We start from the raw sequence: 85,217 nt of genomic DNA, 5'->3' as shown, positions 1-85,217 counted from the left end.
CGAAGACGACCTCCGGCGGCGATAACCCATACGACATTCATGACGCAAAGTTGAGCAGTTCAGCGACAGCTCATGAGAGCAGCTCCGTGACAGCTCATGAAATCAGCAACAATCAATGGTTTTCCAATAAGATCTTCTTTTCCTTTCAGTTCCTCAAGTGTTTTTTCCTCAAGATTAAGGATCTCCAGGGCACGCCTTTTTAATAAAATCCCCTCTTCAGTAAGCGAAATTTTCTTCCCGCTTCGAATAAATAATATTACTCCAAGCTCCTCTTCAAATGCCGCCATTTGTCTGGATAGCGTTGGCTGGGTAATATGCAATTGTTCTGCTACTTTTGTAAAGCTCTGTTCTTTTGCCACCGTCAGAAAATAGCGCAATAGTCTTAATTCCATATTTTTTATTCCCACAACTTCCAATTTGTACGTATTTCTCTTAAACAGCTCAGAATGTGAACCAAGGCGATAAAGCATCAAAACAAGACTTTCCCTCTCACAAGCTGTGCTTTCTCCGATCTTTTCCTGTCACGATGTAGTATTGCTTCTTGTTTTCATACATTTCCGCATCTGCGGCTTTCAGAAGCGACTCAAAATCCGTGTCCTTTGTACCGCTTATCGTCGTACCGAGGGACGCGGTAGCACCCAGTTGGCTTTTTGCCGTTTCCAGTAGTTTCTGAAACGCCGGATATGTGATGTTTGGCAGAACCGCAATGAACTCATCTCCGCCAAACCGATACACATGACGCTTTCCGAACACAGATTTCAGCGTCTGTGCGGTCTGCACAATGAATTTATCACCGGCGTCATGTCCCTTTTGGTCATTTATTTCCTTTAGGCCATTTATGTCGCACATGACAATCGCCAGGGGAAAGTACTTCTCCAGCTTTTCTGTGTACGCCCAATCCAGAGCTTTTCTGTTTTTACAATCTGTGAGCTGGTCATATAATGCACTGTGCTCCAGTGCATCTGCATTATCGCGCAGTCTTATCATAAAAGAGATCATAAACTCGATCATATCTATCAGATTCGAGATCTCATGCAGTTTCTCTTCGGGAGAATTGTCCACACCGTAGAATCCGACCATCTTGCCGTTGATTTTGATTGGCCCTGTCACAAGGGTATTGACACCCTGAGGTTTCAGCCGTTCATAGATGGCTTCGCTTGTTTTTTTGCATTCTTCAATGTCATGGATGATGACATTGCTGGATTCTTGATATTGTGCAAACCACGCTTCAATGATGCCTTCATACGGCACATCCTGCAAGTTATCTTTTTCTTTGGATACGCCCGCTTTGCACCACTCGTAGGTGTTGTCAAACGTTCCGCGGTCATTCTGTTCAAAGATGTACGCTCGATCGGCGGTCATACGCTGTCCGATATACTCTACCAGTTGATTCAGTACTTTGTCCGGATTTTCTTCTGAAGCGGCATACCGAACCATGTCCGTGAGGAATCTCTCGTAATTCAGGATTCGTTCCTGCGATTCGCGCTTGCTGACTTCCAACATTTCCTTTTCCTTATGGTACAGGATTTTCTGGAGCTTGCTTCGCATCATTGTGGCAGTCAGAAGCATACTCAGCACCCCGTACAGAATAACATTCACTAGGTTTTTGGATAGAATTGGGGTGTGCTGCGCACAGAAAGCAAGTCCGATATAGAGCAGCATACTGCTCAGAATCAGCCCGTTCATGACCGCCGTTCTGGCGGTAAACAGCAGCGGCGCTGCCAGTATGAACACAATGTAGTTAACAGTGAGCTCCTCCGGTGCAATCAGCGTTCCCGTAATAATGCCGAACAGCAGCAGCACGGCAAAAAAGCTGTATACAACCAGTTTTTTCCCCAAGAAGCTTCTAATTTGACAACGAGAAATGCAAAAATAGACCAAAGAAAGGAACGTATAGACCAGATACACCCATTCATATTTTCCGATACTCAGAGAAAACACACTCACCAGCGTTATGACTCCAAAGGCAACAAGCGCCACAACAGAATACAGCCGCATGGCTTTCCAGTTTTCTTCCCATACATCCTGTTTTACTTTCTCATAATCACAACGACTAAACATAAACAACGAAACAATTTGATTCATACGTTTTTTCTCTTCAAACTCTGTTCAATTACCGCTTTACCATTTAAGGATTGGTCTATGTCCTTTTCTGGAAGAATCGTTTCTTCACATGTACCAAACACATCTTCAAATCCTTTTTGAAATGCACACTGTACATTTTTCTTAAATTCAGCAATGTCATTTTCGGACATTAGAATAAGTTCTAAGTTTATTTCTGTCAACTCCGTAAACTGTCATAAGTATCAAGCCTGCTGGAGTGATTCTGGCAGGCTTCTGTTGTTCGTCGTTTTTTCGTTATCGGCAACTCGTGCAAAAATTGCACAAATTACTTTCTAGGACAAAATGCCACAACCAGTTCTTCTGTCTTACACATCATCTAGCATCAGGCCAATGTCTTCGCCAGCAGTCCGTCACACCCCTCTGCTATCTGCGCTGCGCACGCATCGAACTTCCGCGTGTACCACGGATCGTCGATGATCTCGTCCGGATGCCCGGAGTACTCCATGAGATAATGAATCTTCTCCTCCGTATCCTCACCGAGGATACGCTTCATATAGAACATATTCTCCTCATCCATCCCGATCAGAAGATTATACGCCTCGTAATCCGAGCGCTTCAGCTGCCGCGCCCGATGCGTGCCGACCGGCACACCCCTCCGCTCCAGCGCCGCCTTCATCGGCGGATAAATCGCATTCCCGATCTCCTCCGTCGACGTCGCCGCTGAATCGATCACAAACTCCGATGCCATCCCCCGCCGGTTCACCAGATCCTGAAAAATGTACTGCGCAGAAACACTGCGACAGATGTTGCCGTGGCAAACGAATAATACTTTCATCATATTTTTAATCATCCTTAATTATTTCTCAGGGACGTTGTACTTTAAGCTTCGTGATAACTACGTTCTACATATTCCGGCAATTCTTCTCTGGAATTAGCAGTCAAATCGCCGATAACAGCATAGAGCCAAAGCTCTATGCTGTGTGATCAAATGTATCAGATTTTAGAACAACTCCTGTTCAAGTTACACGGCGGGAACGACCAGGTGTCAGATCTCCCGGCCCATCTGGTACGCCTGCTCCAATGCTGGGCGACCGGTGATATCGCCGACTTCGTTTACGCCGCCAGCGAACACCGTGCCGGCCAGTTTGCAGCGTGGGAAGCAGTCGACCCAGCCCTGGACAGCCTTCTCGGTGCCCTCGAAGGTCTCCGCTGCGTCCTCTGCTGCAGTTGCGAGCAGGTAGGCTTTTCTGAATGTATAATCGGTATCATACAGCGGATTGGCGCGGTCCAGTATGGTCTTCAGCTGACCGCTCACGCAGTAATAGTAGACAGGTGTTGCGAACACCAGCACATCGGCATCGTGCATTCTGGCGACGATGTCCACGGCATCATCATTGATTACGCAGCGACCGAGCTTGAGGCAGGCAAAGCAGCCCTTGCAGAAACCAATCTGCTTTTCCCGCAGATACACTGTCTCTACCAGGTGCCCGGCCTCCTGCGCGCCTCTCGCAAAGGACGCCGCAAGCGTTTCAGAGTTGCCGCCCTTACGCGGACTCGAGGAAATGATCAATACTTTTTTCTTCATTGTACTAGACTCCTTACATTCTATTTTTTCGTTATGCTCATGATAGCACCTGACGCTGGTTTATAGGGTATGACCCTATTAAGATTATTTTATGCATTTTTTATATGGTTGTTTTATATCCCACAACTTGAACATGTGTTTGTTTTATGGTAGTATAATAGAAGGTGCTATCATATACGGTAGGCGGTTAGTCCTTCGACAGAGGGACTGTGACCCTCTGATTACATAGACAAAATCTTTTGTAAAGGAGGGGTGCCAATGTTAACCATTGAAAGTCTCATTGCTGTATTAAGCTTCGGCTTAACCTGCTTTGAGCTTGGCTATACACTAGGTCATAAATCACACAAAAAATAATCGCCCCCTAGTCTGCTAAACTGAGGCGATTATTTTATCAAATTAGTATGCGGACTAACCGTCTATCGGTAGCACCTTTTGTAGTTTCATCTTAACACGCTTTTTCTCTTGTGTCAAAACGAAAAAGACACAGGACAGCATAGAGCCGAAGCCCTATGCTGTTGGATTACACATTCACCAGATTTCAGAACCACTCCTGTACATGCTACACGGAACGAAATTCTCATATTATAAAGAAAAAATTATCTCTGACCTGATGCCGCTTCGCAAAAAATGTTTTAAAACGAGGGTTCAAGCAGTAAACTTCCTTTAGGATATGGTATACTTTTTATGGAACTGTGAGCGCATCTATCTACAGCGATTGGATGTGAACGCCCTGCCGGAGACGGCGGAAAGGAAAGAATATGATGAAAAAGCCGCTTAAAATCACATTGATCTCATTGGGTGCGGTTCTTGCCGTTTTACTCGCTGGCGTGCTTGTGTTTACGGGCGTGTATTTTACCCGTTTTCAAACAGCTGGCAGCATAGAGAAGCTGACCAGTTATGACGATGGGTACAACCTTTACCGAATGGATGTAAAATACAATTACAGCCTTGACGACGTCATTAATTACGGCATTACCGATAATCAGACGATGATCGATGCCATTCTGAACGAGGCGCTTCCGATGCTCCCCGTGAGTATCAAGGTTCCCGACTTCGGCTGCACGGCGTTTACGCTGACTGACACCGACGGCGATGTCCATATGGGGCGCAACTACGATTTCAAGAATGACAGCTCGGGCATGCTTGTTTATTGCACTCCAAAGGGCGGGTATAAATCGGTCGCCTGCGCGGCACTCGATAATATATCGGCAAATGCCCCTGACGAAAGCATGCAAAAAAGGCTCGCAACCCTGACTGCTCCGTTCATCTGCCTCGACGGAATAAATGAAAAGGGCGTATCCATCGCTGTCCTGACGCTTGACAGTGAGCCTGTACATCAGGATACGGGGAAGCCCGTCATCGCGACCACGCTTGCAATCCGCCTGGTGCTGGATCGGGCGGCAAGCACGGAGGAGGCGGTTGAGCTTCTCAGGCAATACGATATGTTTGCTTCGAGCGGCAGGGATTATCATTTCTATATCACCGATGCCACAGGCGACGGCAGAGTGATCGAATACGACTGCGAGAGCAAAGCGCGTGAGTTTGTCGCAACGCCGATAAACGCCATAACAAACTTTTACGGCTTATACAAAGAAAAGGTGCTGCCGAATCAGAAAAACGGTATTTACGGTCACGGCAGAGAACGTTATGATGCCGTATTAGATGTATTTGAACAGCAAAGCGGAAATTATACGGACGATACCGTATGGGCGGCTCTGATTGCAGCCTCGCAGGAGCCAGATCCCGAAGATATCACGAGCAACACGCAATGGTCTATCGCCTACAACAACACCGACCTTACCGCCGACATTGTCCTGCGAAGACACTGGAACGATATCACGCACTACGGACTGACGACGAACGAAACTTAGTCCGCATACTGATTTGATAAAATAATCGCCTCAGTTTGCCAGACTAGAGGCGATTTTTCGTTCGAAAACATAGTCGGTATCGCTTGATAAGTCAGCTCTGAATATATAGCCAAGTCGGTCAAACTTTTTGATGTCTTCCGGATTCTCGATGCCATTTTCCGCCATGAAGCGGACCATTTCACCGCGTGCCATCTTGGCATAGGTGCCTTTCGTGACCATTTTATCGCCGGAACGCTCGCAGAAGGTAATCGTGATGTACCGATCTTGTTGTGTCAGATATTTTTCGATGGATTTCGAGTATTCTTTTGATGCCAGATTTATGATGGTTCTGCTGTCATCGATCACGGAGAGATACAGCGTATCTCCCCAGTAATCATACAGGTTTTTCGTACCGCCGATTCCGACCCTGGCCTGCATTTCAAGGCGGTATGGTGTCACGCCATCCATCGGCTTTAAAACACCATAAAAGGCGGACAGTATTCTTAGATGATGCTGTATATACTCCAGCTGATGGTCTTCAAAAACCGATGGTGCCATATACTGGTATGCGATGCCATCATAGGCGATGACCGCCGGCGTCAACCTGTGATGAAGATCCATACACTCCAGTCGGTGAAAGTTTTCGTCTGCGATTTGGTCGTTACATTTCCAGATGTCTTTCAGTTCCTCTTTGGATGTATGCTTCATCCAGTTGAGTATCTCAGCTGTATGGTCGAGAAATTCTGGTAATCCTTCCGCTTCTATGCAGTCATCATTTGAAATCATCTTTTTTGCAGGAGACAGTATAATTATCATCAGCTTAATTCCTGAAGCATTTTTTCTGGGTCATCAGCAGCCTTGACTTTATCGTTGGCTTTTATGATGACGCCATTTTCATCAATCAAATATGTGGTTCGTACGACGCCCATAGAGACCTTGCCATAGTTTTTCTTTTCCTTCCAAACATCGTATGCCTCGATTACCTTGCGCTCCGGATCCGCTAATAGTGTAAACGCTAAGCCATATTTTTCTTCGAATTTCTTGTGCGAAGCTACAGAATCCTTACTGACGCCCAGGATAACAGCGCCTTTCTCCGTAAACTGAGGATATCTCTCAGAAAAACCACATGCCTGCTTCGTGCAACCAGGGGTATTATCCTTCGGATAAAAATATAAAATTACTTTTTTACCAGCATAATCTGATAATCTGTGCATCGTTCCATTCTGATCAGGTAACTCGAAATCCGGTGCGTTCATTCCTACGTCCAGCATTATGTATTCCTCCGTCTTTGTGACATTCTTTTTATAGTGTATTACTTTGCGTTTCTCGCGATATACTCTTCCGCCATGTGTACGGCGACGGCACCGTCGGCCACCGCGGTGACGATCTGGCGAAGGGCTTTCGTCCGGACGTCGCCGACGGCATACACGCCTGGGATGCTGGTTTCCGTGCTTTCACCGGCTGCGATATAGCCGTGATCGTCGAGCGTGAGCTGTCCGTCGACGAGTTCGGTGGCGGGCTTTCTACCGACGCTGACAAACAGGCCGTCGCAGGCGAGTGTTGACTCTTCGCCCGTGACGGTATCCTTCAGGCGGACGCCGGTCAAGTGCTCGTCATGAAGCAGTTCCGTGACGGTGCTGTTCCACCGGAACTCAACATTGGCCGTATGCATGAGCTGGTCATGATAGATTTTCTCTGCACGTAAGCTGTCTCTGCGATGAACGAGGATGACCTTCTGCACGATACGGCTGAGAAGGAGTGCGTCGGCGACGGCGGAGTTTCCACCGCCTACGACGACCACGGTTTTTCCTCGGTAGAACATCCCATCACAGGCCGCACAGTAAGCGACGCCACGGCCGACCAGGGCCTGCTCCTCGGGGATTCCGAGCACCCGGGGTGTCGCGCCGGTCGCAATCACGACCGTCTTTCCGAGATAGGTGCCGGAGCTGGTTACCACTCGCTTCGGCGTTTCGCTTAACTCCAGCTTCGAGACTTCCGCGTACTCTGTAACGGCACCGAATTTCTCCGCCTGCTGCTGCATTTTCTCGCCCAGCGTGAAGCCGTCGATGCCATCCTCGAAACCAGGATAATTATCGATCTGCTGAGACAGGGCCATCTGTCCACCTGCGGACAGCTTTTCCAGCACCACCGTGTCGAGACCGGCTCTGGCGGCATAGAGTGCGGATGTATAGCCACCCGGACCGCCGCCCACGATGATCATATCGTATACATGATTCGGCTTCATAGAACTTCCCTCCTGCTCACTTTCGTTCACGTTACCTGCGCTTCTATCTTTCTATGGCGTCCTGGATGAAGTAGCCACCTAAGGTGACATCACTGACGCGATCACGCTCTTTCCATAGCGTCCTGGATGAAGTGGCCACCTGTGGCGACATCACTGATGCGATCACGCTCTTTCCATAGCGGTCTGGATGAAGCGCTCGATCGCAGCCTTCGAATCCGGCGCAACGATCGAATCGACCGCCTTTCCGCCGCGATATAAAACCAGCGTCGGAATCACTTCGATCTTCTCCGCTTCTGCAAGCTGCGACTCCTCATCGATATTTACCTTTCCGATGACAAGCTGATCACCGTACTCTTCCGCGATTTTCTCATAGGCCGGCGCGATCCTGCGGCAGTAGACACACCACGGTGCCCAGTAGTCAACTAAGACCGGCTTCTCTTCATGCATGGACTGTTCAAACTGAGCTTTATTCATATTGATGGCTGACATAGACATTACCTCCATTTTCTGTTTAACCCTGTATGGGTATCTAACTATGCTTTGTTAGTATTTTTTATTAAGAACTATTCCTATTAATGTTATACTGCATAAGCCTGATTTGGTCAATAGAAAGTGATAATAATTATTGATTTCAAATGTCCAGGAAGGCTAAAACGCAGATTTTGCGAAATCTAAAAAGAGGTCAGACCCCATTACGAAATTCTTAAGATGCGTTGCTCGCCTTATAAAATGATGAATTGAAAAACGGCACCACGACAGGTTTATCCCTGCTGCGGTGCCGTTTTTTAGTTAATGGGGTCTGACCCTATTAAATTTTTCTAAACAGAATCTAAACTGAAGTTTATGGGGTCTGACCCTATTAAATTTTTCTAAACAGAATCTAAACTGAAGTTTATGGGGTCAGACCCCATTCGCACTGCCTCACGCCTTTTCGATCGGCATCCAGATGCCGGAGGCATGCTCACCGCCTCTGTAGATCGTGATGTGTGCCTTCTGGCGGGTTTTACTGTTGAAGCCGTCCTTCGTGTTGCTGTTCGGGAAGATGAAGTTCTTTGCACTGGATGTGATCGTGACACGCATCCGGTGCCCCGGGAGGAAGGTGTTCGACAGCTTGGTGGTGCGGATCGTGATCTTATAGATCTCGCCCGGCTCCATATACTCCGGATGCTCGAAACCGTTCCGGTACTTCGCGCCGATCACACCATCCGCGAGCTTCACGGAGTGTCCGTTTTCATCGACATCGGTCACGCGGACGACGAAATCCGTATCCGGGCAGTCGCAGGACACGTAAAGCTCCGCCTGCATATCGCCGGTGACGGTCAGCGGCTCGGTGAGCACCGGCGTGGAGAAGCTCAGCATATCAGCCCGCTTCTCTTCGTCGGTATAGTCCTCCGGCACCTCAAGCTCATTCTCCGACATATCGATGATATGCACGGACGGATGATCCGGGTCATAGACATAGTCCTCCGCTCCGCTCGTCTTCGGAAGCGTATCGCTCAGCACACCGTGACCGCACGATTCCCCGGTACCGCGTGCACTGCTCTCCTGTCCGAGGCTCATGTCTCCGCCGTCCAGATAGAACATTTTCCGTTCGCTCGTTTCCACCGGCCAGCTCTCCGCGGTCTTCCACTGGTTTTCACCGATTGTGTAGTACTCGACGGCAGCTGTCTTTTCAATGCCGTTCTCGACGCCCTTCAGGAAATGCTCCAGCCACTTCATGCAGAGGATATCCATATCGTAGCGGAGTGCGTTATCGCCCAGGCGGAGTGCATGCAGATCGTACTGTGCATTGCCGCTGTGCTTCCACGGACCGAGCACGGCCTTCCATGTACCCTTTTCCCAGGACTTTACGAGGTCGAGCGCTTCGGTCGTGCCCATGCCGTTATCGTCGAACCAGCCGGACATGATGAGTGCCGGCACCTGGCCGCCCTTGTAACGCTTCGACCAGTTGCCCCTTTCCCAGAAGTCATCCATATCCGTATGCTCGAGCCACTTTTCGAGGAACGGTACTTCGTGTCCCAGTACCTGCTTCGGAATCTGGTTCAACGGACGGATATCGAGGATCTCGTCCCAGTTATCCTGCGCCACCAGATCCGCGCGCAAACGTTTTTCCGTCATCATGAATGCCCAGGCCAGCATACCGGAGTTGAAGCAGCCGCCGCGACGCGGGATATCGATGAAGGCACTGCCGGCGCAGACATTGCTCAACATCGCCTTGAGATGCGGGTTGCCACTGGCCGCTGCGGCCCACTGAACATAGCCGAGATAGGATCCGCCTGTCATGCTCACCTGTCCGTCACTGAACGGCTGTGCGGCGATCCAGTTCAGGGTATCGTCACCATCTTCGATTTCGTAGTACTCCGGCCTCCATTCACCGGTACTGTCCTCCCGGCCTCGGGTATCCTGCACGACGACCGCATAGCCTCTCTGCAGGAAACGGTAATACTGCTCCTTGTCTTTTCCTTTTCCATACGGTGTACGAACCAGGACGGTCGGGAAGCGGGTCTCCTTCGTACCGGTTGGCAGATAGACATCCGTCGCCAGCTGCTCGCCATCTCTGGTCGGAACCATGAAGGTGCCGGCTGCTTTTACGCCATAGACCGGACCCGGCTGATACTCGCCGTCCTCCTCGGTCATCCCAGGATAGACTTCTTTCCAGTCTCTCAGCACCGTCCGGCGCTCCATCCCCTTTTTTACGAGCACAGAGGTCACATCGCGGGCACACATGACGACACTGTAGATGCCGTCTTCGTCATAGAAGAAATCCTTCGGGAACTTGATCCCGCGCTCTATATAGGAATCTTCTCCACGACGTGCGAAGCGTTCACCCTCCGTCGTGGTAAATGTCTCCGGACTGTCCGCGATCTGCTGCTCGTATTCTTTTTTTCTGCCGAAAAACGTGAGCAGACTGCGATTGCACAGCAGCGCAAACGCCTGATCATCTTCCTCGGAAAATGGACGCCACGGCGCCCACTTTCCTGTTTCGATGCTTCGCTTCTGCAGTGTCAGCGACTGCTCATCTTCTCTGATCTTCCCATATAAAATACCGGAAAAGTAGAAATTCCACTGTGTCATGTTTAAGCTCCTATGATCATCTTAACGATATATGCTACGGCGATACCGCAGTAGTTACCACATACCGCACCGATGATACCCATCAGAAGACCGACATTGACGAGGCTCTTCCAGCGTGCGCCGGAAGCCACCAGCGCGGAGGTTGTTCCATCTGCGATCGCACCGACGAGGCCGAGCAGTACATACTCGGACTTGATCTTCAGCATTCTGGTGATCGTGAGATGCAGCACGGTACTGAAGAAAATGATGCACAGGCAGAGCACGGTGATGTAAAACGCAGATCCGAGGAAGCCCTTGATATCCACAGAGAAGCCGACGACCGCGAGGAACATCATACCGAAGAACAGGCCGAGATTCATGGAGCCTCTCAGCTTCTTCACAGCCGGTACCTGTGCGACGATGATCGAAAGCGTTGAAATCAGCAGGATTCTTCCGGCACTCTGGAAATCAGCTGGGAACAATGTTGCCAGCTTCGTGCAGATGGCGACGATAGAGGTCGAAACCGCGAGGAGGATTGCGATTTCCTTGATGCTCCACTCTTCGGATTCCATCAGCTCCTTCGTATCGCCACTTCCTTCCAGCTCCTTCTCGGTGAAGGAATATGGCCAGCATTTCTGGAACCACTTCGAGGTCTTCATATAGGTCGGTGCCAGGAACATCAGAATCAGCGATGGCATACCGATGACATAGTCGGCGGCATTGGCTGCGGCGATCGTATCGCCAGAAGCATTGAGCCCGGTTGCAATCGCGGTCAGGTTCGAACTTCCACCGGTATAGGTTCCGACGAACATACCGGCCACCTTCCAGCCCTCGGCTACCTTATCACCGAAGATGCTGCCGAACACGATCGACACGATGCTGACGCAGAATACCGCGGATGCGATGGCGAGCAGTGGCTGCTTCGACATCTTGACGATCTGCTGGAGATCCACATCCAGCAGGTACAGTGAGATGGAAATAGGGATGCAGTAGGTACTGATGGTACCATAGATTTCACAGCTGCCCGGAACGATTTTCAGATTTACGAGGATGATACCGGTGATGATGACGATCAGTGCCGGGCCCAGTGTCTTGAAGCCCCTGAACTTCTGAACCCAGAAGGCAAAGGCGACCATCACCAGGATCACCGCCAGCATACTTGGTGTGCTTTGAAAAATCGGAAACATAGTTTTTCTCCTTGATGCGATTTAGAATGAAATGTCGAGGCCGAGACCTGGCTTGTCGGACAGGTGGAACATATCGCCCTCTTTTGTGAAGCCACCCGGCATACCGGTGTCTGCATCCTTGTAATACATGAAGCTGTCACAGTCTGCTTCTGTGATGTTCTTACGAGCAGCTACCAGGCTGAGTCCTGCGGTGATGGCGATCTTCGTCTCCAGCATGCAGCCGACCATACAGGTCTTTCCGAAGTTCTCTGCCAGTGTGCTGATCTGTAAGCCTCTGTACAGGCCGCCGCACTTCATCAGCTTGATGTTAAAGATATCCGCTGCGTTCAGACGGCATGCTCTTGCGGCATCCTTCGGTGTATGGATCGATTCATCCAGCATCAGCTGAATACCGGACACCATGCTGTGAAGATAGGCGGTTCCTTCCAGATCCCAGTCCGGGAGGCACTGCTCGACCGCTTCGATGCCGTACTTCTTCATCCCTTCCAGTGCGAACTCTGCCTTCGCGATATCGTAGCCCTGGTTCGCATCGACACGAAGACGTACATCTGGTCCAACCTCCTGACGAATCAGCGCCAGTGTGCGGAGATCCTCCTCCGGATCGATACCGGCCTTGATCTTCAGGATGCGGTAGCCCATATCCTTTACGTAGTGTGCAGCACTTGCGGCCATCTTCTCCGGTGTGCTGATACCGATCGTGATGTCGTTCTGCACGGTATCCTGATATCCGCCGAGTACGCGGTACAGCGGCTCGCCCATCACCTTACCCTTGATATCGTGAAGCGCGATATCGACAGCACACTTCGCGGAACCGTTTCCATGCACGAGACCATCCATCATCACGTGTACCTTTTCGATGTCCATCGGATTCATACCGATCAGTCCCTGACGGAACATCTGAAGCACAGAGAGACAGCCTTCGGTGGTTTCACCGGTGACCGGTGCAAATGGTGCCGCTTCACCATAGCCTTCGATCCCTTCATCGGTTGTGATCTTGATGAGCAGGCTTTCTGTATGATGAATCTCTGCAAACGCGATCTTAAACGGCTCGGTCAGCTCGACATGGAATTTCTCAATTTTCAGATCTGTGATTTTCATTTTAACCCCTTCCAAATTTCACTATGAGTGATATTTTCCGATGAAATTTAATTGAAGTTTTACTATTGCGGAAATATATTGTCAAATAACCATATGTTATTTTTGATATTATGCCGGCTTCTTTAGACATGACGCAGGCCTGGTTCAGGCTGTTTTGGAAGCCTGCTTTTGATTGAATCAGGCTGTTTTTAATTTAATTAGTCTTTTGATTTCGATAGAATTCCTATATACTATACTGTATACAATGTTTTAGAACTGAGGTTTGCTATGTTAAAGATACGTGAATTCAGAAAGAGTCAGAAAATGACCATCAAGGAACTGGCGGAGCTGTCCGGCATGTCCATCAGCTACATTTCCCAGATCGAACGTGGTGAGATCGATCCGTCTCTTTCTTCTCTTCGGAAAATCGCCGCGGGGCTCCAGGTACCGATGCATATGCTGCTGGACGATGTCGTCGTCATGGGCAATCTGACGATCCGCAAGGAACAGCAGGTGATCACCTACTCTGAAGATCATAAGGTCTCCTATCGCTTCCTGACCCCATTCTCGTCACCGGCCTATTCACCGGAGGCGATGCTGATCCAGTTTGAGATCGCTGCGCACGCGCAGGACACGCAGCTGCCGATCCGCCATCATTCCGAAGAGATGGTCTATGTCACGGAAGGACAGCTCACGGTGCAGATCGGCGACACCGATGTGATCCTGAATCCCGGCGATACGACCGTCATCCAGAAGGACCTCCCGCACATCTATAAAAATAACGGAGATGCCACAGCGAAAGGCATCTCCTCCATGTCGCCGCCTGTGTGGGGGCGGATGGATCTCACGAAAAATTAATGGGGTCTGACCCCATTAATTTTTTATAAACAGATTATTAACTGAAGTTTATGGGGTCTGACCCTCTGCACATCTGTAATAATATATGCTTGATAAACTTATCGAATACCTTTCATTTGGTTGACTTTAGCACTTTTTAGTGCTAAAGTCTCGTGTGTTTGGAATAATCACATCTTATGTTATCATGTGATATATGATCACTATCAAAGGGAGTGTAACGATATGACAACAGTAGCATTTATCGGTTTTGGTCTCATCGGTGGTTCCATCGCGAAGGGTCTCAAGAAGGCGGACCCGACGACCAGAATCTTCGCCTATGCGCGTAATAAATCCAGTGTCGAGGTGGCGCAGGAGGACGGGATCGTAAACGTCGTGCTCGATTCGCCGTACAGCGAGCGTCTGAAGGAAGCAGACATGATCTTCCTCTGCGCTCCGGTCGAGGTCAATGTCTCCTACATGGAGGGTGTGGCGAAGCTCATGAAGGACGGCGCGGTTCTTACGGATGTGGGGTCCACGAAGACTGCTATCTGTGAGAAGGCCATCGAGCTTGGTCTCGGGGACAAGTTCATCGGCGGTCATCCGATGGCCGGCTCCGAGCAGACCGGCTACGCTGCGGCGACCGACTACCTCTTCTCAAACGCCTACTACATCATCACGCCGATCTCGGAGAATCCGGCCCTCGTGGACGCACTCCGCAACGTCGCGACGACCCTCGGTGCGATTCCGATCGTGGTCAATGCGGAGAAGCACGATGCAGCCACCGCAGCGGTTTCTCACCTACCGCATATCATCGCAAGCTCTCTCGTAAACATCGTGAAGGATTCCGATGATGAGACCCAGCTCATGAAGACCCTCGCTGCCGGCGGCTTCCGTGATATCACACGAATCGCCAGCTCCAGCCCGGAGATGTGGGAGCAGATCTGCGACACAAACAGTAAGCCGCTCGTCGAACTCCTCGACCGCTACATCACGGAGCTGCAGGACATCTCGGCCTCCCTCAAGAAGGATGCGTCTGACCAGAAGATCCTCCATATGTTCGAGTCCTCCCGTGCGTACCGGAACTCGATCAGTGCGAAGAACAAGGGTGTCCTTTCAGCCGATTACAGCTTCTCCGTCGACATCGAAGACGAAGTCGGTGCGATCTCGACCATCTCCGTCATCCTCGCATCGAAGGGCGTCTCCATCAAGAACATGGGCATCAACAACAGCCGCGACCACGGCGAAGGCGCGCTCCGCATCTCCTTCTACGACGAAGAATCCGAAGAGAAGGCCCGCAAGGTTCTCGAGCGCTACCGCTACGACATCCGCGCTTAATAAAAATTTAATGGGGTCTGACCCCATTAAATTTTTCTAAACAGAATCTAAACTGAAGTTTATGGGGTCAGACCCCATTACGAAATTCTTAAGAAACAGGAACCCCGGAGGACAGTCTGTCCTCCGGGGTCTTTTATTACGGGCATCATCCCAGCATATCAAAAATACTCATCTGGTTCGACGACGGGATGTCGCCGAGCAGTCCAAGCTCCGAGAATTTATCGACGAAGCCCTTCGGGCAGTGCGTCCGGTTCATGAAGTCGTCCTTACTGAGGTAGCGCGCACCACTCTTCGCACCGTCCTCGATGCCCTGTGCTACGGCCTCGCCGAGCCCGGCCATGGAGGTAAAGCTCGGCATGATCTTCCGGTCCGGTGTGATCGTGAAGTCCTTCGCCTTCGCCTTATAGATGTCGAGCGGCGCGAACTCGATGCCGCGCGCATACATTTCCTCGCAGATCTTCATATCGCGGAGACACACCGCTTCCGTATTCGTCGGATGCGGGATCTTCATATACTCATCGATGTAGTAGCGGAGCTTGTCGATACCGCCGCACATCTTATCGTAGTCGAAGCCGTCCGCACGGATACTGTAGTACGCAGTGTAGTACTCGACCGGATAGAATACCTTACAGTAGGCGACACGCCACGCCATCATGACATAGGCGGCGGCATGGGCCTTCGGGAACATGTACTTGATCTTCTTGCAGGCATCGATGTACCACTGCGGGACACCGTGATCGAGCATGTCCTGACACCACTCGTCCTTCAGGCCCTTATGCTTTCGAGTGAACTCCATGATGGTGAAGGACTCACCCGGGTCCATACCCTTATGCATGAGGTAGACCATGATATCATCTCGACAGCAGATCGCCTCCTGCAGGGTGGTCGTGCCGTTCTTGATGAGGTCCTGTGCATTATTCAGGTAGACATCGGTACCGTGGCTAAGGCCCGAGATACGCACGAGGTCCGAGAGGTACTTCGGCTTCGTATCCTCGACCATCTGCATCGCGAAGGAGGTACCGAACTCCGGGATCCCGAGGCAGCCGAGCTTGACGCCGTGGATGTCTTCAGGTCGGATGTGCAATGCTTCCGTCGAAGCAAAGAGGCTCATCACCTCCTTGTTATCAAGCGGGATGTCGTTAACCGGATCGATCCCCGTCAGATCCTGCAGACGCCGGATCATGGTCGGATCATCGTGACCGAGGATGTCGAGCTTCAGCAGGTTATGGTCGATCTTATGGTAATCGAAGTGGGTGGTGATGATCGGGCTTTGCATATCATTGGCCGGATGCTGTACCGGGGTGAAGGTGTTGATCTCCTCGCCATGAGGCAGTACGACGATACCGCCCGGGTGCTGGCCCGTGGTCCGGCGCACGCCGACACAGCCCTGTACGAGACGGTCGATCTCCGCACTTCGCTTATCGATGCCCTTCTCCTCATAATACTTCTTCACCATACCGAAGGCCGTCTTGTCGGCGAGGGTACCGATGGTGCCTGCCTTGAAGGTGTGGCCGTCGCCGAAGATGACACCGGTGTAGGCATGGGCCTTCGCCTGGTATTCACCGGAGAAGTTCAGATCGATATCCGGCTCCTTGTCACCGTTGAAGCCGAGGAAGGTCTCGAACGGGATATCGAAGCCCATACGGTTGAGCTCCGTACCGCACTTCGGGCACTTCTTCGGCGGCATGTCGCAGCCCGCCATACCGGAATACTTCTTGACCTCCGGTGAATCGAAGTCGTACCAGTAGCACTTCGGACAGACATAGTGCGGACTCAGCGGATTAACCTCCGTGATGTGCGCCATGGTCGCCGCAAAGGACGAGCCGACGGATCCTCGCGAGCCGACGAGGTAGCCGTCCTCTTTCGACTTATCTACGAGCTTCTGCGCGATGATATACATGACGGAGTAGCCGTTACTGATGATCGAGTTCAGCTCCGTCTCGAGACGGTCGGATACGATCTTCGGGAGCTCCGGTCCATAGATGCGGTGCGCGGTCTCGTGGCAGATCTGGCGCAGCGTCTCGTCGGAGTGCTCGATGACCGGCGGACACTTATCCGGACGGACCGGTCGGATCTTATCGCACATGTCGGCGATCATGTTCGGGTTGTCGATGACGATTTCCTTCGCCTTTTCCGGCTCGAGGTAACTGAACTCGTCGAGCATCTCCTGCGTCGTACGGAAGTAGAGCTTCGCATCACTCTCCTCCTCGTCGAAGCCACGGCCGGCCTGGATGATCTTCCGGTAGATGTCATCCTCCTCATCGACATAGTGGCAGTCGCAGGTCGCGCAGACCGGCTTCCCGAGCTGAGATGCGATGTCAATGATCTTCAGATTATAATCGATCAGGTCCTGCGTACTGTTCGCTGTGTACTTGTCACTCGCGATCATGAAGCTGTTGTTTCCGAGCGGCTGCACCTCCAGATAATCGTAGAAGGAGGCGATGTTCATGAGCTGCTGCTCATCCGCACCACGGGTCATCGCCTGGAACACTTCACCGGCGACGCAGGCACTGCCGATGATGAGACCCTCCCGCAGTTCCCGGAGCAGGGACTTTGGGATACGCGGACGGGATTTAAAGTACTTTAAGTGGCTCTCGGAGATGAGTCGGTAGAGATTGATCCGGCCGACGTCGTTCTTCGCGAGCAGGACGATATGGTAGGAAGGAAGCTTCATGACGTTCGCGGCATGATCGAACTCGAGATGATCGATGTCGGACAGCAGCTTCGCCCCCCGTGCCCGCACCATCTCGATCTCCTTTATGTAGATCTCCGCTGTGCATGCCGCGTCGTCCACGGCACGGTGATGATGCTCGAGCGAGACCCCGAGCTCCTTCGCGACGGTGTCGAGCTTATAGCGGTTCAGCTGCGGCAGCAGCAGACGGCTGAGACTCACAGTGTCGAGGATCGTCGGGGCATACGGAAGTCCGAGCCGCTTCGCGTTCTTCGCAACGAAGCCGGTATCGAAGCCCGCGTTGTGCGCGACGATCACAGCATCCCCACACCAGTCAAGAAAGTCCGGGAGAACCTTCTCGATCGGATCTGCGTCCATGACCATGCTGTCGTCGATGCTCGTGAGCTGGGTGATGCGGAACGGAATCGGCACGCCCGGGTTCACGAAGACATCCATGCGGTCGACGATCTCGTTATTCCGAAGCTTCACCGCACCGATCTCGATGATGTGGTCGGTCTCGGCACTGAAGCCGGTGGTCTCGATATCGAAGACGACCGTGTCGTGGTCAAGCCCCTGCCCCTTTTCGTTCTGCACGATGGTCTCGAGGTCATCGACGAGATAGCCCTCACAGCCGTAGATCAGCTTGAAATCCTTATCGTGCTTGATTTTCTTCAGGTAAATGTTGGCATCCGGGAAGGCCTGCACGACGCCGTGGTCGGTGATCGCCATCGCCTTCATACCGAAGGAAATTGCGGTGTCGATGTAGTCATTGACATCCGTAACACCGTCCATATCCGACATCTTCGTATGCAGATGCAGCTCCACACGCTTCTCCGGTGAGCGGTCCTCCCGCTTCGCGCGGTTCAGCTGATAGCGCACGATGCCGTCGATGAAGCTCATCTCGACCTGCTTATCGAAGGAGTCGTAGGACACGGTGCCCTTGATCTTCAGCGCGGTGCCCGGCTTTACGAAGCTCTGCGCGAGCTCCATATCCTCGTCCTCGACGAAGATCTTCACGGAGATCGAGTCGGTGAAATCCGTGACGTCAAACTTGAGGATGTTCTTACCGGTACGGGTATGCACCGGATCGTGCACGAGGAAGATCTGACCGGCGACGATGACGTTACCAGAGCTCGCATCGACGTCCTCGAGCTTCACAGCATCGCCCTCGAAGTAACGACCGTAGAGCACCTCCTCGTTCTCGGACATCTTAAACGCACGCTTCCGCCGCTGGAAGGAGCCGTTACCGCCCCCGATGCCGCCGAAACGGCTTCCGGAGCCGCTCTCCCGCTGCGGAGCGCCTGTGTTCCGGGCGTTTGCATTGGCCGCCGGAGCTTCCGAAGCCGGATTCGCACGACGTTGCGCCGACGCAGCATTCCCCTGGGTCAATCCAGAGGAACCGCCACCGTCGATGGCGTCGCCGGCAGCACGGGCCATGCCGCTCAGATTGAACGGGTCGTGGGTATCCATGAAGTCTTCGCTCTGCTGCAGCGCCTGACGACGGCGCTGAGCCGCCTCCTCGTCCACCTCTGCGCCCGGCACATAATCGCGCGCGAGCTGCTCCGGGGCCACCATCTTCCGCGCCTCGTAGTGCATGTCAAGAAGAAACTCCAGATGACAGCGCTTCTCGAAAATACTGTGAAGCGCCGCCTCGAGCTTCTTTGCGGCGGTCTTATAGAGATTTGACTCCGGCACGGTCAGCGACATCGTGTCATCCGCAGTCCAGGAAAGCTTCCCACGGGTGAGCATGTTGTAGAGCACGATGTCGTAGTTCTTCATCTCGAGAAGGATCGAATCACGGTACAGATCGTAGAGCGTACGCGGATTATACTGCGCACTCAGGTGGAACTCCTCGGCGATGCGGACCGTGATCTCCTTCCGGACGAACAGCTGCTCCTTGATCGCCTTCTCGAGCGCGTAGACGCTCCGCTTATCGATGAGATGCGCGCTCAGGATATGGATACGGATCAGCTTCCGGTCACGCGTGATCGTCACCCGCGTCACATACGTATCCGTCACCAGCGCCTCGATCTCCTTCGGCAGATTCAAGCTGTCGAAAACTTCAAAAAATTTCTTCATAACGTTCCTTTAAGTGCTGATGGACAGGCGGTGGTGCGGAGAACTGCTTTACGGTTCTCCGCCCTCACTGCCTGCCATCACACCCTCACAATCTATCGTTGTGTAAAGCAATTCAAGGGGTCTGACCCCACAAAGGGGGTCAGACCCCTGTCTGTCAACCACTTCAAAATCAGAATTTTGCGATTTCCTCCCGGAGCACTTCGAGCAGCTGATCCTCCGGTACCTTGCGGATGATCTCGCCCTTCTTGATGAGGAGGCCCTCGCCCTTACCGCCGGCGATGCCGAGGTCGGCTTCCTTCGCTTCACCCGGGCCGTTCACGACGCAGCCCATGACCGCAACCTTCAGTGACTTATCATCGAACTCCTCCACCATGGTCTGAACCTGATTGGCGAGCCCGATCAGATCGATGTTCGTACGGCCGCAGGTCGGACAGGACACGACCTCGATGCCGCCCTTCCGGAGCCCGAGGGTACGGAGGATGAGCTTCGCGGACTTGACCTCCTCGACCGGATCCGCGCTCAGCGATACACGGATGGTATTGCCGATCCCCTGGGAAAGGATCATCCCGAGGCCGAGGGCGGACTTGATATTGCCGGACCACATAGTGCCGGCTTCGGTGATGCCGACGTGGAGCGGGTAGTCCGTCTGCTGGCAGATGAGCTCGTGCGCGCGGGTGCACATCAGGACATCGGAGGACTTGATGGAGATGACGAGATTATCATAGCCCATGTCCTCGATGAGATGGACCTTATCGAGCGCAGACTCCACGATGCCCTCAGCTGTGACGTGACCGCCATACTTCGCGATCAGGTCCTTCTCGAGGGAGCCGGAGTTTACGCCGACACGGATCGGGATGTTCCGCTCCTTCGCGCAGTCCACGACAGTCCGGATCTTTTCGTTCGAGCCGATGTTGCCCGGGTTGATGCGGATCTTATCCGCGCCGTTTTCCATCGCTTCGATGGCCATGCGGTAGTCGAAATGGATGTCGGCCACGAGCGGAATCGAGATCTGCTTCTTGATCTCGCGGATCGCCAGCGCGGCCTCGTGGGTCGGCACGGTGCAGCGGATGATCTGGCAGCCGGCCTTCTCGAGGCGGTGGATCTGCGCGACGGTCGCCGCGACATCCTCGGTCTTCGTGTTGCACATGGACTGGATTGCGATCGGGTTCTCCCCGCCGATCTTTACATTTCCGATCGAAACCACACGGGTCTTCTCTCTTGCTAACATCACATTTCCTCCTGTATATGCGGCCAATGCTCCGGCCTTCTATATCTTCACTTCGCGTTGCGGTTCCGATCGCGGTAGCCGCTTTGCGCACGCCTCTCAAGCTTTTTATCCTGCGGACAAGTGCTTTCAGTGCCCCAGCATCGCGCTGTATGCGCCGGTGAACAGATTCAGTATATCGTTCGACATGACCACGGCCATCAGAAGCAGCAGCAGGATCATGCCGATCTGGTTGATGCGCTCCTCGAGCTGTGGGTCGAGGCGTCGTCTCGAAATCATCTCGAGCAGGATGAACAGCAGGCGTCCGCCATCGAGGGCCGGCACCGGCAGCAGATTCATCACACCGAGGTTTGCCGAGAGCATCACGAGGAGCTCCAGCAGTACGAGGAAAGCATTGAGCGCACCGTACTGGGAGGACTGCTCGACCGTGGAGCCCATGACCGTCACCGTGCCGACCGGTCCCATGACCTCCTGGCGCTGTACGCGGCCATGGAACAGAAGTCGCAGGCTCTGGAGCACGACGGTCGTGTTGTAGCGAACCTCGTAAAAGGCATCCTCGACGAACTCCCGCGGGTCGGACGGCAGGAAGCGACCACCGAAAAAGCTGATACCGAGCTTATACTTCTGCTGCGTTGCATCATAGTACGGCTGAAAGTCGAGCGTCTTCTTCACTCCATCCCGAAGCACCACGGCCTCCAGCTTCGTGTTCTCATCGAAGTCGGTGGCATTTACATAGAGCCAGATGAAGAGGTCCCGGTAGCCCGGTACTGCACTCTTCGACTTTCCCTCATAGCCGATCGACTGCAGTGCATCCCCGCGCACGAAGCCGGCCTCCGCCACGGGTGTATCCGGCGTCGTGTCCATGACGTAAAGACGGTCATAGCCACAGAAGCCGACCAGGACGAAGGCGAGGATGGTCGCGAGGATGAAGTTGTTCAGCACACCGGCGATGCAGATGAAGAAGCGCTGCGGCGCCGACTTCTCGTTGAAGCTGTACTTCGCGATCTCATCACTCCGGAAACGGACACCGTCGTAGTCGACCCAGTGCAGTTCTGAACCGGCTTCCCGGTTCGGAAACGTGTCGGCATCTGTGCTGGATGCAGGACGACCGGCCTCAGGCTGGACATTCTCCCGACATTCTATGCCTGCACCATCGCCAGTGACAGCACGCTCCTCCGCGCGGCCCTGCGGGGTCGAGAAATCGCCGGAGCCGGCGTTGTCCTCTCCGAGCATCGCACAGCTTCCGCCGAGCGGCAGAAGCTTGAGGGAGTATCGTGTATTTCCGACGACACGGCTGAGAATCCGCGGCCCCATCCCGATGGAAAACTCGAGGACACCGACGTGACAGAGCTTCGCAGCCAGAAAATGACCGAGTTCATGGAAGAAAACCAGGAAGCCGAGGCCGAATATAGCGATGATAATACTGATAATAGTCATAAACTCCTTAATAAAAAGTGTCCCGGAGGGGCGGCAACAGAGGCCATACGTAGAGGCCGTGTGAAATCAAGCCGGGTCCCCTTAGCTGAACTGTTACTTAGCTGAAGCAGATACCTACACTCGTACGATTTGTGAGTGTGTCCGTACGAAGTCGCGGGCCCAGGCTTCGATCTCGAGGATCTCCGCGAGGGTCGGTGCCGCGAGGACGTGGCCCTCATGGGCGTCCATGGCTTCTTCGATGACGTCGGCGATCTCCAGAAAGTCGATGCGGTCCTGCAGGAACATCGCGACCGCTTCTTCGTTCGCGGCGTTGTAGACGGTCGGCATGGAGCCGCCGGTCCGGCCGGCGCGGTAGCCGAGGGCGAGGCCCTTAAAGGTCTCCATATCCGGATTTTCGAACGTAAGCTGCATCAGTGCTGCGAGGTCGAGTCGCTCGTCCTCCTTCAGCGCACGGCGGTTCGGCGCATACAGGGCGTACTCGATCGGGATACGCATGTCCGGCAGGCCGAGCTGCGCCTTCACCGCGCCGTCAACATACTGTACGGCAGAATGCACGATGGACTGCGGCTGCACGACGACCTGAATCTCATCGACCGGTACATCGAAGAGCCAGCTGGCTTCGAGGACCTCGAGACCCTTATTGACCATCGTCGCGGAGTCGATCGTGATCTTCCGTCCCATCGACCAGTTCGGGTGCTTCAGCGCATCCTCCTTCGTCTTCCCGCGAAGCTCGTCCCGCTTCTTTCCGCGGAATGGTCCGCCAGAGGCCGTGAGCAGGATCTTTTCGATGGCGTCATGTGGCTCGCCGGTGAGGGACTGCCAGATGGCACTGTGCTCGGAGTCGATCGGCTTGATCTCGATACCACACGACGCGGCCAGCGGCATGATGATGTGACCGGCGCAGACGAGGGTCTCCTTGTTCGCGAGGGCGACCTGCTTATGGGCCTTCAGTGCTGCGATGGTCGGCTGGATACCGATCATGCCGACGACGGACACCACGACCTCATCGCAGTGCTCCATGGTCGCGAGCTCGATCAGCCCGTCCATCCCGCTCAGCACCTTCACCGGGAGTCCGTAGCTTCGGAAGGCCTCCGCCTTCGCTTCATCATAGATGCAGACGGCCTCCGGATGGAGCTTCTCCACCTGCGGTTTCAGCTGCTCGATGGAGCCATAGACGGCGAGTCCGGTGACCTGGATCTCGGGATCCCCCTCGATCACATCGATGGTCTGGGTTCCGATGGAGCCCGTTGATCCCAGTATGACTAATCTTCTCATAATTTTCCTCGATTCATAAAGATTTCAATATCCTTCACTGCTTTCACAGAGACCACGCATCCTGCCGTGGCTGATGCAGGCAGCGGATGGGTATATGCTTCCTGGCGGCTGCATTGGCCACAGACAGCGACGGCGTCAGATCAGGAAGCTCAGGGCGAAGTATACCGCCGGAGCCGTGAACAGGACAGAGTCGAAGCGATCCAGGATGCCGCCGTGGCCCGGGATCAGGTGCCCGTAGTCCTTCACCTCGTAATCGCGCTTGATGCCGGAGGCGGTGAGGTCGCCGACCATGGAGATCAGCGCGCCGATCGCACAGGAGATACCGCAGGCGATGCCAGGGTTTGCGATGATAGCGAAGCCGCGCCGGAAGACGGTCGCATAGAGACAGCCGAGCAGCGCTGCACCGAGGACACCGCCGAGGGCACCCTCCACGGTCTTCTTCGGGCTCAGGATCGGGGTCATCTTATGATGCCCGAAGAGCATGCCGGCGCAGTACGCGCAGGTGTCGGAGCCCCAGCTCGCGAGGAAGATGAGCCAGACGAGGTACTTGCCGTCCGGCAGCGTACGGGTCTGGTAGATGTAGCTCATCATGATGCCGGCATAGCAGAAGCCCATGAAGGCCTTCGCAACCTGAGAAATCTTGTAGGCCGGGTAGGTGATGACGTAGAAGGCCATCAGCGCCATGAGGCTGAGCACGATCATCAGAGGGTAGTACTCCTCGACATGGAACCAGACGATGATGTAGTAGCCGATGGTCGTGAGATAGCCGACCAGTCCGAGGGACGTGTGCTCGATGCCGAAGACGCGGTAGAGCTCGAAGAGTCCGATCATGGAGATCAGAAAGGTCAGGACAAACAGCGGGAGTCCGCCGCGTGGGACGGTGAGGATCGCGATCAGGACGAGCACGATACCGCTCAGAAGCCGCGTGACGAAGGACTTCATCTTCTTTTCATTTTGATCTTTCTTTAAGTTCTCAGTTTCTGCCATAGTGTACCTCAAAATACAAAGGACAGGCCACCCTTACACACTGTTGATACAACGCAAAAGGAAGCCTGTTCCGCTCGGATATTTATATTTTCTGCTGCCGAAGCGTCACGCCCGACTGACGGGAGCATTGTAGACCTTCAGAAGCACATCACTTTTTCCGACCACCGAAGCGTCGCTCCCGGCTGTTGAAACTGTCGATCGCCTTCAGAAGCTCATCCTTCGTGAAATCCGGCCAGAGCACTGGCGTGATGTAGTACTCCGCGTACGCACTCTGCCAGAGCAGGTAGTTCGATATGCGGAACTCACCGGAGGTGCGGATGACGAGATCCGGATCCGGCATACCGGCCGTGTCGAGGTAGCCGGCGAAGGCCTGCTCGGTCAGCGCCTCGATCTCCTCTTCACTCTTTCCTGCGCGGATCGCCTCGATCGTGTACTTACGAACCGCACGGACGATCTCGTCGCGTGAGCCGTAGTTCACGGCGAAAACGAAGGTCATGCCGGTGTTCTGCTTCGTCTCCTCCTCGAGACGGCGGATGCCCTCCTGGATGTCCGGTGCGAAGCGGCTGCGCTCACCGATCATGCGGGCGCGTACGTTATGCTCGTTCGCGACCTTGATGAGCTTCACCATGTAGAAGCGAAAGAGCTTCATCAGGGCACCGACCTCCTCCTCGGAGCGCTTCCAGTTCTCAGTCGAGAAGCCATAGACGGTCAGGTACTGCACGCCGAGACGCGCACAGTCGGCGACGGTCTTCTCCAGCGTCTCACAGCCCTGCTTATGGCCCATGGCACGCGGGAGGCCCTTATGCTCCGCCCAGCGTCCATTGCCATCCAGTATGATGGCGATATGGGCCGGGATGTTCCGGCCCTCAGAATTGATGATATCCACTGAAATCTCCTCTAAGACAGGGTGTGCTGACCCGCGGCCACACGGAGCGTGTCGAAGTCCTCCTTCTGTCTCTCCAGATCGCTGTGCTCGTTACGAAGCTGCCGATTAAACGGTCATGAGCTCCTTGTTCTTCGCCTCGACAGAGGAGTCGATCTTCTCACACATGTGATCCGTCAGCTCCTGGATGTCCTTGGTTGCTCTCGCGAGATCATCCTCGGTCATCTCGGAAGACTTCTCGAGCTTCTTTGCGAGATCCATAGCATCACGACGGATGTTACGGATGGCGATCTTCGCTGCCTCACCCTTCTTCTTAACATCCTTCGTCAGCTCCTTACGTCTCTCCTCGGTGAGCTCCGGGAATACGAGACGGATGACGGTACCATCGTTTACAGGATTGATACCGAGCTCGGACAAATTGATGGCCTTCTCGATCTCCTTCAGCATGCTCTTATCCCATGGCTGAATCTGGATGAGACGTGCCTCCGGGACGGAAACATTGCCCACCTGCTGGATCGGGGTCGGTGTGCCGTAGTAGTCCACCGTGATACGGTCGAGTACGTGCGGATTCGCACGGCCTGCGCGGATGGTCGCAAGCTCGTCCATCAGATTATCGTGGGTCTTGTGCATCTTTTCGATGTAAATGGTAAATTGATCATCCATGATCTGCTCCTCCTATTGTTACCCTTTTCGGGTTGTTGATAAGTTCAGTTCGGCCTGTGGGCCAATGCTTCTGTCCTCGTGCTGCATCTCTTCGCGCTGCGTCATCATCAGCACTGCGCTGGGATGTGCTGTGTATCTCTTCGCGCTGCGTCATCGACAGCACCGTGCTGTGCATGCTTCGCGCGGCGTTCTCGTCGGACATGGTGGGCATCCTCAGTCTGCGCTTACGCGGGTGCCGGTAATCTTTCCCTTCAGTGCGTTTGAGATGCCGTTCTTCTCGTTCAGGGAGAAGATCGCGAGCGGCATGTGGTTCTCCATGCACATGACGGATGCGGAAAGGTCGATGACGCCGAGGCGCTGGTCGACGACATCCTGGATACGGATGGTGTCGAACTTCTTCGCGTTCGGATTCGTCTTCGGGTCGGAATCGTATACACCGTCGATGGCCTTCGCAAGCAGGATCTCCTCGCAGTTCAGCTCGACAGCACGGAGTACGACGCCGGTGTCGGTCGAGAAGTACGGGTGGCCGGTGCCGCCGGCACAGAAGATGACTGTGCCCTTCTCCATCGCCTTGATCGCCTTATCCTTATTAAACAGCTCGGCCATGTCGCCGATCTGGATCGAAGACATCACCTTCGTCTTCATGCCCTGTGTCCGGAAAATCTCGGAAACATAGATGCAGTTCATCACGGTTGCGAGGATGCCGACCTGATCTGCCTTATAGCGATCGACCTCCACGGACTGACGACCACGCCAGAAGTTACCGCCACCGATCACGATGGCCAGCTGTACGCCGGCATCGACTGCGGTCTTCACTTCCTGTGCGACGGCCCGAATCGTATCATCATCAAAGCCGAAATGCTTTTCACCTGCCAGTGCCTCACCGGACAGCTTCAGCATGACTCTTCTATTCTTCTCTGCCATAGTATCTCCTTTTCATAGTGCGCGCGGGGCGTACGGAAACGACGCGTATCACGATCCCCCACAAGCTTCTATCTGAAGTATTCTACCATACTACAGGGCCGCGTGCTAGCTTAAGTTTTTCTTCGAATCGTTCCCTTAAGCGCGTTGCTTTCAGGAAATGCCCTGAAAGCACAACGTGCTTTCCTGCACAGTACTGAACGCAGATCTTTGCGAGGGCGTCGAGGAGGAACCAGGCGAGGAGGCGGCTGTTGTCGTCGGCGCTGCCTGCGTCCGGGTGCTTCCGATTCAGCGGGTGGTCGTAATTGCGTTTTCCTAGGCTTGTAAGGTAGCGGATCCGTTCGTCGGCGAGGAGGCGGATCAGCTGCTCTGTGTGGAGGATGTCCGGATGGTCGTCGGCGCTGGTTTCGCTGAAGGCACCGTCGTCGGTGTCTTCCCAGAGGTCGCCCGGCTCGAGGGTCGGGTCGTCCATCTCTTCGGCGGCCGCGATGAGCTTCTCGAGCTTCGCGTAGAGCGCGTCGATCTGCGCCTTATATTTTCCACGCAGAATGATCGATTTTCGGTCTCGTTCGGCGCATCCATTCATTTCGCTTTGTGCTGCATTTCGGATATCCGTAGATCCATGCAGGTCATTTTCTACATATGGCTCAGTGTTTCCCGAAACCGCCTGCTGTTCGAACGCTTCGGCGGCTTCGGTCAATGCTTCCATCGCTGTTCTTCCCGTCGCTGTGCTGATGCGCTGGAAACCGAGGATGGCAGCGGCGGCGTCTAAGAGGCCGCTCGCCGAGGTGGAGCGGGTGGTGTTTTTATTTCGATCCTGCGCGATATACTGGGCGCGGGCGTCGTTCAGGCTGCAGAGATCGAGGAGGTGAACCTTTTCGGAGGCCGCCTGCTTCGCGACGAAGTCCCGGATGGCTTCGTCCTCGTTATGGGCCATACGCGCGAGGTCATAGAGCATCGATACGGCAGTCTGCCATGGCGTCGAGCTGTGGAGCTCCATATTCGTGCCGATCAGCTGATAGGGATGGATCGAGGCGAGACGCGTGAAGCTCTCGCCGGAGATCTCGAGGATCTCACCGCCCCAGAGCGTGCCGTCGGAGCCGTAACTCTGATCATCGAGGCAGATGCCGAGCACGGCAGTGCTCGCGTGACGTACGTCCGCTACTTCGCTTGTGCTGTGCGTTTTCAGCTGTTCGATGCGATGGGACGCTGTATCCATCTTCTCTGCATCTGCGCTCATCTGCCCATCCTCGCGAAGCGATGGAGTTCGCGTTGCATCGGACTGCATACTGGCATCCATCGCGTCGAGGATCGCGCGGTGACACTTCTGCATCCGAAGCATCGGCACCCGATAGTGGTCCGCAAGGACTTCAGCGGCGTAGGTCGTCGGGAACTTCGGGTAGAGGTCGCAGGCGATGCGATCTGGCTGCTCCTCTCTCTCATCGAGGGTTGCGATGACCTGTGCAGCGAGGCGCTCCCCGAGCTGCTGCGGCGTTTCGAGCCCCAGCGTCATCGCTGTGAATGTGAAGTGCTCTGCAGGGTGCAGCTCATAGCGCAGCACATAGCCTTCACTGACATCTGCCCCGAGGGAGACGGTGATCCGACTGTTTCCGCTGTTTTCTTCTAGTTCACTGGTTCTGGTCATATTTTTCACTCTATAGTAGGCATGGTGTGCATTTTCCCGCCTCATCATGCCTACGATTGATCTCAATGCTTACAAAAAACTGTGCCGTTGCCGGCACAGTTTGGAATTTACTTGTGGAAGAGCTTCTTCGTCTGGTACTGCGGCTCGCAGGTCACGTTGACGCCGAGCTTCTTAAAGGTGTTTTCGTCGACTTCAGACAGGATGACAGAGCTGTGTGCCTCACAGCCGCGGAGCTTCTCGAGCTGCTGCATCGCGGTCTCGGCGTTCGGGTCATGGGTCGCGCAGATGGTGAGGGCGATCAGCATCTCATCGAGGTGGAGACGCGGATTGTGGTTGCCGAGGTGCGCCGTCTTCAGGTGCTGGATCGGCTCGATGATCTCCGGGGACATGAGGTTCACGGAGTCGTCGATGCCACCGAGAACCTTCAGGGCATTCAGGAGCATCGCGCTCACCGCGCCGAGCAGCGAGGAAGTTTTTCCGGTGATGATGGTGCCGTCCGGGAGCTCAATCGCTGCGGCCGGGTCGCCGGTCAGCGCCGCCTTCTGCTTGGCCGCGGAAATCACCGGGCGGTCGTTCGTGGAGACATTGGCCTTCTCCATCAGAAGCTCGAGCTTATCAACGATGGACTGTGCGCCGTTTCCCTTGCGAAGATCGCAGAGCGCCGTGTAGTAGCGGCGGATGATCTCGAGGCGGGAGGCATAGCAGCAGTTCTCGTCGTTTTCGATGCAGTAGCCTGCCATGTTGACACCCATGTCGGTCGGGGACTTGTACGGGCTCTCGCCGTAGATGCGCTGGAACATCGCGTTCAGGACAGGGAAGACCTCGACGTCACGGTTATAGTTGACCGTGGTCTTGCCATAGGCTTCGAGGTGATACGGGTCGATCATGTTGACGTCGTTGAGGTCGGCGGTCGCCGCCTCGTAGGCGAGATTGACCGGATGACTCAGCGGGATGTTCCAGATCGGGAAGGTCTCGAACTTCGCGTAGCCGGCCTTGACGCCGTGCTTGTTCTCCTGGTAGAGCTGGCTCAGGCAGACGGCCATCTTTCCGGAACCCGGGCCCGGTGCGGTCACGACCACGAGGGAGCGGGTCGTCTCGATGTAGTCGTTCTTGCCGAAGCCCTCCTCGCTGATGATGAGCGGTACGTTGCCAGGATACCCGGAGATCGGGTAATGACGGTAGACCTTGATACCGAGGGACTCGAGCTTCTTCTGGTAAGCGATCGCACTCTCCTGCCCATCGAAGCGGGTGAGCACGACGGAGCCCACATAGAGGCCATAGCCGCGGAACGCATCGATGAGTCGCAGCACGTCCATATCGTAGGTGATGCCGAGATCCCCACGGACCTTGTTCTTCTCGATGTCGCCGGCATTGATGACGATCACGACCTCCGCGTCATCCTTCAACTCACGCAGCATGCGGATCTTACTATCCGGCTGAAAGCCCGGAAGCACACGAGATGCATGGTAATCATCGAACAGCTTGCCGCCGAACTCAAGATAGAGCTTACCGCCAAACTTCGAAATACGCTCACGGATATGCTCCGACTGCATCTTAAGGTACTTATCGTTATCGAAACCCTTTTTAAACATCGTACTACTCCCTCTTATTCCCTGCTTCGCCGGTGCCACCCTGCACCGATCCACCGTTATTAAATATCAAAAAACAAATCGCAATTAGTATAAAAAAGTCAGTCTGTCTTGTCAATTCATATTGGATACAGAGCGGCCAGGAGGAGCGACAACCGAAACCATACGAAGAGCTCGTGAAGAATCAAAATTCCATCCCTTAGAAGTACTTGGTGTATCTCTCCTTAGAACCCTCTGTCAACGCTGAGTTTTCATCAGGAAAACTCAGCGATTGCAGAGGGCCTAGTACTTCTTAGGGATGGAATTTTAGAGTCTTCCGAGCTCGTAGTACTGTGTTTCGGTTGCCGCCCCTCCGGGCTGTTCTGGATTTATATGATCTTTACTTGATCGCCCAGCGGAGCTTCGTCGAGTGCGCCCGCGGGTTGATGAAGCACTCTTCCTTTCCCGGGCGGATGACGTCACGGGAGACCTCGCGATAGATGCCGGCCTTCTGCATCTCCTTGAAGAACTTCTTCACGAGACGGTCCTCACCGCTGTGGAAGGTGAGGATCGCGACGCGGGCACCCGGATTCAGACAGTCCGGCAGCTTTTCGAGGAAGTCATAGAGCACCTCGAACTCACTGTTCACGTCGATACGCAGTGCCTGGAAGACACGCTGGCAGGACTTCTTCACGGCGTCCTTCTGCTCCTTCTCCGGAAGGAAGGCGAGGGCCTTCGCGATGGTATCCCGAAGCTCAGTCGTCGTTTCAAACTTCATGCCCTTATGAAGACCGCGGTCGATCTCCCTCGCGATACGCTCGGCATACGGCTCATCGGAATTCTCGATGAACATGTTCACCATGTCGTCATAGGTCAGCGTGCGCAGGCGCTCGGAAGCCGATTCCCCGGCTTCCGGATTGAGTCTCAGGTCCAGCGGGCCGTCGACCTTATAGCTGAAGCCCCGCTCCGGATTATCGATCTGCATCGAGGAGACGCCGAGATCCGCGAGGACGAAATCGAATTTGTCGCCATTCCCCGTGACCTGGTCGATGTCCCGGAAATTCAGATGGCGGATGGTGAGGATATCCTCCCCGTAGCCCTTCTCACGGAGACGCTTCTCGGTCTTCGCAGACTCGATCGGATCAACGTCCGTCGCGTAGAGGTGCCCCTGTCCATGGAGCTGCTCGAGCATCTTCTCCGTGTGCCCGCCGTAGCCGAGGGTGGCATCCATGCCGATCTCGCCCGGCTGAATCTTCAGCACATCGAGGATCTCCTTCACCATGATCGAGATGTGCATACCGGCCGGAGTCTTCCCCTTCTGGATGATCTTCTCGATGTCGTCCTGGTACTTCTCCGGGTTCAGCTCCTTATACTTTTCGTCGAAGCGCCGCGGATACTTCCCGCTGTAGCGCTTCCGCCGCTGGTGCTTCACCGGCTCTCCGCCTGCCGTAGAAGTAGTGGCAGACATCATGGTGTCAGCATTGTCCGCCGACTGTGCGCTGGCACCCGCTTCCGCGTCGTGCCGGATGTCGGCATTGTCCTCCTGTGTATCACTGGTCAAATGTTCAATTCTCTTCTCTGTCATGAATCCAGAAACTCCACTCTATAATATGGGACAGCGTTGCCATCCATCGGGCGACTGAAGAAGTAGCCCTGGACGTCGTCACAGCCGAGGGCCGTGGCGAGGTCATACTGCGCGCGATTCTCAACACCCTCGATACAGAGTGTCATGTTGAGGTCATGCGCGATGTTGACGATGTTCTTGATGATGTTGGTCTTTCCCTGCTGGAGGTAGGTGTCCGTCATCTTCTTATCCAGCTTGATGCGGTCCGCCGGGATGAAGGTGAGGTAGTTCAGCGACGAGTAGCCCGTGCCGAAGTCGTCAAGGGCGAGGCCGATCCCGAGCTCCCGAAGCTGCCGGAAGAGCATGTTCGTCTGCTCCTTATACTCCATATAGAGGCTCTCCGTAACCTCGATCTCGATGAGATCCGGCGAGATGTTTTCCTTCTGAAGCAGGGACTTCAGGTACTGCACGTACTCTTCATCCTGCAGCTGCTTCGCCGAGTAGTTGATGGACACCTTCTGAAGCTCCACGCCCTGGGCGCGCCAGACGGCCATCTGATGGATGACCTTTTCGGTGACGATACGGCCGATCCGGATGATCATGCCGTACTTCTCTGCTGGGGCAATGAAGCGGTCCGGATAGTATGCACCGCTCTTCAGGCGTACGAGGGCCTCGTAGCCGATGACCTTGCCGGTTTTCGTCGAGATCTGCGGCTGGTAGACGATCCGGAAACCGTCGTGATCACAGGCATCATGCAGGGTCAGGACGATATTGTCCTCCTCGAGGATGCGCTCATGCATCGTCGCATCGAAGAATACCGCCGTATGCTTGCCGCGGCTCTTCGCCTCTGTCAGCGCCTTGTCTGCCTCGGAGAAAAGCTCATTGATGAGGTGTTCCTTCCCGGCCGACGTCGTTACACCGATGCTGGAGGTAACGCTCAGATGCTGCTCTTCATAGATGTATGGTTCATTCAGGATGTTTCGGAGATACGATAGCATCTCGCCGCTGTCCTGGTTGATTTCATTCGCAAACAGGATGGCGAACTCATCACCTCCGTAACGGGAAACAAAGCCCTGGTACTTCACCGCGACGAGGCGGAGGCGACGGGCCATCTCCTTCAGTACATAATCGCCGGCGCCGTGGCCGAAGGTATCGTTCAGGGTTTTAAAGTTATCGATATCGATGAGCATGAGGGTATGGGTGCCGCCCTCCTGCAGCAGCTCCTGCATGCGCACATCGGCATGGCTCCGGTTCGGCAGCTGTGTCGTCGTATCATGCTCATACATATACTGCAGCTTGTTTCTGGAGTAGGTCAGCTCGCGGGTCTTGCGCCGCTTCTCTTCGTTTGAGATTTCGAGAACGATCAGCCCGATAAAGAGACCGGTCATGATGTAGGCACTCGGCAGGATGATCGCCTTATATTGCCTGAAGTAGCTCAGCGGCTCGTTGATGAATTCGGTCTCCTTCGGAAGGACATAGGTGCTCAGTCCATGCTTCTTCAGGACATCATAATCGAAGGCATAGTGGCTGACGTTCTCATAGTCCACCGGCATAGCATCCGCCGATGCACCATTCAGGATGTCAATGACGGTACGCGCAGCGATCTCTCCTGCCGCTTCGTAGTCGAAGTAATGTCCGCCGGCGAGGCCGCAGCCGAGACCGCCGATCGAGGCACGGAAAACCGGCACCGGACAGTGCTCTGTGATGAACGCTGCACTCGTTTCGACATCATAAATCGAGCCATCTGCATTTTCGAAGGCATCCATGAAGATTACGATGGAATCCTGGTCGATGCTTTCGAGCTGCTGTGTCAGCTCGTCGGTATAGAGCATCGAGGTATTGATATACTGGAAGCTATAGTCCGGGAAATCGGCTTCGAGCTTCTGCATCTGCTTGAAGTCACCGAGTCCGGAGTCGGTTTCATCATAGATGGTGACGATCGTATCCGCCTTCGGAAGAAGCTTTGCCGCGACTTCGATCGTGCCCTTCAGGTCGAAATTCTCCGTTTTACCGGTGACATCATGATAGTTCATCGCGCCACGTGCGTGGTCGAAATCATTGATGCACATAAAGACCATCGGGCTGCCCTTAAAGAGGGTATCGCGATAGCGGAGACCGAACTTCAGTGCAGCATCATCCGCGAGGATGATGGCGTCAAACGCATCCTGATTCCGATACTTATAGAGCAGACTGTTGTAGACATTCTGCAGATTCCCTTCCGCCGGGTAGTTTCGGGTATCCATGAACTCCTCGGTCACGTTGATCCCCGGGTACTGGTCGAACACCTTCAGCATCCCCTTCTCCTGATCCGGCACGGTGATGAAGCTCCGGCTGTAGGAGCTCAGAAAGAGAACGTCCGCACTCGAAAAAGAAGCCTCCTGCACGGTGGCAGCAGACGTATCCGGCGCATAGGTCGAGTTGTAGAAGTCCTGGATGAGCATCACGAGGCCACAGAGGATAAAGCCGGCCGAGAGGGTACACAGGATGATATGGATATGTTTTCTTGAGAATTCTTTCAACGCTCTATTTCGTCTCAGGGATGCGAGACGCTCCTGTATACTATTTTATCGTAGAACGTTGATTCGGGCAAGTTGATTGTGCAGAATGACCGGAGCCACGGAGGGGCGACAACGGAGGCCATACGTAGAGAACGTGTGAAATCAAGTCGGGTCCCCTTAGCGGCACTTGGTACTATTTTCCTTAGCACCCTCTAGCAACGCTGAGTTTTCATCAAGAAAACTCAGCGATTGCAGAGGGCCTAGTGCCGCTTAGGGTCCCCGGCTTAGATTGAACCGGTCTCGGAGTACTGTGCCTCCGTTGTCGCCCCTCCGGGGCTCCGGTCATCAGATTGATTTCAGCAGATTCACATTTCCTTCGTCGTGCTCGACCTCCTTCGAGAAGAGGTGCGCGACGTCGATGATGTCCGCGACGTCGAGCTGCTGCTGTCCGGTCCAGCGGCTGTAGAGCATGAAGAGGATCATCATGAGGCTGCGGTGGACGAGGCAGAGCTCGATTTCGATATCGCCGTCGATGCAGGTGTCGATGAAGTAGCGGTAGACGAAGTAGACGGCGAGCTTCGTGAACCAGCGGTCGAGCTGTTCGGCTTCCGCCTGCATGAACGAAGGAAGTGCATCGAGGAAGTGCGGATCTGCGATTTTCTGCTCGTAGCCTTCGACGAGGACATCCCACTCCGGACGGAGGGAATCGAGATGCTTCATGCACTCGACGAGGGCCGGGAAATCCTCCTTCAGATAGCTTCGCTCCGCGTCGGCTTCCTTCGGATCGAGGCCCTGCGCGTCCGCAACGAGGGCACGTACGGCCTGCCATGCATCGAGGAAGGCACCGTCGTGATCCTGGAGAAGCGCGATGCAGCGGTTTCGAAGTGCAAGCACCTCGATGAGAGTCTCCTGTTCTTCTTCACTGATCTCCTCACCCGGGATCTCATTCTCGGAGCGGATATACTTGATCCGCGCACACTCCGTGAAGAAGATGCGGCCGAGCTCCATGCAGCTCAGGCTCATGTCGATCTGCTCATAATTTCCGATGTCCATGAAGTAGCGCGGGTACTCCGTGCAGGTCTGACAGAGACTCTCCTCCCCGAGCTGTATATACATCTCACAGAGAAGGTCCTTCCGAAGAAACGGGCAGCGACCTTCCTTCGTGAGCGGGAAGAAGCAGTCGCCGTCCTCTTCCCGTATATGGGCGCGCAGCGTATCTCCGAAGCTGCCCTCCACGCTGCGGTAGTATGCGCTCGACGCCTCGTCGACGTCGACCTCCCAGCCGGCACAGCAGGTGTCCGGGCAGTGGCCGCCGATGCAGCGGAACTTTTTATAGTAGGATGGATATTCGATGATCATAATGTCTTACACCTCTCCCTTCAGTGGACAGTTCGCGAGCAGATTTCGTACCGCCGCACGGTAGCGCACGATAGTATCTGCCTTCCGGATCTCCTTCATGTAGCGATCGCTGCCTTCGAAGGACTGACTCAGCCAGTTCCAGTACTCCTTCATCTTAAACAGGGTGTTCCGTTCACTCTGCATCTCCGTCATGTAATTCTCGAGCAGCTGCTCGTGGAAGGCCTTCAGCTCCTCGAGCGTCGCCGCTGCCCCGCCCCGGATCTCACGCACCAGCGCCGGATTTGTGAGGAGTCCGCGGCCGATCATGATACTGTCAATCTCCGGGAACATCCGGGTGATCCGCTCATAGTCTGCGACGGTGACGATGTCTCCGTTATACACGAGGTGATGCTTCGACGCCTCGACGAACTGCCGGAAGACGTCGAGATGCACCTCTCCGCGGTAGATCTGCTTCTGCACACGCGGGTGAACGATGAGATCCTTCAGCGGGTAACGGTTGTAGACACGGATCAGCTCGCCGGCTTCGTCCGGTTCCCAGCCGCCGATCCGGGTCTTCACGGAGATGCAGACATGCGTCCGGCCATCTGTGGTCTTCACCGGCTTCGGGCGGATCGCGCCGTCTCCCTCTTCCGAGGCCAATGTCTCTGCCGCTTCGTTCATCTCGTCGCGCGATGCCTCGGATGCCTCCGCGTATTTCGAGTCCAATATCTCTGCCGAAGGCATCTTCACGAAGAGCGGTACCTCAGGTGCGTCCGCGACATCATAGCAGATACCTTCTTTCTCCAGAAGCTCGAAGGTCTGATCGAGGAACTCGTCGAGGCGATCCGGGTCCCGGAGCAGACCGGCGCCTTTCCCCTTCGCGACGACCGTGCCACTCGGGCAGCCTGCATTGAGATTCACCTCGGTATAACCGAGCTTCGCCATCTCCCGGATGGCCCAGACGAACATCTCTGCGTTATTCGTGATGATCTGCGGCACGACGCGCATGCCGAGATTATGCTCCGGTGCGACATCGCGCTCCTCACGGTGTGTAAACTGGAAGGTATCATTCGCCGAGAGAAACGGCGTATAGAAGCGATCGAGGCCTGGGAACGCGGCGTTGTACGCGGTCCGAAAATAATAGCCGGTGACGCCCTCCATCGGTGCGAAATAGAAGTTCATAAAGTAAATCCTTTTGTTTGCAATAGGCGGAGTTATGGTTCAGATGTAGTTAAGTCAAGGCGTGGCCCGGAGGGACGGCAACGGTGGCCATACGTAGAGACCGTGTGAAATCAAGCCGGGGACCCTTAGCGGCACTTGGTACTATTTTCCTTAGCACCCTCTGCAACGCTGAGTTTTCATAAAGAAAACTCAGTGATTGCAGAGGGCCTAGTGCCGCTTAGGGTCCCCGGCTTAGATTGAACCGGTCTCGAAGTACTGTGCCTCCGTTGCCGCCCCTCCGGCCCCTTGGCTGAACTGCAATGATCTATCACTGTGCACATCTCAGCCGAGAAAGGCACGGACCTCCTCCAGTCGCTTCTCTGCCTCGCTGCGTCCGATCTGGTATACGCGCTCGAGTGCCTCCGGATCGTGCTCGACGCGGTGGATGCCGAGAGGCGCTGGCGGCTGGATGACCAGTACCTGACCGGTGGTCTCCTTCGCGTGCACATCCGCGAGCTGATCGTTATACATGAAGTGACGATTCTTCATCGCCTCATAGCAGAGCGGATACTGCTTCTGCAGCCTGCGGAAGGCCTGCATGCCCGCCTGCGGTTTCTTCTGGTAGCTCCGGTCCTGTGTGAGGATGACGACATTGCGCTCATAGCCGATATGCTCCATGAAGGAGAGCGGGATCGCGTTGCTGATACCGCCATCGAGGAGCGTCTGGCCACGGATCACGACCGGCTTCGACACGAGCGGCATGGAGGCACTCGCACGGAACCACTCCATCTCCTCCGGATTCGAGCTCTTACACTCATGGTAGACCGGACGCCCGGTATCACAGTCCGTCGCGACCATGTAGAACTTCATCGGATTCGCGAGGAAGCTGTCCCAGTCGAAGAGATCGATCGTTTCCGGAAGCGTATGATAGCAGAACTCGGCATTGTAGAGGTTTCCGGTCTTCAGCAGGGACTCAATGCTGCAGTAGCGGCGGTCCTTCGCGAAGCGCTTATTGTAGCGGATCGTGCGTCCGATCTGCCGCGACTTGAAATTGCAGCCGAAGGTAGCACCCGCCGACACTCCGACCATACCGTCGAAGCGGATCCCCTCCTCCAAAAATACATCGAGCACACCCGCGGTGAACATCCCGCGCATCGCGCCGCCTTCACATACCAGGCCCGTACGGACCGTCTTTTCTTCTTCCATCCTTCTGCCTCCACTTTTCCGTCTGTTTCTGCTCCGTCTCTTATGCGGAAACGAAATTCTCCTGCCTGAGCTGTCCTGCCCGGCTTATGACGCCGTGACCGGATCCTCCTGTCTGGACGGTTCGCCTCACGACATCTTTTTCATTCGGCGGACGATTTCCGCCGGAACAGGCTACCGAGCTCCTTAGAAATTCGCGATCGACGCCTCGTTCGGCACGATCATCATGTAGCAGCCGTTATGACACTGCTGCAGCAGCGCGATCATATCCGCTTCCTCGACGGAAACGCAGCCCGCCGAGCCCCAGTCTGCCGGATTCTTGCAGTGCAGGAAGATCGCAGACCCGCGCTTGTAGACGGTCGGGTTCACATTGAAGCCGACGGCCATCGCATACTTATAGCAGATCGTGTACTCGCTGAGATGCTCTCCGCTGATCGGCGTCGCGCTCTCGACCCATGTGTTATACGTCGCCTGCTCGCCGGACCAGTAGGAGTTCGGCGTCACATCGCGCCAGCTCATCTGCGTGCCCGGATTCGGGGAGATGCCGAACGCATGGAGGATCGGGAAGGAGCCGACCGGCGTCGTCTGGTCGCCCTCGTGCCGCTCGTTCCAGGCCTTCAGTCCGTTTCGCCCATAGCCGCAGTAGGTTTCCATCGCCTTCTGCCAGCTGCCGTCCGCCTGCTTATTATAGAGGGAGAGGCTGTGGTCCACGACGAGGATGATCTGGTCTGTGATCTGTGCGGTCAGCGTTTTCGCCAATGCTTCTGCCTTCGCATCGTCACCGCTCGGAGCGCTCGTCACAGGCCCCGTGGTGTCGATGATGGTTGGTCCGAACTCTGCCAGTGAAGTAAATGCGCTACTTACGAAAAGCATCACTGCGATCAGACAGGCCCCGATGAAATTCTTTCTCATTTTCATACTGTATATCCTTCTATAGTCCATATCCTGCATCCCATGTTCTCATCCGTCTCATATCACCGACGATGAAATGGGATACAAGCATCCGTATGGTCTGCGATGATCTCATCCCCATGCGAATCAGTCATAATCCACCTTCATCAGGCAGAGCCCCTTCGCTTCCATCGTGACGCCGGCCATCTTCCGGTCACGGGAGGCGATGATGTCCTTCATCGATTCCGGACTCCGCTTTCCGAAGCCAACCTCGAGGAGGGTGCCGGTCATGATGCGGATCTGGTTCTGCAGGAAGCCGGTGCCATGGAAGTAGAGACGGATGTAAGGGCCGTTCTCCGTGATCTCCACGGTATCGATCTTTCGCACGGTCGACTTTTTCATCTTGCTGTTACCACAGAAGCATTTGAAGTCATGCTCCCCGATGAGGTACGCGGCAGCCTCCCGCATCGCTGCGAGGTCCGGGTGCTTCTCGAGAACCGAGACATACTTCCGCTCGAAGACCGGCTTCTGATCACTGTACCAGCAGCTGTAGCGGTAGGTCTTGCCGGACGCCTTGAAGCGGCTGTGAAAGCGATCTGCGCAGAGCTTCAGCTCATTGATGCTGATATCATCCGGGAGGTACTGGTTCATGTAGCTCCGGATCTCCTCTTCTGTTTTATCGGTATCGAGCAGCACATTGGCGGTCATCGCACGTGCATGCACCCCGGCGTCGGTCCGTCCCGCGCCGATGACGGTGATCGGGAAGGAAGCACAGTCCGCTGCCTGGTACTGGTCGCCGTAGATCATGCGGGTCAGTACCTGCTCGAGCTTTCCCTGGATCGTGAGCTCGGTGTTCGGCTGGTGCTCCCAGCCATAGTAGCGGGAACCGTCGTAGCTTAGAATCATCTTATAGTTTCTGGTCATAGTATGCTCCGTTTTTTTGTTTGGGAACATTGTAGCGCACTCGGGCGGTGAAGGTCAATTTACAAAATCCGGTCAATGTTCATTCGAATCTCCGAAGGGCAGCAACAGAAACACAGTACTCCAAGACCGGTTCAATCTAAGCCGGGGACCTTAAGCGGCACTAGGCCCTCTGGGGATTCGATCTGAACAGTAGGCGAGTAACAAAAGAGCTTCGGGACATGCCCGAAGCTCTGGTGAAATTATCATCTTTGAAGATTAGTTCTTCTTTGCAGCTGCCTGCTGTGCAGCAACCTCTGCTGCGAAGTCCTCGCTCTTCTTCTCGAGGCCCTCACCGGTCTCATAACGTACGAAGGTTACGAGCTGGATCTTCGCGCCCTGAGCCTTGGCTACAGAATCAACATACTGCTGAACGCTCTGCTTGCCATCCTCTGCTTTTACGTAGGTCTGATCTACGAGGCAGATCTCCTTGAGCTCCTTGTTGAGACGACCCTGAACCATACCGTTGAGAACCTTCTCCGGTGCGTTCGGCTTCTCGTTCTTGGCAGCCTCTGTAAGGATTGCGGTCTCGTGTGCGAGATACTCCTGGTCAACCTCTGCACGAGTGGTGTACTTCGGGTTCAGAGCAGCGATCTGCATCGCGATGTTCTTCGCCATCTCAGCGACAGCGTCGTTGACAACGTCGGACTTCACCTGAAGGATGACACCGATACGTCCACCAGCGTGGATGTAAGCGGATACGAGACCCTCGTTCTCAACGAGCTTGTGGAAACGACGGATGTGCATGTTCTCACCGATGATGGAGATCTCCTCGGAAAGCTGCTCAGCGACGGTTCTGGTCTCATCGAGGTTCCACTTCTCAGCGAGGAAAGCGTCGATGTCTGCAGCGGAAGTTGTAAGAGCCTGATCACAAACCTGATCAACGTAAGCCTGGAACTTTGCGTTCTTTGCTACGAAATCGGTCTCAGCGTTAACCTCTACGACAACACCAGTGTGCATGTCCTCAGAAACCTTTGCGAAGGAAACACCCTCTGCTGCGATTCTGCCGGCCTTCTTCTCAGCGCCTGCAAGGCCCTGCTCTCTAAGGAACTCTACGGCCTTATCCATGTCACCCTCGGTAGCAGCGAGTGCCTTCTTACAAGCCATCATACCTGCACCGGTAATATCTCTTAACTCCTTAACCTGAGCTGCTGTAATTGCCATCTTTTTATCCTCCTGGATGTTTATTTGATGGAAGCCCCACCGGCTCCCTTTGAAACAAGAAAAGCCAGCATTCTGCAATTTATGAAATTGTCGAATGCTGGCGTTATCAATTAATTAAGCCTCAGTAGAAACGACAGTCTCGTCGCCAGCAGTTGCTGCTGCAGCCTCTTCCTCTGTCATATCGCCCTGCTTAGCCTCGATGACAGCATCTGCCATCTTGCCGACGATCAGCTTGATCGCACGGATAGCGTCATCGTTACCCGGGATTACATAATCAAGCTCCTCAGGATCAGCGTTGGTATCTGCGATACCGAAAAGGGTGATGCCGAGGTTATGAGCCTCCTTCACGCAGATCTTCTCCTTCTTAGGATCTACAACGAAGATCGCGTCCGGAAGAACCTTCATCTCCTTGATGCCACCGATGTTAGCCTCAAGCTTCTCCCACTCCTTCTTGATCAGCGCAACTTCCTTCTTCGGAAGAACGTCGAAGGTGCCATCCTCTGCCATCTTCTCGATCTGCTTCAGACGCTCGATACGAGTCTCGATGGTCTTGAAGTTTGTAAGCATACCGCCGAGCCATCTCTCGTTTACGTAGAACTCACCACAACGAAGAGCCTCTGCCTTTACAGCATCCTGTGCCTGCTTCTTGGTACCTACGAAAAGAACAGTACCACCGTCCTGTACGATCTTTACCATCGCGTTGTAGGCATCGTCTACCATCTTTACGGTCTGCTGAAGATCGATGATGTGGATACCGTTACGCTGTGTGTAGATGTACGGAGCCATCTTAGGGTTCCATCTTCTGGTCTGATGACCAAAGTGTACGCCAGCCTCAAGGAGCTGCTTCATTCCAATTGCACTCATTTTAATACCTCCTGGTTGTTTCTTCCATCTCAGCCTTCGTGCTTACCGGCTTTCGCCCTGTGCGGGTACCTTCCGGTGTTTGCTGAGATGTGCTGTTTATGTTCTTCTATAAAAGAAGCCGCGTCTCAAAAAGACGCGACTTGTAATATAACATAAAGCTTTGATTGCTGTCAATATTTTAGACGGGCGATTTTTCGTGAATTTATAATCCTCGCTGCTGTCCGCCGAGCCATATCTGAACGGTAACGAATCCTCGATCAGTCCGGCATCACCGGCTCTGGATTCGTATCGGTGGATGGTGCCACGAAGATGTCGCCATCCTTCTTCTCACCGACGACGGCTTCCTTCGGCTTGCTCCAGGTCATGTATTCACACTCCGGATAGCGGGAGCAGCTGTAGAAGATCCGGCCCTTCTTCGAACGACGCTTCACGCACTCTGCGCCGCAGTCCGGGCAGGTGAAGCCGGCATACTCGACATACGGCTTCGTGTTCCGACACTCCGGGAAGCCCGGGCATGCCAGGAACTTGCCATGTGGACCGTACTTGATGACCATGTGGCGTCCGCACTTATCACAGAGCACATCGGTCTCCTCATCACGAATCGTGATCTTCTCGACCTCCGCCTGTGCCTTCTCGACGGCTTCCTCGAGATCCGGGTAGAAGTTCTCGACGATCGTCTTCCACTTCGTCTTACCAGCTGCGACACTATCAAGCAGGGACTCCATATTCGCGGTGAATGCGGTATCGATGATGGTCGGGAAGTTCTTCTGCATCATATCGTCGACCGCGAGACCGAGCTCGGTGACGAAGATGTTCTTCTTTTCCTTCGCGATATAACGGCGCGCCAGCAGGGTGCCGATGGTCGGTGCATAGGTTGACGGACGACCGATGCCATCCTCCTCGAGGGCCTTCACGAGTGAAGCCTCGGTATAGTGTGCCGGCGGCTGTGTGAAGTGCTGCTCCTTATCGAAGCTGTCGAGCGAAAGCTGCTCGCCGACCGTAAGCTCCGGGAGCGAAACATCCTTCTCCGCCTTATCCTCCTCCGTCATGTAGACCGAGAGGAAACCATCGAAGCTGAGCTTCGAGCCGTTCAGTGTGAAGACATACTCGCCAGCACGCAGCTTTACGGACTCGGTGCTGTAGAGCGCAGCCGACATACGGCTCGCGAGGAAGCGCTTATAGATCAGCTGGTACAGGCGGAACTCGTCACGCGGGAGCTTCGCCTTCGCCTCCTCGGGACTAAGCTCGAGGCTCGTCGGACGGATCGCCTCGTGTGCGTCCTGGATCTTCACTTCGGCCTGTGCCTTCGACTGTACGCTGGAACCACCGTTCACATAATGCTCGCCGAACTGTGCCGCGATGAAGCTTCTGGCCGCCGCATCCGCCTCGTCGGCGATACGTGTACTATCGGTACGCAGGTAGGTGATATAACCATCCTCATACAGGGTCTGTGCGAGCTTCATGGTCTTACTGGTGGCGAAGCCGAGGGACTTCGCCGCCTCCTGCTGCATCGTCGAGGTCGTAAATGGCAGCGGTGCCTTCTTGCGACGCTCGGACTTTCGGATGTCACTCACGATGAAATCATCCTTCCCGATCTTCTGCAGGATCGCATCGACCTCAGCCTCTGAGCTCAGTGCCTGCTTCTTCTCGCCACCGTAGAAGGCGGCGGTGAGCTTCTTCTTTCCGTGCAGGAGGATTGCATCGAGGGACCAGTACTCCTCCGGTATGAAGGCCGCGATCTGGGCTTCACGGTCACAGATCATACGGAGTGCGACGGACTGTACACGTCCGGCAGAGAGGCCCTTACGGATTTTCTTCCATAATAATGGACTGATGGTATAACCCACGAGACGGTCGATGACACGACGCGCCTGCTGCGCATCCACGAGGTCCATATCGATATCGCGCGGACTTTTCAGCGCGTTCTTAACGGCATTCTTCGTGATCTCGTTAAAGGTGATACGTGTGATCTTCGCTTTATTCTTCTCATCCTTCTCGAGCTCGTTACGGAGATGCCAGCTGATGGCCTCCCCCTCACGATCCGGGTCGGTTGCGAGATAGATGCGATCCGCCTTCTTCGCTTCTTTCTTCAGCTTCGCGAGGAGCTCGCCCTTGCCGCGGATCGTGATGTACTTCGGCTCATAATCATGCTCGACATCGACGCCGAGGGAGCTCTTCGGCATATCGATGAGATGTCCCATGGTGGCATCGACCGTATACTGCTTGCCGAGAAATTTTTTGATCGTTTTCACCTTTGCAGGCGACTCTACGATAATCAGATTGTTTGTACTTGCCATTCAGACTCACCTTTTATTTATACAAGATCTGCGCCGGATGGCTGATTTCATACAGAAACCGTCGAAACCGGTATACCGGTGCAGATAAACGTTCTTTCCCGAAAGGGTAAATCTCAGACAATATACAACACTCTTTTTTGTTTTGCAAGACGCGCATCTGGTATACAAGGCATTCCGGCGTCACAAAACCGGTTTGGATTCAGCAGGAAACCCGGCGGGACCCTTGTACTGTCTGTTTCTAAATTCGTCGCCGGTAGAATCCCAGCTTCGGGCTCTCAGAGAAGCCGAGGATCTCAAGCTCGAGGAGGATGGAGCTGAGCTCCTGTACCGACATCGAGAGCTTTCCGATCAGCTGGTCGAGATGCTTCGCCTCGACATCGAGGGCCGCATAGACCCTCTGCTGCTTCGGATTCAGCATCGAGACATCCTTCTCGAGCATCTGCTGTTCCTTATGATATGTCAGATGCAGGTACTCGAGCACATCCTCCGGACTCGTCAGGATGTCGGCCCCCTGCCGGATCAGCTGGTTGCAGCCCTTCGAGAGTCCGTCCGTGACCCGCCCGGGCAGGGCGAAGATCTGCTTCCCCTGGTCGAGGGCATCCCCGACGGTGATGAAGGTACCGGATTTTTCACGGGCTTCGAGGACGAGCACGGCATCTGCGAGGCCGGCGATGATGCGGTTCCGGCTTGCGAACTGCTTTCCGATCGGCGGCGCATCCAGCGGAAGCTCCGAGATCGCGCCACCGCCATACTCGAGGATCTTGTCGTAGAGCAGAAAGTTGCGGGCCGGGTAGCAGACATTGAGGCCACAGCCGAAGACGGCATAGGTTTTCGCCTCCGCATCGACGGCACCCCACTGCCCTGCACTGTCGATCCCCGCCGCCATCCCGCTGATGATGCCGATCCCCTGCATCGCCAGCGCTCGACCGAAGGAGCGGGCGACTTGCAGCCCGTAATCGCTCGCGCTTCGTGCGCCGATGATGGCGACGGTCGGCCTGTCGTCCGGCGGAAGGCTGCCGCGGACATAGAGTGTCCGTGGCGGATCCGGTATGTTTCGGAGACGCTCCGGATAATCCGCATCCAGCGGCGTCAGTTCTCGTATCTCCTGTTTAAAATGTAAATCTCTCACCGTCATGGTTTTCCTCCTGTCCCGTACAGCTGATCCTCGATGCCGCGGTAGTTCACGGCCTCACTCAGATGGGCGATCTGGATCCGTTCCTCCTCTTCGAGGTCCGCGATCGTCCGGGCGACCTTCAGGACCTTATGATAGGTGCGCATCGACATCGATCTAAGCTGAAAAATACGCCCGATAAAGGCGAGTTCCTTCGATCCGAGCGTGCAGTAGCGTTCGATTTCCCGTATACCCATCTCTGCATTCACCCGTATCTTCGATTCTCCACGGAAGCGTGCCGTCTGGATCTCCCGCGCCCGGAGCACCTGTGCGCGGAGTTCTGCCGAGCTCGGACCACTGTCCTTCGAAACTGCATCTGCGAAGGCCACCGGTGAGGCTTCGACGCAGAGGTCGATGCGCTCGAGGATCGGCTTACTGATGCCGCGCTGGTACTGACGGATCTGGCTTTCGGTGCACTGGCACTTATTCCGGTCCGGAAAGTAGCCGCACGGGCAGGGGTTCATCGCCGCGACGAGAAGGCAGTCTGCCGGATAGCGGAAGGTGCCGTTCAGACGTGAAATGATGACCTGCTTCTCTTCGATCGGCTGCCGAAGTGACTCGATCGAGGCCTTTGAAAAGAGCGGGAGCTCATCGAGGAAGAGGACTCCACGCGATGCAAGGGCGAGTTCACCGGGCACGACGCCACCCTGGGCGGAGCCGCCGACGAGCGCTGCTGTCGTGATCGTGTGATGCGGGGTCCGGAACGGGCGGTGATTGAGCATTGACTGCCCCGGTGGAAGCAGCCCCGCCACTGAGTACACCTTTGTGATCTCGATATTTTCCTCACGGCTGAGCGGTGGCAGGATCGTCGGGATGCGCTTCGCGATCATGGTCTTCCCGGAGCCGGCGACACCGGACAGGAGCAGATTGTGGCCACCCGCGGCCGCGATGAGGGCTGCACGGACACCGTAGCTCTGACCGTGCACCTCGGCGAAGTCCACAGCATAGGATTCGTGGACTTCGGTCTGCACCGCTTCCTCGCGCGGGTAACGGAGAAAGCGCTCCTTTGACTCGATGAGATTACAGAGATCGACGAGATGCTCGACGCCGATGATATCCATGTCCTCGACGACCAGTGCCTCCTGAATGTCGACGAGCGGCACGACCGCCCCGCGCAGTCCGGCCCGCTTCATCTCGGAAACGAGCGACAGCACGCCATTCACATGCTTGATGGAGCCGTCCAGCCCGAGCTCACCGATGAATCCGTATGCATCGAGTGAAAAGCTGTCGGTCAAAAACACAGAACGTAAGATCCCGGTCACGATGGCCAGGTCGAAGCAGGTCCCGTCCTTGCGCCGGTCTGCCGGGGCGAGGTTGATGGTGAGCCGGCGTGGCGGCATGGAAATCTGCGCGTTCCGAAGTGCGACATCGCAGCGCTCCAGCGCCTCCCGCACCGAGGGCGAGACATTGCCGACGATGACGGACCTGGGAAGCCCATGACTCTCGTCGACCTCTACGGACACAGAATAACCATCCAGTCCGGATAAACCTGCACTATTAATTTTTGCCAGCATAGAATTCCTCTTTCCGGCGATTCAGAAACTAAAACGACCTTACCATGGAATCAGATTCCTGGTAAGGTCGTTAAGTGGACTATAGTCTGAAAACAGACGCGAAAAAGTGGCGGGTTTCCGGGCCAGACGCCACTTTTTCATCCCCAAAAAATATTTTGTTAGCCAGAAGGTAGCGGTTCCGCGGGAGTGACCGGGGTCAGACCCCGTGTGCCAGATACTTCTTCGAATATCTGGTCGGAACGAAATCTCGATACTTATGGGGTCAGATCCCCTGGCCGCCCGAAAGGTCATGCAAGGCGAGATCAGCCCCCGCCGGAGTGACCGGGGTCAGACCCCGTGTGCCAAATACTTCATTGAAAGTCGAGTTGAAATGAAACCTCGTCACTTATGGGGTCAGACCCCCTGGCCTCCCGGAAGGTCATACAAGCCGGGGATTACTGGAGAAACGGGCGGAAGTCCTTCGGTGGTTCGGCGGTGAGGGTCTGGCCGGCGAGCTTCTGAAGCGGGCCGTCAAGGTTTTCCGGGAAGTGCAGTTCCCACGCGTGGAGGAGCTGTGACTGCACGCCACCATGGGTACGGTAGTAAGCATTGGCGTCCTTCCGCCCGTACTTCGGGTCACCGATGATCGGGTGGCCGATGGCACGGAGGTGTGCACGGATCTGGTGGGTCTTACCGGTGATGAGGTGGACCTTCAGAACGGTGTATTCCGCACTGCGCTTCAGCGGTTCGTACGCGGTATGGATTTCGACGGCGTCCGGGAACGGCTGTGGGCGGATCTCGACGCGGTTCGTACGTTCGTCCTTCGCGAGGTAGCCGTCGATGCGCTGTGCGTGGTCAATGTCTCCATTTACGATGGCGAGGTAGTACTTCTCCATCGTTCGGTCACGGAGCAGCGTGGCGAGCGCCTGCAGCGCCGGGAGGGTCTTGCCGAAGAGGATGAGGCCGGAGGTGTTCCGGTCGAGGCGGTTTGCGATGCCCGGCTTGAAGGTCTGGAGCTGTGCTTCCGTGAGGGCTCCTGTCGCCATCAGGTACTGGAGACAGCGCTCGTTCACTGACGGAAGACCGGAAGCATCCGACTGGCTGAGCCATCCGGATGGCTTGTTCAGCACCAGCAGGTTTTCGTCCTCGTAGACGATATGCTTTCGGAATCCCTCTACGTCAAACGCACGCTTCTCTCTTCTTTCAGAAGTATTTCTGGAAGATCCGTTACGATACGTCTGTGCGTTGCCGTCAAAAGCACGCTTCTCTCTTCTTTCAGAAGTATTTCCGGAAGATCCGTTACGGTACATCTGTGCGTAGCTCTTTCCTGCGGATGATGTCTGATCCGATGCCGGACAGGCACACTTAGCGGATGCATTCGCTCTCGCCTCCCGATTCTTTTCAGCACTTCCGAAATACTGCCCCGTCCGCCCCGTCATGGTGGCGAAGGTTTCCTCGGAGAAGTACATCTTCACGGAGTCTCCTAGGTTCAGGATTTCCTTCCCCTCGGCCTTCTTATCGTTCAGCACGATGTTCTTCTTCCGAAGCATCTTATAGATGAAGGAGGTAGTTGCATTTTTCAGGTATTTCCGCAGCAGCTTGTCGAGGCGCTGCCCGGCTTCGTTGGTCGATACGTTGATTTCTCTCACAGAGGTTCCTCACTGTCAATTTATGATGTGCGCTCGTTTTCTCCTTGGTTGTAACAGATCAGGCAGGGACCCCGGCTTAGATATTTCACCGGTCTCGGAGTACTGTGCCTCCGTTACCGCTCCTCCGGGTTCCGTCCCTGCCTGCGTCAGGCCTTCACGTCAGCGCGATCGTTTCCTTCCGGCTTTGAATGATGGAAGGCGGAGCCGGTGACGAGCTGGTCGCCTGCATTGGCCGCATCACCGTCGTAGGCACAGCGGCCGTTCAGGAGTCGCATGCTCAGCATGATCAGCTTCGTCGGCAGGAGCTTACTGAGGATGCGGAGCAGCTTCATGCTCACGCCATATACGGACATGCCCTTTCCGAGCACACTGTCCATCAGCGCGAGGTGACAGACCTTCTCCGGGTTCGCCATGAAAAGATACTTATAGAACGGGATGTGGCCGCTGGTCTCGGCGCGCTCGAAAAACCCGGTTTTCACCGGGCCAGGGCAGACGGCGGTGACACGGATGCCGGTCGTCCTGAGCTCTTCGGCGAGGCTCTGGCTGAAGCTCAGCACGTAGCTTTTCGACGCGGCGTAGACGGCGAAATTCGGCTGCGGCAGGAAGGCAGCGCTGGACGCGAAGTTCAGGATGCGGGACTTTGGGGCCATGAACGGCAGGCAGAGGCGCGTGATCGAGGTGAGTGCGCCGATGTTCAGGTCCACCATGCCGAGCTGATCCTCGAGGCTTAATCCCCGGATGGTGCCGATCTGGCCGAAGCCCGCGGCGTTCACAAGGAAGACGATCTCCGGTGCCTCCTCCGCGAGGGCACGCTGCAGAGTATCCCGTGCGGCACTCGTCTGGAGGTCGTCGGTGAAGAAGCGGCACGGCTTCGTGAGCTGCTTCTCGAGGGCTTCCAGGCGCTCAACGCGACGTCCGAACAGCCAGAATGCCTCGATGTTCGGGATGGTATCGTTCAGTTCGATGGCCATACGCCGGCCCATACCGGAGCTTGCGCCGGTGATGATCGCAATTTTCATATCTGCACCTCTTCTTTTCTTTGATACCCAGTATACCATGCCGACGCAATGCCATCCCGTTAAAGAATCATTTCCGCCATAAAACCTTCTCTTCCGTGGTGGTCGGCATGCTGCGCGATATACGGACTAGGGCATAAAAAAACCGGAAGCTCTACAGCTTCCGGTTCATTCCTGCGGGAGATGGGACTTGAACCCACACGTCCTATCGGACACAAGATCCTTAGTCTTGCCTGTCTGCCAATTTCAGCACTCCCGCGCGACAAGGTGTATATTAGCACAGCGGAAGCCGGTTGGCAACAACTTTTTTCATTTTTCGTTTTTGCTCCGGAACTTCTTCGTCTCCCGGGGGTCTGACCCGTGGGCCACTCGTTAATTTTCTTCTGCTTCCGTCGTGGTCGGCTGCGCGGCGAGCTGTGCCTTGCGGGCCTTGATGTCCTCCTGAACGGATTTCTTCGTGCTTTCGTAGATGGCACGGCCCTTCTCACGACCGAAGGCCTTCATCAGGCGCACGTAGTAGGTGTGTAAGGTGTTGATGCCTTCACTGTACTTTTTCTTCGTGAGCTGGATGTCTTCTTCCGTCATCTGAAGAGCCGGCTGAGCCTCCGCAGCATCTACGGTCACGTCGTCTTCAATCTTCTTCGATGATTTTCCAGACTTCTTCGAAGCGGGAGCCGTAGACTCCGACTTCATTTGCGTCATTTCCGAAGCGTTCGCTGCATCCTCTAAAGACGTCTTTACTGAAGCACTGACATCCTTGTCCGAAGCCTTTTCGCGCTTTACAGCGGCTTTCTTTTTCGCTTTCGGCTTACTGGAGGTCGCAGCCTTTTTTGTATCTGCAGGCTTTTCCGAAGCGTCGGACTCCTTCTTTACAGAAGCGGACCTCTTCGACTTACGATGTGCACCGGACTTCTTCGTCTCGACATCCGGTTTCATGTCATCCGTTGCTACATCCTGTCCTGCCTGCACATGTTCTGAGTCTGCCTTCTCTTCCGTCGCCGTTACAGCATGCTCTGTAATGACCGTTTCCAGTGTCTTCTCCGGAGCGGTTTCAAGCTGCTCTGATGCAGTTTCCGCAGCTGGCTTCTTTACATTTTCTGGCTTCGAAGCATCTACAGCTGTTTTTTCTTCCATCGTAGTCTTTGCATCGTCTGAGACGTCTGCCCGAAGATCAGCTGCAGCTTCCCCAGCCTGCGCTGTCACAGCGATCAGGCGCTCTTTTTCTGCTACTTCATCCTTCGCTGGAGCAGCACCGGAAACGTCTGCGGTTTTCGTGCCTGCTGCGCCCTGGCTGTTTTCTGTATCCGCCGCTGTGTCCTTCTCTGCCGTATGGTCCGCAGTGCTCTCCGCCACTGCTTCCGTATTCTTCACAGCATCTGCAACGCTCTTCTCCGTGGCATCTGCGTTTACCTTTACTTCAGCCTCATCTCTCTTCTCAGCAGCATCTGCCTTCTGTGCGTCTTCCTTCTTATCTGCGTTTACTTCCTCTGCCGGGCCGCCGATTCTCTTCATGGAGCGGGTGACCGGATCCCAGACGAACTGTACGCGGTTTGGATCGACCTTTGCTACCGCCGTCGTCTTCTTCTCGGCCTTCACAAGCGCCGTCGTTTCCTGCGTCACCTGTGTCCGTGTCGCAGCGTTCGCGATGTCCTGTGGCGTATTTCCAGAAGTACTATTTGCGATGTTCTTCTTCGGATCCTCGGAAGCGCTCTTCTCTTCCTGCTTTCGGTTCTCAGAAGTGCGCTGCTTCTCATCGTTTACCGACCTTGCATCCCTGCGGTTCTTCTCTGCCGGCTGTGCATTCTGCTTCGGATGATTTCTGTTCCTTGCGGCAGACGGTTCGTCCTGCTCGTCCTTCCGCTCATCGCGCTCCTGACGCTTATCGAGGGCGATGCGGGAAGCCTCGTTCATCTTCATGATGCCATCATACCCGCCGAAACGCTCCTGTACTGTCTCACTCGTCGTGTTCTGCTCCGCTGTGCCGTTCTGCTCCCGGCGATTATTCTCCTGCTCACGTGTGCTGCGCGCGTTCTGTGTCCGTGCATCCGGCTCACGACCTGTCCGCTGCTCACTGTCGATCTTCTCTGCTGCAGTGGCATCCGAACGATTCTGCGCATTCCGGTCATCGCGCTCCGGTCGATCGTTCCGGTCATTTCGGTTATTCTGATCATTGCGACGGTTGCGGCCATTCCGTCCACGGCCGCCACGCTCACTGCGTCCTACAGCGGTCGAAGCCTCCGCTTCCGTGACCGCAACCACGTCGGAAGTATTGTCCGAGGATATGGACGCGGTCATCGCCGTCTCCTGCTGTGTTGCAGATTCCGACTGTGCCTCACGTGCAGTGTTCTCGGACTTCGCTACGGCACTGCTCAGTTCCTTCGCGAGCTGATCGGCCGGGGTCTCGGTCATGAGCGGATTCGGCAGGATCGCCACCGGCTCACTCACTTCCATGAAATTCCGGGTATCGTTGCGACGACGGCGCTGGTTGCTGCGGCTGAGCGTCGGACGGGTCGGAATGGTGTTCATCGTCGTGAATGTATCGACGAGCAACGCCTTCTGCTCGCGCTCCTTGCAGAGACGGATCCGTGCCTCGTCGTTCAGCTCCGAGCTCAGCAGGCACTGCTTGATCGTCTCGCCGAGCAGGATCTCTGCGCCGCGCAGGCTGTGCCAGAAATCGCGTACGGCGGCATAGCCATGGTCCTTCGATACGATACAGATCTTCTCGCCCGAATCCAGGAACATGCCGGTCGTCGACGCGATGTACATGTCAAGCGCGTTGCTGTGCTGCTTCAGCAGCTTCACGAGACGCACATGCACCCCGTTCTTCCGAAGATCATCCACGACGCCCTTCGTCACGGCACTGTTCTCATCACTGTAGTACATAACGAGCGTATCACTCTCGTTGAGGTAAGTGTAGCCCTCGAGTCCCGATGCATGGGTATTCTCAAAATCAACTAAAATAATCACTGTAGCTCCTTCTGCCTTCGCTGATGTTCCCTCATGGGTTCCAGCCTCTGCGTCCCGCAGATACTTCAGTACAGTCGCTCTCCGCTCATGCATCCCGGAAGAAGCCTGCATGCGATACACATCACATACAGAACACCTCCGCTCTTCTCCAGATGAAATCCGATCCGTTCCATCAGGATCGAAACAACACGTCCGTCTCATCCGGTTCATATACCCCTGCATGAAATGAAATTTCAGCCTGTACAAACCCAGGGTTTCTAAACATAATTTTAAATCGTGACTAGTATAACAAAAAAACCGGTTCAAATGAACCGGTTTTTTCAAGCGACGAGGATGAGACTCGAACTCACAACCCGCATACACGGGCACCAACTTTCCAGGCTGGCCGACTACCAATTATCACACCTCGTCATGTGTTGTGCTGCATCAATTCAGCTCTTTTATAATAGCAAAGCACCACGCCCACGTCAAGCACTAATTAAAATATTTTTCGGACAGCAAGTAACAGTTCAGCTAAGGGGACCCAGAAGGGCGACAACGGAGTACTGTGCCTCCGTTGCCGCCCATCCGGGTCACCGGCTCGAGACATGCTCACTTAATCATAGACCAGTGGTGCTTTCTTCATCCACTCGCTGAACTCTTCGTCCGTGCAGCGTACATAGTGGCTTCCCTCCACGAGGTGCTTCGTGCCCTTCGTGTAGTCGATGCCGGAGGTCTTATAGTCATAGGTTTCCGCGACACGCTTCTTCTCGACCACCGGGTTCGGGCTCGGGATCGCGCTCAGCAGTGAGCGGGTATACGGGTGCACCGGATGGTTAAAAATCTCCTCGGTCGTACCGGTCTCGAGCAGATGTCCGAGATGGAGGACGCCGATGCGGTCGGAAATATACTTGACCATCGAAAGATCATGCGCGATGAAGAGGTACGCCGTGCCGGTCTCCTCCTGGATGTCCTTCATGAGGTTCACGACCTGCGCCTGGATCGAAACGTCGAGCGCGGAGATACACTCATCCGCGATGATCAGCTTCGGGTTCATGATGAGTGCACGGGCAATGCCGACACGCTGACGCTGTCCACCGGAGAACTGGTGCGGATAACGGGTCGCATGCTCCGGTGCGAGGCCGACCTTTCGGAGGATCGCCTTCACCATCTGATCACGCTCTGCCGCACTCGCAAACTTATGATGGATATCGAGGCCCTCTCCGATGATGTCCTCGACCTTCTTACGCGGATTGAGCGAAGCCATCGGATCCTGGAAGATCATCTGCATATCGTTGCGGAGGAGCTTCTGCGTATCCTTACTCATCTTTCCGCTGATATCCTTCCCCTCGAAGAGGATCTTTCCTGCGGTCGGATCATAGAGACGGATCACGGAACGGCCGATCGTCGACTTACCGGAACCGGACTCACCGACGAGGCCGTAGGTCTCGCCCGGATAGATCTCGAAGCTGACGTCATCGACCGCCTTCACCGTGAAGGAATTCGAGACCTTGAAATACTGCTTTAAGCCGTCCACTTTCAGGATCGGCTCCTGATTATAATTCACTGCCATCGATGCCGGCTCCTTTCTTCATACGTTCGATTCTTGCGCGAAGCTCCGCCGGCATCTCTACCTTCGGTGCACGCGGGTCCAGAAGCCAGGTGGCTGCATAGTGCGTATCGCTGATCTTAAACATCGGCGGATCGGCCTTGTCGTCGACCTCGAGCGCAAACCGGTTACGCGGTGCGAAGGCGTCGCCCTGCTTCTCGTGGAGAAGGTTTGGCGGTGAACCCGGGATCGTATAGAGACGCTCGTCGGCGGTGTCGAGGTCCGGCATCGCACTGAGGAGACCCCAGGTGTACGGATGGCGCGGATCGTAGTAGATCTCGTTGATCGTACCCTTCTCGACGATCTTTCCGGCATACATGACATTGACATAATCCGCAACCTTCGCCACGACACCGAGGTCGTGGGTAATGTAGATAACGGAAATGCCGCGCTCCTCCTGGATCTTCTTAATCAGCTCCAGGATCTTCGCCTGAATCGTCACATCAAGTGCGGTCGTCGGCTCATCGCAGATCAGCAGGTCCGGATCACAGGCCAGCGCGATCGCGATCACGACACGCTGCCGCATACCACCGGAGAGCTGGTGCGGATAGTTCTTCATCCGCTTCTCCGGCTCCTCGATGCCGACCTCTCGAAGCAGCTCGACGGCACGCTTCCAGGCATCCTCCTTCTTCGTTTTATAGTGCCAGATCATGCCCTCCATGATCTGCTTCCCGATGTTCATCGTCGGATCGAGGGAGGTCATCGGATCCTGGAACACCATGGAGATCCGCTTACCGTTGATATGTGTACGGATCCACTTCTTATCCTTTTCGAGGATTTCGACCGTCTCGGTCTGTCCATCTGCGTGGGTGTAGGTGAAGCGGATGGAGCCTGCATTGACCGTCGCGTTCTTCGCGAGGATGCCCATGGCGGCCTTCATCGTCACCGACTTACCGGAGCCGGACTCACCGACGATGGCGACCGTCTCCCCCTTGTAAAGGTCAATGTCTACGCCCCGGATGGCATGCACCATTCCGGCCGTCGTCTTAAAGCTGATATCAAGATTCTCGATCTTGAGAATTTTTTCTCTCTGTTCTGCCATCTTACATCTCCTTCATCTTCGGATCGAGCGCCTCACGGAGACCGTCGGCGATCAGGTTAAACGAAAGCATCAACAGCGCCATGACGATGATCGGCGGGATGATCTGATACGGATGGGTCGTAAAGCTGTTATAGCCATCAGAAATCAGGGAGCCGAGGGAGCACTGCGGAACCGGGATACCCAGTCCGACGAAGCTCAGGAACGCCTCGGTGAAGATGGCGGTCGGGATCGAGAACATGACCTGGGTGATGATCGGTCCGATGATGTTCGGCAGGATCTCCTTGAAGATGATATGGAACGCGCCGGCACCGAGGGTTCTCGAGGCGAGGACGAACTCCTGCTCCTTCAGCTTCAGCATCTCGGCCCGCGCGATCCGGCTCATGCCGACCCACTCGGTGAGCATCAGCGCGAAGATGATGGTCACCATACCCGGCTTCAGCACGAGAAGCAGCAGGGTCACGATGACGAGTCGCGGGATACCGTTCATGATCTCGAGGATACGCTGCATGATGATATCGGTTTTGCCGCCGAAGTAACCGGAAATCAGTCCATAGGACATACCGATCACCATGTCGATGATGGTCGCGGCGAAGGCGATGATCAGGGATAGACGAGTACCGGACCAGGTTCTCGTAAAGATATCACGGCCATAACGGTCGGTTCCGAACCAGTAGAAGGTATCGTAGAGCTTCTTCGCTGCATACTCGTTCACGAGCTTCGTGCCGGTGGTGGTCTTCATCTTCTCGGAGCCGTCGAGGATGCCGAGATTCTCGATCACCTGCATACGAGGTGCGAGGTTCTTCATCTGCAGATTCTGCGCAGAGAAGCTGTAACCGGAGATCTTCGGCCCGATGATCGCCATGAGGGTGATCAGGAGAACGAACACGAGACCGATGACGGCACTCTTCTTATGGATGAAGCGCGTCGTCACATCCTTCCAGAAGGACTGGGAGGAGAAATTGCTGTCGATCGCGATCTCGCCGGCATTATCCTTCCGGACGAAGTCACTGTCGACCGGGACATAAACATTGACCGTACCAGCCGTCTGGGCTGTCATGAGCTGTTTTTTCTTTCCAAACATACTTATTTACCGTCCTTTGCGAGTCTGATACGCGGGTCGATGATGCCATAGAGGATATCAACGACGAGCATGATGCCGATGTACATCGCCGAATAGATAAACGCGAGGGAGATGACGACGTTGTAGTCATTCGACTGGATCGCGTTTACGAGCAGTGAGCCGACGCCCGGGATGGCGAAGATTTTCTCGACGACGAGGGAACCGGTCATGAGGTCGACGATCAGCGGTGCCAAGACCGTGATGATCGGGATCAGGGCATTTCGAAGTGCATGACGGAAAATCAGGGCGAATCCGGAGATACCCTTCGACTCCGCGAGCAGCATGTAGTCGCTGTCGAGGACCTCCATCATCTCAGAACGGGTGAAACGTGCGATGGAGGCCATCGTGAACATCGAGAGTGAAATACTCGGCAGTACGCTCGAGGCCATCGCCCGCTTCGCATCGAACAGCATCGGGAACAGCTTCATGTTGAAACCGAGCTGGTAGCTGAGGAGCAGTGCGAATACATAGGACGGTACGGATACACCGATGACTGAAATCACGGTGCAGAGGGTGTCGACCCAGGTATCGTGGCGAAGCGCCGCGATGAGGCCGAGGATGAGGCCGACGACAGCACCGAGGCTGACCGCAGCACCACCGATACGGATGGAGATCGGAAGACGGGTTGCGATGAGCTGGGAAATCGGGGTGTTCTTCGAGATATTGTAGCTGACACCGAAATCACCGGTCAGCATGTTTTTTACATAGCGGAAGAACTGCACGACGACGGGCTGATCGAGTCCATACTTCGCATACAGTGCGGCGCGCTGTGCATCATTCAGCTTCTCATCATTGAACGGTGATCCCGGCATCAGCTGCATCAGGATAAAGAGCACCAGTAAGATGACGAGGAGGGTGAAGATCGAGGTTAACACTCGCTTGGTTACATACTTTTTCACAATTACCTCCCTTTGGACAAGAGTGCGTACACTCTTCTGCCCTGCGTACTACGGTTTAAGCCGTAGACACGCTCGAAAGCGCGGCCGTCTTCGATTTTCCTCCAAAGTTTTCCTGTTTTGCAGGAGCACTCCGGGATGTACGTCTCCGTACGTCGAAGCAGTGCGTTTCTGAGCCTGTCTATGGCATAAGCCTGAAATGATACAGGCCGCATTTTCATGCGGCCTGCTATCAAAAGAACTGTTTCAAACAATCAGATAATCAGCCTTCGGTCTTTACAGCGTTCTTGTAAACTCTGTTGAGGGCTACCGGATGGAATGCAACGCCGGTGACATTGGTGCTCAGCATCTCTGCATTGCACTGTGTGTACAGCGGGAAGATCACGGACTGATCCATAACGATCTTCTCAGCATCGTACATTGCGGACCAGCGACCCTCCGGATCGGTTGCAAGCTCGCCGGTCGTGCACTTTGCGATGATGTCATCGTAATCGGTGCTGGACCATAAACCGTAGTTGTTGGAGCAGCCGGTCGTCCACATGCCAAGGTAGGTCATCGGATCTGCGTAGTCCGGACCCCATCTGGTAAGACCGAGCTGGTAGTTACCATCCTGAAGATCCTGTACTCTCTGCTTCTTCGGCTCTACCGTCAGGTTGATGGTGAGGCCAGGAAGAGCGGTCTGCCACTGCTCCTGAAGAACGGTAGCAACCTTCTGAGGTGCATCATCTGCATCGACAACCATATCAAGGGTGAGGGAGGTGATACCGAGCTCGTCGAGTCCCTTCTGCCAGTACTCTGCTGCCTTTGCGGTATCATCTGCACATACATCCTGGAACTTGGTCTGGTCTGCGGAGAAATCAGATCCATCCGGACCTGCTGCGAAGTCCATCGGAACAGCGGTGTAGGTCGGCTTCGAGCCATCCTTCAGCACGTCCTCACAGATGGCGGTACGATCGATCGCGAAGGTAAGTGCCTTACGGATGTTGTCATTGGCCAGCTCTGGAACAGCGCTGATGTTCGGTGTTACATACCAGAGGTATCCGGCACCGACCGCCTTGAATGCAGGGTCGTCCTGTACCTGGTCAACCTGGTCACCGTTGAGAAGAGTGAGATCGAGGTCGCCGCTCTGGTAAGAAAGAAGTGCCTGCTGAGAATCCTGGATCACCTGATAATCGATACCGGCAAGCTTGATCTTGTCTGCATCGTAATAATCCGCATTCTTTGTGAGGTGAATCTCCGTCGCTGCCGGCTCATAGGAGTCGAGCACGAAGGCACCGTTCGAAAGGGTGGTCTCCGGAGATGTACCGTAGGTATCCGGGCAGGTGTTGAAGAACTCTTCGTTGACCGGATAGTAGGTCGGGAAGTACATCAGGGACAGGAAGTAGGAAACCGGCGCGTTCAGCTCCACCTGTAAGGTGTTGTCATCGACCGCAGTTACACCGAGCTCAGACTTGTCCTTCGTGCCGTCGATGATCTCAGCGGCATTCTTTACCTGGCCGATGTCGGAAAGCATGTATGCATACTCGGAAGCAACATCCGGATCCACGGCTCTCTGCCAGCCGAATACGAAATCCTTCGCAGTGACCGGTGTGCCATTGGACCACTTCGCATCCTTACGAAGGTGGAAGGTCCAGGTGAGACCATCGTCGGAGGTCTCCCAGCTCTCTGCGATGGCAGCTACAGCTGCACCACTGTCGTCCATCTGTGTCAGACCGTCGGTGTAGTTGGCCATCACCTCAAAAGAGGTTCCATCGGTTGCCTGCTGCGGATCGAGGGACATAACCGGGGTCTCCAGCATAACCTTCAGGTCAGATGAAGAAACGGTTCCGGTCGCCTCTTGAGCGGCAGCGGTTTCACCAGCTGCTGCAGTGCCGGCAGCCTCAGTCGCAGCAGCGGCGGTCGTCTCCTGGTATGCAGAAGATCCACAAGCCGCCATGCTGAGGACCATCGCACCAGCAGTTACGGTCGCAACAAGTGCTCTTGTCTTTTTCATAACTTACTCCTCCTTAAAAAGTAGAAAACGCAATGGCTTCACCGGTCAAAAACTAGCACTCCATTGCGCGATGATGAAAGTATATAACTTTACACCGTTAAAGTCCAGCGCATGAATTCGTAAAAGCATAGCGATTAGTAAAAGCAAATATAACGCATATGAATAGTAATCAATTAAGTTATATCAAAAACGAGTTATTAGACACATTTTTGTATGTCTATAAATATATTTTTACAATAGTAATGCAATACATAAAATTTATTTATTCATATTGGATTCATAAGAAAACAGGCGTCGAGTGCTTTTTACTGTAGAGCATTTCGATGTCTGTCCCCAAAAGGCAGCTAGTGACGTCCCACGTTACCACTGAAAAAGCTGGTACCGGTGCTGTTTATTGATTACGCATTTCGGGTCTGTCAACCAAACAGCACTCGATACCAGCCATTTAAATTCCTTAACATTTTACAATCAGTTTTTATCGATCTGTTCCTGAAGATCAGAGAGATATGCCCAGCGTTCCATCTTTTCATCCAGGAGATTTTCTTTTTCTTCTTTCTCCTGTGTGAGTTCGTGGAGCTTGATGAAGTCCTGGGCGTACTTCATCATTTCGTCGTCGATGGCGGCGATGCGGGTTTCGAGAGCGTCGATGTCGGCCTCGATGGTTTCCCACTCCTTCTTCTCCTTGTAGGACATGCGGAGCTGGTGACGGTCACGATTGGAGCTTGACGGGCTGCTGTCGCCGGACGCCGCAGCTGCGGTATCACCGGAGGCGCTGCTGGTCGTTCCGTCCTGAGCAGTGACGACACCGCGGTCGCCGGCATTGACTGACGATTTCGAAGACGCCAGGCTGTTCCCGCCGGTACCTCCGATCGAGCCGGCCTTCGCAAAGCTCGGGTCCTCCTCCGGGTGGCGACGCAGATACTCGACCTGATAATCGGTGTAACCACCCTCATACTGGCTGATCCGGCCATCGCCCTCGAAGGCGAAGATGCGGTTCACGACACGGTCGAGGAAGTAGCGATCATGGGATACCGTGATGACGATCCCGTCGAAGTGATCGAGATAATCCTCGAGGATCGTCATCGTACGGATATCGAGGTCGTTCGTCGGCTCATCGAGGATGAGGACATTCGGCTCGGACATGAGGACGCGGAGCAGATAGAGGCGACGCTTCTCGCCGCCGCTCAGCTTCTCGACCTTCATATATTGCACGGAAGGTGGGAACAGGAAGCGGTCGAGCATGTTGCTCGCACTGATGAGACCGTCCACGGTGTGCACGTACTCGCCGATGGAGGTCATCGCATCGATGACGCGCTGATTTCCATCGAGCGCCTCGTTCTCCTGACTGAAATAACCGATGCGCACGGTCTGTCCGACGTTGATCTCACCACTGTCTGGTGTTTCCCAGCCGGTGATCATCTTGACGAGGGTCGACTTGCCCGCGCCGTTCGGCCCGATGATGCCGACGCGGTCGTTGCGCAGGAAATTATAGTTGAAGTGATCGAGCAGCACATGCCCGTCATAGGCCTTCGAGACATCGACGAGCTCGATCGTCGACTTGCCGAGGCGGGTCCGGATGGAGCTCAGCTTCAGCTCCTCTTCCTCCGTCGGACCGTGCATCGCTGAGAGCTTTTCATAGCGCTGGAGGCGTCCCTTCTGCTTCGTGGTACGTGCCTTCGCACCGCGCATCACCCACTTCAGCTCGTTCCGGAGAATATTCTGACGTGTCCGCTCCTTCGCACGGGCGATGTCCATACGCTCGGCCTTCAGCTCGAGGTAGCCGGCGTAGTTTGCCTTATAGCTGTAGAGCTTGCCCTGATCGAGCTCGACGATGCGGTCGCAGATCTCATCGAGGAAGTACCGGTCATGGGTGACCATCAGCAGTGTCCCCTTATAGCGCTTCAGGTACTCCTCGAGCCACTCGGACATCGCGCCGTCGAGATGGTTCGTCGGCTCGTCGAGGATCAGCAGATCAGCGGTACTGAGCAGTGTACTCGCGAGCGCCACACGCTTCTTCTGTCCGCCTGAGAGTTCCTTGATCTTCCGACTGAAGTCGTTCTCACCGAGCTTTGACAGGAACTTCTTCGCTTCTGTCTCCAGGTCCCATACATGCTGGTGCCCCTCGTTATCATGCAGGATCGCCTCCAGGATGGTATCCTCCGGGTCGAAGGACGGCGTCTGCGGAAGAAAGCGGATCTCGAGCTCGCGGCGCATCGCCATGCTGCCCTCATCCGGCTCCTCGAGCCCCGCGATGATGCGGAGAAGTGTCGACTTACCGGTGCCGTTCACGCCGATCAGCGCGACCTTCTCGCCCTCGTTGATGGAAAAATCTGTATCCTGAAAGATCTGCCGCTCGGTATAGACCTTGCTGAGATGTTCGATTGTAACGATGTTGTTCTGTGCCATACCCTTCCTTACTTCACCCGGACGAACCGGGGATCCTGTCGGTGCGCACACCCTCCCTTTCGGGAGACCGCTGTGCACACAATTCTGTATCTGAACTGTTCTGAAACTGCCGCTCTCGGAGATTCTTATTCCGTCGGTTCCACCGCACTCCAGTAGAGCACACCATTCCGGTCGATCCGCCGGACGAAGCCCTCATCATGGAGGTACTCCAGCAGGCTGAAGGTTTTCGTGATCAGCATCTTATAGGAGAAAAAGACCTCCTCGTCCTCCGGATGGTCCTCCATCCGGTAGATGGCCTTCGCAACCTGGCGTACCGTCCGCTCCTGCGGCTGATGCCCGTCATCGATTTCGTCCTTCGCCTGACTGAGCTCGCTTCCACTCTTTCCTTCGGCCGATGTCTCCGTCCGGCAGGCAGTCGCCCTGGCTCTTAAATACTCGAGTGCCACCGTGCTCTTATTGAGATAGCTGTAGACGATGCTGTCGACATCTGCAGGGACATCCTGAATGATCTCACCATGGGATGGGATGATCGTCCAGTCGGCATGCTCCTCCTTGATCTTTCGAAGCGATGCGAACATCCCCTCCAGAAGGTGTTCATCCGGATAGGTCGTGACCACGATCGGAGAGATACCGTGAATCAGCTGATCCGCGGTAAAGAGGATGTGCTTCTCTTCCTCAATCAGTCCGATCTGCCCATAGGTATGTCCCTTCAGCGGGATACTACGGAAACGGTAGTCGCCATAACAGAAGACATCCCCTTCCTTCACCGGCGTATATGGGAAGCCGCTGATCGACAGCGCCCACTCGCCATGGTCCTTTACCCGTTTCGAAAAGCGCAGAAAATTCTCCCAGGCATACGGCGTGTGATCCGGCGTGATACCGACCCATCGCATGACCTTCGTCTGTGCACGCTGGCTGTCGCCACTGACACGATAGGACAGACAGTCGTACGGATGACGCTCCTCCGCCGGATTCATGAACAGATGGACACCATCGGCAGCAAAGGTCTCGGCGAGACCGGAGTGATCATGGTGACGATGTGTGAGATAGAGATCCAGCTGATCCACCGGAATCTCCAGCTCCGCCAGTGCCTTTTTCAGCTTCTGATAGCAGCCCGGGTCCTTGAAGCCCGCGTCGATCATCAGGCTGCGGCCGTCATGGACAGTCGGTGATCCCTTGATGATAAAAATCTGAACTCGATTTACGCCCTGCTGAACCGTCATATCTTGAAGGCTCACACGATAAATGCCAGGAAGAATTTCCGTATAAAGCTCTGCTTTGTTCGTCATGCTACACTCCGTCGTAAAGAGGTGATCCGATATCCGGATGGAAATGATGATTCTGAAACATCCGTTGTTTCAGAATCCCTGCTGTGTTCGCCCGCTCGTACTGCAGCTACAACACGAGCAGACCATATAAAAAAAGGAACCAGACCAACGTCTGATTCCTTCTCCTTCGCAGGGGTTGAGGGATTCGAACCCCCATGAGCGGTTTTGGAGACCGATATCTTACCATTGGATGAAACCCCTGTATGAGTCGTCGTTTTGACGACTTGTTTATAATACTCATTTTGCACCTGTAAGTCAAGCACTATTTCTTGAGAATTTTTACCGCTTCCCGGATGCTGCGCACCGGGACGAGCTCGCAGGCCGACAGGTTCGGCTGACGCAGCTTCTTCATATGAAAGGCCGGAAGCACGATCTTATGGAAGCCAAGACGGGCCGCCTCTTCGATCCGCTGGTCGGCGTTCGATACGGCACGTACCTCGCCACTCAGTCCGACCTCACCGAAGATCATCACATCCTCCGGGATCTCGATATTCATATAAGAAGAAATCAGCGCCATGATGACGGCGAGGTCCATGGACGGCTCGGCGATACGCAGTCCGCCGGTGATATTGACATAGGCATCGTACTTCCCGATCTCGAGATTCAGCCGCTTTTCGACGATGGCGATCAGCAGGTTCAGGCGATTATAATCGATGCCGTTCGCCGTACGTCGCGGCAGATTAAAGGCACTCGGTACGAGCAGGCCCTGAATCTCGATCAGCAGCGGGCGCGTGCCCTCCATGCCACAGGTGACGACCGAACCGCTGGCGCCGATCGGTCGACCGGAAAGCAGTAGCTCGGACGGGTTCAGCACCTCATGCAGCCCGGCACCATCCATCTCGAACACCGCGATCTCGTTCGTCGAACCGAAACGGTTCTTCTGCCCATGCAGGATGCGGAGGCTGCTTCCGGACTCGCCCTCGAAAAAGAGGACGACGTCAACCATATGCTCGAGGATCTTCGGACCAGCGACGGTCCCGTCCTTCGTCACATGACCGACGAGGAAGATGGCGATGCCGCACTCCTTCGCGGTGCGCAGCAGCTGAGCGGCCGACTCACGCACCTGACTGACCGAGCCCGGAGCCGCCGTGACGCTCTCGGTATACATCGTCTGGATTGAGTCGATGACGACGAAGTCCGGTTTTTCCTCCCGGATGGTCTCGATGATGTTCTCGATATTCGTTTCCGTCATGAAGTGAAGATCTCCGGAGATCGGCCGAATGCGCTCTGCACGCAGCTTGATCTGCTTGAGGCTCTCCTCACCGGAGACATAGAGAACCGATTTTCCATCGTCCGCTGCCAGATTTCGCGATACCTCGAGCAGGATCGTCGATTTTCCGATGCCCGGGTCACCACCGAGCAGTACCATCGAGCCCACGACGATACCACCGCCGAGCACACGATCGAGCTCCTGGAAACCGGTCGGGATACGATCCTCCTTTTCGAGGGCGATTTCATCGACACGCACCGGTCGCTGCCGAGGCGGACGCGTGCCGGTGTTTCGGCTGAAGCCGGAAGCCGGAGATGCTTTTACGACCGGTTCCTCCACGAAGGTATTCCATGCGCGGCAGCTCGGACACTGACCGAGCCACTTCGCAGATTCATAGCCACATTCCTTACAGAAGTAGCGCGATGTACTTTTCGCCATAGTATTTCCTCTTATAAACAGCACGCACGGACATCGGGATGTTCGTGCGTAGCTGTGCATATGATACAGATTTACTTGTTTTCTGCCTGTTCCGCCGCGATCTGCGTCGCATCGATCGGTTGCGTTTCCATAGCCTGATCCTTCACAGCAGTCGTCGATTCCTTCTTCGCATGACGAGCGCCGGCAGATGGCAGACGACGCCCCTGAAACTTCAGGGTCTTGCCATCCTTATCGACGCCGATCCGAACACTGGAATTCTTCGCGATGTGTCCACTCAGGATCTCCTCTGCGAGCTTATCCTCAAGCTCAGTCTGAAGCACCCGGCGCAGCGGACGTGCACCGTACTTCGGATCGTAGCCACGCTCGATGAGGAGGTTCGCTGCATCCGCATCGAGGTGAAGCCGGATATTGAGCTCCTCGAGTGCGTTCTTCACCATATCCCTCATCATGATGTCGAGGATCGCACGGAGGTCCTCCTTCGTGATCGGCTGGAAGACGATGATGTCATCGACACGGTTCAGAAACTCCGGGCGGAAAAGACGATGCACCTCTTCCATCACACGGGATCGGATGATCTGGTAGTTCTTCGCCTTCTCATCCCCACCGGTGTCGAAGCCGAGCCGCTTCGGGCTCACGATCTGCTCGGCGCCGGCGTTTGACGTCATGATGATGATCGTATTCTTAAAGGAAACCTTCCGGCCCTGGGCATCGGTGATGTGACCGTCATCGAGCAACTGGAGAAGCACGTTCAGTACATCCGGATGTGCCTTCTCGATCTCGTCGAAGAGGATGACGGAATATGGGTTCCGGCGCACCTTCTCACTGAGCTGACCACCCTCATCGTAGCCGACATAGCCTGGCGGCGATCCGATCATCTTAGAAACGCTGTACTTCTCCATGTACTCAGACATGTCGACGCGGATGAGATCCGCCTCGGAGCCGAACATCGCCTCGGCCAGTGCCTTACTGAGCTCCGTCTTACCGACACCGGTCGGTCCGAGGAACATGAAGGAGCCGATCGGACGCTTCGGATCCTTGAGACCCACACGTCCGCGACGGATCGCCTTCGCAACGGCAGACACCGCTTCAGTCTGTCCGATGACGCGTTTATGCAGCGTCTCCTCGAGACGCATGAGGCGTTCTGCCTCACCCTCCGTGAGCTTCTCTACCGGGATACGGGTCCACTCGGAGACCACACGCGCGATGTCGGCCTCGGTGACGTGAAGTTTATGCTCCTCCTTCTCCGACTGCCAGCTCTGTAGTGCACGCTCCAGCTTTGCCTTCTCCCGCTGCTGCTTCTTCTTGATCTGGGAAGCCGCTTCGAAATCCTCACGGCGGATACAGTCTTCCTTCTCCGCATCCATCGCGTCGATCTTCGCACGGAGCTTCTTTATGTTCTCCGGTTCGCCGGAGTGAAGGATCCGGATTTTCGACGCTGCCTCATCGATGAGGTCGATGGCCTTATCCGGCAGATAACGGTCATTGATATAGCGGACCGAAAGGGTGACGGCTGCCTTCAGCGCTGCTTCGTCGATCAGCACTTGATGGTGCTCCTCGTACTTCGATACGATGCCCTGCAGGATCGCATAGCTCTCCTCTTCACTCGGTTCATCGATCGTCACCGGCTGGAAACGACGTTCGAGCGCTGCATCCTTTTCGATGTGCCTCCGGTACTCATCGAGGGTCGTCGCACCGATGATCTGGAGCTCACCACGGGCCAGGGCCGGCTTCAGGATATTCGCCGCATCGAGTGCACCCTCAGCACCGCCAGCACCGATGATGGTATGCAGCTCATCGATAAAGAGCAGAACCTGTCCGTTCTTCACGGTTTCGGCGATGACGCGCTTGATGCGCTCCTCAAACTCACCGCGGTACTTCGAGCCCGCGACCATGCTGGAGATATCGAGAGACATGACACGCTTCTGCAGGATGGTATCCGGGACATCACCGGCGACGATACGCTCCGCCAGTCCCTCAACCACGGCGGTCTTGCCGACACCCGGCTCACCGATCAGACATGGATTGTTTTTCGTGCGTCTGGACAGGATCTGGACGACACGCATGATCTCCCGCTCCCGACCGATCACCGGGTCGAGCCTTCCTTCCGCTGCCATCGCTGTGAGATCCCGCGCATACTGATCCAGCGTCGGTGTATCCGATACCGGCTGCTGTGCTGCCTGCGGGCGGCTCTGATCATCGATCACGACATCGTCCCCGATGACCGCCATGATCTGCTGGTACATACGCTGCGCGTTCGCGCCGAGTGTCGCGATGATACGTGAAGCGACGCAGTTTGTATCCTTCAGCATCGCGATCAGGATGTGCTCTGTCCCGACGAGACGGGCCCCGGCGCGCAGCGATTCCTGCATCGCATTCTGCATGAGACGCTTCGCCGATGGCGTATAGCCTGCACGCTCACGGATCGTCACCTTCGTATCCGAAGAGATGAACTTCGCGATCATATCGAGGATCTTCTGATCATCGATGCCATTGGACTGCAGGACCTTCGCGGCCACCGCCGTGCCCTCACGACGAAGACCGAGAAGGATGTGTTCGGTTCCTATGTACTGATGGCCCAGCTCCTCTGCCGCTTCGATCGCGAGCTGCAGCGCACGCTGTGCCTGTATCGTAAACTGATTCATGCTTTACCACCTTTCATGAAGGATATTCTAGTGCATTTCAGGATTTGAATCAATCTTGATTTAAGAAGGAGAGCCTGCAGCTTCAGCTGCAGGCTCTCCTTCTGCTCTTATGATTTAAAGATCCTCGATATCCAGTCCGGGATCCTTCGGCATCTGGAAGGCTCTTGTGTGCTCGAGATCCTCCTTCTCCTCCTCCGGCTCCGTCGGTGCGTGCTGCACGCCACCGAGATCATGGAGTGCGATCGTCGGCTCATCGACGTCGTCGAGGTCCTCGATATCGAGGCCATGCGTGCGCTCGGAAGCATCGCTGCCCGAGATCGCAGCACGGTCTTCCGGCTTCAGGACGCGTGTTGCATCGAGCTCGCTTTCCTCCGTATCACGGTCGTCCGGAAGGTCTGTGCTTCGCTTCGGAAGCTCTCCGAGCTTATGAAGCGGGATCGTCTCCTCCAGTGAGGTAGTCTCAGCTCCGACGGCATCCATACCCTCATCCTCGATGGAGACCGGCTTCACACGGTTCTTTTCAGACGCATTCATGCGTCGAACCGTGCTGCTTCCCTGACCATCATGACGTCTGGTGACGAGTACGATCACAAATACCAGCAGGCCCAGGACAGCCACCGCCAGGATACAGGTCAGGATGAACATATGATTATACTGACGAACCAGTGCGTCATAGCGGGATACCAGCTCAGGGTACTGTTCTGCATCCGCCTTCAGCTGCTGCTCGACCGGATCCTCGAAATAGCGCTGGATGGTCTTCTCCGTCAGGTCATAGCGGTAGAAATTCAGCTCGCCCGCCTCGTTCATGCCATACACGATGCAGTACTGGTGATCGGTATCGAGCTTCCATACCCAGCCCTTCACCTGATGCCCGTCGATGTCGATCGTGCTTTCTGCGAAGCCCTCCGGAATCTCGACATCGGAGCCCGGATTCATGATGGTGATGGTCTTATCCTTTGCGCTGAGCTTTACACCCTCGTTCGTCGTTGCGGTCGTCGTATCACCGACATTCGGTCCACCCTCCTGCTTCGTAACGTCCAGTGTATAAACCGCCTGGCTCGTACCATCGGCGGCCGTCACTGTGATCGTCACGGTATTCTCGCCCATGCTTAACTGCTCATTGCCACTCACCTGAACGGAGGCGGTGCTGTCTGCGGCGATCGCATTGATTGCCAGGGTATCAACCTCTGTACCGACGATCAGTGAATAGCTGGTCGTATCGGCTGAAAATGCCGGGCTCAGGGTGCCTGGTGAAACCACGAGCGACGACAGCTGTGTATTCGTCGATGCGGCGGCTGCCGAGCTGATCGTCACGGTGGACGAGCCCTGGTGCTCGAGCTCTGCGAAGCTCTCATCGGCATCGTAGATGTTGTAATTCTGAATCGTCAGGGTAGCGGTGCCGGCAGACAGGGTATGGAACTTCAGATTATACTCGAGGGTTCCGGTGCCGCTGCCATTGGTGCCGCCATTGATACGTACGGTGCCGGCGCCTCCCGATGCGTCTGTACCACTGACAAACTCAAGCAGATTCGCATCATAGGCGAGGGTCACGTCGGCACGGGCCAGCGTCGTCTCGCCACTCGACACCTTCATCGTGACATTGACATCCGACCCGACCGTGACGCTCGGGTCCGAGAAGGTGATGGCCGCGCTCGACGCAAGTGCCTGCATCGATAAAAGCAGTGTGAAAAGAACGGTTGTTATGAAATATGAAAAACGTTTCATGCGTACCTCTATCTTAAGTGGATTATCATCGTAGATCATGCCGCCTTCACAGCGGCGGACGGAACATATGGCGAAGCCGGGCAGCATCCTCCGCTGCCCAGCTGTTTACCACATGCTTTTATTTTACATCGGGCCGTTTGTTCCCGCAACCACATCCGTCACGACGGTTCCGGTCGGGCTCACGCCGACCGCCGGTGTCTGTGCACCCGTTACGGTCGTCGTCATCCCCGGCATCGACGTACCCGTCTGGAGGCTGACATCGCTGCTGCCGGTCATGCCCATCTGCAGCGTATTTCCAAGCTGTCCGCCTGCGGACTGGCTGATCGTGATCTGATAGTTCCGCTGATCCCCGTTCTGTGCGGTCACGGTGATCGTCACGACCTTCGTCGGCGTATCCAGCAGGATCTGTCCGGCACCGCTGATCTGTGCAGCGCTGTGATAAGCCACGGCAGAGACATTGACCATCTGTACGGACGGATCGACGACGAGCGTATAGGATGTCGTATCGAGGTTGAAGCTCGGGGTCAGGGTGAAGCCATCGACCGCGAGATACTGCAGCTTGTTGTTCGGGTTGCCATCCTTCGTCGGCATCGGACACGGAGTCTCCGGCATGCCGTTATAAACCGGGATGTTGAAAACGAGGATCCCGGCACGCATCGTGTCGGTGTAGGCCTTCCCGAGGTTCTTGCCCTCCTCAGCGGCTCCGGCGGTGTTCGTCATGTACTGATGCTTGAACATATTGGAGCCCTGGACGTTGAAGCGCTTGAGATACAGCGTATTCTGTCCGGCCGAGAGGTAGTTCTGTGCATAGAAGAGCGCACCACCCACGATGGCCTTCTCCGGTGTATTCCATGGACGGTTATAGCTGCCGGACTGCGCAGCATACCAGAGGCCACGCTCGACCGCGGTCATACCGTTCGCCGCATAGGCACCGACATTGAAATAATTATAGTAGCCGGTCGCTCCGGAGATCGAGCCGGATGTACCCTTACTGCCCTGCTCCTGGAGGATCATCGCTGCGAGCATGTACGGGCTCACCTTCGACTGCTCCGCTGCCTCCATGAGGATGTCGGCATACGAAACGGTCACGGTGCCGCCCATCATGTTCGTTGCGTTCGTCGTCCCCATCGCGGCGTTCCCCATGCCCGGACCGCTGGTGCCTGGCATCACGCTCGTCGACATCGAATCCGTGCCCTCGAGCACATTCGTGGCGGTAATGGCTGTTGTCCCGGCTGGCGCCTGTGTATCGCTGGAGGCATTGGCCGCGCTCTTGGCTCCCGGTCCTTCATAGCCGAGCAGGGACTCTCCGCTGCCCGTCTGTGTCGTTGTGCCACTGCCGGCGTCCGTCACCGTCTGACCACCCACCGCGTTCGTGGACGCACTCAGTCCCTGTGCTGCGACCGCCGCCGCATAGAGCGGACTCGAAGCATCGATCGCGACCTGCCCACTGAGGAAGGTACCCTGCAGCATGGATCGGAGTCCATCGATCGTCTGAAGCTCTGCATTGTAATCATGCACCGCGAACTGGAAGACATAGCTGTCATCCAGGAAATTACGTGGATCCATAAAATAGGCGACGATTTCCCGCGATGCGCCGACCCAGGTCGCGCCATCGAAGCCAGGCCAGGTCGAGCTCGTCCAGTCAAACTTCCCGGCGTCGGTCGACTTCCAGGAGGATTTCGATCCGGTTTCGACCAGACTCGAGGTACCCTGCAGCTCGGAAGCGACGGCGGTATTCCAGTCGAGACCGGTCTGTACGGCATTGAAGATCCAGGTCGGATGCTGTGCATGCAGCGTCCGAAGTCCAGCCTTGTAGCTTTCCGGGAAGCCCTGCTGTGCGAGGTACGCCTCGAAATTTGCATCCGTGGTATAGGCCACGCTCTGCGTAGACACGAGATCCGAACGAACGTAACCGGTCACTCCGCCGGCTGAAATCTGATACCAGACCTTGCCATCACTGCCCGTCGTCTGATTCAGAATCGAGACCGTTGTGTTGTTTCCGAGGGAGGTCAGCAGCTGGCTCGAGGTACTGGCGGACGAACGGACATTGACGTTCGTCCCGCGGATGACCGCCGCCTGTGCCGCATAGGCAGAAGGAAGTGCATTCAGCGCAGTACCGGCCGGTGTCAGCAGAAGGCAGAGCGAAAGCAGTGCCGTACCGACGCTGTGCTGAAGGGATTTCGTTTTATGTTTTTTCATGAATATATGCTCCATTACTATAGATTACGTAAAAAGAAGTGCTAGGCGGATGTTCTTCTGTCCGCACGTAGGCATCACTTCCAGGCTTTTCGATCCAGTCTCGTACTTCGAGGCGTTCGAAAAACGGACGAAAACGCCCAAAATCACCTCTACAGTATATCGATTTCTGCAGCATGCTTCAATCGCAAAACGAATTATTAATATAAGCGATCAGTTTTTGTAAAGAATTTGTCAGGAAATCCGGACCCCTACGCCAGAATGATAGACAAAAGAAGCCCCGGACCTTTCGGTCCGGGGCTTCGATATGGAAAGGATAAATCAGTTCAGATCAAACTGGATACGCCTTGTTCTCCTTGTCACCAGCGGTTGCGGCGAAGCCGGTCTGCTGTGCGTCACGGTAAGCAAAGAAATCCTTCGCTACAGCCGGGAACAGAGCATAATCAAGTACGTCCTCCGGTGTCGGGTTCTTCACGAGCTTCTTGGTCTCCTCGGTGAACTGAGCCATCTGCGGAGCGATATGATCTGCAGGACGGTCGGTCATCTGGGTCTCACCTGGCTTCAGAACCTTCTTCATCATCTCCGGATCCATCGGCTTTACGGTACGGCCGAACTCACCGGCAACGAGCTTATGAGACTCCTTCGGAACCATCTTATAGCGCTCGCCGGTCAGGACGTTCATCACCGCCTGTGTACCCACGATCTGAGAAGACGGGGTTACGAGAGGTGGCTCACCGAAGTCCTTACGAACTCTCGGAACTTCCTCGAGAACGGCGTTCAGCTTATCGATCTGGCCAGCCTTGTCAAGCTGAGAGATGAGGTTACTGAGCATACCGCCCGGAACCTGATAACGAAGGGTGTTGACATTAACGCCAAGCACCTTCGTGGACATAAGCCCAGACTTCAGGCACTCCTCACGATACGGCTCGAAGTACTTGGAAACCTCGATGAGCTTGTTTACATCGATACCAGTATCGTATTCTGTACCCTCAAACGCCTTTACCATAACGTCGGTAGAAGGCTGAGAAGTACCAAGAGCGAACGGAGTGGAAGCGGTATCGATGATATCTGCACCCGCCTCTACGCACTTGAGGTAGGTCATGGAAGCCATACCGGAGGTGTAATGGGTGTGGATCTCGATCGGAAGGGATGTTCCCTTCTTGAGTGCCTTCACGAGGTCATAGCCTGCCTGCGGAAGCAGAAGGCCTGCCATATCCTTGATACAGAGGGAATCTGCGCCGAGAGACTCAACATCACGTGCGAGGTTCTCCCAGTACTCGAGGGTATACGCATCACCCAGTGTATAGCAGAGTGCGATCTGCGCGTGACCGCCCTCCTTCTTGGTTGCCTTTACAGCCGTCTCGAGGTTACGAATATCGTTTAAGCAGTCGAAGATACGGATGATATCGATACCGTTTGCGATGGAACGCTCTACGAAGTTCTCTACGACATCATCTGCATAGTGATTGTAGCCGAGGATGTTCTGACCTCTGAAGAGCATCTGAAGCTTCGTGTTCTTGAAGTGCTTACGAAGCATACGAAGTCTCTCCCATGGATCCTCCTTCAGGAAACGAAGGCAGGAATCGAAGGTCGCACCGCCCCAGCACTCTACGGCGTTGTAACCGATCTGATCCATGGTGTCCAGAATCGGCTCCATCTCGGAGCTCGGCATACGGGTTGCAATTAATGACTGATGTGCATCACGCAGCACAGTCTCAGTGATTTTTACTTTAGCCATTTTATCTCCTCTTTCATTACTTCACGCCGTAAACAGCCATGAAGGTACCGGCTGCTACAGCAGTACCGATAACACCTGCTACGTTCGGGCCCATGGCCTGCATAAGCAGGAAGTTTGTAGGATCCGCCTCAGAAGCCACCTTCTGGGATACACGCGCTGCCATCGGGACGGCAGATACACCGGCAGAACCGATGAGCGGGTTGATCTTATGACCGGAAACGACATACATGATCTTACCGAGCACAACACCGGCAGCGGTACCGAATGCGAAGGCAATCAGTCCGAGTGCAACGATCTTCAGGGTATCCAGGTTCAGGAAGGCCTCCGCAGAAGTTGCACCGCCGACAGACGTACCGAGCATGATAACGACGATATACATCATCGCGTTCGATGCGGTCTCTGTAAGCTGCTTTACGACACCGGACTCCTTGAACAGGTTACCGAGCATCAGCATACCTACGAGCGGAGCCGTGGTCGGAAGAAGGATACATACGATGGTCGTAACGATGATCGGGAAGAGAATACGCTCGAGCTTCGATACCGGACGAAGCTGTGGCATTCTGGTCTTTCTCTCCTCCTCGGTGGTCAGCGCCTTCATGATCGGCGGCTGAATGATCGGAACGAGGGACATATAGGAATATGCCGCTACGGCGATCGGTCCGAGCAGAGAGGTCTGTCCGAGCTTGTTGCACAGGAAGATGGAGGTAGGTCCATCGGCTCCACCGATGATGGAGATGGCTGCCGCAGCGGCTCCGTTGAAGCCCATGAAAATCGCCATGAAATAAGCGGCATAAATACCAAACTGAGCAGCAGCACCGAGCAGGAAGGTGATCGGGTTTGCAATCAGCGGGGAGAAGTCGGTCTGTGCGCCTACACCCATGAAGATCAGGGACGGAAGAATCGTCCACTCATCCAGATGGAAGAAGTACCAAAGCAGTCCGCCTGTTCCATTGATCGAATCCTCCGGGCTCAGCATGATGTCCGGATAGATATTGACGAGCAGCATACCGAAGGCGATCGGAACCAGAAGAAGTGGCTCGAAGCCCTTAGCGATGGCAAGATACAGGAAGACGAATGCGACGATGATCATCAGCACATTTCCCCATGTCATGCTTACGAATGCTGTCTGCTGGAGCAGGTTTGTTAAGGTTTCTAATATATTCATATGTTTTTATAACCTCCAGTACAGCAAAATCAAATCAACACTTGACACGATCTGATCAAAGATCAGTTCAGAGTTGCAAGGGTTGCACCTGACTCTACTGAATCACCAACAGAAACGTTGATGGAAGCTACGGTGCCATCCTGAGGTGCTACGATATCGTTCTCCATCTTCATCGCCTCAAGAACGAGGATCACATCACCGCTCTTTACAGCATCGCCAACGTTCTTCTTAACTGCGAGGATCTTACCTGGCATCGGGGACTCTACCTTTACGGATCCCTGTGCGCCTGCAGGTGCTGCGGCTGGAGCCGGAGCGGCTGCTGGTGCTGCTGGAGCAGCTGCCTTCGGTGCAGATGCTACGCTGCCACCCTCTTCTACGGTTACGTCATAAGCGACGCCATTTACGGTAATAGTATATTTCTTCATCTTAATACCTCTCGAATTCTAAAGGGCTATCGCCCATCTCAGTTTAATGTTGCAAGTGTTGCGCCGGACTCTACGGAATCACCGACGGAAACATTGATCGATGCTACGGTACCATCCTGTGGAGCCACGATCTCGTTCTCCATCTTCATCGCCTCAAGGATGAGGATGACGTCACCGCTCTTCACCGTGTCGCCGACACTCTTCTTTACTGCGAGGATCTTACCTGGCATCGGGGACTCCACCTTTACGGATCCCTGTGCGCCTGCAGGTGCTGCGGCCGGAGCCGGAGCGGCAGCTGCGACTGGTGCAGCCGCTGGAGCCACGGAAGTGACAACCGGTGCGGAAGCTACGGCTTCGGAAGCGGCTGGTGCGAAGCTGCGTGAACGAAGCGGACGTACGAAGAGACCATTCTGAAGTGTCGGTCCTGGTACGAAGCCGTTCTCATTCTGCGCGCCGGCGGTATCTGCCTCATAAGCGGCGATCGCTGCGGCGATAACCGCCTGCATCACATCGTCCTGCTTTGCAGCCGGAGCTGGAGCTGCGGCCTTCGGTGCCGGTGCGGCAGCCTTTGGTGCCTCTGCCGGTGCCTTCTTGCCCTTCATCTTCTTCTCAAATACACTGATGTACTTGAACATGGAGATCACCCAGGCGATGAAAATGAGAACTACGAAGACGGTACCCATACCTACCGCAAGGTTCGCGCCTGCATCCTCCATCTGCTCAGCGAGTGAGTAGTACGGCTCGAAGGTCATCTCCGTCGTCTTACCGGTCAGCTCATTGAGACCGAGGGTAAGCTTCAGGGTTCTCTTCTCAAAAGTTGAATTAATTACGATGGAATAGCCATCTTCTGTCTTGGATGCAACTGCATCGTCTACACTGACGAAAGCACCGAGACGATCCTTATCATTCAGATAATTGGTAAGGCCGTTATAGGTGATTTCATCCTTTGTCTTGTATGCGGACTTGATCTGAGACTCGATCTCAGCATCGCTCAGAGCATAGATGCTCTGCTCCGCATACTGCTTTGCCTGCTCCTCAAGTGCGGACTTTATGGATGGCTCGATCGGCTCAACCGTGTCCTTCGATGAGTTTCCGCAAGCTGCCAGTGTAAGAACGGAAAGTGCAAGAGCAAAACAGAGAGCAGCTTTTCTAAACCACTGTTTCATTCTGTCTCCTCTCATTAAACGGTGCCACTCTTCTTGTCAGGTCTGTATACACTCTTATAGCCGAGCATCTGAAGAGCAGCTGCGATTCTCTGTCTGGTCTCCTCCGGAGCGATGATCTCATCGACATAACCACGCTTTGCAGCAGCGAGTGCCGTATTCTCAGAGGCGAACTTCTTCTCTGCCTCTGCATCGCCGTCAGCGACTACCTTTGCAGCCTGTGCAGCGTCCATAACACCGATCTTTGAGCTGTTAAATGCATAAACCACGTCCGCGCCGAGTGCCTTTGCACCGAAGCTGAGGCCCGCTGTACCGAGTGCGTTCTTTACAACGGTGATCATCGGAACATCTGCATTTGCATATGCATATGCAAGCTTGGCAGCAGAGGTCGGCATATGGCTCTCTGTGCACTCTGTATTCTTATAGGAAGTCACGTCAACGACCGTGATGACCGGAAGGTCATAAGCATTGGCGAAAGTAACCAGCTTGGCTGCCTTCTCTGCGCCCTTCCATGTAAGTGCCTTCTCCTTGTTTGCAACGATCGCAACGGTCTCGCCACCGATCTGTGCAAAGCCGGTTACGACATCATGGGAATAGCCCTTCTTGGTCTCGATAAATACACCGTTATCTGCGAGCTGCTGTACAGCCTCGTCTGCAGACAGGGTATCGAAGCCGGTTACGGCACGGTTCAGATCATCGGTGCACTCGTCGAGTACGCCGCCGTCCTCACAGTTGCCCGGAAGTACGGAAACGACCTTACGGATCTGAGCGAATACCTCATCCTCTGTGCCATCGAAGTCTACGAGACCATACTCCTCGCGCTTTGCAGCCTGTGCGATCGCGTCGTCCTTGTTACCAAGAACGGCATCCGGAGCATTGACATATGCCTTTGCGCCCTCTGCCATCAGTACGTAATCGGAAAGACCAGCGAGAATCGTAAGTCCGCCACCACAGTTTCCGAAGATGGCTGTGATCTGTGGGATCTGACCACTGGCGAGCGTCTGCTTCTTGTAGATACGGCCGAGACCGAAAAGTGCGTCGTTTGCCTCCTCGAGACGTACGCCGGTGCAATCGAGAAGAGCGATGACCGGAGCCTGATTCTTCATGGCCATAGAATAGATGCTGGCGATCTTTCTCGCATGCATCTCACCGATCGAACCACCCAGAACTGCAGCGTCCTGTGCATATACATACACGAGGTTGCCGTCGATGGTTCCATAACCGGTAACAACACCGTCAGATGGTGCCTTCTTCTCAGCCATGTTAAAGTCTGTTGATCTTGCTTCTACAAGACGGCCAACTTCAACGAAGCTGAATTCATCGAGCAGTGACTGAATTCTCGTCAGAGCGGATGATGTTGACTGATTATCCATTTTTTATCCTCCATTTCGTATCTAAACAAGGGGAAAAATCCCCGGTTTATGACGTTTATATTGTATATGAAGCACATTTATAATTCAACCCGAAATGGGTGCTTTTTTCAAACTTCGTGAAAGTAATATCAGGTATAATGCTGACATTATAAGCCCGAGAATATAGGGTTTATAAGGATTTCCTTATACAATTATGGCTTTTCGCAAAACACAGGCACATATTTTTGACGTTTTGAAATGGAATTTATTTTCATTTTCAGCGGCTTTTACCGTTCTATTTTTTATCCTGAATCCCAGGCAGAAAGGAAGCAGCAAGATGCCGCTTCCTTTCTGCCCGCTGTGTCTTTTTATACGAAGCGCAGTCCCTTCGGGAAATGATTCTTCACCTGTCCGTTCACCAGCTTCCCGAGTCCGAGGGCAACGCCGTCTGCACAGACGATGCACCAGCCCTTTCCGTCGACGCCCTCCGGTGCCGTGATCTGCAGTCCGCGAAGATACTGGTCGATGCGCGGATCGGTCGCCGGATAGCTGCAACGTTCGAGATCAAACTGCCGAAGCCCGGCGACATCCGCCGGATTAAGCACATGGCTCAGCGCATGCGCCGGCTCTGTTCGGTTTTTCAGACTCATTTCCGACTGGATGCCGGCACGGAGACAGCGCAGGCCACGAAGCTCCGGCAGCATCGATGGTACGAGGTACCCCTGATCCTTCACCTGCTGCCTTCGGTAGTCCTTCTCCTCGAATGCTCGATCCGGTCCCGAAATGCACGTACCATACGTCTTCTCCAGTGCGGCCAGCGGATCGCTGCCGGACTTACGGAAGATCGCCATATAGTGTCCCTCCCCAGGCTCACGGTGCGGCCACACACGCTTCTCGTAGAGAAGGCTCAACTCCGGGAAGGAGCTGAGGAGGTAATCCCGTATATCCTCATCCTCTTCCTTTTCGAAGGTACAGGTACTGTAGGCGAGGATACCGCCCGGTGCCAGCATGCGATATGCATTAGCCGTGATCTCCCGCTGACGCTCAGCACACATGTGGACATTCTCCGGTGACCACTCTGTGATCGCCGTATCATCCTTTCGGAACATACCTTCTCCGGAGCACGGCGCATCCACGAGCACCCTCGTGAAAAACTCAGGAAAATGATCTGCAATTTTCCCTGTATCCTCGTTCAGTACGACCGCATTGCGTATACCCATACGTTCGATGTTTGAGCTCAGTGTCCGGGCGCGCAGGGCGACGTATTCGTTGGAAATCAGGAAGCCACCGGCATCACCCGACAGCAGATCCGCAGCCTGGGTTGATTTTCCGCCAGGGCTCGCACAGAGGTCAATCACCCGGTCGAAGGGACGGATCTGCATATGCTGTACGACCTGCATCGCCTCCGGTCCCTGGATATAGTAGAGTCCGGCCTCATGATAGGGATGCTTTCCCGGACGGATACCGATGGACTCGAGATAATGGTCGTCGAGATAGAAGGACGCATACATCGTCTGTCCACGGAAGGAGATACTGCTGCTCTCCGGCATGGGCTCGAGATGCCAGTCCGCGACGAGCTTCGCGTAGCGGATCGCCTCCGGATTCCCGCTCTCCTCGAGCTCCATCAGCTTATGAAGATTGAGCCTCAGCCCGCGGACGGCCGGCTTTTCGAAGCTCTCGAGAAATGCGTCATATTCCCCTTCGGAAAGAAGGGCTTTCATGCGGGTACAGAACTCCGCCGGTAATTGCTTCATATTCACCTCTCACTCATGATTCGTTCCTGTGATCACAGCCTGTTGCAACGCTCGTATTTTATCAGATAACGGCATCCTGTGTATATAAAAAAGAACGATTCACCCTTCGATGAATCGTTCTCTATGATCGAAATGCTGAATTACAGGTTTACTCTGTACTCCGGCTTACCCTCACCATCGACGGTGAAGTATGCAGCCTGATCGTTTACATTGATGTAGATATGTACATCCTTGACATCCTTCTTGATCTTCTCAGCCGCCTTCTGTGCGTCTGCAACGATCTTTGCAGGATCGAAATCTCTGCCATCGATCTGTAATGTAACAGCTGTCTTCACTTCTGCCTTCGCCGGAGCGGTCTTCTCTGCCGGCTTCTTCTCTTCTGTCTTCTTTGCTGGAGCTGTCTTCTTCACTGGAGCGGTCTTCTTCGGAGCGGCTTCCTTCTTCGGAGCCTCTTCCTTAACTGCTTCCTTTGCAGGAGCGGCCTTCTTCTCAGCAGCCTTCGCAGTCTCTGCTACAGCCTTCTTGATCTCAGTGAAAGACTCCTTCAGAGCTGCGTCCTTCTTTGCTTCTGTAGCCTTTGTCTTCTTCTCCATTTGATTATCTCCTTCTAAAATAACTATAAAAAAATATTTAATTTTTAAGAATTATATTTCGTACCATCTGATTTGTCAATGTATTCGCCGGGAAGCGTGTATGAATCCCGCGATCTGCCTGTAAAACTTCTCTCACGTTTTCCATGAATAAATCACTGCACACGGATACCCGGAGATGCGTTTACAGGAAGGAGATCAGGTCCCGATAGAGTGCCTGGATCGAGGCCGTCATCTTCTTAAAGGCGCCATAGCGGTAAAAGCACATCACGAGCATACCGACCGGAACCGCGAAAATCAGCCCGACGAAGCCATAGAAGCGGTAACCGAGGTACATGAACAGAATCGTCAGGAACGGGGAGAGCCCCATCGTATCACCCATGATCTTCGGCTGCATGAACTGGCGCACGATCTGGGTCGCGACATAGATCACGACGAGCCAGAGCGCCTGCACCAGATTCCCGCTGAAGAGGTCGAGCACGATCCATGGCCACAAGATGAAGCCGACCCCAAGCATCGGCAGGAAGTCCAGAAAAGCGGTCAATGCAGCAAGCGGAAGTGCATAGCGCACACGCAGCAGGAGGAAGCCGATCGCCAGCACGAGGAAGACGACAAACATGATCTTAAACTGTGCCAGCAGCCAGCCCTGGATGATCCTCCGTATATCTGCCTTCAGCAGCTCATAGTAACGGAACAGCTCCTTCGGAATCCACGCCTTCACCCGCTCGACATAGTGTTCGCCATCCTTACAGAAGCAGTACGCAGAAAAAATCGTTACGACCGAATATACAAGGACATTCGGAATCGAGCGAACCGCACCGATGGAGACATTGGCGATCGGCGCAGAGATATTCGTTACGAAGCCGAGCAGCGATTCCTCGATGCTGCTGTTCAGCTTATTGAGATCCAGTATAACCGCAGCGCCATCCGCTCCCGTCCCCGGCAGATTCAGCGACAGGTGCTGCAGCAGACTCTGGTGCGAAAGCAGAAACTCCCTGAGAAGCTGTGCGAGGTCCCGCACCATATCCGGCAGATCCTTTGCGAAGCCGACGCAGAAACGGACAGCTACGCTGAGGACGAGATACAGGATCGCGCCGATCAGTACGAGCATGAAGATGATGATGACAACCGACGCATGCTGCCGTTCCATCAGCTTCGTTTTCGTATTCAGAAAACGAATCAGCGGATTGGCGATCCATGCGATGACGGCCCCGATGATAAACGGGATAAAAAAGATGATCAGCTTCGGAACGAAGATGACGACCGCCGCAATCATCAGGATCGGTACCAGGATATTTAAGATCAGCTGCGTATAACGCTTCATTCTCTTCTCCTTTTTCGCACAGTACATGCATACGCGAGGTACAGCAGGAAACTGATGCCCAGATAAAACCAGGTGGCCGGGTTACTGAACCAGGTGGTAAAAAACGAAACCAGATAATAGAAAGCGAGCTGTGCATACAGAAGCACGGAGAACGGGTTCTGATCCTTTCGACAGGTACGTGCGACCCGCCCTGAAACGAGGCCGAGCACGAGTGCGAACACAGCGATCCCGCTGAGACCGAAGTCATACCATGCGTCATAGAGCATCGTGACGGTCGTGAGCTCTTCCTTCGTCACGAAGAGCGGAAAGCCCTGCGCCAGTGACGGGAAGAAGAACTTGATCCCGCTCAGCGTCACAAACGGATAGAGCATGCGGAGTCCATGCGCGTGGACCGTCAGCTCACGGGTCATGACATTAAAATTATCATAGTTGTTTGCGATGTACATGTACGGCTGGGTGATAAAGATCGGGGTCGACGGATCCTTCATCTCGAAGATGCCGTTCAGGTACTCGACGGAATGCGCACGCTCGATCGTGATGAAGACATAGGCAGCGATCATCAGCGCGAGGAGCAGCAGAAGCTGCCACAGCTTATAACGGCGGCCTGAAAGCAAGGCCACGAAAACAGCCAGAATCACCGAAATCATAAACTGAAAACGGGACACCATCAGGATCGTCAGGATGATCGGAAGCAGCAGTCCGAGGAGTGTCAGCACATCCGGGCGAAGTCCGTGTTTCCGCCGCGCACCGAGATACAGCATCGAGACCGCCGGAGTAAGCACAGCCAGCGTCGTAAAGTAGTGCACACCCTTTACATGGAAGTAGCTGTAGGCATGTGGCGTATCGACCGTAAAGAGCGGTACGAAGCCGAGCCGCCGCGCCTCAAAAAGAAACGCCGCCCAGGAAATACCGAGCAGACCGAGGATCGCATACCGAAAGAAACGAAGATCCGGTCCTGCGCTCTCTCCTGTCGCCAAGCGACCGGGCACCCCACCTACATCCCGGACATCTATAGAAGCTGTGGACGCCAGCGGATCCGGTACCACGCTGCAGGATGCACTACGATCCGCATCGTCTCCAGATCGGGCGGATCGGATGGCTCCTGCATGATCGGCGTGCTGTGCCGAAAGATCAAAAATCAGATAAAAAAGATAGAACGAAAGCCAGGTTTCCAGCGTCCAGTCGGTGCTCAGCCGGCTCAGCTGAAAACGGGCGATGCCTTCCCCGCCGAGGAGACCGAGGGCGAGCAGGCCCCGAAGATTCAGCAGATACGCCGTTCTCCGGTACTCTGAAAGATATAAAAAAGCAGCAGCGAAGATCAGGCACAGACCGGAAGGGGCGGAAAGACCCGCCTCTCCCAGCACGAAGCTCATGACATACGCTGCTGTATAGATACCAAGTTTAAACCATTCTGTTTTCATGAAATTTATGCATTCTCCGATCAGTGTCCGGACTGGCTGAGCAGTGTTTCTTCATGTGTACTGCCCGACTCATGCGAAGCGCCCGTCACCTCCGGCTCGGTATCTCCGTCCTGGGCACTGCTCTCCGGCAGCTTCGCTTCTGCCGCCGTAGTCTCACTGGTATGCGCACTCTGTGATCCGGAGATGAGTGCCGTCGTCGCAGCGGTCTCGTCGCTGTCGGTCGACGTCTCCTCTGTCTCCGGTATCTTTTCGATGCGGACCGTCACATTGACCTCGGCGTCCTGATCCTCCGCCAGCATAACACCGGCCGGGAGATAGTCTGCCAGATTAAAGGTGATGGTCTTCGTTCCGCTGGCACCGCTGATATCGATCTTCGGAAGCTCGAACACCGTCATGCCATCAATGATGTAGGTCGACGCCGCCAGATTCACGGTCGCTGGTGAAACCGCGGTCGACTCATACTGATACCCCGCGGCCGGTGTGCCTCTGACACTGGATAGAAGGTTGATGGACTTCTCCTTATACAGGGTCACGGCATAGTGGATCGAGCTCGTCGACGCACTGACGTTCTTCAGGTCAAAGAGCTGATTTCCATTTGCATCATAGTATACGAGCTCAGCAACCCCATCCTCGTTCTGTGCGATGCCTTCTACATTCACATCGATTCCGACACTGGACACGCGGCCGATTTCAGATTGCGGACCACTCAGATAGACATGTTCCGGACTGACGATCACATTCGCGACCTTGTAGCCGCTCTTCGGTGTACCATGCACGGTATTTTTGATTTCAAATTTCTTTTCCTGGATATCCTCGATGATGACCCGGGTGACCGTCGGACGGACCGTCACATCTCCGATCAGCTCGTCCTTGTCATTCAGTACATCCACATAGATCGGGACGGCTCCGGTGATGCTGTAATCCTTCAGATCCACGTAGGCATGAAAATCCGACGCACTGATGAGGGAGCGGCTGTTCGTGCGGACACTGTAGCTGATGGTCACACTCGTGCGATCGATTTCCCAGGATTTATTCTGCGCCGCAAAGGTCGACTGATTCTCGACCTCGAGCGGCACCGTTTTCGTATCCGTGACCTCCGGATGCGAGACATTGACCACCAGCAGCCAGAGGAGCAGCGCGATCAGGAGACTCAGCACCTTGAGCGGCAGATTTTCCGTAAAGAAATGTTTTATCATGCTTTGCCTTCCTTTCGTGTATTACGGAAGATACGGAAGCGTGTATTCTTATCCATCTCCTTCTGCTCTCTCGTCGGAAGCATCGAGCGCAGAGCTTCAGCATCCTGTGCACGGCAGAGCTTCCCGTTTGCAGCGACTGACACACGACCGGTCTCCTCCGAGACCACGATCGTAACGGCATCACTCGTCTCAGACATGCCGAGCGCAGCACGATGACGTGTACCGAAGTCCTTCGAGATATCGGTATCGGACAGCGGCAGATAGCAGGTCGCGGCCGTAACCTTATCACCGACGATCGTGACAGCACCGTCATGCAGCGGTGTGTTCTTCTCGAAGATGTTGATCAGCAGTGCCGACGACACGATACCGTTGATACGGATACCGGTCTCTTCGATTTCCTTCAGTGGCTGATTCTGCTGGATCACGATGAGTGCTCCGGTCTTCTTCTTCGCCATCTCGAAGGTCGCACGGATGATTTCGTTGATCGTCGTCACACTGGCGTCATCGATCCCGTCATCCGGAATCAGATTGGCGATGAAGTTCCGGCTGCCGAGCTGTTCCAGCGCTTTTCGGAGCTCCGGCTGGAAGATGACGACGGTCGCGATGATGGCCACCGTTGAGATCCGTTCGATCAGCCACATGATGGTCGTGAGATGAAGGATCGCCGCTGCAGTGATGAAGGCGGCGATGACCAGCAGACCCTTGAGCAGCTCCCAGGCTCTCGTATTTTTGATCCAGAGAAGGATCTCATATACGAGCACCGCGAGGATGATGATCTCGAGGATGTTGGTATAGCCGATCGGTGGCAGGAGGCTCACCCAGCTTTTCATTTTTTCAATCATTCCTGTCATTCGATTTATGCCTCATTTCCTGATTTCAGCTTCGGAATCGCCTTTACAAAATAGAAATAGTCATCATCTTCGAAACGTAAGCGCTCCGTCCCCTTATAGTCTGCACCATGGAAGGCCAGTGCATACAGAAGGGCGAGGATGCCGGAAAGTATCACGCCGATCAGTGCCGTGCTGAAAGAGAAGGTGGCTCCGAGCCGCGCGGATCCGATGGCAGAAACCACCAGGATCGAGAGGAGTCCGACGATGACCGCGACTCCCCAGTTATACGAAAACACCATCTGATGAAGGATAAACACCAGCACGATGCAGATGGCGAAGGCCATGATGGACACGATCATCGTGCGGTTCTGAAAGTAGCCCTGAAAGATGCTGGCATACTGGCTCGCCATCTCCATCGGATCCTTCGTCGATACACTGAGCTTAGATGCATTCTCCGAGATATACTCGATAAAATAATACATCATCACACCGATGGATACCGGTACGATGGACATCAGTCCGAGGCTGAGCCCTGCGATGACCGGGAGTACATAGGGTACATGCAGATAAAACAGCAGGGGAACCAGGACGATCAGAATCGCATTTCCTGCACGGAAGGCCGACTGTGCGAGCGCCATCAGCAGGAGGATGAAGGCCGCCAGAAGGGCGAGCTCCATCGACGTGCCATAGGCATTGCCCAGAACGAAAACCGCCGACATGACCGTCACGGCCGTCCACGGAAGGAACGAGCACAGCGCAGCAGCGGCGATCGCGATCAGCAGACTGCCGAACATGCTGTCGGAGCCTATGCGAATCCGGATCATGAAAAAGCACAGGAACGCGGTCAGCGC

At 54.8% G+C, this 85,217-nt stretch carries 61 protein-coding genes, 3 tRNA genes and 2 pseudogenes (1 of these 66 cut by a window edge); 3 read left to right on the top strand and 63 right to left on the bottom strand.

The genetic code is table 11. The features are described from left to right. Positions 1-125 precede the first annotated feature (125 nt). The 4 genes and pseudogenes from ACTQ52_RS04730 to ACTQ52_RS04715 all read right to left on the bottom strand — a co-directional run. Positions 126-392, bottom strand: a pseudogene (locus ACTQ52_RS04730) (LysR family transcriptional regulator); the annotation flags it as partial. 97 nt (positions 393-489) lie between these two features. Beyond that, complete coding sequence (locus ACTQ52_RS04725; RefSeq protein WP_441981934.1) at positions 490-2,085, bottom strand: sensor domain-containing diguanylate cyclase; 1,596 nt, start codon at positions 2,083-2,085, stop codon at positions 490-492. Between the two features lie 361 nt (positions 2,086-2,446). After that, complete coding sequence (locus tag ACTQ52_RS04720) at positions 2,447-2,902, bottom strand: low molecular weight protein-tyrosine-phosphatase (RefSeq protein WP_441981933.1); 456 nt, start codon at positions 2,900-2,902, stop codon at positions 2,447-2,449. Positions 2,903-3,109: 207 nt separating this feature from the next. After that, a complete protein-coding gene (locus ACTQ52_RS04715; RefSeq protein ID WP_441981932.1) occupies positions 3,110-3,649 on the bottom strand; it encodes a flavodoxin family protein in 540 nt (179 codons plus the stop codon). A 758-nt stretch (positions 3,650-4,407) separates the two neighbouring features. On the opposite strand from ACTQ52_RS04715, the gene ACTQ52_RS04710 reads away from it, so the two are divergent. Next, on the top strand, positions 4,408-5,520 hold the full coding sequence (locus ACTQ52_RS04710; protein ID WP_410043553.1) for a linear amide C-N hydrolase: 1,113 nt from the start codon (positions 4,408-4,410) through the stop codon (positions 5,518-5,520). 30 nt (positions 5,521-5,550) lie between these two features. Here the strand turns inward: ACTQ52_RS04710 and yaaA are convergent, their stop codons facing one another. The 7 genes from yaaA to ACTQ52_RS04675 form a co-directional block, all read right to left on the bottom strand. Next, positions 5,551-6,315: a peroxide stress protein YaaA gene (gene yaaA, locus ACTQ52_RS04705; protein ID WP_410043552.1), complete on the bottom strand. Its 765-nt coding sequence runs from the start codon at positions 6,313-6,315 to the stop codon at positions 5,551-5,553. Then, entirely contained in the window at positions 6,315-6,770 is a 456-nt protein-coding gene (gene bcp, locus ACTQ52_RS04700; protein WP_410043551.1) for a thioredoxin-dependent thiol peroxidase, read from the bottom strand. The genes yaaA and bcp overlap by 1 nt, the downstream gene beginning before the upstream one ends. Positions 6,771-6,811: 41 nt before the next feature. Further along, positions 6,812-7,744 carry a thioredoxin-disulfide reductase gene (gene trxB / locus ACTQ52_RS04695; protein ID WP_441981931.1) on the bottom strand — a complete coding sequence of 311 codons (933 nt, stop codon included), beginning with the start codon at positions 7,742-7,744 and terminating at the stop codon, positions 6,812-6,814. Positions 7,745-7,906: 162 nt separating this feature from the next. Next, positions 7,907-8,233: a thioredoxin gene (gene trxA, locus ACTQ52_RS04690; protein ID WP_410043549.1), complete on the bottom strand. Its 327-nt coding sequence runs from the start codon at positions 8,231-8,233 to the stop codon at positions 7,907-7,909. Positions 8,234-8,665: 432 nt separating this feature from the next. Further along, positions 8,666-10,819, bottom strand: coding sequence for a CocE/NonD family hydrolase (locus ACTQ52_RS04685; protein ID WP_441981930.1), 2,154 nt, complete (start codon positions 10,817-10,819; stop codon positions 8,666-8,668). A gap of 2 nt (positions 10,820-10,821) precedes the next feature. Then, positions 10,822-11,985 (bottom strand): DUF819 family protein, encoded by a 1,164-nt coding sequence (locus ACTQ52_RS04680; protein WP_441981929.1) that lies wholly within the window; start codon positions 11,983-11,985, stop codon positions 10,822-10,824. A 21-nt stretch (positions 11,986-12,006) separates the two neighbouring features. Next, complete coding sequence (locus ACTQ52_RS04675) at positions 12,007-13,083, bottom strand: mandelate racemase/muconate lactonizing enzyme family protein (protein WP_441981928.1); 1,077 nt, start codon at positions 13,081-13,083, stop codon at positions 12,007-12,009. Positions 13,084-13,350: 267 nt separating this feature from the next. Between ACTQ52_RS04675 and ACTQ52_RS04670 the strand changes: the two genes are divergently transcribed. Further along, positions 13,351-13,920 carry a helix-turn-helix domain-containing protein gene (locus ACTQ52_RS04670; protein WP_441981927.1) on the top strand — a complete coding sequence of 190 codons (570 nt, stop codon included), beginning with the start codon at positions 13,351-13,353 and terminating at the stop codon, positions 13,918-13,920. Positions 13,921-14,142: 222 nt separating this feature from the next. Continuing rightward, positions 14,143-15,234, top strand: a complete 1,092-nt coding sequence (locus tag ACTQ52_RS04665; RefSeq protein ID WP_441226248.1) for a prephenate dehydrogenase — start codon at positions 14,143-14,145, stop codon at positions 15,232-15,234. A 145-nt stretch (positions 15,235-15,379) separates the two neighbouring features. On the opposite strand, the gene ACTQ52_RS04660 is transcribed toward ACTQ52_RS04665, so the two are convergent. The 52 genes and pseudogenes from ACTQ52_RS04660 to ACTQ52_RS04405 all read right to left on the bottom strand — a co-directional run. Beyond that, the gene (locus tag ACTQ52_RS04660) at positions 15,380-19,984 is read right to left on the bottom strand and encodes a PolC-type DNA polymerase III (RefSeq protein ID WP_441981926.1); all 4,605 of its coding nucleotides are present in this window, start codon (positions 19,982-19,984) and stop codon (positions 15,380-15,382) included. Between the two features lie 169 nt (positions 19,985-20,153). Beyond that, the gene (gene ispG, locus ACTQ52_RS04655; protein ID WP_441226250.1) at positions 20,154-21,212 is read right to left on the bottom strand and encodes a flavodoxin-dependent (E)-4-hydroxy-3-methylbut-2-enyl-diphosphate synthase; all 1,059 of its coding nucleotides are present in this window, start codon (positions 21,210-21,212) and stop codon (positions 20,154-20,156) included. 126 nt (positions 21,213-21,338) lie between these two features. After that, positions 21,339-22,646, bottom strand: a complete 1,308-nt coding sequence (locus ACTQ52_RS04650) for a M50 family metallopeptidase (protein ID WP_441981925.1) — start codon at positions 22,644-22,646, stop codon at positions 21,339-21,341. Positions 22,647-22,760: 114 nt separating this feature from the next. Continuing rightward, positions 22,761-23,921, bottom strand: a complete 1,161-nt coding sequence (locus ACTQ52_RS04645; protein WP_441981924.1) for a 1-deoxy-D-xylulose-5-phosphate reductoisomerase — start codon at positions 23,919-23,921, stop codon at positions 22,761-22,763. 135 nt (positions 23,922-24,056) lie between these two features. Then, the gene (locus ACTQ52_RS04640) at positions 24,057-24,908 is read right to left on the bottom strand and encodes a phosphatidate cytidylyltransferase (RefSeq protein ID WP_441981923.1); all 852 of its coding nucleotides are present in this window, start codon (positions 24,906-24,908) and stop codon (positions 24,057-24,059) included. Positions 24,909-25,056: 148 nt separating this feature from the next. Beyond that, a complete protein-coding gene (locus ACTQ52_RS04635; RefSeq protein ID WP_410042975.1) occupies positions 25,057-25,794 on the bottom strand; it encodes an isoprenyl transferase in 738 nt (245 codons plus the stop codon). Between the two features lie 105 nt (positions 25,795-25,899). Then, on the bottom strand, positions 25,900-26,454 hold the full coding sequence (gene frr / locus ACTQ52_RS04630; RefSeq protein ID WP_441981922.1) for a ribosome recycling factor: 555 nt from the start codon (positions 26,452-26,454) through the stop codon (positions 25,900-25,902). A 213-nt stretch (positions 26,455-26,667) separates the two neighbouring features. Then, on the bottom strand, positions 26,668-27,378 hold the full coding sequence (pyrH, locus tag ACTQ52_RS04625; protein WP_410042977.1) for a UMP kinase: 711 nt from the start codon (positions 27,376-27,378) through the stop codon (positions 26,668-26,670). 82 nt (positions 27,379-27,460) lie between these two features. Next, positions 27,461-29,020 (bottom strand): Kae1-like domain-containing protein, encoded by a 1,560-nt coding sequence (locus ACTQ52_RS04620; RefSeq protein ID WP_441981921.1) that lies wholly within the window; start codon positions 29,018-29,020, stop codon positions 27,461-27,463. Positions 29,021-29,127: 107 nt separating this feature from the next. After that, positions 29,128-30,612 carry a DUF1846 domain-containing protein gene (locus ACTQ52_RS04615; protein ID WP_410042979.1) on the bottom strand — a complete coding sequence of 495 codons (1,485 nt, stop codon included), beginning with the start codon at positions 30,610-30,612 and terminating at the stop codon, positions 29,128-29,130. Between the two features lie 376 nt (positions 30,613-30,988). Then, positions 30,989-32,056, bottom strand: a complete 1,068-nt coding sequence (rsmH, locus tag ACTQ52_RS04610) for a 16S rRNA (cytosine(1402)-N(4))-methyltransferase RsmH (RefSeq protein WP_441981937.1) — start codon at positions 32,054-32,056, stop codon at positions 30,989-30,991. Positions 32,057-32,169: 113 nt separating this feature from the next. Continuing rightward, positions 32,170-34,671, bottom strand: coding sequence for an EAL domain-containing protein (locus ACTQ52_RS04605; protein WP_441981920.1), 2,502 nt, complete (start codon positions 34,669-34,671; stop codon positions 32,170-32,172). 324 nt (positions 34,672-34,995) lie between these two features. Continuing rightward, positions 34,996-36,009 carry a flagellin lysine-N-methylase gene (fliB, locus tag ACTQ52_RS04600; protein WP_441981919.1) on the bottom strand — a complete coding sequence of 338 codons (1,014 nt, stop codon included), beginning with the start codon at positions 36,007-36,009 and terminating at the stop codon, positions 34,996-34,998. A 6-nt stretch (positions 36,010-36,015) separates the two neighbouring features. After that, a complete protein-coding gene (locus tag ACTQ52_RS04595; protein WP_441981918.1) occupies positions 36,016-37,170 on the bottom strand; it encodes a tRNA dihydrouridine synthase in 1,155 nt (384 codons plus the stop codon). A gap of 321 nt (positions 37,171-37,491) precedes the next feature. Next, a complete protein-coding gene (locus ACTQ52_RS04590; protein ID WP_441981917.1) occupies positions 37,492-38,355 on the bottom strand; it encodes a patatin-like phospholipase family protein in 864 nt (287 codons plus the stop codon). A 183-nt stretch (positions 38,356-38,538) separates the two neighbouring features. Beyond that, on the bottom strand, positions 38,539-39,270 hold the full coding sequence (locus ACTQ52_RS04585) for a L,D-transpeptidase family protein (protein ID WP_410042984.1): 732 nt from the start codon (positions 39,268-39,270) through the stop codon (positions 38,539-38,541). Between the two features lie 120 nt (positions 39,271-39,390). Beyond that, on the bottom strand, positions 39,391-40,167 hold the full coding sequence (gene truA, locus ACTQ52_RS04580; RefSeq protein WP_441981916.1) for a tRNA pseudouridine(38-40) synthase TruA: 777 nt from the start codon (positions 40,165-40,167) through the stop codon (positions 39,391-39,393). 255 nt (positions 40,168-40,422) lie between these two features. Continuing rightward, on the bottom strand, positions 40,423-41,367 hold the full coding sequence (gene tsf / locus ACTQ52_RS04575) for a translation elongation factor Ts (RefSeq protein WP_410042986.1): 945 nt from the start codon (positions 41,365-41,367) through the stop codon (positions 40,423-40,425). A gap of 114 nt (positions 41,368-41,481) precedes the next feature. After that, entirely contained in the window at positions 41,482-42,231 is a 750-nt protein-coding gene (gene rpsB / locus ACTQ52_RS04570) for a 30S ribosomal protein S2 (protein ID WP_410042987.1), read from the bottom strand. Positions 42,232-42,488: 257 nt separating this feature from the next. Next, entirely contained in the window at positions 42,489-44,528 is a 2,040-nt protein-coding gene (topA, locus tag ACTQ52_RS04565) for a type I DNA topoisomerase (RefSeq protein ID WP_441981915.1), read from the bottom strand. A 238-nt stretch (positions 44,529-44,766) separates the two neighbouring features. Further along, positions 44,767-45,663: a DNA-processing protein DprA gene (gene dprA, locus ACTQ52_RS04560; RefSeq protein WP_441981914.1), complete on the bottom strand. Its 897-nt coding sequence runs from the start codon at positions 45,661-45,663 to the stop codon at positions 44,767-44,769. Further along, complete coding sequence (locus tag ACTQ52_RS04555) at positions 45,660-47,213, bottom strand: YifB family Mg chelatase-like AAA ATPase (protein WP_441981913.1); 1,554 nt, start codon at positions 47,211-47,213, stop codon at positions 45,660-45,662. The genes dprA and ACTQ52_RS04555 overlap by 4 nt, the downstream gene beginning before the upstream one ends. A gap of 434 nt (positions 47,214-47,647) precedes the next feature. Next, on the bottom strand, positions 47,648-48,841 hold the full coding sequence (locus ACTQ52_RS04550) for an RluA family pseudouridine synthase (RefSeq protein ID WP_410042991.1): 1,194 nt from the start codon (positions 48,839-48,841) through the stop codon (positions 47,648-47,650). Positions 48,842-48,987: 146 nt separating this feature from the next. After that, positions 48,988-49,860: an SDR family NAD(P)-dependent oxidoreductase gene (locus ACTQ52_RS04545; protein ID WP_441981912.1), complete on the bottom strand. Its 873-nt coding sequence runs from the start codon at positions 49,858-49,860 to the stop codon at positions 48,988-48,990. A gap of 172 nt (positions 49,861-50,032) precedes the next feature. Further along, positions 50,033-50,116: transfer RNA gene (locus ACTQ52_RS04540), tRNA-Leu, on the bottom strand. Positions 50,117-50,229: 113 nt separating this feature from the next. Beyond that, the gene (locus ACTQ52_RS04535) at positions 50,230-52,824 is read right to left on the bottom strand and encodes a PIN domain-containing protein (RefSeq protein ID WP_441981911.1); all 2,595 of its coding nucleotides are present in this window, start codon (positions 52,822-52,824) and stop codon (positions 50,230-50,232) included. 325 nt (positions 52,825-53,149) lie between these two features. Further along, positions 53,150-53,235, bottom strand: a tRNA-Ser gene (locus tag ACTQ52_RS04530). A gap of 184 nt (positions 53,236-53,419) precedes the next feature. Further along, complete coding sequence (locus ACTQ52_RS04525; protein ID WP_410042994.1) at positions 53,420-54,376, bottom strand: ABC transporter ATP-binding protein; 957 nt, start codon at positions 54,374-54,376, stop codon at positions 53,420-53,422. Beyond that, positions 54,360-55,454 carry an ABC transporter ATP-binding protein gene (locus ACTQ52_RS04520; protein ID WP_410042995.1) on the bottom strand — a complete coding sequence of 365 codons (1,095 nt, stop codon included), beginning with the start codon at positions 55,452-55,454 and terminating at the stop codon, positions 54,360-54,362. The genes ACTQ52_RS04525 and ACTQ52_RS04520 overlap by 17 nt, the downstream gene beginning before the upstream one ends. Position 55,455: 1 nt before the next feature. Continuing rightward, the gene (locus ACTQ52_RS04515; protein WP_441981910.1) at positions 55,456-56,535 is read right to left on the bottom strand and encodes an ABC transporter permease; all 1,080 of its coding nucleotides are present in this window, start codon (positions 56,533-56,535) and stop codon (positions 55,456-55,458) included. A gap of 2 nt (positions 56,536-56,537) precedes the next feature. Continuing rightward, positions 56,538-57,473: an ABC transporter permease gene (locus ACTQ52_RS04510; RefSeq protein ID WP_410042997.1), complete on the bottom strand. Its 936-nt coding sequence runs from the start codon at positions 57,471-57,473 to the stop codon at positions 56,538-56,540. A 259-nt stretch (positions 57,474-57,732) separates the two neighbouring features. Next, complete coding sequence (locus ACTQ52_RS04505; RefSeq protein WP_410042998.1) at positions 57,733-59,463, bottom strand: peptide ABC transporter substrate-binding protein; 1,731 nt, start codon at positions 59,461-59,463, stop codon at positions 57,733-57,735. 468 nt (positions 59,464-59,931) lie between these two features. After that, a complete protein-coding gene (locus ACTQ52_RS04500) occupies positions 59,932-61,869 on the bottom strand; it encodes an ABC-F family ATP-binding cassette domain-containing protein (RefSeq protein ID WP_441226269.1) in 1,938 nt (645 codons plus the stop codon). A gap of 125 nt (positions 61,870-61,994) precedes the next feature. Further along, positions 61,995-63,158, bottom strand: coding sequence for an MBL fold metallo-hydrolase (locus tag ACTQ52_RS04495; protein WP_410043000.1), 1,164 nt, complete (start codon positions 63,156-63,158; stop codon positions 61,995-61,997). 169 nt (positions 63,159-63,327) lie between these two features. Further along, a tRNA-Trp gene (locus tag ACTQ52_RS04490) sits at positions 63,328-63,398 on the bottom strand. A 61-nt stretch (positions 63,399-63,459) separates the two neighbouring features. Beyond that, positions 63,460-64,845 (bottom strand): DNA repair protein RadA, encoded by a 1,386-nt coding sequence (radA, locus tag ACTQ52_RS04485; RefSeq protein WP_410043001.1) that lies wholly within the window; start codon positions 64,843-64,845, stop codon positions 63,460-63,462. A 71-nt stretch (positions 64,846-64,916) separates the two neighbouring features. After that, positions 64,917-67,487, bottom strand: a complete 2,571-nt coding sequence (locus tag ACTQ52_RS04480; protein WP_441226271.1) for an ATP-dependent Clp protease ATP-binding subunit — start codon at positions 67,485-67,487, stop codon at positions 64,917-64,919. 114 nt (positions 67,488-67,601) lie between these two features. Next, positions 67,602-69,212 (bottom strand): cadherin-like beta sandwich domain-containing protein, encoded by a 1,611-nt coding sequence (locus tag ACTQ52_RS04475; RefSeq protein WP_441981909.1) that lies wholly within the window; start codon positions 69,210-69,212, stop codon positions 67,602-67,604. A gap of 123 nt (positions 69,213-69,335) precedes the next feature. Then, the gene (locus tag ACTQ52_RS04470; RefSeq protein WP_441981908.1) at positions 69,336-71,411 is read right to left on the bottom strand and encodes an SH3 domain-containing protein; all 2,076 of its coding nucleotides are present in this window, start codon (positions 71,409-71,411) and stop codon (positions 69,336-69,338) included. A gap of 328 nt (positions 71,412-71,739) precedes the next feature. Continuing rightward, complete coding sequence (locus ACTQ52_RS04465) at positions 71,740-73,146, bottom strand: pyruvate carboxylase subunit B (protein WP_410043005.1); 1,407 nt, start codon at positions 73,144-73,146, stop codon at positions 71,740-71,742. Positions 73,147-73,162: 16 nt separating this feature from the next. Then, positions 73,163-74,311: a sodium ion-translocating decarboxylase subunit beta gene (locus ACTQ52_RS04460; RefSeq protein WP_410043006.1), complete on the bottom strand. Its 1,149-nt coding sequence runs from the start codon at positions 74,309-74,311 to the stop codon at positions 73,163-73,165. Positions 74,312-74,373: 62 nt separating this feature from the next. Next, entirely contained in the window at positions 74,374-74,736 is a 363-nt protein-coding gene (locus tag ACTQ52_RS04455) for a biotin/lipoyl-containing protein (RefSeq protein ID WP_441981907.1), read from the bottom strand. Positions 74,737-74,774: 38 nt separating this feature from the next. Then, positions 74,775-75,218, bottom strand: coding sequence for a biotin/lipoyl-containing protein (locus ACTQ52_RS04450; protein ID WP_441981936.1), 444 nt, complete (start codon positions 75,216-75,218; stop codon positions 74,775-74,777). Next, positions 75,210-75,452: pseudogene (locus ACTQ52_RS04445) on the bottom strand (OadG family protein); the annotation flags it as partial. The pseudogene ACTQ52_RS04445 and the gene ACTQ52_RS04450, both read right to left, overlap by 9 nt. A 464-nt stretch (positions 75,453-75,916) precedes the next feature. Continuing rightward, a complete protein-coding gene (locus ACTQ52_RS04440) occupies positions 75,917-77,272 on the bottom strand; it encodes a carboxyl transferase domain-containing protein (protein ID WP_410043008.1) in 1,356 nt (451 codons plus the stop codon). A gap of 347 nt (positions 77,273-77,619) precedes the next feature. Continuing rightward, entirely contained in the window at positions 77,620-79,005 is a 1,386-nt protein-coding gene (locus ACTQ52_RS04435) for an RsmF rRNA methyltransferase first C-terminal domain-containing protein (RefSeq protein WP_441981906.1), read from the bottom strand. A gap of 140 nt (positions 79,006-79,145) precedes the next feature. Beyond that, positions 79,146-79,598 (bottom strand): DUF6465 family protein, encoded by a 453-nt coding sequence (locus tag ACTQ52_RS04430; protein ID WP_410043010.1) that lies wholly within the window; start codon positions 79,596-79,598, stop codon positions 79,146-79,148. A 181-nt stretch (positions 79,599-79,779) separates the two neighbouring features. Beyond that, complete coding sequence (ytvI, locus tag ACTQ52_RS04425) at positions 79,780-80,919, bottom strand: sporulation integral membrane protein YtvI (protein WP_441981905.1); 1,140 nt, start codon at positions 80,917-80,919, stop codon at positions 79,780-79,782. Further along, positions 80,916-82,340: an O-antigen polymerase gene (locus ACTQ52_RS04420; RefSeq protein WP_441981904.1), complete on the bottom strand. Its 1,425-nt coding sequence runs from the start codon at positions 82,338-82,340 to the stop codon at positions 80,916-80,918. The genes ytvI and ACTQ52_RS04420 overlap by 4 nt, the downstream gene beginning before the upstream one ends. A 20-nt stretch (positions 82,341-82,360) precedes the next feature. Further along, positions 82,361-83,536 carry a CdaR family protein gene (locus ACTQ52_RS04415; protein ID WP_441226278.1) on the bottom strand — a complete coding sequence of 392 codons (1,176 nt, stop codon included), beginning with the start codon at positions 83,534-83,536 and terminating at the stop codon, positions 82,361-82,363. Continuing rightward, positions 83,533-84,387: a diadenylate cyclase CdaA gene (cdaA, locus tag ACTQ52_RS04410; RefSeq protein WP_441226279.1), complete on the bottom strand. Its 855-nt coding sequence runs from the start codon at positions 84,385-84,387 to the stop codon at positions 83,533-83,535. Before cdaA ends, ACTQ52_RS04415 begins: the two co-directional genes overlap by 4 nt. Before the next feature lie 5 nt (positions 84,388-84,392). Next, positions 84,393-85,217: the 3' portion of a hypothetical protein gene (locus tag ACTQ52_RS04405; RefSeq protein WP_441226280.1), read on the bottom strand. The gene runs 81 nt beyond the window's last position; the window shows 825 of its 906 coding nt (coding positions 82-906); its start codon lies off the right edge, out of view — the gene reads right to left on this strand; the stop codon is at positions 84,393-84,395.

This window comes from Oribacterium sp. Sow4_G1_1 (assembly GCF_052116105.1).
GTDB lineage: Bacteria > Bacillota > Clostridia > Lachnospirales > Lachnospiraceae > Oribacterium.
This window is presented reverse-complemented; position numbering and strand designations above follow the sequence as displayed.

Bases quoted from the DNA above. Each gene is read 5' to 3' on its own strand.
- ACTQ52_RS04725 (WP_441981934.1), bottom strand. From the start codon at position 2,085: ATGAATCAAATTGTTTCGTTGTTTATGTTTAGTCGTTGTGATTATGAG.
- ACTQ52_RS04720 (WP_441981933.1), bottom strand. From the start codon at position 2,902: ATGATGAAAGTATTATTCGTTTGCCACGGCAACATCTGTCGCAGTGTT.
- ACTQ52_RS04715 (WP_441981932.1), bottom strand. From the start codon at position 3,649: ATGAAGAAAAAAGTATTGATCATTTCCTCGAGTCCGCGTAAGGGCGGC.
- ACTQ52_RS04710 (WP_410043553.1), top strand. From the start codon at position 4,408: ATGATGAAAAAGCCGCTTAAAATCACATTGATCTCATTGGGTGCGGTT.
- yaaA (WP_410043552.1), bottom strand. From the start codon at position 6,315: ATGATAATTATACTGTCTCCTGCAAAAAAGATGATTTCAAATGATGAC.
- bcp (WP_410043551.1), bottom strand. From the start codon at position 6,770: ATGCTGGACGTAGGAATGAACGCACCGGATTTCGAGTTACCTGATCAG.
- trxB (WP_441981931.1), bottom strand. From the start codon at position 7,744: ATGAAGCCGAATCATGTATACGATATGATCATCGTGGGCGGCGGTCCG.
- trxA (WP_410043549.1), bottom strand. From the start codon at position 8,233: ATGTCAGCCATCAATATGAATAAAGCTCAGTTTGAACAGTCCATGCAT.
- ACTQ52_RS04685 (WP_441981930.1), bottom strand. From the start codon at position 10,819: ATGACACAGTGGAATTTCTACTTTTCCGGTATTTTATATGGGAAGATC.
- ACTQ52_RS04680 (WP_441981929.1), bottom strand. From the start codon at position 11,985: ATGTTTCCGATTTTTCAAAGCACACCAAGTATGCTGGCGGTGATCCTG.
- ACTQ52_RS04675 (WP_441981928.1), bottom strand. From the start codon at position 13,083: ATGAAAATCACAGATCTGAAAATTGAGAAATTCCATGTCGAGCTGACC.
- ACTQ52_RS04670 (WP_441981927.1), top strand. From the start codon at position 13,351: ATGTTAAAGATACGTGAATTCAGAAAGAGTCAGAAAATGACCATCAAG.
- ACTQ52_RS04665 (WP_441226248.1), top strand. From the start codon at position 14,143: ATGACAACAGTAGCATTTATCGGTTTTGGTCTCATCGGTGGTTCCATC.
- ACTQ52_RS04660 (WP_441981926.1), bottom strand. From the start codon at position 19,984: ATGAAGAAATTTTTTGAAGTTTTCGACAGCTTGAATCTGCCGAAGGAG.
- ispG (WP_441226250.1), bottom strand. From the start codon at position 21,212: ATGTTAGCAAGAGAGAAGACCCGTGTGGTTTCGATCGGAAATGTAAAG.
- ACTQ52_RS04650 (WP_441981925.1), bottom strand. From the start codon at position 22,646: ATGACTATTATCAGTATTATCATCGCTATATTCGGCCTCGGCTTCCTG.
- ACTQ52_RS04645 (WP_441981924.1), bottom strand. From the start codon at position 23,921: ATGAGAAGATTAGTCATACTGGGATCAACGGGCTCCATCGGAACCCAG.
- ACTQ52_RS04640 (WP_441981923.1), bottom strand. From the start codon at position 24,908: ATGGCAGAAACTGAGAACTTAAAGAAAGATCAAAATGAAAAGAAGATG.
- frr (WP_441981922.1), bottom strand. From the start codon at position 26,454: ATGGATGATCAATTTACCATTTACATCGAAAAGATGCACAAGACCCAC.
- pyrH (WP_410042977.1), bottom strand. From the start codon at position 27,378: ATGGCAGAGAAGAATAGAAGAGTCATGCTGAAGCTGTCCGGTGAGGCA.
- ACTQ52_RS04620 (WP_441981921.1), bottom strand. From the start codon at position 29,020: ATGACCAGAACCAGTGAACTAGAAGAAAACAGCGGAAACAGTCGGATC.
- ACTQ52_RS04615 (WP_410042979.1), bottom strand. From the start codon at position 30,612: ATGTTTAAAAAGGGTTTCGATAACGATAAGTACCTTAAGATGCAGTCG.
- rsmH (WP_441981937.1), bottom strand. From the start codon at position 32,056: ATGTCTGCCACTACTTCTACGGCAGGCGGAGAGCCGGTGAAGCACCAG.
- fliB (WP_441981919.1), bottom strand. From the start codon at position 36,009: ATGATCATCGAATATCCATCCTACTATAAAAAGTTCCGCTGCATCGGC.
- ACTQ52_RS04595 (WP_441981918.1), bottom strand. From the start codon at position 37,170: ATGAACTTCTATTTCGCACCGATGGAGGGCGTCACCGGCTATTATTTT.
- ACTQ52_RS04590 (WP_441981917.1), bottom strand. From the start codon at position 38,355: ATGGAAGAAGAAAAGACGGTCCGTACGGGCCTGGTATGTGAAGGCGGC.
- ACTQ52_RS04585 (WP_410042984.1), bottom strand. From the start codon at position 39,270: ATGAAAATGAGAAAGAATTTCATCGGGGCCTGTCTGATCGCAGTGATG.
- truA (WP_441981916.1), bottom strand. From the start codon at position 40,167: ATGACCAGAAACTATAAGATGATTCTAAGCTACGACGGTTCCCGCTAC.
- tsf (WP_410042986.1), bottom strand. From the start codon at position 41,367: ATGGCAATTACAGCAGCTCAGGTTAAGGAGTTAAGAGATATTACCGGT.
- rpsB (WP_410042987.1), bottom strand. From the start codon at position 42,231: ATGAGTGCAATTGGAATGAAGCAGCTCCTTGAGGCTGGCGTACACTTT.
- topA (WP_441981915.1), bottom strand. From the start codon at position 44,528: ATGGCAAGTACAAACAATCTGATTATCGTAGAGTCGCCTGCAAAGGTG.
- dprA (WP_441981914.1), bottom strand. From the start codon at position 45,663: ATGACGGTGAGAGATTTACATTTTAAACAGGAGATACGAGAACTGACG.
- ACTQ52_RS04555 (WP_441981913.1), bottom strand. From the start codon at position 47,213: ATGCTGGCAAAAATTAATAGTGCAGGTTTATCCGGACTGGATGGTTAT.
- ACTQ52_RS04545 (WP_441981912.1), bottom strand. From the start codon at position 49,860: ATGAAAATTGCGATCATCACCGGCGCAAGCTCCGGTATGGGCCGGCGT.
- ACTQ52_RS04525 (WP_410042994.1), bottom strand. From the start codon at position 54,376: ATGGCAGTGAATTATAATCAGGAGCCGATCCTGAAAGTGGACGGCTTA.
- ACTQ52_RS04520 (WP_410042995.1), bottom strand. From the start codon at position 55,454: ATGGCAGAACAGAGAGAAAAAATTCTCAAGATCGAGAATCTTGATATC.
- ACTQ52_RS04515 (WP_441981910.1), bottom strand. From the start codon at position 56,535: ATGTTTGGAAAGAAAAAACAGCTCATGACAGCCCAGACGGCTGGTACG.
- ACTQ52_RS04505 (WP_410042998.1), bottom strand. From the start codon at position 59,463: ATGAAAAAGACAAGAGCACTTGTTGCGACCGTAACTGCTGGTGCGATG.
- ACTQ52_RS04500 (WP_441226269.1), bottom strand. From the start codon at position 61,869: ATGGCACAGAACAACATCGTTACAATCGAACATCTCAGCAAGGTCTAT.
- ACTQ52_RS04495 (WP_410043000.1), bottom strand. From the start codon at position 63,158: ATGACGAACAAAGCAGAGCTTTATACGGAAATTCTTCCTGGCATTTAT.
- radA (WP_410043001.1), bottom strand. From the start codon at position 64,845: ATGGCGAAAAGTACATCGCGCTACTTCTGTAAGGAATGTGGCTATGAA.
- ACTQ52_RS04480 (WP_441226271.1), bottom strand. From the start codon at position 67,487: ATGAATCAGTTTACGATACAGGCACAGCGTGCGCTGCAGCTCGCGATC.
- ACTQ52_RS04475 (WP_441981909.1), bottom strand. From the start codon at position 69,212: ATGAAACGTTTTTCATATTTCATAACAACCGTTCTTTTCACACTGCTT.
- ACTQ52_RS04470 (WP_441981908.1), bottom strand. From the start codon at position 71,411: ATGAAAAAACATAAAACGAAATCCCTTCAGCACAGCGTCGGTACGGCA.
- ACTQ52_RS04465 (WP_410043005.1), bottom strand. From the start codon at position 73,146: ATGGCTAAAGTAAAAATCACTGAGACTGTGCTGCGTGATGCACATCAG.
- ACTQ52_RS04460 (WP_410043006.1), bottom strand. From the start codon at position 74,311: ATGAATATATTAGAAACCTTAACAAACCTGCTCCAGCAGACAGCATTC.
- ACTQ52_RS04455 (WP_441981907.1), bottom strand. From the start codon at position 74,736: ATGAAGAAATATACTATTACCGTAAATGGCGTCGCTTATGACGTAACC.
- ACTQ52_RS04440 (WP_410043008.1), bottom strand. From the start codon at position 77,272: ATGGATAATCAGTCAACATCATCCGCTCTGACGAGAATTCAGTCACTG.
- ACTQ52_RS04435 (WP_441981906.1), bottom strand. From the start codon at position 79,005: ATGAAGCAATTACCGGCGGAGTTCTGTACCCGCATGAAAGCCCTTCTT.
- ACTQ52_RS04430 (WP_410043010.1), bottom strand. From the start codon at position 79,598: ATGGAGAAGAAGACAAAGGCTACAGAAGCAAAGAAGGACGCAGCTCTG.
- ytvI (WP_441981905.1), bottom strand. From the start codon at position 80,919: ATGAAGCGTTATACGCAGCTGATCTTAAATATCCTGGTACCGATCCTG.
- ACTQ52_RS04420 (WP_441981904.1), bottom strand. From the start codon at position 82,340: ATGAAAACAGAATGGTTTAAACTTGGTATCTATACAGCAGCGTATGTC.
- ACTQ52_RS04415 (WP_441226278.1), bottom strand. From the start codon at position 83,536: ATGATAAAACATTTCTTTACGGAAAATCTGCCGCTCAAGGTGCTGAGT.
- cdaA (WP_441226279.1), bottom strand. From the start codon at position 84,387: ATGACAGGAATGATTGAAAAAATGAAAAGCTGGGTGAGCCTCCTGCCA.